The 112,170-nt window shown below is 63.7% G+C and carries 111 protein-coding genes and 2 tRNA genes (1 of these 113 only partly in view); 44 read left to right on the top strand and 69 right to left on the bottom strand.

What is annotated here, in order from left to right:
• From NKJ18_RS24330 to NKJ18_RS24315, 4 genes are all read right to left on the bottom strand, one after another.
• On the bottom strand, nt 1–319 hold the 5' portion of the coding sequence (locus tag NKJ18_RS24330; RefSeq protein ID WP_196813869.1) for an ABC transporter permease. The gene continues 395 nt to the left of window position 1, outside the view; the window shows 319 of its 714 coding nt (coding positions 1–319); the start codon lies at nt 317–319; its stop codon lies beyond the left edge, outside the window.
• A 161-nt stretch (nt 320–480) separates the two neighbouring features.
• Nucleotides 481–1,281 carry a transporter substrate-binding domain-containing protein gene (locus NKJ18_RS24325; RefSeq protein ID WP_023671323.1) on the bottom strand — a complete coding sequence of 267 codons (801 nt, stop codon included), beginning with the start codon at nt 1,279–1,281 and terminating at the stop codon, nt 481–483.
• Nucleotides 1,282–1,335: 54 nt separating this feature from the next.
• Entirely contained in the window at nt 1,336–2,151 is an 816-nt protein-coding gene (locus NKJ18_RS24320; protein ID WP_023671322.1) for an ABC transporter ATP-binding protein, read from the bottom strand.
• 144 nt (nt 2,152–2,295) lie between these two features.
• Nucleotides 2,296–2,451, bottom strand: coding sequence for a hypothetical protein (locus NKJ18_RS24315; protein ID WP_196815015.1), 156 nt, complete (start codon nt 2,449–2,451; stop codon nt 2,296–2,298).
• Here NKJ18_RS24315 and NKJ18_RS24310 point away from each other — a divergent pair.
• The 4 genes from NKJ18_RS24310 (at nt 2,378) to NKJ18_RS24295 (ending at nt 6,360) form a co-directional block, all read left to right on the top strand.
• Nucleotides 2,378–3,250, top strand: coding sequence for a dimethylarginine dimethylaminohydrolase family protein (locus tag NKJ18_RS24310; protein ID WP_023732643.1), 873 nt, complete (start codon nt 2,378–2,380; stop codon nt 3,248–3,250). The genes NKJ18_RS24315 and NKJ18_RS24310 overlap by 74 nt on opposite strands.
• Entirely contained in the window at nt 3,220–3,888 is a 669-nt protein-coding gene (locus tag NKJ18_RS24305) for a TetR family transcriptional regulator C-terminal domain-containing protein (RefSeq protein ID WP_023725953.1), read from the top strand. The genes NKJ18_RS24310 and NKJ18_RS24305 overlap by 31 nt, the downstream gene beginning before the upstream one ends.
• Complete coding sequence (locus tag NKJ18_RS24300; RefSeq protein ID WP_023695923.1) at nt 3,885–5,465, top strand: 5-guanidino-2-oxopentanoate decarboxylase; 1,581 nt, start codon at nt 3,885–3,887, stop codon at nt 5,463–5,465. The genes NKJ18_RS24305 and NKJ18_RS24300 overlap by 4 nt, the downstream gene beginning before the upstream one ends.
• Before the next feature lie 187 nt (nt 5,466–5,652).
• Entirely contained in the window at nt 5,653–6,360 is a 708-nt protein-coding gene (locus NKJ18_RS24295) for an SDR family NAD(P)-dependent oxidoreductase (RefSeq protein ID WP_023739672.1), read from the top strand.
• A 137-nt stretch (nt 6,361–6,497) separates the two neighbouring features.
• Here NKJ18_RS24295 and NKJ18_RS24290 read toward each other — a convergent pair whose 3' ends face one another.
• The 5 genes from NKJ18_RS24290 to aroA all read right to left on the bottom strand — a co-directional run bounded on the left by NKJ18_RS24290 (nt 6,498) and on the right by aroA (nt 12,061).
• Nucleotides 6,498–7,319, bottom strand: coding sequence for an MOSC domain-containing protein (locus tag NKJ18_RS24290; protein ID WP_023746537.1), 822 nt, complete (start codon nt 7,317–7,319; stop codon nt 6,498–6,500).
• 247 nt (nt 7,320–7,566) lie between these two features.
• Nucleotides 7,567–9,264 (bottom strand): 30S ribosomal protein S1, encoded by a 1,698-nt coding sequence (gene rpsA / locus NKJ18_RS24285; protein ID WP_023703671.1) that lies wholly within the window; start codon nt 9,262–9,264, stop codon nt 7,567–7,569.
• A gap of 204 nt (nt 9,265–9,468) precedes the next feature.
• Nucleotides 9,469–10,113, bottom strand: coding sequence for a (d)CMP kinase (gene cmk, locus NKJ18_RS24280; RefSeq protein WP_352760019.1), 645 nt, complete (start codon nt 10,111–10,113; stop codon nt 9,469–9,471).
• A gap of 26 nt (nt 10,114–10,139) precedes the next feature.
• A complete protein-coding gene (locus tag NKJ18_RS24275; protein ID WP_352760016.1) occupies nt 10,140–10,643 on the bottom strand; it encodes a hypothetical protein in 504 nt (167 codons plus the stop codon).
• Between the two features lie 59 nt (nt 10,644–10,702).
• On the bottom strand, nt 10,703–12,061 hold the full coding sequence (aroA, locus tag NKJ18_RS24270; RefSeq protein ID WP_023725957.1) for a 3-phosphoshikimate 1-carboxyvinyltransferase: 1,359 nt from the start codon (nt 12,059–12,061) through the stop codon (nt 10,703–10,705).
• A 206-nt stretch (nt 12,062–12,267) separates the two neighbouring features.
• Between aroA and NKJ18_RS24265 the strand changes: the two genes are divergently transcribed.
• The 3 genes from NKJ18_RS24265 to NKJ18_RS24255 all read left to right on the top strand — a co-directional run bounded on the left by NKJ18_RS24265 (nt 12,268) and on the right by NKJ18_RS24255 (nt 13,401).
• Nucleotides 12,268–12,660: a TIGR02300 family protein gene (locus tag NKJ18_RS24265; protein ID WP_023683538.1), complete on the top strand. Its 393-nt coding sequence runs from the start codon at nt 12,268–12,270 to the stop codon at nt 12,658–12,660.
• A gap of 173 nt (nt 12,661–12,833) precedes the next feature.
• Nucleotides 12,834–12,909, top strand: a tRNA-Ala gene (locus NKJ18_RS24260).
• 102 nt (nt 12,910–13,011) lie between these two features.
• Nucleotides 13,012–13,401 (top strand): hypothetical protein, encoded by a 390-nt coding sequence (locus tag NKJ18_RS24255; RefSeq protein WP_023829347.1) that lies wholly within the window; start codon nt 13,012–13,014, stop codon nt 13,399–13,401.
• 48 nt (nt 13,402–13,449) lie between these two features.
• Here the strand turns inward: NKJ18_RS24255 and NKJ18_RS24250 are convergent, their stop codons facing one another.
• From NKJ18_RS24250 to msuE, 5 genes are read right to left on the bottom strand one after another with little or no spacing between them, the layout of a single operon-like run.
• Nucleotides 13,450–14,214: an ABC transporter ATP-binding protein gene (locus NKJ18_RS24250; protein ID WP_023671311.1), complete on the bottom strand. Its 765-nt coding sequence runs from the start codon at nt 14,212–14,214 to the stop codon at nt 13,450–13,452.
• 24 nt (nt 14,215–14,238) lie between these two features.
• Nucleotides 14,239–15,237, bottom strand: a complete 999-nt coding sequence (locus NKJ18_RS24245; RefSeq protein WP_023671310.1) for an ABC transporter substrate-binding protein — start codon at nt 15,235–15,237, stop codon at nt 14,239–14,241.
• Nucleotides 15,238–15,277: 40 nt separating this feature from the next.
• Nucleotides 15,278–16,126, bottom strand: a complete 849-nt coding sequence (locus NKJ18_RS24240) for an ABC transporter permease (RefSeq protein WP_023683543.1) — start codon at nt 16,124–16,126, stop codon at nt 15,278–15,280.
• Between the two features lie 24 nt (nt 16,127–16,150).
• Nucleotides 16,151–17,527, bottom strand: coding sequence for an LLM class flavin-dependent oxidoreductase (locus NKJ18_RS24235; protein WP_352760012.1), 1,377 nt, complete (start codon nt 17,525–17,527; stop codon nt 16,151–16,153).
• Between the two features lie 55 nt (nt 17,528–17,582).
• Complete coding sequence (gene msuE, locus NKJ18_RS24230; RefSeq protein WP_023689213.1) at nt 17,583–18,140, bottom strand: FMN reductase; 558 nt, start codon at nt 18,138–18,140, stop codon at nt 17,583–17,585.
• A 340-nt stretch (nt 18,141–18,480) separates the two neighbouring features.
• Between msuE and NKJ18_RS24225 the strand changes: the two genes are divergently transcribed.
• Nucleotides 18,481–19,500, top strand: coding sequence for an LLM class flavin-dependent oxidoreductase (locus NKJ18_RS24225; protein WP_023806229.1), 1,020 nt, complete (start codon nt 18,481–18,483; stop codon nt 19,498–19,500).
• Nucleotides 19,501–19,581: 81 nt separating this feature from the next.
• Here NKJ18_RS24225 and NKJ18_RS24220 read toward each other — a convergent pair whose 3' ends face one another.
• From NKJ18_RS24220 to NKJ18_RS24200, 5 genes are all read right to left on the bottom strand, one after another.
• Nucleotides 19,582–20,427 (bottom strand): fumarylacetoacetate hydrolase family protein, encoded by an 846-nt coding sequence (locus NKJ18_RS24220; protein WP_023693126.1) that lies wholly within the window; start codon nt 20,425–20,427, stop codon nt 19,582–19,584.
• 146 nt (nt 20,428–20,573) lie between these two features.
• Complete coding sequence (locus NKJ18_RS24215; protein ID WP_352760008.1) at nt 20,574–21,305, bottom strand: SDR family oxidoreductase; 732 nt, start codon at nt 21,303–21,305, stop codon at nt 20,574–20,576.
• Between the two features lie 292 nt (nt 21,306–21,597).
• Nucleotides 21,598–23,970 carry an aldehyde dehydrogenase family protein gene (locus NKJ18_RS24210; RefSeq protein ID WP_352760005.1) on the bottom strand — a complete coding sequence of 791 codons (2,373 nt, stop codon included), beginning with the start codon at nt 23,968–23,970 and terminating at the stop codon, nt 21,598–21,600.
• 219 nt (nt 23,971–24,189) lie between these two features.
• Complete coding sequence (gene deoC / locus NKJ18_RS24205; RefSeq protein WP_352760003.1) at nt 24,190–25,239, bottom strand: deoxyribose-phosphate aldolase; 1,050 nt, start codon at nt 25,237–25,239, stop codon at nt 24,190–24,192.
• 206 nt (nt 25,240–25,445) lie between these two features.
• Complete coding sequence (locus NKJ18_RS24200; RefSeq protein ID WP_352671004.1) at nt 25,446–26,273, bottom strand: ferredoxin--NADP reductase; 828 nt, start codon at nt 26,271–26,273, stop codon at nt 25,446–25,448.
• A gap of 221 nt (nt 26,274–26,494) precedes the next feature.
• On the opposite strand from NKJ18_RS24200, the gene NKJ18_RS24195 reads away from it, so the two are divergent.
• Nucleotides 26,495–28,579: a hydantoinase/oxoprolinase family protein gene (locus tag NKJ18_RS24195; protein ID WP_352760000.1), complete on the top strand. Its 2,085-nt coding sequence runs from the start codon at nt 26,495–26,497 to the stop codon at nt 28,577–28,579.
• A gap of 1 nt (nt 28,580) precedes the next feature.
• On the top strand, nt 28,581–30,263 hold the full coding sequence (locus NKJ18_RS24190) for a hydantoinase B/oxoprolinase family protein (RefSeq protein WP_352759998.1): 1,683 nt from the start codon (nt 28,581–28,583) through the stop codon (nt 30,261–30,263).
• 22 nt (nt 30,264–30,285) lie between these two features.
• On the opposite strand, the gene NKJ18_RS24185 is transcribed toward NKJ18_RS24190, so the two are convergent.
• Entirely contained in the window at nt 30,286–31,176 is an 891-nt protein-coding gene (locus NKJ18_RS24185) for an SGNH/GDSL hydrolase family protein (RefSeq protein ID WP_352759995.1), read from the bottom strand.
• Between the two features lie 254 nt (nt 31,177–31,430).
• Here NKJ18_RS24185 and NKJ18_RS24180 point away from each other — a divergent pair, with 254 nt between their 5' ends.
• Complete coding sequence (locus NKJ18_RS24180; RefSeq protein WP_023752482.1) at nt 31,431–32,201, top strand: ABC transporter substrate-binding protein; 771 nt, start codon at nt 31,431–31,433, stop codon at nt 32,199–32,201.
• Nucleotides 32,202–32,271: 70 nt separating this feature from the next.
• Entirely contained in the window at nt 32,272–33,387 is a 1,116-nt protein-coding gene (locus tag NKJ18_RS24175; RefSeq protein WP_352759992.1) for an aminomethyl transferase family protein, read from the top strand.
• 1 nt (nt 33,388) lies between these two features.
• On the opposite strand, the gene NKJ18_RS24170 is transcribed toward NKJ18_RS24175, so the two are convergent.
• Genes NKJ18_RS24170 through NKJ18_RS24145 form a run of 6 tightly spaced genes read right to left on the bottom strand, consistent with a single transcriptional unit; the run spans nt 33,389 to nt 40,684 of the window.
• Entirely contained in the window at nt 33,389–33,850 is a 462-nt protein-coding gene (locus tag NKJ18_RS24170) for a MarR family winged helix-turn-helix transcriptional regulator (RefSeq protein WP_023671294.1), read from the bottom strand.
• The gene (locus NKJ18_RS24165) at nt 33,847–34,431 is read right to left on the bottom strand and encodes an amino acid synthesis family protein (protein WP_286440592.1); all 585 of its coding nucleotides are present in this window, start codon (nt 34,429–34,431) and stop codon (nt 33,847–33,849) included. The genes NKJ18_RS24170 and NKJ18_RS24165 overlap by 4 nt, the downstream gene beginning before the upstream one ends.
• Nucleotides 34,424–35,308, bottom strand: coding sequence for a UPF0280 family protein (locus tag NKJ18_RS24160; protein WP_352759989.1), 885 nt, complete (start codon nt 35,306–35,308; stop codon nt 34,424–34,426). Before NKJ18_RS24160 ends, NKJ18_RS24165 begins: the two co-directional genes overlap by 8 nt.
• Complete coding sequence (locus NKJ18_RS24155) at nt 35,308–36,849, bottom strand: 6-hydroxynicotinate reductase (RefSeq protein ID WP_352759987.1); 1,542 nt, start codon at nt 36,847–36,849, stop codon at nt 35,308–35,310. Before NKJ18_RS24155 ends, NKJ18_RS24160 begins: the two co-directional genes overlap by 1 nt.
• On the bottom strand, nt 36,846–39,809 hold the full coding sequence (locus tag NKJ18_RS24150) for a molybdopterin-dependent oxidoreductase (RefSeq protein ID WP_352839348.1): 2,964 nt from the start codon (nt 39,807–39,809) through the stop codon (nt 36,846–36,848). The genes NKJ18_RS24155 and NKJ18_RS24150 overlap by 4 nt, the downstream gene beginning before the upstream one ends.
• An 11-nt stretch (nt 39,810–39,820) precedes the next feature.
• Nucleotides 39,821–40,684 (bottom strand): FAD binding domain-containing protein, encoded by an 864-nt coding sequence (locus NKJ18_RS24145; protein WP_023745842.1) that lies wholly within the window; start codon nt 40,682–40,684, stop codon nt 39,821–39,823.
• 282 nt (nt 40,685–40,966) lie between these two features.
• On the opposite strand from NKJ18_RS24145, the gene pncA reads away from it, so the two are divergent.
• On the top strand, nt 40,967–41,581 hold the full coding sequence (pncA, locus tag NKJ18_RS24140; RefSeq protein WP_023683560.1) for a bifunctional nicotinamidase/pyrazinamidase: 615 nt from the start codon (nt 40,967–40,969) through the stop codon (nt 41,579–41,581).
• A gap of 85 nt (nt 41,582–41,666) precedes the next feature.
• Complete coding sequence (locus NKJ18_RS24135) at nt 41,667–43,034, top strand: sodium:proton antiporter (protein WP_050587082.1); 1,368 nt, start codon at nt 41,667–41,669, stop codon at nt 43,032–43,034.
• 125 nt (nt 43,035–43,159) lie between these two features.
• Here the strand turns inward: NKJ18_RS24135 and NKJ18_RS24130 are convergent, their stop codons facing one another.
• The 8 genes from NKJ18_RS24130 to gcvA form a co-directional block, all read right to left on the bottom strand.
• Nucleotides 43,160–43,927 carry an ABC transporter ATP-binding protein gene (locus tag NKJ18_RS24130; protein WP_352652460.1) on the bottom strand — a complete coding sequence of 256 codons (768 nt, stop codon included), beginning with the start codon at nt 43,925–43,927 and terminating at the stop codon, nt 43,160–43,162.
• The gene (locus tag NKJ18_RS24125) at nt 43,924–44,649 is read right to left on the bottom strand and encodes an ABC transporter ATP-binding protein (protein WP_352759983.1); all 726 of its coding nucleotides are present in this window, start codon (nt 44,647–44,649) and stop codon (nt 43,924–43,926) included. Before NKJ18_RS24125 ends, NKJ18_RS24130 begins: the two co-directional genes overlap by 4 nt.
• Nucleotides 44,646–45,608: a branched-chain amino acid ABC transporter permease gene (locus NKJ18_RS24120; protein WP_352759980.1), complete on the bottom strand. Its 963-nt coding sequence runs from the start codon at nt 45,606–45,608 to the stop codon at nt 44,646–44,648. Before NKJ18_RS24120 ends, NKJ18_RS24125 begins: the two co-directional genes overlap by 4 nt.
• Nucleotides 45,605–46,486, bottom strand: coding sequence for a branched-chain amino acid ABC transporter permease (locus tag NKJ18_RS24115; RefSeq protein WP_352759977.1), 882 nt, complete (start codon nt 46,484–46,486; stop codon nt 45,605–45,607). The genes NKJ18_RS24120 and NKJ18_RS24115 overlap by 4 nt, the downstream gene beginning before the upstream one ends.
• Before the next feature lie 158 nt (nt 46,487–46,644).
• Entirely contained in the window at nt 46,645–47,949 is a 1,305-nt protein-coding gene (locus NKJ18_RS24110; protein WP_352759975.1) for an ABC transporter substrate-binding protein, read from the bottom strand.
• Between the two features lie 152 nt (nt 47,950–48,101).
• Nucleotides 48,102–49,544, bottom strand: a complete 1,443-nt coding sequence (locus NKJ18_RS24105; protein ID WP_352759972.1) for a hypothetical protein — start codon at nt 49,542–49,544, stop codon at nt 48,102–48,104.
• A gap of 191 nt (nt 49,545–49,735) precedes the next feature.
• Nucleotides 49,736–51,040 carry a nicotinate phosphoribosyltransferase gene (pncB, locus tag NKJ18_RS24100; RefSeq protein ID WP_023683568.1) on the bottom strand — a complete coding sequence of 435 codons (1,305 nt, stop codon included), beginning with the start codon at nt 51,038–51,040 and terminating at the stop codon, nt 49,736–49,738.
• 169 nt (nt 51,041–51,209) lie between these two features.
• Nucleotides 51,210–52,178 (bottom strand): transcriptional regulator GcvA, encoded by a 969-nt coding sequence (gene gcvA, locus NKJ18_RS24095; RefSeq protein ID WP_352759970.1) that lies wholly within the window; start codon nt 52,176–52,178, stop codon nt 51,210–51,212.
• Nucleotides 52,179–52,390: 212 nt separating this feature from the next.
• Here gcvA and speB point away from each other — a divergent pair, with 212 nt between their 5' ends.
• The 8 genes from speB to NKJ18_RS24055 all read left to right on the top strand — a co-directional run bounded on the left by speB (nt 52,391) and on the right by NKJ18_RS24055 (nt 59,560).
• Nucleotides 52,391–53,452, top strand: coding sequence for an agmatinase (gene speB, locus NKJ18_RS24090; protein ID WP_023700439.1), 1,062 nt, complete (start codon nt 52,391–52,393; stop codon nt 53,450–53,452).
• Between the two features lie 83 nt (nt 53,453–53,535).
• Nucleotides 53,536–54,330, top strand: a complete 795-nt coding sequence (locus tag NKJ18_RS24085; RefSeq protein WP_352759967.1) for a transporter substrate-binding domain-containing protein — start codon at nt 53,536–53,538, stop codon at nt 54,328–54,330.
• A 6-nt stretch (nt 54,331–54,336) separates the two neighbouring features.
• Nucleotides 54,337–54,993, top strand: coding sequence for an amino acid ABC transporter permease (locus NKJ18_RS24080; RefSeq protein WP_352759965.1), 657 nt, complete (start codon nt 54,337–54,339; stop codon nt 54,991–54,993).
• Nucleotides 54,990–55,637, top strand: coding sequence for an amino acid ABC transporter permease (locus tag NKJ18_RS24075; RefSeq protein WP_352759962.1), 648 nt, complete (start codon nt 54,990–54,992; stop codon nt 55,635–55,637). Before NKJ18_RS24080 ends, NKJ18_RS24075 begins: the two co-directional genes overlap by 4 nt.
• Before the next feature lie 68 nt (nt 55,638–55,705).
• Entirely contained in the window at nt 55,706–56,794 is a 1,089-nt protein-coding gene (locus NKJ18_RS24070; RefSeq protein WP_502906176.1) for an ABC transporter substrate-binding protein, read from the top strand.
• A gap of 77 nt (nt 56,795–56,871) precedes the next feature.
• Nucleotides 56,872–57,909, top strand: a complete 1,038-nt coding sequence (locus NKJ18_RS24065) for an ABC transporter ATP-binding protein (protein WP_023671274.1) — start codon at nt 56,872–56,874, stop codon at nt 57,907–57,909.
• Nucleotides 57,906–58,760 carry an ABC transporter permease gene (locus NKJ18_RS24060; protein WP_023711357.1) on the top strand — a complete coding sequence of 285 codons (855 nt, stop codon included), beginning with the start codon at nt 57,906–57,908 and terminating at the stop codon, nt 58,758–58,760. The genes NKJ18_RS24065 and NKJ18_RS24060 overlap by 4 nt, the downstream gene beginning before the upstream one ends.
• On the top strand, nt 58,757–59,560 hold the full coding sequence (locus NKJ18_RS24055) for an ABC transporter permease (protein WP_023671272.1): 804 nt from the start codon (nt 58,757–58,759) through the stop codon (nt 59,558–59,560). The genes NKJ18_RS24060 and NKJ18_RS24055 overlap by 4 nt, the downstream gene beginning before the upstream one ends.
• 183 nt (nt 59,561–59,743) lie before the next feature.
• Here the strand turns inward: NKJ18_RS24055 and NKJ18_RS24050 are convergent, their stop codons facing one another.
• Nucleotides 59,744–60,742 carry a LacI family DNA-binding transcriptional regulator gene (locus tag NKJ18_RS24050; protein ID WP_023739701.1) on the bottom strand — a complete coding sequence of 333 codons (999 nt, stop codon included), beginning with the start codon at nt 60,740–60,742 and terminating at the stop codon, nt 59,744–59,746.
• 216 nt (nt 60,743–60,958) lie between these two features.
• On the opposite strand from NKJ18_RS24050, the gene NKJ18_RS24045 reads away from it, so the two are divergent.
• The 5 genes from NKJ18_RS24045 to NKJ18_RS24025 are packed head-to-tail and all read left to right on the top strand — an operon-like array spanning nt 60,959 to nt 65,646.
• The gene (locus NKJ18_RS24045) at nt 60,959–61,978 is read left to right on the top strand and encodes an ABC transporter substrate-binding protein (RefSeq protein WP_352544578.1); all 1,020 of its coding nucleotides are present in this window, start codon (nt 60,959–60,961) and stop codon (nt 61,976–61,978) included.
• Nucleotides 61,979–62,005: 27 nt separating this feature from the next.
• Nucleotides 62,006–63,043 carry an ABC transporter ATP-binding protein gene (locus tag NKJ18_RS24040; RefSeq protein WP_023700444.1) on the top strand — a complete coding sequence of 346 codons (1,038 nt, stop codon included), beginning with the start codon at nt 62,006–62,008 and terminating at the stop codon, nt 63,041–63,043.
• A complete protein-coding gene (locus tag NKJ18_RS24035) occupies nt 63,040–63,927 on the top strand; it encodes an ABC transporter permease (protein WP_023703702.1) in 888 nt (295 codons plus the stop codon). The genes NKJ18_RS24040 and NKJ18_RS24035 overlap by 4 nt, the downstream gene beginning before the upstream one ends.
• Complete coding sequence (locus NKJ18_RS24030) at nt 63,920–64,711, top strand: ABC transporter permease (RefSeq protein ID WP_023703703.1); 792 nt, start codon at nt 63,920–63,922, stop codon at nt 64,709–64,711. The genes NKJ18_RS24035 and NKJ18_RS24030 overlap by 8 nt, the downstream gene beginning before the upstream one ends.
• Before the next feature lie 14 nt (nt 64,712–64,725).
• Entirely contained in the window at nt 64,726–65,646 is a 921-nt protein-coding gene (locus NKJ18_RS24025) for a phosphorylase family protein (RefSeq protein ID WP_352463626.1), read from the top strand.
• Between the two features lie 174 nt (nt 65,647–65,820).
• Here NKJ18_RS24025 and NKJ18_RS24020 read toward each other — a convergent pair whose 3' ends face one another.
• The 6 genes from NKJ18_RS24020 to NKJ18_RS23995 all read right to left on the bottom strand — a co-directional run bounded on the left by NKJ18_RS24020 (nt 65,821) and on the right by NKJ18_RS23995 (nt 72,219).
• Entirely contained in the window at nt 65,821–67,224 is a 1,404-nt protein-coding gene (locus NKJ18_RS24020) for an MATE family efflux transporter (RefSeq protein ID WP_352759959.1), read from the bottom strand.
• A gap of 187 nt (nt 67,225–67,411) precedes the next feature.
• Nucleotides 67,412–68,173 carry an SDR family NAD(P)-dependent oxidoreductase gene (locus tag NKJ18_RS24015; protein WP_352759956.1) on the bottom strand — a complete coding sequence of 254 codons (762 nt, stop codon included), beginning with the start codon at nt 68,171–68,173 and terminating at the stop codon, nt 67,412–67,414.
• Nucleotides 68,174–68,201: 28 nt separating this feature from the next.
• A complete protein-coding gene (locus NKJ18_RS24010) occupies nt 68,202–69,014 on the bottom strand; it encodes an ABC transporter permease (RefSeq protein WP_023695887.1) in 813 nt (270 codons plus the stop codon).
• Nucleotides 69,014–69,877 carry an ABC transporter permease gene (locus NKJ18_RS24005; protein ID WP_023695886.1) on the bottom strand — a complete coding sequence of 288 codons (864 nt, stop codon included), beginning with the start codon at nt 69,875–69,877 and terminating at the stop codon, nt 69,014–69,016. The genes NKJ18_RS24010 and NKJ18_RS24005 overlap by 1 nt, the downstream gene beginning before the upstream one ends.
• Nucleotides 69,878–69,938: 61 nt before the next feature.
• Nucleotides 69,939–71,102 carry an ABC transporter substrate-binding protein gene (locus tag NKJ18_RS24000; RefSeq protein ID WP_352759954.1) on the bottom strand — a complete coding sequence of 388 codons (1,164 nt, stop codon included), beginning with the start codon at nt 71,100–71,102 and terminating at the stop codon, nt 69,939–69,941.
• Nucleotides 71,083–72,219, bottom strand: coding sequence for an ABC transporter ATP-binding protein (locus NKJ18_RS23995; RefSeq protein WP_352759951.1), 1,137 nt, complete (start codon nt 72,217–72,219; stop codon nt 71,083–71,085). The genes NKJ18_RS24000 and NKJ18_RS23995 overlap by 20 nt, the downstream gene beginning before the upstream one ends.
• 113 nt (nt 72,220–72,332) lie before the next feature.
• Here NKJ18_RS23995 and NKJ18_RS23990 point away from each other — a divergent pair, with 113 nt between their 5' ends.
• The 7 genes from NKJ18_RS23990 to NKJ18_RS23960 all read left to right on the top strand — a co-directional run bounded on the left by NKJ18_RS23990 (nt 72,333) and on the right by NKJ18_RS23960 (nt 79,604).
• The gene (locus NKJ18_RS23990) at nt 72,333–73,142 is read left to right on the top strand and encodes a helix-turn-helix transcriptional regulator (RefSeq protein WP_023725984.1); all 810 of its coding nucleotides are present in this window, start codon (nt 72,333–72,335) and stop codon (nt 73,140–73,142) included.
• 94 nt (nt 73,143–73,236) lie between these two features.
• Nucleotides 73,237–74,154, top strand: coding sequence for an AraC family transcriptional regulator (locus tag NKJ18_RS23985; protein WP_023671262.1), 918 nt, complete (start codon nt 73,237–73,239; stop codon nt 74,152–74,154).
• 229 nt (nt 74,155–74,383) lie between these two features.
• Nucleotides 74,384–75,655 carry an ABC transporter substrate-binding protein gene (locus NKJ18_RS23980; protein ID WP_023693095.1) on the top strand — a complete coding sequence of 424 codons (1,272 nt, stop codon included), beginning with the start codon at nt 74,384–74,386 and terminating at the stop codon, nt 75,653–75,655.
• A 99-nt stretch (nt 75,656–75,754) separates the two neighbouring features.
• On the top strand, nt 75,755–76,621 hold the full coding sequence (locus tag NKJ18_RS23975) for a carbohydrate ABC transporter permease (RefSeq protein ID WP_023826631.1): 867 nt from the start codon (nt 75,755–75,757) through the stop codon (nt 76,619–76,621).
• An 11-nt stretch (nt 76,622–76,632) separates the two neighbouring features.
• Complete coding sequence (locus NKJ18_RS23970; protein ID WP_023671259.1) at nt 76,633–77,445, top strand: carbohydrate ABC transporter permease; 813 nt, start codon at nt 76,633–76,635, stop codon at nt 77,443–77,445.
• 15 nt (nt 77,446–77,460) lie between these two features.
• Entirely contained in the window at nt 77,461–78,507 is a 1,047-nt protein-coding gene (locus tag NKJ18_RS23965) for an NAD(P)-dependent alcohol dehydrogenase (RefSeq protein WP_023700456.1), read from the top strand.
• 2 nt (nt 78,508–78,509) lie between these two features.
• Nucleotides 78,510–79,604 (top strand): ABC transporter ATP-binding protein, encoded by a 1,095-nt coding sequence (locus NKJ18_RS23960; RefSeq protein ID WP_352759949.1) that lies wholly within the window; start codon nt 78,510–78,512, stop codon nt 79,602–79,604.
• 54 nt (nt 79,605–79,658) lie between these two features.
• Here the strand turns inward: NKJ18_RS23960 and NKJ18_RS23955 are convergent, their stop codons facing one another.
• The 10 genes from NKJ18_RS23955 to NKJ18_RS23910 form a co-directional block, all read right to left on the bottom strand.
• Entirely contained in the window at nt 79,659–81,245 is a 1,587-nt protein-coding gene (locus NKJ18_RS23955) for an FGGY-family carbohydrate kinase (RefSeq protein ID WP_023750399.1), read from the bottom strand.
• A 134-nt stretch (nt 81,246–81,379) separates the two neighbouring features.
• On the bottom strand, nt 81,380–82,039 hold the full coding sequence (locus NKJ18_RS23950) for an HAD family hydrolase (protein WP_023683588.1): 660 nt from the start codon (nt 82,037–82,039) through the stop codon (nt 81,380–81,382).
• A gap of 11 nt (nt 82,040–82,050) precedes the next feature.
• Nucleotides 82,051–83,529: a mannitol dehydrogenase family protein gene (locus NKJ18_RS23945; RefSeq protein ID WP_352543903.1), complete on the bottom strand. Its 1,479-nt coding sequence runs from the start codon at nt 83,527–83,529 to the stop codon at nt 82,051–82,053.
• Nucleotides 83,530–83,575: 46 nt separating this feature from the next.
• On the bottom strand, nt 83,576–84,346 hold the full coding sequence (locus NKJ18_RS23940; RefSeq protein WP_352519361.1) for an L-iditol 2-dehydrogenase: 771 nt from the start codon (nt 84,344–84,346) through the stop codon (nt 83,576–83,578).
• Complete coding sequence (locus NKJ18_RS23935; protein WP_023689168.1) at nt 84,343–85,347, bottom strand: ABC transporter ATP-binding protein; 1,005 nt, start codon at nt 85,345–85,347, stop codon at nt 84,343–84,345. Before NKJ18_RS23935 ends, NKJ18_RS23940 begins: the two co-directional genes overlap by 4 nt.
• A gap of 50 nt (nt 85,348–85,397) precedes the next feature.
• Nucleotides 85,398–86,222 (bottom strand): carbohydrate ABC transporter permease, encoded by an 825-nt coding sequence (locus tag NKJ18_RS23930; protein ID WP_023671250.1) that lies wholly within the window; start codon nt 86,220–86,222, stop codon nt 85,398–85,400.
• Nucleotides 86,223–86,233: 11 nt separating this feature from the next.
• Nucleotides 86,234–87,106, bottom strand: coding sequence for a carbohydrate ABC transporter permease (locus NKJ18_RS23925; protein ID WP_023711367.1), 873 nt, complete (start codon nt 87,104–87,106; stop codon nt 86,234–86,236).
• Nucleotides 87,107–87,228: 122 nt separating this feature from the next.
• Complete coding sequence (locus NKJ18_RS23920; RefSeq protein WP_352759945.1) at nt 87,229–88,539, bottom strand: ABC transporter substrate-binding protein; 1,311 nt, start codon at nt 88,537–88,539, stop codon at nt 87,229–87,231.
• Between the two features lie 242 nt (nt 88,540–88,781).
• The gene (locus NKJ18_RS23915) at nt 88,782–89,063 is read right to left on the bottom strand and encodes a hypothetical protein (protein ID WP_023683593.1); all 282 of its coding nucleotides are present in this window, start codon (nt 89,061–89,063) and stop codon (nt 88,782–88,784) included.
• Between the two features lie 173 nt (nt 89,064–89,236).
• A complete protein-coding gene (locus NKJ18_RS23910; RefSeq protein ID WP_023671245.1) occupies nt 89,237–90,145 on the bottom strand; it encodes a LysR substrate-binding domain-containing protein in 909 nt (302 codons plus the stop codon).
• A 110-nt stretch (nt 90,146–90,255) separates the two neighbouring features.
• Between NKJ18_RS23910 and NKJ18_RS23905 the strand changes: the two genes are divergently transcribed.
• Complete coding sequence (locus NKJ18_RS23905) at nt 90,256–90,441, top strand: hypothetical protein (RefSeq protein ID WP_023746512.1); 186 nt, start codon at nt 90,256–90,258, stop codon at nt 90,439–90,441.
• 35 nt (nt 90,442–90,476) lie between these two features.
• Here the strand turns inward: NKJ18_RS23905 and NKJ18_RS23900 are convergent, their stop codons facing one another.
• Nucleotides 90,477–91,436, bottom strand: a complete 960-nt coding sequence (locus tag NKJ18_RS23900) for a sugar-binding transcriptional regulator (protein ID WP_023671243.1) — start codon at nt 91,434–91,436, stop codon at nt 90,477–90,479.
• 219 nt (nt 91,437–91,655) lie between these two features.
• Here NKJ18_RS23900 and NKJ18_RS23895 point away from each other — a divergent pair, with 219 nt between their 5' ends.
• Complete coding sequence (locus NKJ18_RS23895) at nt 91,656–92,288, top strand: HAD family hydrolase (RefSeq protein ID WP_023671242.1); 633 nt, start codon at nt 91,656–91,658, stop codon at nt 92,286–92,288.
• Nucleotides 92,289–92,369: 81 nt separating this feature from the next.
• Here NKJ18_RS23895 and NKJ18_RS23890 read toward each other — a convergent pair whose 3' ends face one another.
• From NKJ18_RS23890 to ureC, 8 genes are all read right to left on the bottom strand, one after another.
• Complete coding sequence (locus tag NKJ18_RS23890; protein WP_023683596.1) at nt 92,370–93,137, bottom strand: class II aldolase and adducin N-terminal domain-containing protein; 768 nt, start codon at nt 93,135–93,137, stop codon at nt 92,370–92,372.
• Between the two features lie 126 nt (nt 93,138–93,263).
• Nucleotides 93,264–93,896 carry an urease accessory protein UreG gene (gene ureG, locus NKJ18_RS23885; RefSeq protein ID WP_023671240.1) on the bottom strand — a complete coding sequence of 211 codons (633 nt, stop codon included), beginning with the start codon at nt 93,894–93,896 and terminating at the stop codon, nt 93,264–93,266.
• Nucleotides 93,897–93,909: 13 nt separating this feature from the next.
• On the bottom strand, nt 93,910–94,350 hold the full coding sequence (locus NKJ18_RS23880; RefSeq protein WP_023683597.1) for a DUF3995 domain-containing protein: 441 nt from the start codon (nt 94,348–94,350) through the stop codon (nt 93,910–93,912).
• A complete protein-coding gene (locus NKJ18_RS23875; RefSeq protein ID WP_352760029.1) occupies nt 94,347–95,018 on the bottom strand; it encodes an urease accessory protein UreF in 672 nt (223 codons plus the stop codon). Before NKJ18_RS23875 ends, NKJ18_RS23880 begins: the two co-directional genes overlap by 4 nt.
• The gene (ureE, locus tag NKJ18_RS23870) at nt 95,011–95,613 is read right to left on the bottom strand and encodes an urease accessory protein UreE (RefSeq protein ID WP_023683599.1); all 603 of its coding nucleotides are present in this window, start codon (nt 95,611–95,613) and stop codon (nt 95,011–95,013) included. The genes NKJ18_RS23875 and ureE overlap by 8 nt, the downstream gene beginning before the upstream one ends.
• Complete coding sequence (locus NKJ18_RS23865; protein ID WP_023683600.1) at nt 95,610–96,215, bottom strand: glutathione S-transferase family protein; 606 nt, start codon at nt 96,213–96,215, stop codon at nt 95,610–95,612. The genes ureE and NKJ18_RS23865 overlap by 4 nt, the downstream gene beginning before the upstream one ends.
• 42 nt (nt 96,216–96,257) lie before the next feature.
• On the bottom strand, nt 96,258–96,851 hold the full coding sequence (locus NKJ18_RS23860; protein WP_023683601.1) for a hypothetical protein: 594 nt from the start codon (nt 96,849–96,851) through the stop codon (nt 96,258–96,260).
• Nucleotides 96,852–96,942: 91 nt separating this feature from the next.
• Entirely contained in the window at nt 96,943–98,655 is a 1,713-nt protein-coding gene (gene ureC, locus NKJ18_RS23855; RefSeq protein ID WP_502906175.1) for an urease subunit alpha, read from the bottom strand.
• 180 nt (nt 98,656–98,835) lie between these two features.
• Here ureC and NKJ18_RS23850 point away from each other — a divergent pair, with 180 nt between their 5' ends.
• Nucleotides 98,836–99,198 (top strand): hypothetical protein, encoded by a 363-nt coding sequence (locus NKJ18_RS23850; RefSeq protein ID WP_023671233.1) that lies wholly within the window; start codon nt 98,836–98,838, stop codon nt 99,196–99,198.
• Nucleotides 99,199–99,321: 123 nt separating this feature from the next.
• Entirely contained in the window at nt 99,322–99,819 is a 498-nt protein-coding gene (locus tag NKJ18_RS23845; protein ID WP_352759942.1) for a hypothetical protein, read from the top strand.
• Nucleotides 99,820–99,845: 26 nt separating this feature from the next.
• Here the strand turns inward: NKJ18_RS23845 and NKJ18_RS23840 are convergent, their stop codons facing one another.
• From NKJ18_RS23840 to NKJ18_RS23820, 5 genes are read right to left on the bottom strand one after another with little or no spacing between them, the layout of a single operon-like run.
• The gene (locus NKJ18_RS23840; RefSeq protein WP_023671231.1) at nt 99,846–100,151 is read right to left on the bottom strand and encodes an urease subunit beta; all 306 of its coding nucleotides are present in this window, start codon (nt 100,149–100,151) and stop codon (nt 99,846–99,848) included.
• Nucleotides 100,152–100,159: 8 nt separating this feature from the next.
• Entirely contained in the window at nt 100,160–100,753 is a 594-nt protein-coding gene (locus NKJ18_RS23835) for a HupE/UreJ family protein (RefSeq protein ID WP_352759940.1), read from the bottom strand.
• A gap of 29 nt (nt 100,754–100,782) precedes the next feature.
• Nucleotides 100,783–101,037, bottom strand: coding sequence for a DUF1272 domain-containing protein (locus NKJ18_RS23830; RefSeq protein ID WP_023671229.1), 255 nt, complete (start codon nt 101,035–101,037; stop codon nt 100,783–100,785).
• A gap of 11 nt (nt 101,038–101,048) precedes the next feature.
• Entirely contained in the window at nt 101,049–101,351 is a 303-nt protein-coding gene (locus tag NKJ18_RS23825) for an urease subunit gamma (RefSeq protein WP_023671228.1), read from the bottom strand.
• A gap of 30 nt (nt 101,352–101,381) precedes the next feature.
• On the bottom strand, nt 101,382–102,203 hold the full coding sequence (locus NKJ18_RS23820) for an urease accessory protein UreD (RefSeq protein WP_084568503.1): 822 nt from the start codon (nt 102,201–102,203) through the stop codon (nt 101,382–101,384).
• A gap of 235 nt (nt 102,204–102,438) precedes the next feature.
• On the opposite strand from NKJ18_RS23820, the gene NKJ18_RS23815 reads away from it, so the two are divergent.
• The 3 genes from NKJ18_RS23815 to NKJ18_RS23805 all read left to right on the top strand — a co-directional run bounded on the left by NKJ18_RS23815 (nt 102,439) and on the right by NKJ18_RS23805 (nt 104,765).
• Complete coding sequence (locus NKJ18_RS23815) at nt 102,439–102,693, top strand: acyl carrier protein (RefSeq protein WP_023671226.1); 255 nt, start codon at nt 102,439–102,441, stop codon at nt 102,691–102,693.
• A 5-nt stretch (nt 102,694–102,698) separates the two neighbouring features.
• Nucleotides 102,699–103,907, top strand: a complete 1,209-nt coding sequence (locus tag NKJ18_RS23810) for a beta-ketoacyl-[acyl-carrier-protein] synthase family protein (protein WP_023683604.1) — start codon at nt 102,699–102,701, stop codon at nt 103,905–103,907.
• A 153-nt stretch (nt 103,908–104,060) separates the two neighbouring features.
• Nucleotides 104,061–104,765, top strand: coding sequence for a glutathione S-transferase family protein (locus NKJ18_RS23805; protein ID WP_352759937.1), 705 nt, complete (start codon nt 104,061–104,063; stop codon nt 104,763–104,765).
• 25 nt (nt 104,766–104,790) lie between these two features.
• Here the strand turns inward: NKJ18_RS23805 and NKJ18_RS23800 are convergent, their stop codons facing one another.
• From NKJ18_RS23800 to NKJ18_RS23785, 4 genes are all read right to left on the bottom strand, one after another.
• On the bottom strand, nt 104,791–105,162 hold the full coding sequence (locus tag NKJ18_RS23800; protein ID WP_352759935.1) for a hypothetical protein: 372 nt from the start codon (nt 105,160–105,162) through the stop codon (nt 104,791–104,793).
• 85 nt (nt 105,163–105,247) lie between these two features.
• On the bottom strand, nt 105,248–105,868 hold the full coding sequence (locus NKJ18_RS23795; RefSeq protein ID WP_023671222.1) for a nucleoside triphosphate hydrolase: 621 nt from the start codon (nt 105,866–105,868) through the stop codon (nt 105,248–105,250).
• A 269-nt stretch (nt 105,869–106,137) separates the two neighbouring features.
• Nucleotides 106,138–107,229: a hypothetical protein gene (locus NKJ18_RS23790; RefSeq protein ID WP_352759933.1), complete on the bottom strand. Its 1,092-nt coding sequence runs from the start codon at nt 107,227–107,229 to the stop codon at nt 106,138–106,140.
• 236 nt (nt 107,230–107,465) lie between these two features.
• Complete coding sequence (locus tag NKJ18_RS23785; protein ID WP_023714517.1) at nt 107,466–109,277, bottom strand: methyl-accepting chemotaxis protein; 1,812 nt, start codon at nt 109,275–109,277, stop codon at nt 107,466–107,468.
• 249 nt (nt 109,278–109,526) lie between these two features.
• Between NKJ18_RS23785 and NKJ18_RS23780 the strand changes: the two genes are divergently transcribed.
• From NKJ18_RS23780 to NKJ18_RS23770, 3 genes are all read left to right on the top strand, one after another.
• Nucleotides 109,527–110,495 carry a D-alanyl-D-alanine carboxypeptidase family protein gene (locus NKJ18_RS23780; protein ID WP_352759931.1) on the top strand — a complete coding sequence of 323 codons (969 nt, stop codon included), beginning with the start codon at nt 109,527–109,529 and terminating at the stop codon, nt 110,493–110,495.
• A 428-nt stretch (nt 110,496–110,923) separates the two neighbouring features.
• Nucleotides 110,924–111,826 carry a DUF1003 domain-containing protein gene (locus NKJ18_RS23775; protein ID WP_352759928.1) on the top strand — a complete coding sequence of 301 codons (903 nt, stop codon included), beginning with the start codon at nt 110,924–110,926 and terminating at the stop codon, nt 111,824–111,826.
• Nucleotides 111,827–111,988: 162 nt separating this feature from the next.
• Nucleotides 111,989–112,065: transfer RNA gene (locus tag NKJ18_RS23770), tRNA-Arg, on the top strand.
• Nucleotides 112,066–112,170 lie beyond the last annotated feature (105 nt).

The following is a 112,170-nucleotide window of genomic DNA, read 5'->3' as shown; positions in this document are numbered from 1 at the left end:
GCACGGCGATGCCCGCGGCAAGGCCGCTGATGTCGACGCGCTGGTAGCCCATAGCGGTCAGCGCCTGGTTGATCAGGTCTGTTCCGGCATAATAGAGCAGCAGGATCAGCACCAGTTCGGGCACGGCGCGCACGATGGTGGTGTAAACCGCCAGCAGGTCGCGCACGACAGGACCGCCATAGAGCTTGCCAAAGGCGCCACCGGTGCCGATCAGAAGACCGAGGACCGTGGCGCCGAGCGCGATCTCGATCGAATGGAGCAGCCCAAGCAACAGCGTGCCGCCCCAGCCCGGCGGATTGGGCGAGAGAAGTTCTATGATGCCGGCCGCCGAGGCCGAAAGAAGTGCGTCGATCAGCGTCGCCCCCGGATTGCTGGGTCCAACCACCGCCGTCGGCAGCGCCGGCGGCAAGCATGTCTGGGAAAGGTCGGGCAGGAGGGGCATGGCGTTGGCGCCATGCCCCTCAGCTCATGCGAGGATCGTCAGTTCGACTGCGCGCCGCCACCACCGTAAATGTCGAAATCGAAGTATTTCTTCGATATCTCGTCATATTTGCCGTTCGAGCGGATCGCCTTGATGCCGGCGTTGATCTTGGCCTTAAGGTCGGTGTCTTCCTTGCGCACGCCGGCGCCCACGCCCGGTCCGAGCACTTCATCGTCCGGAGCCACCATGCCCTTCAGATCGCAGCAGGCCTTGCCCTGGTCCGACTTCAGGAATGCGTCGAGCGCGATCGAATCCGCCTGGACGGCGTCGAGGCGGCCTGCGGCCAGATCGTTGTTGGCTTCGTCCTGCGTCTGGTATTCCTTGATCTCGGCGGCCGTGGGGCCGAAATGCTTCTTGGCATAGGCCGAATGGGTGGTCGACACCTGCACCCCGAGCACTTTGCCCTTGAGATCGTCCGGCGTGGCGCCGAATTTCTGGTCCTTCGGCCCGATGATGGCGGTCGGCGTGTTGTAGTACTTATCCGAGAAGTCGATGGTCTTCTCGCGTTCGGCGGTGATCGACATCGAACTGGCGATGACGTCGATCTTCTTGGTCGTCAGCGCCGGGATGATGCCGTCCCAGGCGACAGGCGTGATGACGCAGTCGAGCTTCTCCTCGGCGCAGACGGCGTCGATGAACTCGATTTCCCAGCCAACCCATTTGCCGGAAGCGTCCGGCGAGGTGAAGGGCGGATAGGGCTCGGCGGCGACACCGATCTTGACCGGATCGGCCTTGGCCACGCCCATGGCGGCAACGCCGAGCAGCAGCGCTGCGGCGAATGTTTTCAGAACAGTCTTCATGTCACGACTCCCAGTTTGTTGTTGGTTCCCGGTTTTCTTCCGTCCCGGCTTGTCCTAGCCGATGTTGCGGATGAACTGCTTCAGCCTTTCGGATTTCGGTGCGCCGAATATCTGCTCCGGCGGCCCCTCTTCCTCGACCAGCCCGTTGCAGAGGTAGACGACATGGGTCGCGACCTCGCGGGCGAATTTCATTTCATGCGTGACCAGCACCATGGTGCGGCCCTCGCGCGCCAGGTCGCCGATCACCTTCAGCACCTCGCCGACCAGCTCCGGGTCGAGCGCCGAGGTCGGCTCGTCGAACAGCATGACGCGCGGGTTGATGGCCAGGGCGCGGGCGATCGCCGCGCGCTGCTGCTGGCCGCCCGAGAGATAGGCCGGATAGACGTCGCGCTTTTCGGCCAGGCCGACGCGCGCCAAAAGCTTTTCGGCTTCCCTGATCGCCACGTCGCGCCTGACGCCCAGAACATGCACCGGAACCTCGATGACGTTCTCGATCAGCGTCATGTGGCTCCACAGGTTGAAGTTCTGGAACACCATGCCGAGCTTGGCGCGGATGCGTTCGATCTGCCGGCGGTCGGCGGGCACGGTGTGGCCGTGGCTGTCGGCCTTGAGTTTGATCTCCTCGCCATTGACGCGGATGATGCCGCTGGTCGGGTTTTCCAGGCAGTTGATGCAGCGCAGCAGCGTCGACTTGCCGGAACCCGAGCCGCCGATAATGGCGATCACCTCGCCGTCGCGCGCCGACAGCGAAACGCCTTTCAGCACATGCAGATGGCCGAATTTCTTGTGCAGGTTCTCGACATGGATGGCTTCGGCGGCGCCGTCCTGCGCCTTGCCGGATTGGACTGCGGCGGTTCCCGCCGCGCTCACCGGGGAACCTCTGCCACAGGGTCCACGGCAGATCGTCGAACGTCTATCCGGCTAATCAACATACGCTGTAATGCCCACTCCAGACTTCAGCATGGACCCAACAGCGCGAGCCCGTCAATCCCGCTCATTACGGCACTTGCGGCCTTATTGTGCAAGTGTATAAATAGCCTCCGATGAAAATTTTTCCATTTTTTTCACCTTGAACACGGCATTGAAAAGGGCACTGATGAGCGCTTTCGGATCACAATCCATGGCGGCGCCGTTGCGGCGCGTGCTGATGCGGTCGGCGGCCAATGCCATGCGCGGTGCCGACCGGGCTACCTGGCACTATGGCCCGGGTTTCGACCCGGCGAAAGCGGCGGCGCAGCACGCGGCTCTCGCTGAGCTGGTGACGGCGTCCGGCGCCGAAATCGAATGGATCGATGACAAGGCCGACGGGCTGTCGGATTCCGTATTCACCCACGACCCGTCGCTGATGACCGACCGCGGCGCGCTGATCCTGTCCATGGGCAAGCCATTGCGCGCCCGGGAGCCATCACTGCATGAGGAAACCTACACACGCCTGGGTATTCCCATCCTCGGCCGCGTCCAGGCTCCCGGCCAGGTCGAAGGCGGCGATTGCGTATGGCTGGATGCCAGCACGCTGGTGATCGGGCGCGGGGTGCGCTCCAACCAGGAAGGCATACAGCAGGTTTCCAACCTGCTGACGCCGCTCGGCATTTCCGTCTACGGCTTCGATCTGCCGCTGTGGCAGGGCGAGGAGGCGTGCCTGCATCTGATGTCGGTGATCAGCCCGCTGGCCGACGACCTGGCCCTGGTCTATTCACCGCTTTTGCCGGCGCCGTTCTATCAGTTGCTGAAGGCGCGCGGCATCCGGCTGGTGGAAGGCGACGCCGAAGAGTTTGCCGCGTCCAACGGCCTCAGCCTGAACGTGCTGCCGACCAGCCCGCACAAGGTCATTGCCGTCGCCGGCTTTCCCAAGACCAGGGCCGCGATGGAAGCCGCCGGCTGCACGGTTCAAATCTTCGAGGCGGATGCCCTCTGCATCGCCTGCGAAGGTGGGCCGACATGCCTGACGCGGCCCATCCTGCGGCAATGAATGAGCGCCGCAAGTTCCGCCGCGAGGGCGAGGAGCGGCGGCGGCAGGATTTGATCGACGCGACCCTGGACAGCGTGGCCGAACATGGGCTGGAGGGCGCCAGCCTGCGCACCATCGCACTGCGCGCCGGCGTCACCGCGGGGCTGATCCGGCACTATTTCCCCGGCAAGGAAGACTTGCTGCAGGAAGCGTACGCGGCGCTGATGGGCCGTATGACCGAGCAGGCGAAGGCAGCATTGCTCATGGAAGACGCCGCGCCGCGCCAGCGCCTTGCGGCCTTCGTTACCGCCAACCTCAACGCCCCGATCATCGATGCACGCGTGTTTTCGCTGTGGGCAACCTTCATCGGCCGCGCCGGCGCGGATCCGAGCCTGGCTCGCGCCCACCGCGAAGGCTATCTTGGCTTTCGCAACGAGGTGGAAGCAGTCGTTGCCGAAGTGCTCGGCGCCGAGCAGCGCAGGCCAAACGCAAATGAGCTGCGCCGCCATGCCATTGCCATCAACGCGATCATCGACGGGCTCTGGATCGAAGGCTGTCTGGCCGCAGAGATGTTCTCGCCTGGCGAATTGGCGGCGATCGGCGTCAAAGCCATAGAGGCCGAGCTCGGCCTCGCGCCGCAAAAGGGAGAGAAGCCATGACCACCATCGGCGAAGCGCTGATCACGCTGCTCGAAGCGCATGGCGTCGACACCGTTTTCGGCATTCCTGGCGTCCACACTGTCGAGCTTTACCGCGGGCTGGCGCGTTCAAAGATACGCCATGTCACGCCGCGTCACGAACAGGGCGCCGGCTTCATGGCCGACGGCTATGCCCGTGCCAGCGGCCGGCCGGGCGTTGCCTTTGTCATCACCGGACCGGGGCTGACCAACACCATCACCGCAATGGGCCAGGCGCGCGCCGATTCGGTGCCGATGCTGGTGATTTCGGGCGTCAACGCGATGCCGACGCTGGGAAAGGGGCTGGGCTTCCTGCACGAACTGCCGGACCAGCGCGGCATGATGGAGAAGGTGGCGCTGTTTTCGCAGCGTGTCACCGAGGCCAGCGAATTGCCTGGCGCTTTGGCGCGGGCCTTCGCGCTGTTTTCGTCGTCGCGGCCGGGCCCCGTCCATATCGAGATCCCGACCGACGTCATGGTCAAACCGGCCGACGGCATCGCTGCTTCGCTCACCAATGCAGCGCCGCGGGCGCCGGATGGCGCGGCCATTGCCGAGGCAGCCAGGCTGATCGCAGCCGCGCGCCGGCCGCTGATCCTTGCCGGTGGCGGCGCCAAGCGCGCCGAACAGCCATTGCAGCTTTTGGCCGAGCGGCTCGGCGCGCCTGTCGCCCAGACCGCCAATGCGCGCGGTCTGCTGCATGCACATCCGCTTTGCGTGCCGGCCAGCCCCAGCCTGAAGGCGGTGCGTGCGCTGATGGCAGACGCCGATCTGGTCATCGCCGCCGGCACCGAATTCGGCCCGACCGACTATGACGGTTACAGCGATGGCGGCTTCGTGCTGCCCGCCAATCTGATCCGCATCGATATCGGCGCCGACCAGCTCGCCCGCCGCCCGGTGAGCGTCGGCATCCAGGCCGATTGCGCGGAGGCGCTTGGCGCACTGCTTGGCGCGCTCCACCCTGATCATGCCGCGGCGAAGGACGGCGAGAGCCGCGCAGCCGCGTCGAGAAAGGCGGCCTTTGCCGAGCTCAGCCCGGCCTATGCCGCGCAGGTGCGTGCGGTGGAAACCATTCGCGACGCGCTGCCGGGCGCCATCATCGTCGGCGATTCCACCCAGCCGATCTACGCCGCCAACCTTTACTACGACCATGACCGGCCAGGCGGCTGGTTCAATGCCGCCACCGGTTTCGGCGCGCTCGGCTACGGACCACCGGCGGCGATCGGCGCAGCCCTTGCCATGCCCGGCGTGCCGGTGGTCTGCCTCACCGGCGACGGCGGCTTCCAGTTCACCTTGCCGGAGCTGGGCGCGGCGCTCGATGCACCCGCACCGGTCATCTTCGTCGTCTGGAACAACAGAGGCTATCGCGAGATCGAAACGTCGATGCTCGATGTCGGCGTCGAGCCGGTCGGCGTGTCGCCGGCGCCGCCGGATTTCTGCAAGCTGGCCGAGGCCTACGGCATATCAGCCGAACGGCTTGCCGGTACTGCCGGTCTCGCCGATGCGCTCAAACGCGCACGCGCAACGGGCATGCCTCACGTCGTCGAAATCACCATCGACTGACGCTTGACCGCGCGCTTTACGTCAATGCGCGGGTCAGAAGGGGGCGGTCGGCGACTTCGAGCGATGCAAAGACGCAACAACTGCCATGTCGAGATGTCGGTTGAGTGATCGTGCAAAAGGCGCGACGCTCTGCGTCGGCGCGGCACGACAAGCGACATAATCATAAGAAACGACAGGAGCGTCCAGGATGACGGAAACAGTTCAGGGCAAGCATATCGTGGTGACCGGTGGCACCGGGGCGCTGGGTGCCGCGGTCGTCGGCAAATTGCTGGCGGACGGCGCGATCTGCCATGTGCCCAATGCCCACGCGTCGGCCCCCACGCATTTCCCCTTCGCGGCCCATGATCGCGTCCGGCTGGCGCATAATGTCGATCTCGCCGATCCTGCCAAGGTCGATGCCTTCTATGACAGCGTTCCCGAATTGTGGGCCTCCATCCATCTGGCCGGCGGCTTTGCCATGGCCCCCGTCGAGAAAATCGAATCCGCATCCTTTGCCGAAATGATGGACACCAACGCCCGCACCGCCTTTCTGTGCTGCCGCGCGGCGGTGCGCTCCATGCTTGGCTCGGCCACTGCAGGCCGCATCGTCAATGTCACGGCGCGTGCTGGGCTCGACCCGCGCCGAGGCGCCGGCATGGTCGCCTATACCGCCAGCAAAGCGGCGGTGGCGGCGATGACCGTGGCGATGGCGGAAGAGCTGAAGCACAAAGGCATACTGGTCAACGCGGTGGCGCCCTCGACGCTCGATACGCCAGCCAACCGCGCCGACATGCCGGACGCCGATTTCGGCAGATGGGTCAGCCTCGAAGCCGCCGCCGAGGCAATCGCCTATCTGGCATCACCGGCCAATCTGGCAATGAGCGGAACGCTGGCGCCGCTCTACGGCCGCGCCTGAAGTTCCGCCGCGCAGAGCGGCTCATTTGGTTTGGCTTCCGATGGCGGCCTTTGCCGACCTCGCCTGATCTACAGCGGAGGTTGGCCATTCAATCATGGCGACCCGCCGACGCCTCCACGGCATTAGAAGGGCTGCGACTACGTCAGGTTCGAGACCCCCGCTTCCACGACCTCGACTGCGTCGCCGATGGCGATCGTGCCGGCGTTGTTGGGAATGGCATTCTGGCCGAAGATGATGCCGCCCTTGGCGGAGCGGTGGAGTTTGCCAAGCGTCTGCAACGGCTCGCGCGGGTCCGGCTGCTCGCCGCTCAACGGATCTCGGGTGGTGATGACGCAGCGCGAGCAGGGCTTTGCGATGCGCAACTCGACAGCGCCGATGCGGATCGTCTTCCAGCTGTCTTCGAGCCATGCGCCGTCTGCGTCGACGACGATGTTTGGCCGGAACCGCGCCATCTCGATGCGCCTGCCAAGATGGCTGTTCAGATGGTTCAGCGAGCCCGTCGTGGCGATCAGCAGCGGAAAACCGTCGGCAAAGCCGACGTAATCGCCAGGCTGGCCGAATTCCGCATCGACCGGCCGGTTTCGCGGATCGTCGAAATAGACGAGATCGACGGGCCGGCCAAGAATAGCCGAGAGATAGGCGCCGGCGGCCGGATCGCCCGGCCGCGCGGCAACCATATCCTTCCAGATCTTGACTTGCCGGAGCGCGGTGCCGGGAGCCGGTGCCTCGACGAAGTGCGAGCCATGCCTGTCATGTTTCAACAGGATGCCCGTTCCGCGATGCTCGACGTCGATCGTCGTCATATCAGGTATCTGGCGAATGGTGAGGAACTGCCCATCCTTGTCGATCACCATCCAACGGCGGTCGCCTTCCATGCCCATTGTCTCGATGTCGGCGCTCGGCACGGCATGGCCGCGCAGGCTCTTGACCGGATAGCGATAGAGTTCGACGACCTTCATCGCGCATGCTTCCCTGTTGCCCGAAGGGCCGGACTTCCGTGTTTACGTCTGCAACGACAGCCGAGCCTACAGCCGCGCATGCGGAATTGAAGGGTTCCGCCGTCTTTGTCTTGTGCCAACCGCGTCGCCGAGCATGAAAAAACCCGCGAGCCTTGCGGCCCGCGGGTCTTCTTGTTCAAGCCGCGCGTGAGGCGCAGCCGAGGTTTACGCTTGCGCGAAGCGACTTACGCGCTGCGCGCGAAGCGGCTTAGCTGCCCTGCTTCTTCAGCGCGGCGCCAAGGATGTCGCCCAGCGAAGCGCCGGAGTCGGTCGAGCCGTACTGTGCGACGGCTTCCTTCTCTTCGGCGATTTCCAGCGCCTTGATCGAGACCTGCAGCTTGCGGGTCTTCTTGTCGAAGGCGATGACGCGGGCGTCCAGCTTCTGGCCGACCGAGAAGCGCTCGGGGCGCTGCTCGTCACGGTCACGGCTGAGGTCGTTGCGCTTGATGAAGGTCTCGATGCCGCTGTCGACCAGCCGCACTTCCAGACCGCCATCCTTGATGCCGGTGACTTCGCAGGTGACGACAGCGTTCTTGCGCAGTTCGCCTGAAGTCGCGGCTTCGCCGACCGTATCCTTGGCCAGCTGCTTGATGCCGAGCGAGATGCGCTCCTTGTCGATGTCGACGTCGAGCACCTGCGCCTTGACCATGTCGCCGCGATTGTACTCTTCGATGACCTGCTCGCCCGGACGGGTCCAGTCGAGGTCGGAAAGGTGCACCATGCCGTCCACGTCGCCTTCGAGGCCGATGAACAGGCCGAACTCGGTCTTGTTCTTGACCTCGCCCTCGACCTGGCTGCCGACCGGATGGCTCGCGGCAAAAGCCTGCCACGGGTTTTCCAGCGTCTGCTTGAGGCCGAGCGAGATGCGGCGCTTGGCCGGATCGACCTCGAGCACGACAACGTCGACTTCCTGTGTCGTCGACAGGATCTTGCCGGGGTGCACGTTCTTCTTGGTCCACGACATTTCCGAAACGTGGATGAGGCCTTCGATGCCCGGCTCCAGCTCGACGAACGCGCCGTAGTCGGTGATGTTGGTGACGGTACCCTTGATCTTCTTGCCGATCGGGAACTTGGTGCCGATCTCGGACCACGGATCGCTCTCGAGCTGCTTCATGCCGAGCGAGATGCGGTGGGTTTCCTGGTTGATGCGGATGATCTGCACCTTGACCGTCTGACCGATGTTGAGGATCTCGGTCGGGTGGTTGACGCGGCGCCATGCCATGTCGGTGACATGCAGCAGGCCATCGATGCCGCCGAGGTCGACGAACGCACCGTAATCGGTGATGTTCTTGACGACGCCTTCGACAACCTGGCCTTCTTCGAGGTTCTGCACGATTTCCGAACGCTGTTCGGCGCGGCTTTCCTCGAGCACGGTGCGGCGCGACACCACGATGTTGCCGCGGCGGCGATCCATCTTGAGGATCTCGAAGGGCTGCGGGTTGTGCATCAGCGGAGAGACATCGCGGATCGGGCGGATATCGACCTGGCTGCGCGGCAGGAAGGCCACGGCGCCGTCGAGGTCGACGGTGAAGCCGCCCTTGACCTGGTTGAAGATGACGCCTTCGACGCGCTCACCCTTGGTGAACTTCTCTTCGAGCTTGACCCAGCTCTCTTCGCGGCGGGCCTTGTCGCGCGACAGGACGGCTTCGCCCAGCGCGTTTTCGATGCGCTCGACCATGACCTCGACCGTGTCGCCGACCTTGAGCGTCGAGTCCTTGCCCTTGACGCCGAATTCCTTCAGCGGCACGCGGCCTTCGACCTTGAGGCCGACATCGATGATGGCCATGTCTTTTTCGATCGCCAGGATCGTGCCCTTGACGACCTGACCTTCGCCGGAGTGGCCGGCGGTAAATGATTCTTCGAGCAGGCTCGCGAAATCGTCGCGAGTGGGATTTGCAGCTGACATATTTTCTCCTGGAGTGCCCCGCATCTCTTGCGGGACGGGCGCCGTGGGTTAGCGTTGCGTTGGCCTGCCGGCGTTCCGGGCTACAAAAGCCCTGGGCCGCCTAAGCGGCAATTCCGGCGCATGAAGAATGCTGGCAGGCTGGTTCGTGCCCGATATGGGTATTTTCTTCGCTTCCGGCAATCGGTGGAGCGGGAAAACCCTGGATCAGGCTTTGTCTCTCTTGGCCAGGGCGTCGTCGATGATCGCTTTGGCCGCTAGAAACGCGGCCTCTATAGCCATTTCGGAGGTATCAAGCAAGTGCGCGTCCGCCGCCGGCTTCAGCGGCGAGTCGGCGCGGCCCATGTCGCGCTCGTCGCGGCGCACAATATCGGCAAGGATTTCGGCGAAATCGGCGGTGCCGCCGATGCTCTCGATCTCGGCCAGCCGGCGCTGCGCCCGCACTTCGGCGCTCGCCGTCACATAGAGCTTTATGTCGGCGTCAGGGCACACGACCGTGCCGATGTCGCGCCCGTCGAGCACCGCGCCTGGCGGTGTCCTGGCGAAATCGCGCTGCTTTTCGACCAGGATGCGCCGGACGGTAGGGTAAATCGCGACCTTCGAGGCCGCCTCGCCAACCGCATGCGCCGACAGCACCGCCCGGTCGAGCTGTGCCAGGTCGACCTGGCGCGCGGCGGTTTCGGCCGCCGAGACATTGTCGAGCGGCAGCGCATACTGAAGCAGCGCATAGGCAACGGCGCGGTAAGTGAGGCCGGTGTCGAGCAGGTTGAGGCGGTAGTGGTCGGCGAGCCGCCGGGCCAGCGTGCCCTTGCCGGCGCCGGCCGGGCCGTCGATGGCGATGGTGAACGGCAATTCGCGACCTCGAAGATTTGCTGCTATCAGGATCGAAACTGGAAACCCGCATCTTTCAGCTTCAGAGCTTCATTTCCAGCGTAAAAACCACTGTGCAGATGATTTAGATTTTTCCGCACCAGGCGTAGCAGCGCGTCGCCAATCTTGATGAATGCCGCATGCTTCTCTATCAACTGCCCAAGATCGTCGAAGTCGCGCGCTTGGAAATAAAATCGGCCCTGAAAAATTGAACTGCCTTCGGTCCGGGATGGGTTGTACTGTATCACAGATGAGCGGCTGAGATCGGGATCATACGTATCGTTGTATGGATTGTGCTTCCAAACAATTTCCTCCCTCAGTGCCTTGGGAACGAGATGAAAGCCCTCGACCTTACGGCCCGGGTGCACTCGTTCAAATTTTTCTTTCAGCGAGGGTGCGGGGGTCTTCGACTGGCTGTTGATCACCGCGAATACCCCCTTTGAAAGCACGATGGACTGAAGCTCAGTTTGATCTTTGTCTGATAACCAGAAATTGACCTGCCTGCCCATCATTGCCGCGATTCCGACATTGCACTCTCAAGCACGAATACTGCACATTGAGACAGGGAAAATCACCCAATCTCCGCGCCCAGCCCCGTCATCAGCCCCATGAACTCCGGGAAGCTCGTCGCGATCATTGCGGCGTCGTCGATGGTTACCGGCTTTTCCGTTGCCAGCCCCATCACCAGGAAGCTCATGGCGATACGATGGTCGAGATGCGTCTGCACCGTCGTGTCCTGGCCATTGGGATGGCCGCCCAGCCCCTTGCCGCCGGGCTTTCCGCGCACCGCGAGCGAAGCTTCGCCTTCGGTGCAGTCGACGCCGTTGAGCTTCAGCCCATTGGCAACCGCTGCCAGTCGGTCGGATTCCTTCACCCGCAGCTCTTCCAGCCCCTGCATCAACGTCTCGCCCTCGGCGAAGCTCGCGGCAACAGCCAGCACCGGGTATTCGTCGATCATAGACGGCGCCCGCTCGGGCGGCACGGTGACGCCCTTGAGCTCGGAGTAGCGCACGCGCAGATCGGCAACATCCTCGCCGCCGGCATTGCGCGGGTTCAAGATGTCGATCTGGCCGCCCATTTCCTGCAACGTTAGAAGCAGGCCGGTGCGGGTGGGGTTCATCAGCACGTTCTCGATGACGATGTCCGAACCCGGCACGATCAGTGCCGCGACCAGCGGGAAGCCGGCCGAGGAGGGGTCGCCGGGCACGGCGATGGTCTGCCCCGTCAATTTGCCCTGGCCCTCGATGAAGATGTGGCGCACGCCGCGCTCGTCGGTCTCGACCGAGAGATTGGCGCCAAATCCCCTAAGCATCTTTTCGGTATGATCGCGCGTCATCACCGGTTCGATCACGGTGGTGATGCCGGGCGTGCTGAGGCCTGCCAGCAGCACGGCCGACTTCACCTGCGCCGAGGCCATCGGCACGCGGTAGGTAATGGGTGCGGCGTGTTTCGGCCCATGCAGCGTGATCGGCATGCGGTCGCCCGGCGTCGCCTTCAGCACCTGCACGCCCATCTGGCGCAAGGGTTCGAGCACGCGGCCCATCGGCCGTCCCGACAGCGATGCGTCGCCGATGAAGGTCGTTTCCATGTCGTAAGTGCCGACGAGGCCCATTGTGAGGCGGGAGCCGGTACCGGCATTGCCGAAATCGAGCGGGCCTTCCGGCTGCAGCAGCGCGCCATTGCCGGTGCCGCGGATCACCCACTCGGCGCCGCGCTTCTCGATATGCGCGCCCATCGCCTTCATGGCGGCCGCCGTGCGCATCACATCCTCGCCTTCGAGCAGGCCGGTGACGCGGGTTTCGCCGGAGGCAAGGCCGCCGAACATCATGGAACGGTGCGAAATCGACTTGTCGCCCGGCACGCGAGCGGTGCCGGAAAGGGCGGATGATTTGCGGGCGGTGGCCGGCTTGGCAGCGGCGGCGTGAGACATGGAATTTCCCTGGACGGAATGCCGGCGCACCGGCGCTTTTCATTTGTTGCGGCGGTCTCGTATCACGGCGGGCACGAATGGTCATCCCCATGGTCGTCGCTTGGCGCGAGGCCTTTCAGTGCTTGGTTTTGTGACGCCGGCTTTTCGCTTTGACAGCGCGGTAAACTGTGGTTAAGGGGACCACTCTTTTACTGACGAGGCTTGACGTGGCAAAAAACGAACTTGGCACAAAGCGTGTCGACCCTGAAACGGGCCGAAAATTCTACGACCTGAACAAGGACCCTATCGTCTCGCCCTATACGGGCAAGACGTATCCGCGTTCCTATTTCGAGGACGGCAAGATCGCCGCCCTCGAAGAGGAAGAGGAAGTGGCCGAGAAGGAAGTGGACGCCGAGGAAGAAGAAGGCGTTGAAGTCGTCTCGCTTGAAGAGGCCGACGAAGACGTCAAGGCCGGCGACGAGCTTCCCGACCTGGGCGACGACGAGGACGATGTCGATCTAGGCGACGATGAGGACGATACTTTCCTTGCCGACGAAGAGGAAGAAGACGACGACGTCGCCGACATGATCGGCGTCGGCGACGACGACGACGAAGTCTAGGAACGCTTCGAACGCATGCATTTAGCGGCGTTCACGGGCTATGATGAAAAAGCGGGCCTCGAAGGCTTGATCTTCAGGGAAGGCGGGGTTAGAAGCCGCCTGCACTAAACGGCGCGGTCCTGAAACCCGCGCCGGACCTCTCGCCGGCAACGGCGACGGCTGACTGCCGGAGTGGGGCCATAGCTCAGTTGGGAGAGCGCTTGAATGGCATTCAAGAGGTCGTCGGTTCGATCCCGATTGGCTCCACCAAACAGTCTCTTTCCGACGCTCGGTTTCGCGGCATTCATGCTTGTCGCCTGCCAGTCGGCGCCTGAACCATCATCGCCGCCGCCAGCGCCCGCACCTCAGCCCATGGACCCTGCCGCGATCTCTGCTCCTGATGGTGCGGCGGTCCTCGATCCATCCGTGCGGGTTATGCCGCCCGGCGAAGGCGTCCCGGCCAAATATGTCGCGTTTTCCGGCATATGGGGCGGACAGCTGGACGGGATGTATGACGGCAAGCTCGCCGTGCTGACGATTACGCGCGGCGGCAATGTCACCGCCACCTATGCCTGGGGCGATGTCGCCGACAACAAACCGGGCGTGGCCGACGGCGAAGGCAAGATTTTCGGCAACACGTTGAAACTGCGGCGCCTTCCCAATGGCGCGGACGTCAGCGCGGTCATTCAGGCGGACGGAACGCTGGCCGTCACCTATGGGCTTGCCGACCGAACCTATACGGGCACGTTCACCAAGCAATAATCGCGAGAGCTAATCTTCCGGGGGAGCCACGGCTGGCCCCTTCCCCGATCAGTGCAGGCCGAATTCGCGCAGCAGTTCTTCGCGATAGCGCACGAAGCGGCTCTCGCTGCGCTCGCGCGGGCGTGGCAGGTCGATGTCGATCAACCGCGCCGCGCCGCCTTTCTCCTTGGGCAGGATCAGCACCCGGTCAGCCAGATAGATCGCCTCCTCCAGATCGTGGGTGACCATCACCATGGTGACGTTCTCCTCGCTCCAGATGCGCGCCAGTTCCTCCTGCATGCCGATCTTGGTCATGGCGTCCAGGGCCCCCAGCGGCTCGTCGAGCAGGAGGATCTCGGGCTGCACGGTGAGCGCCCGGGCGATGCCGACGCGCTGCGCCATGCCGCCGGAAAGCTGGCTCGGAAAAGCATCGGCGAATTCGGCAAGGCCGACCAGGGCGACGTAGAAGCGGGCGCGTTCCTCGGCCTGCCTCTTGGGAACACCGCGCACTTCGAGGCCGAACGCGACATTGCCGAGCACGCTCAGCCACGGCAGCAGCCGCGGTTCCTGGAAGATCACGGCACGCTCGGCGCCGACGCCATGCACCGGCTGGCCGTCGATCGCGACACCGCCGCTGTCGGCCGCCTCCAGCCCGGCCAGAATACGCAGCAGCGTGGTCTTGCCGGAGCCGCTGGCGCCGACGATGACCAGGCATTCCCCCGAACGAATGTCGAGGTTGAGCGTCCGCAGCACGGCAAGCTGGCGCCCGCCGAGGCTGAAGGATTTGGACAGGTCGCGGATCGAGACCTCTCCGCCACGGTTGGAACCGGCCATCTTGTCTCTCAGCTATTTCAAAGCTCAGTTGATCTTGGTTTCGCCGGGCCGGTACAGGATGTCGGCGGCTTTCAGCTTGCCCTTGGCCAGACGGCCGTCTCGCTCCAGCACGGCGACCCAGAAGTCGATGTCGCGATCGGTCGCCTGCGCACCTTCGCGCAGACCAAAGCCGGTCCAGTAGCGGGCGAGATCGCCGTTTTCGCCGCGCTTGTCGAGGATAGTGGCCAGCACCTTGCGGGCTTCGTCCGGGTTCTGGCGCGACCAGTCCGAGGCGCGCGCCGACTGTTCGACGAAGTTGCGCGCCGCATCCGGGTTGGCGGCAATGAAGTCGCGCCTGAGTACGACGAAGCCGCCGGCGAGTTCGCCGAGCACCTGGGTGTCGTCGAACACGCCGCGCACGCCGCCGTTGGCGACCAGCGCGCCGGCAAAGGTCGCCTGCCAGTAGCCGAGGCCGGCAATGTCGACCTGGCGCGAGCGCAGCGTCTGCTCAAGCTGCGGGCCGGGCACGACAATGAGGTTGGCGGCGGTCGGCGGCAGGCCGACGCTGTGCAGGGCCTCACGCACCGTATAGTCGAGATGAGCGCCGAGCGTGTTGACCGAGATGGTCTTGCCGGCAATGTCGGCGATCGATTTGATCGGGCTGTCTTCCAGCACGTAGAAGACGCTCTTCACATCCTTGTTGATGCCGTTGCTCGGATACGCCGCGACGAAGTCGTTGCCGCCGGAGATCGAGTTGATCACCGCTGCGGTGGCGGCCGAGCCGATGTCGACGCTGCCGGAAGACAGCGCAAACAGCGATTCCGGTCCACCCGAGGAATAGCCGACATTCTCCAGCTCGACGCCGAGCCCTTTGAAGTAGCCGAGCTCGTCGGCCAGCTCGTGCGGGGAGATGCTGCCACGGCTGGCGAGGTAGCGGAACTTGACGGCTGCGGCTTGCGCAAAGGCCAGGCGCGGCAGGCCGGCGGCGATGAGGCCGGCGGCAAGCGGCGCGCCGGCAAGCAGCGAACGGCGGGTGATTTTCATGATCGGGTCCTTGTGAGGTAAACGGTGAGGGGCGGACTGCTCAGTTGACAGGATTGCTCCAGCGACAGAGCCGCCGCTGCAGGGTGACCAACGCCTGGTTGGCGATCAGGCCAAGCCCGGCGAGGATGACGATTGCCGCAAACATCAGCGGGATCTGGAAATTGTACTGCGCGTTCATCACCTGGAAGCCGATGCCCTTGTTGGCACCGATCATCTCGGACGCGATCAGCAGCAGCAGCGCCGTGGTGGCGCTCAGCCGCAAGCCGACGAAGATCGACGGCACGGCGCCCGGCAGTACGACGCGGCGAAACACGGTGAGCCGGCTCGCACCATAGACGCGCGCCATTTCAAGCAGCTTGGGATCGACTTCCTTGACGCCGCTGGTGGTATTGAGCAGCAGCGGAAACAGCGTCGCCCAGAAGATGACGAAGATCTTCGAGGTCTCGCCAAGTCCCAAGAGCAGGATGAACACCGGGTAGAGCGCCAGTGCAGAGGTCTGCCGGAACACCTGCAGGATCGGATCGAGCGCGGTTTCGACCGGGCGCACCTGGCCCATGAACAGGCCGAGCGGAATGGCGACGGCCACGGCTGCGGCAAAGGCGATGCCGGCGCGCTGCAGGCTGATGGCGATGTCGCCGAGCAGGCTGCCGCCGGCAAGCCCCTTCCAGAGCGCTTCGACGATCATGTCGATCGGCGGCAGCACCGCCGCGTTGACCCATCCGACGCTGCTCGCCACCTGCCAGAGCGCCAGGAAGCCGGCAAGCACGCCGTAGCGCTTCAGGAAGCGAACAGCAGCCCGGCCGCCGAGGCGCAGAAAGTCGGTGCCGAGCCCGGTTTCGCCACCACTGCGGCGAACCGTGATTTGCCGATCGATGTGCTGCAACGTCATTGCTTCACCCCTTCGATGCCAAGGTCATTCGGCGGCAAGGACGGTCGAGCGGGCGACGGTCCATGGATTTTCCGGGCGCCTGAGACCGAGATTCTCGCGCAGCGTGCGGCCTTCGTAAGCCGTGCGGAACAGGCCGCGCCGCTGCAGCTCGGGAATGACCAGGTCGACGAAATCGTCGAGCGCGCCGGGCAGCCAGGGCGGCAGGATGTTGAAGCCGTCGGCCGCCTCGCTGGTGAACCATTCCTCCAGCTGATCGCCGACCTGCGTGACGCTGCCGACGATGGTGTAGTGGCCGCGCGCCGTCGCTACCCATTGGTAAAGCTGGCGGATGCTGAAATTGTGCTCGTCGGCAATCTGCCGGATCAGCGCCTGGCGGCTTTTCATGCCTTCGGTTTCCTTGCTCGGCGGCAACGGGCCGTCGAGCGGATAGCCCCTGATGTCGAGCGTCTGGCCGGCCAGCCCGTTGAGCAGGGCGACACCGTCCTCGGGCAGGATAAGGTCGTTAAGCTGTTGGTATTTGGCACGGGCCTCGTCCTCGGTGCGGCCGACGAAGGGCGCGACGCCCGGCATGATCAGCACCTGGTCGGGATCGCGGCCGACTTCAGCCACGCGCGCCTTGATGTCGCGGTAGAATTCCTGCGCCGTCTCGAGCTTCTGATGGGCCGTGAAGATGACCTCGGCCGAGTGCGCGGCAAGCCCACGGCCGTCTTCCGACTGCCCCGCTTGTACGACAACCGGATGTCCTTGCACCGGGCGCGGCACGTTGAGCGGACCCTTGACGCTGAAATGCTCGCCCTTGTGGTCGATGTCGTGCAATCTGTCCTTGTCGTAGAAACGGCCCGACTGCTTGTCGCGGATGAAGGCGTCATCCCCCCAGCTGTCCCACAGCGCCTTGACCGTCTCGACATGCTCATGCGCCCTGGCATAGCGCTCGGCATGGCTGGGCTGGACGTCGCGGTTGAAATTGCGTGCCGTTTCGTCGCCGGCCGAGGTCACCACGTTCCAGCCGGCGCGGCCGTTCGACAACAGGTCGAGCGAAGCGAATTTGCGCGCCAGCGTGTAAGGCTCCTCATAAGTGGTGGACGCCGTTGCGATGAAGCCGAGATGCGTCGTCAGCGGCGCCAGCGCCGCAAACAGCGTCACCGGCTCGAAGCCGGCGATCTTGGCGTTGCCGCCCTCGCGGGCGCCGTGGCCGACGGTCAGGTTGTCGGCCAGGAAATAGGCGTCGAACAGGCCGCGCTCGGCGGTCAGCGCCAGCTTCTTGTGGAACTCGAAATTGGTGGCGCCGTCGGCCGGCGCATCGGGATGACGCCAGGCGGCGATATGCTGCCCGCCGCCGGGCAGGAAAGCGCCGAGCTTGATCTGCCGCGGCCTGCTATCGGACTTGCTGGCTCGAGTCATTGCAGGCGTCCTTCTGGTCTATGCGGGATGGAATATTGCGTCGCGGATCGTGGTTTCAGGCGGCAAGGACGACGCTGTAGGGCACGCCCGCCACCCGGCATGCCTCGGCGACCGCCTGCCGGGCTCGCGCCTTGACTGTCTCGGACACCAGCACGCCATCGGCAAAGTCCTTGTCCGAGGCGTAGATCGCGGTCGGCAGGGTCTGCGCCTCGAAGAAGCCGAACAACGGCCGCAACTGATGTTCGACGACAAGCGAATGACGCTCGCCGCCGCCTGTTGCCGCCAGGATGATCGGCTTGCCGCGCAGCGACGACGGGTCGAGCAGGTCGAAGAAGTGCTTGAACAGCCCGGTGTAGCTGCCCTTGAAGGTCGGGGAGCCGACCACCAGCACGTCGGCGCCGAGCAGCTGCTCGATAATACCGCGCGCCGCCGGATCGAGATCGCCAAGCTGTCTTGCAGGCGCAAAGGACGGGCCGAGATCCTCGATGTCGAAAACGCTCAAAGCCGAGCCGGCCCGGCTCGCCACCTCACCGGCGATGTGGCTGACGAATGCCTTCGTCTTGGACGGACGGGTCAGGTTGCCGGACAACCCCACCACCAGCTTTTTTGACATCCGAGGCTCCTTCTCGCAAACGCACTATCCGGATTAAGCCTACCGATTTTGTAGAATTAAATGAGCGAGAAGATTTCAAAACCGGGCTCTGAAGCGAATGGAGTTTGCGGTACATCGCCTTTGGTTGGTTCATTTGGCCCCAAAAGCGCCGCGGCAGATGCTGACGCGGTCGCGCAAGGCATCGCCGGGGACCATGGCCTTGGTCCTTTGCGCACCGATGGGTATCGTCGCGATACCGTCAAGGGCCGGCGGCATTGACACTGCGTTGTGTGAGTGTCGATTGAACCCAATCGCGTGGGCGACGAAGTAGGCAACTGCAATCAAAGAACAGGATACGCGCATGAAGAAGATCGGCTTTCTTTCCTTCGGCCATTGGTCGCCCTCGTTGCAATCGCAGACGCGCTCGGCGTCCGACGCGCTGCTGCAGTCGATCGACCTGGCCGTCGCCGCCGAGGAGCTGGGCGCGGACGGCGCCTATTTCCGCGTCCATCATTTTGCCCGCCAGCTCGCTTCGCCGTTTCCGCTTCTGGCCGCGGTCGGCGCCCGCACCAGCCGCATCGAGATCGGCACCGCCGTCATCGACATGCGCTATGAGAATCCGCTGTATATGGCCGAGGATGCGGGTGCTGCCGACCTGATCGCCGGTGGCCGGCTGCAGCTTGGCATCAGCCGCGGTTCGCCGGAGCAGGTGATCGACGGCTGGCGCTACTTCGGCTACGTGCCGCAGGACGGCAAAAGCGATGCCGACATGGCGCGCAACCATGCCGAGGTGTTTCTGGACGTGCTGCGCGGCGAAGGTTTCGCGCAACCCAATCCGCGGCCGATGTTCCCCAATCCTCCGGGAATGCTGCGGCTCGAGCCGTTCTCGGCCGGCCTGCGCGACCGGATCTGGTGGGGCGCCGCTACCAACGCCACCGCCGAATGGGCGGGCAAGCTCGGCATGAACCTGCAAAGTTCGACGCTGAAGTTCGATGAGGGCGGCCAGCCGCTCCACATCCAGCAGGCCGAACAGATCCGCGCTTATCGTGCGGCGTGGAAGGAAGCCGGCCATACACGCGAGCCGCGCGTGTCGGTCAGCCGCAGCATCTTTGCGCTGGTGAACGACCGCGACCGCGCTTATTTCGGCGGCGGCAGCAGCGAAGATCATTTCGGCTATATCGAGCCTGAGAAGCTTGCCGTCTTCGGCCGCTCCTATGCCGCCGAGCCCGATGTGCTGGTCAAGCAGCTGAAAGAGGATGAAGCGATCGCCGAGGCCGACACGCTGCTTCTGACCGTCCCCAACCAGCTCGGCGTCGAGTACAACGCCCACGTCATCGAGGCGATCCTGAAGCACGTCGCGCCAGCTCTCGGCTGGCGCTGACAAGAGGCGCCAGCCGCCGGGCAAACAAAGAGATAGACCGTTTCGCCGGCAAACGGTGAAACGCTCTAAGGGAAGAGGCGGCTAGGCATCCGCCTTGAAGGTCTGCTTCTGCTGGCCGAGCCCCTCGATGCCCAGTTCCACCACATCGCCAGCCTTCAAGAACACCGGCGGCTTCATGCCCAGCCCAACGCCGGGTGGCGTGCCGGTGGAGATGATGTCGCCGGGGTGGAGCGACATGAACTGGCTGAGATAGGAAACGAGATAGGCGACGCCGTAGACCATGGTCCTGGTCGAGCCGTTCTGCATCGTCTTGCCGTTGACCGTCAGCCACATTTTGAGGTTCTGCGGATCGGCAACCTCGTCCTTGGTGACAAGCCACGGCCCGGTCGGACCAAACGTGTCGCAGCTCTTGCCCTTGGTCCACTGGCCCTGGCGCTCGGCCTGGAAGGCGCGCTCGGACACGTCATGGGCAACGGCATAGCCGGCGACATAATCCAGCGCATCGGCCTCGCTGACATATTTGGCTTTTCTGCCGATGACCACGGCGAGTTCAACCTCCCAGTCGGTCTTTTCCGAGCCGCGCGGGATCAGCACATCATCGTCGGGGCCGACAATGGCCGAGCTCGCCTTCATGAAGATGATCGGCTCCGGCGGCACGGTGGCGCCGGTTTCGGCGGCATGGTCGGAATAATTCAGGCCGATGCAGATGAACTTGCCCGTGCCGGCGACGCAGGCGCCGAGGCGCGGCTTGCCGGAAACCGCCGGCAGCGAGTTCGGATCGAGCTTCGACAATGTCTCGAGCGACGCCGGATCGAGCGCCTTGCCAGCAATGTCGGTGACATGACCCGAAAGATCGCGGATCGTTCCATCCGCATCGAGCAGGCCGGGGCGTTCGCTCCCTATCTCGCCATAGCGCAGCAGTTTCATCTTGCTCTCCAAATTGCGGCCCAAGGCCGTTTTCAAAACTCGCTCCGCCAAGCGATGACTGGGCGGACTCTGGCTATCGGACCCGACCTGGGGCAAGCCGGACTTTAGAACTGTTCGAGCCTGGACCTGCGGATCGAGGCTATTGCTCAGATCGACCAGCCGCCGTCGATATTATAGGCCTGGCCTGAGGTGTACGTGGCGCCGGCGAGGTAGACCGCAAGGTCGGCGATTTCCTCGGGGGTGCCGAGACGGCCCATCGGCTGGCGGGCGATGAAGGCCGCCCGGGCGGCGTCATAGTCGCCCTGCGCATGCATGCGGTCCTGCAGCGACGGGCTCTCGACGGTGCCGGGGCAGATGGCGTTGCAGCGAATGCCCTTGGCGACATAGTCGGCCGCGACCGCCTTGGTCAGGCCGATCACGGCCGCCTTGGTGACGCCGTAGGCGAAACGGTTGGGCACACCCTTGCCGGCGCCGGCGACGGACGACATGTTGATGATCGAGCCGTCGCCGCGCTCCAGCATGCCGGGCAGCACGGCCCGAATGGTGCGGATCATGGCGCGGACATTGAGATTGAAGGCGAAGTCGAGATCGGCATCCTTCATCTCGAGGATCGAGCCGGAATGAACGAAGCCGGCGCAGTTGAACAGCACGTCGACGCGGCCGATTTCGGCGAAGCCCGACGTGACGGCATCATCGTTGAGGACGTCGAGCCTGCGGGTCTTGATGCCGGAGGTCTTGGCGAGTTCGGCCAGCAGCGCCTCGTTGATGTCGGTGGCGTGCACGACGGCACCTGCCTTGGCGAAGGCCAGAGCGCTCGCTCTGCCGATGCCTTGCGCCGCCGCCGTGACGACAACGACCTTGCCTGCCAGATCCGCCATGCGTTTCTCCTCGCCCTCTTTGGCCACTTCCCGGCCCGATTTAATGCCGGCTGACCAGGGCGTCCTGTGCCAGACAGGCGCGACTATGCGGCCTGCACAATCCATCAGTCCAAAATAACAAATGTTTTTTCTGGTTAAAGAACACACGTCCGGGCGTCAAGCCCGAACGCGATCACCTTCGCGACGGCTGATGTAATGCACATCGCTTGCTCTGATGCAACAACATGTATGACAACCGGGCAACGAGTCGCGCTGCCATGGTTCACTCAAGCACAGCGCGCTTCAGGCGGCATTAGTCGCCGTATGGCACCCAGACGTTCTTCACTTCGACGGCGCGGCGCAGCATGGCATCGCCGGCGGCCTCGTCGGACGTCCAGTCGAGGCTGCGGCCGTTGCCGGTCCAGACGCGCTTGAGATTGCCGACGGAATCGGCCTCCGCCTTGGAGCAAGTGTCGGCATCGGCAAACAGCCAGAGCCCGTCGACATCGTCATGCTTGGCCAGCACGCCGGCAAGCTCCGCCGTGCGGCCGGTGACGATGTTGATGGCGCCTGCCGGAACGTCGGAATATTCGATCACCTGGTAGAGATCGGTGGCAAGCAGCGGGTATTTTTCCGACGGCACGGCCACCACCGTGTTGCCCATGGCAAGCGCAGGTGCGATCAGGGAGATCAAGCCGAGCAGCGGCGCGCTGTCCGGGGCGACGATGCCGACGACGCCGACCGGCTCGTGCAAAGCGAGCGTGACGGCGCGGGCCGGTGGCTGATGCACCCTGCCCTCATACTTGTCGGCAAGGCCGGCATAGAGGAACAGGCGCTCGATCGATTGTTCCACTTCCTCCCGCGCGGCCTTGGCGTTGGCGCCGGTCAGTTCGGTCAAGCGTGCGGTAAATTCGCCGGTGCGGCCGGACAGATTTTCGGCGAGGTAGTAGAGCACCTGGGAACGATTGTAGGCGGTAGCCTCCGGCCACGCCTTGCAGGCGCGGGCGGCGGCAACGGCGTCGCGGATGTCCTTGCGGCTGCCGAGACCGACTTCGCCGGCGAGCTTGCCCTTGGCAGTGGCTATCGCCAGCGAATAATTGCCGTCGGGCCGCACCTGCTTGCCGCCGATGAACAGTTTTGCCGTGCGGTCGATGGCGCCGCCATCCGATTGCTCGACGGGCTGCGCCGAAGAGGTCGCCGGCTTGATCACGGGACCAAGCGGCAGTTTTGCCGAGAGATATTCGAACATGCCCTCGCGCCCGCCCTCGCGGCCAAAGCCGCTTTCGCGATAGCCGCCGAAGCCGCAGGCGGCGTCGAACATGTTGGTGCCGTTGACCCAGACGACGCCGGCCTTCAATTGCGGCGCGACATGCAGCGCGAGATTGATGTTTTCGCTCCACACCGAGGCGGCCAGCCCATAGCGCGTGTTGTTGGCAAGCTCGATCGCTTCCTCGGTGTTGCGGAAGGTCATGGTGGCCAGAACCGGACCGAACACCTCTTCCTGCGCCAATATATTTGCCGGCGAAACACCGGTGGCGAGCGTCGGCAGGTGGTAGTAGCCGGAAGACGGCAGCACCGCGTCGGGCTGCCAGCAGACGGCGCCCTGTCTGGCGCCTTCGGCGACCAGACCCTTGACGCGGTCCAGTTGCGTCAAGTCGACCAGCGGTCCGATATCGGTGTTCTTGTCGAGCGGGCTGCCGACGCGAAGCCGGCTCATCCTGACCTTGACCTTTGCGATCAACGCGTCGGCAATGCCTTCCTGCACCAGAAGCCGCGAGCCTGCGCAGCAGACCTGGCCCTGGTTGAACCAGATGCCGTCGACCAGTCCTTCGACGGCGCTGTCGAGATCGGCGTCCTCGAAGACGATGAAGGCCGATTTGCCGCCAAGCTCCAATGACAGCTTCTTGCCCGATCCAGCCGTGGCTTTCCTGATGATCTTGCCGACCTCCGAAGAGCCAGTGAAGGCGATCTTCTGGATGCCGGGATGGTTGACGATGGCGACGCCCGCTTCCGGCCCGCCCTGGACGATGTTGACGACGCCCTTGGGCACGCCGGCACGCTCGCAGATCTCGGCAAACAGGATGGCGGTGAGCGGCGTGAACTCGGCCGGCTTCAGCACCACCGTGCAGCCGGCGGCGAGCGCCGGCGCAATCTTCCAGGCCAGCATCAGCAGCGGGAAATTCCATGGGATGATCTGGCCGACGACGCCGACACCCTTGTGGCCTGGGAAATCCTTGTCCAGCGCCTGTGCCCAGCCGGCATGATGGATGAAATGGCGGATGGCCAGCGGCACGTCGATGTCGCGGCTTTCGCGGATCGGCTTGCCGTTGTCGATTGACTCAAGCACTGCGAACAGGCGCTGATGACGCTGCATCGCGCGGCCAATGGCGTAAAGCACTTTTGCGCGCTGGTAGCCCGAGGATGCCGACCATTTCGGTAAGGCCCTGGTGGCTGCGGCGACGGCTGCGTCGATATCGGCGGCGCCGGCATCGGAGATCTTGGCCAGCAGCTTGCCGGATGAGGGTTCGCTGGTCTCGAAGGTCTTGCCGCCGCCTGCTGCCTTCCAGCCGCCGTCGATGAACAGCGCCTTGCCGAAATCGCGTCCGGCAAGCCAGGCATCGGCCTCGGTGCGGGCTTCCGGCGCCGGGCCGTATTCCATGGCGTGATAGCGTTCGAGAATGTTCATGACGCGCTCCAGATAATCGTCTTGGCAGGCGCTCTGTGGCGCCCCCCTCTGTCCTGCCGGACATCTCCCCCACAAGGAGGGAGATTAGCCTTCGCGCCTGTCGGCTCTGAAACGTCGACAATTGGCGAAATCGCCGACGTTAGCCAAACTCCCCCCAAGTGGGGGAGATGTCCGGCAGGACAGAGGGAGGCGCGAAGGAACTCGACGTTCAAGGCCGCCTCACGCCATCGCATGGCGGTGGTTGGCCGAATAATGCCCGGTCAGATGATGCTCGAGCTGGCGCTCGATATCGGTCAGCAGGCTCGAGGCGCCGAAGCGGAACAGGTCTGGCTCCAGCCATGGCCGGCCGAGCTCCTCCTTCATCAGCACCAGCCAGTCGAGCGAAGCCTTGGCTGTAGAGATGCCGCCGGCCGGCTTGAAGCCGATGAGAAAGCCGGTCTCCTCGAAATAGGCTCGGATGGCGCGCACCATGGCGAGGCCGACGGGCAGCGTGGCGTTGACGCTTTCCTTGCCGGTCGAGGTCTTGATGAAATCGGCGCCCGCCATCATCGCCACCATCGAGGCCAGCATGACATTTCGCAGCGTGGCGAGGTCGCCGGTGCCGAGGATAACCTTGAGATGCGCATCACCGCAGGCTTCGCGCATCGAGACGATCTCGTTGTAGAGCTCCTGCCATTTGGCGCCGAAGACCAAGCCGCGCGGGATGACGACATCGATCTCGTCGGCGCCGTCGCGCACCGAAGCCTCGATCTCCTGCAGGCGGGTCGACAGCGGCGCAAGGCCGTGCGGGAAAGCGGTGGAGACGGCGGCGACATGGATGCCGGTGCCGCGCACGGCATCAACAGCCGTCGCGACGAAGGGATGATAGACGCAGACCGCCGCCGGCCGGATTTTTTCGCCCTCGATGCCAAGCCCCTCGACGATGTCGCGACGGAACGGGTTGATCGCCTTGGCGCATAGGCGGCGCACCCGCTCTTCGGTGTCGTTGGAATTCAGAGTCGTCAAATCCATGCAGGAGACCGCGCGCAGCAGCCAGGCGGCCTGGCTGTCAGCCTTGATCGAGCGCCGCTTTGTGAGGCTGGCGACCCTGCGTTCCAGCGCCGAGCGGTTGACCGAGCGCACCGATTCCATGAAGCCGAGATCGAGCCGCATGCCGGTGTTGCGGGCAATACCGTGGCTTTGCGGCACGGGCGTGTTGGCGGCCGCACGTGCCGGCAGCGGCGTGACCTTGGACGCGCCGAGATCGGCTTCGCGGATAGTGCTGCTCATCTCCTGCCCTTTCGCTCGACGATTTTACGTCGTGGTGCGTGTCGTTGCTCCCGGACTTGGGCGACACACACCGAAGATAGCCCGTGAATCGATGCTTCACGAGTCCTTCAAGGGCTCATAACGGAAAAAGGCGGCAAAAGCAGCTGAATTTTGACCACATGGTCAAAACGTCAATTCAAGACGTGGCGCCGAGGCGCCGGCTGATGTCAGCCGACGAAAGCGCGCTCGACGACGAAGGTCGAGGGATGGCTGAGCGAGCCCTCATGGAAGCCGAGGCTTTCGGCCATTTCCTTGACGTCCTTCAGCATATGCATCGAGCCGCAGATCATGATGCGGTCCGTCTCCGGATTGAGCTTCTCGATGCCGAGGTCGGCGTAGAACTTGCCCGAGCCGATCAGCGCCGTGATGCGGCCCATGCGCGCCGATTCTTCGCGGGTCGTCGAATTGTAGAGGGTGACGCGGCCGCCGGTCAGTTCGCCGATCAGGGGATCGTTCTCGAGCGCGGCCACCAGTTCCTGGCCATAGGTCAGTTCGGCATTGTCGCGGCAGGTGTGGGTCAGGATGACCTGATCGAATTTTTCGTAGGTATCGGGGTCGCGCAGAAGGCTGGCGAAGGGCGCAATGCCGGTGCCGGTCGAGATCATGAACAGGCGCTTTGCCGGGGTCAGCGCGTCGACAACCAGCGTGCCGGTCGACTTCTGGCGCATGATGACGGTGTCGCCGACCTGGATCTTCTGCAGTTCGGAGGTCAGCGGACCATCCGGCACCTTGATCGAGAAGAATTCCAGTTCCTCGTCCCAGGCCGGGCTGGCGACCGAATAGGCGCGGTACACCGGCTTTTCGGCATTGGGCAGACCGATCATGACGAACTCGCCGGAGCGGAAGCGCAACGACTGCGGGCGGGTGATGCGGAACGAGAACAGGCGGTCGGTGTAATGCTTCACCGACACGACGGTTTCGGCATAGACATTGGCCGGAATCGGGAACTGCAGCGGACGGGCGTCGGCGGTGTTGAGTGCGGATGTGGTGTTCATCAATCCAACTCTGTCTTGCCCAACTCACTACGCGGGCGCCAAACCGTTTCCTGCGCGCCCAGACCATTCAGGTCCCGGCGAGCCGTTCACACACTCCAAAGCAGTGAGCTCTTGTGTCCCAAATTTATTAGTATACAAACGATATTTGTGTCAAGATACCACGCTAAAACAGCTTTCCAAACTGCGGCATATTCGTAGTTCCGCCATTTCGGATTTCGACAATGAAAGAGAATTTTTCGGTGCAACAACCGGATTCCCTGGGTCACGTCGTTGCCGGCATCGATGTTGGCGGAACCTTCACCGACCTCATTTTGATCGACGGAAATGACGGCGGAAAGGTGCATATCGCCAAGACGCCGACGACGGTCGACAATCAGGCGTTCGGCGTGGTTTCAGCGCTCGGCGCCACCGGCTTTGCCATAGACGGCATCGACCTCATCGTGCATGGCACGACCACCACCACCAATGCGGTTCTGGAACGCCGGCTGGCGAAAACCGGCATGATCACCACGCGCGGTTTTCGCGACGTGATCGAGTTGGGACGGCGCACACGGCCGCAGCCCTATGGCATGACCGGCACCTTCGTTCCGATCATCCCGCGCGATCTCCGGCTCGAAGTCTCGGAGCGCGTCGAAGCATCCGGCGCGGTGCGCACCCCGCTCGATGAGACCGAGATGCGCGACGCCGTGAAGACGCTGATCGTGGCCGGCTGCGAGTCCCTGGTCATCCATTTCCTGCATTCCTACGCCAACCCTTCGCATGAGCGGCGCGCGGCCGAAATCGCCGCCGAGCTTTGGCCGAACGGCTACATCACGACTGGCCATGCGCTGCTGTCGGAAGCCCGCGAATTCGAGCGCGGCGTGACCGCCGCGGTCAACGCCTCGGTGCAGCCGATCCTCGAGCGCTATGTCGAGCGGCTGCGCAAGGAATTGGCCGCCAAAGGTTACGCCCGCGACTTCCTGATCATGAACGGCAATGGCGGCATGATCTCGGCCCGTTTCGTCACCAGAGAATCGGCCAAGACCGTGATGTCCGGACCAGCCTCGGGTGTCATCGCCGCCGCCTATACGGGCAAGCGCGCCGGCTTTGAAAACCTCGTCACCTACGACATGGGCGGCACCTCGACCGATGTGGCGCTGATCCGCAATGCGGAGCCCGCCGTCTCGAACGAGATCGAGATCGAATATGCGATGCCGATCCACGTGCCGATGGTGGCGGTGCATACGGTCGGTGCCGGCGGCGGCTCCATCGCCCGGGTCGATGCGGCCGGGCTGATCCAGATCGGCCCGGAAAGTGCCGGCGCCAATCCCGGCCCGATCTGCTACGGTCGTGGTGGAGCCGAGCCGACCATCACCGACGCCAATCTGGTGCTGGGCCGGCTGGCGCCGAAGAAGCTGCTGGCGGTCGAAAATCCGGTCACCGTCGAGCGGGTCACCGGGATCTTCGAAGACAGAATAGGCAAGGCCGCCGGCCTCTCCGGCGTCGAAGCGGCGGGCGCGGTGCTGCGCCTCGGCAACATGAAGATGGCCGGCGCCATCCGCATGGTCTCGGTGTCGCGCGGCCATGATCCGCGCGATTTCGCGCTGTTCGCCTTCGGTGGCGCCGGGCCGCTGCATGCCTCCGCCCTGGCGCGCGAACTCGGCCTGCCCCGTGTGCTGGTGCCGGCGCGTCCGGGCATCACCAATGCGCTCGGCTGCGTCGTGGCCGATCTGCGTCACGACTTCGTCAACACGATCAACCAGCCGGTCGCCGTGCTCGATGAAGCCAGGCTTCGCGAGGTGCTGGAACGTCACCGCGGGGAAGGCGAGGAACTGATCGGCAAGGAAGCGGTGAAGCCGGAAACGATCCGCGTTACGCACTCTGCCGACATGCAGTTTGTCGGCCAGACCCACATCATCAACGTGCCGTTGCCGTCTTCATCGGTGACAAGGCAGGAGTTGCAGGCGCTGTTCGAAAAAGCCTATTTTGCCCGCTTCAAGGTCGAGTTGCCGGAGATCCGCGCCAATCTGGTCAACCTCAACACGTCGGTGACGGGCGTGCGGCCGGCAATCGACCTGTCACGGCTGATCGACCCGGCCGGACGTACAAAGACGCTAGACGAGGCGCTGCGCGAAACAAGGCCTGTCTGGTACGCAGGACGCTGGCACCATACGCCGATATACGCACGCGAAAAGCTGCCGCCCGATGCCGTCATCGAAGGGCCGGCGATCCTCGAACAGATGGACGCCACCACCGTGCTCGAACCCGGCGACCGCGCAAGATCGGACGCCGACGGCAACATCATCATCGACATCGGCGAGGCCTGAGATGCAAAAGCTCGACGCCATAACGCTTTCGGTCCTGCAGGCTGCCCTCCAGCAGGTCTGCGACGAGATGGATCTCACTTTCTCCCGCGCGGCCTTCTCGCCGGTCATCGCCGAGGCCAATGATCGGTCCGACGGCATCTATTCCGCCGTCGACGGCTCGCTGATCGCGCAAGGCAGCCAGGGCCTGCCGGTGTTCGTCGGCGTCATGCAGTATTCGACCAAAACGGTGATCGAGATGATCGCCGACGGCCGTTGCCTGGCGCCTGAGCCCGGCGACATCTACATCGTCAACGATCCCTATCTCGGCGGCACGCATCTGATGGATGTGCGCTTTGCCATGCCGGTCTATCGCGACGGCAAGATATTTTGCTGGCTATCGAACACCGGCCACTGGCCCGATATCGGTGGCTCGGTGCCGGGTGGCTTCTCCGCTTCCGCCACAGCCGTCGAACAGGAGGGCCTGCGGCTGCCGCCGGTCAAGCTGTTCAAGAAGGGCGTGCTCGACACGGAAATCTACGCCATCATCTGCTCCAACATCCGCGTTGCCGACCAGCGCATCGGCGATATCCGGGCGCAGGCTGCCGCATTGCTGATCGGGCAGGACAGGCTCAACGGAATCCTGGATCGTTACGGTGACGAAACTGTCGTCGAGGCGATCGCCGAACTGCGCCGCCGCGCCGCCGAGCAGATGCGCGCCAACATCTCCGCCATTCCCGACGGCACCTACAGCTCGAAGGCCTTTGTCGACTCGGACGGCGTGGTCAACGAGCCGCTGACCATCGCGCTCGCCGTCGAGAAAAAGGGCGACACGCTGACTTTTGATTTCACAGGTTCCTCAAAACCCTGCGCCGGGCCGATGAACAGCGTGCTGGCGACGACCTTGTCGTCGGTCTATCTCGCCATGCGCCATATTTTTCCGGATGTGCCTATCAGCGCCGGCGCTTTCGAGCCGCTGATCGTCAAGCGGCCGGAAGGTACCTTCCTCGACGCCAAATATCCCCGCCCGGTTTCCGGCTGCGCGGCTGAGGTGTCGCAGCGCATCGCCGAGGCGGTGTTCGCGGCAATGGTGCAGGCGCTGCCGGAGAAGGTGACGGCCGCACCCGCCGGCTCCAGCGGCAATTTCGCGCTTGGCGGCAACGATCCGACGCGCGGCCGCGACTATGTGATGTATCAGATCTCCGGCGGCGGCTATGGCGGCAATTCAGGCCATGACGGGCTGACCAATGGCTGCTCGACCATCGGCATTTCGAAATCGCCGCCGGTCGAGATCATGGAGCAGGCCTTTCCTGTGCTCTACCGCCACTACGCATTGCGCGAAGGCTCGGGCGGCGCCGGCAAGCAGCGCGGCGGCTTTGGTTTGGCCTATGAGGTAGAGATCCTGCGCGGCGAAGCCCGTGCGTCCTTCGTCATGGATCATGGCCGTTTCGGCCCGCAAGGTGCGCTCGGCGGCAAGGACGGCGCGGTGAACACGGTGACCGTGTTCCGCGGCGGCGAGGAACATGTGCCGCCGCACCTCTCCAAGGAACAGGACATCGCGCTCAAGGCCGGCGACCGCGTGCGCGTCGGCACGCCGGGCGGTGGCGGCTATGGCGATCCGCGTCAGCGCGACCCGAAACTGGTCGCCGAAGACATCAGGCTTGGTTACTACACCGATGAACAAGCCAAAGAGCTGTTCGGAACCTGACAGCCGACAGGCCCGAGCCGCGTCAGGTCTGCAGCTTGGCCTTCAGCGCATCGGCGAATTTTTGCGCGATCTTCTTGAAGCCGGCGGGATCGGGATGCAGTTCGTTGGCCCAGTCGGCCACCTTCAACGTTCCCTGCGTGTCGACCAGATGGAAATTGTTGTTGGGATCGTCGGCCAGGCGCTTCACCACATCGCGGAACGCCGCCAGCGCGTCGTGAACGATGACCGTGCCCTTGGCGACCGTCCAGTTGCAGAAATCGAGCGACGGTTTCAGCCACGGGCCGACACAGGACGGATGCGCTCCGTTCGGGATCGGGAAATCATAGCAATGGCCAAAGATCGGCACGCCTGGCGCGACGCGGTCGCGCAGCGCGAACAAATCGAGATAGCAGGCCTCGACCATGCCGAGCGCCTTGGTGAAGCGGTTCTTGTTCAGCCCGGGGGCGTGGCCGTCATTGAAGTCGAGGAAGATGCAGAACTGGTCGCCGGCAATGTCGTTGCCACCGGCAGAGAACAGGATGGCATCGGGCTTGCCGTCCAGCCAGTTTGCCTTGTTGCGCAAGGCTGAAATCATCCGTTGCTGCTTGGGCAGCGACATCTCGTCGGTCGCCGCATCGCCATGATGGGCAAGGTTGAGGATGGTCGGCGGCATCGAGCCGATGCGTCGCAGCTGCGCGATCACGTCGGTGTCGACGAACGGAAAGCCGTTACCGGTGAGCGGATAGTCGAACCAGGAATCGCCCTGCGCCAGCATCACCAGCGGCCGGTTGGCGACGGCCGCCTCGAGATTGCCGGCGCTTTCCCTTGCGGTTTCGAGCCGCTCGATGTTGGCTTGGTGAACCCTGATGCGCTTGGCGATGTCGTCGTCGATGCGCCGTTGCGCGGCTTCCTGCACGAATTCCTGCTGGTCCATCCCCAGGTCCCTCCCATGACCGCCTATGTCCGGCTGAGCATGCGCCGATGTCCATGATCGGTCTGTAATTTAGATCACAGTAAGATTCCTGGGGAAGGACGGCTTGCCGCGCCGTGATCGCCGCAGAGCATGTCGTTTCCGTCTCCGTGGAGTCTGCAAAAGACCATAGACTTCTATCCTTGTTTTCGCGCAATTCCGGACGGGAAACCGCCAACACCTTCCCTGGAATTGCTTAGTCAACGGAGATCAGGAACATGCGTCTTTTCGGTCGTTTCGTGCTTGCCGCTTCCGCCGCCCTGCTGCTTGGGACCGGTGCTGCCTCCGCCGAGAAACTCAGGATCGGGACCGAGGGCGCCTATCCGCCCTTCAACTATGCCAATTCGGACGGCACGCTGGGCGGCTTCGACATCGACCTCGGCAAGGCGCTGTGTGCCGAGATGAAGGCCGAGTGCGAATTCTCCGTACAGGATTTCGATGGTTCCATTCCGGCGCTGCAGGCCGGCAAGTTCGACGCCATCATCAACATCACCATCACGCCGGAACGGGCCGAGAAGGTCGAGTTCACCCACAAATATTACCAGACGCCGCCGGCCATCGCCGTGCCGAAGGATTCGACCATCGTCGGCACATCGCCGGACGATCTGAAGGGCAAGGTGCTGGGCGTGCAGAGCGCAACCATCCACCAGAATTTCGCCGAGCAGAAATACTCCGGCTCGACCGTGAAAGCGTATCCGACCGGCGACGACGCCCGCACCGACATGGCCAATGGCCGGCTCGACGCGATGATGGATGGCTCGATCATCCTGACCGAATGGCTGAAGAAGCCCGATGGCGCCTGCTGCAAATTGCTCGGCACGCTGACCGCCGATCCGGCCATTCATGGACCCGGCGTCGGCATCGCCCTGCAAAAGGGCAACAAGGAACTGGCCGACAAGTTCAATGCCGCCATCGACGCCCTGCGTGCCAGCGGCAAGTACAAGGAAATCAACGACAAATACTTCTCGTTCGACGTATACGGAAGTTAACCCCTTCACCGCTCCTACCTCGGCAGCGCCATCAGGCGCTGCCGTTTTCATGAGATGACGGAGAAGTTTCTTGGTTGAGCGGCGCTCCCCTTTCTACACCAGCATCGTTGGCCTCGGCGCCACGATGGGCCGGGTCGGCGGCGACTTCGTCTCGGCCAAAACTTATTCCGGCATCGCCGACGAGCATCTGAACACGCGCAAGAAAGTCGGCGTGCAGGATCTCAGCACCATGGGCAAGATGGACATCAAGGGGCCGGAAGCGGAGGCGCTGGTCAACCACGTTATCGTCAACGATGCGGCCGCGATGAGCCCCGGCCAGGTGCGCTATTCCACCGTCTGCCGCGACGATGGCGGCATCATGGACGACCTCACCGTGTTCCGGCTGGGATCGGAGCATTTCATGCTGGTGACCGGTTCGGTCAACCGGCTGAAGATGCTGCCCTGGCTGCAGCATCATGCTGAAGCGCGAAAGGCCTATGTCACCGACATCACCGCGGCCGTCGCCTTCCCGACCATACAGGGGCCGCGCTCACGCGAGCTGCTGAAAGCACTGGTTTCGGATGCCGATCTCGATGAGTTGAAACGCTGGGCGTTCACTTCAGGGCGCGTCGGCGAGACCAAAGTCCTGATCTCACGCACCGGGGTGACCGGCGAGCTCGGCTTCGAACTGTTCGTGCCGGCGGACGAGGCGACTTCCGTCTGGGACGCGCTGATGCGGACCGGCGGCGATTTCGGCTTGAAGCCATACGGCGTGCTGGCCATGTTCACGCTCGGGCTGGAAAAGGCCTATCCGGCGCATGGCATCGACATGGACGAGAGCCGTACGCCCTTCCATGTCGGGCTCGATCGCTGGATCAAGTTCGACAAGGGCGAGTTCATCGGCCGCGAGGCATTGCTCAAAATTCGCGGTAAGGGGCTCGACGAACGCTGGACCGGGCTGATTCTCGACGGTGACAAGCCGGCCGCGACGGATGCCAGGGTTTTCGCCGACGGCGAGGATGCCGGCGTCGTCACCTACAGCGATCACGGCTATTCCTTAGGCAAAGTTCTGGCGACGGCGCATTTGCGGCTGCCGTTCACCGCCATCGGGACCGAACTCAGCATCGACATTGACGGCAAGCCGACCCGCGCGGTGGTGGCGCCGATGCCATTCTTCGATCCTGAAGGCGCTCGGCTGCGGGCCTAAATCAGGCTAACTTCGCTAGCAGCCGCATAAACGTGGCCGCTTCCTTGGCCGTCAGCGGCGCCAGTGTCTCCTGGGTGATGGCGCGGGCCAACGGGATCAGCCGTTCGATCGCCTCGCGTCCCTCTGGCGTGAGGTTGACCAGCAGCCGCCTCTTGTCGACCTCGTGCTTGGTCAGGTCTACCAGGCCTCGCGCCTTCAGCCGGTCGATGACGCCCTTGACCGTCGCCGCATCCATGGCGATCAGCGTGCCCAACTGGTTCTGCGAGGTCTCGCCGACATCGTGCAGCTTGGCAAGTGCAGCGAATTGCGGCGGCGTCAGGTCGCTGATCTGGGCGGCAAAGATCGAGACATGGCGCTGATGCGCCTTGCGCAGGATGAAGCCGACCTGCTCCTGCAGGCGGTAGTCATGTTCGTCGGGCTCTTCGGCCTCGACCAGTTTCAGCAAATTGTCCCCGCCGCTCATCGCAAGCCATCCCAGACCTTGATGTCGCCTGCAGCCAGGCCGCCCATGCGGTCATGCACGCGCGGGCCGCAGCTCATGGCGAGGCAAAACAGGATTTCGTCGGCACGCGGCCCGTCGCTGAGGCCGACCTCCATGGCGTCGAAATGGCTGCGGACATAGGCGGCGTTGGTGTGGCCGAGCGGCACGTCAAGCCGCGAGCCGAAGGCGCCGACCTTGGTTGCCGACGGCACGATCGCCTTGGCGTCGCCCAGCCGCTCGCGCATGGCGTAGCCGCCAGGAACGTGCCACAGCGCGCCGTGCTCCAGCTCCCCCGACGAGCCGACAATGGTGCCCTTGCCGTAGGCGTCGATCTGCTTGATGTCGCCGCCCAATGCGGCAATGAGCTTGTCGGTGAGCAGCAGGCCGAGCGGCTTCAGATCGTCCATGGCGCTCTGCAGTTCTTCGACGTAGCGGCCGGCGAACGGGTTCTTCACCAGCGCCACGGCCGCAGCGCGGCGGCGCGGCACAGCTGCGGCCGGCCCGCCATCGTGAAAGATCTCTTCGGTCAGAACCGCGATCTTGCGGATCGGAAACTCAGGCATGGGCAACTTCCTTCCCTGGATTTTTGTTGGGCGCGGCAAGCGCCATGGAACCACTGATGCGCGCTTCCCCACCTAGAAACAGCGCCGATGCGGCAATCAGGCCGCGCCGGCGAAAATCTTCGGCGACGGCAAGGCCATTGTCCAGCGCCCGCTCCACATCGCCACGCGCGAGCATGCCGACGGCTTGTGTCACCAGCCGTGCACCGAGATCGCTGTCGGGCGCCAAGTCCTGCGCGGGAATGCGCTTGATGGCGGGATTGCCGGGCAGGTCGACGGCGTTGGCAATGAGTGTCGCGGCCGCATCGGCCTCGGCGCCGGTGTGCGCCAGCACGGTGACGGCGTCGGCAATGCCAAGCGAGAACGAACGGCCGCGCCAGCCGCTGGTGGCGACGCCGCGCACGCCGTCCGCCGAGCGAATGGTGAGGCGGTCGGCCATGCCGTTGCCGGTGCCGGCGATCGCCAGGTTCATCGACTGGCCCTTGCCGATATGGAGGGCGCTGTCGCCGCCATTGTTGACATAGGCCCGGTCGAGCTTGCGACCGGCAAGCAATGCCGAGAGCATTTCGTCGGTTACCGATCCGGCGACGGCGGCCATCGGCGTGATGAAGCATTCCGCCAACGGCATGACGGCTGCTTCCATGCGCCGCGCGGTCGGGCCGGCGAAGGTGCGCGGCGCCAGGAAAAATGCCGGCAGCCGCAATTCGGGAAGCTCCTCGACCAACTCGATCAGGATCGTCTGGAAGCGCTCGATCGCCTGATCGTAGGCGGCACGACACTCAGCCGCCTCACCAAAGGCCTCGACGATCAGGTCGATCGGCCCGTGGTTGAGGTGCAGCCGCTTGCCGTCCTGCAGCCAGTGGACTTGCGGGCCTTGCATCACGCGGCCCCGTTCGAGCCGGCGCGGCGCAACTGCGCCAGCGGCGGCCATGGATTTTGACAGGCAGCCCCGGAGCCGCGACGCGGATTGAGGTATTCGCCGCCCTTGGCAACAATATCCTCGACGCTGCGTATCTCGGCCTCGTAGCCGCCCAGCCTGACATAGTCGTCGCGGCGCAGCGTGAACTCGATCGGCGCCACCAGGGCCGGGGTCGGCACATAGCCGAACGCGCCTTCCGGCACGCGCGTGACGTCGACCATCAGCGTGATGCCGCCGCCCGGCCAGACATAGACCGGCGCGCCGCCGACGGTGACATAGGTCTTCAAGCCCTGCACCGAGCGGGTGAGATTGACCGGGTTTTCGGTGACCCCGGCGCGCAGCGACCCGCCGGCGCCGCCGATGAACAGCACGGTGCAGAGCGCCGGTTCGCAATTGTCCTCGATCAGGCCGACCGATTTTTGCAACCGGTCCGGGAACGGTTTTTCCACAGGCTTCAACTCGTCGTCGAGCTCGTAATAGGCGAACTGCTCGCCAGTGGTCGACACCATCAACAGCGACAGGCCAGGACGCGCGCCCTTCTTGGAATTCCATTCGCCGAGGATCGACAGCGGGTCGGAAATGCTTGTGCCGCCCCAGCCGAGGCCGGGCTCGGAGACCTTGAAGTAGCGGCCCGGCGTCGAACGGCGGCCGATGATTTTTATCCCCGTATCCTGCCAGCCCAGCACCTTGCCGGCTTGATGCTCCGAGACGACGCCGGTGATGTGGTCGTCGACCACCACCACTTCGTCGACCAGGCCGCGCCATTGCGTGGCGAACATGCCGATGGTGGCGGAGCCGCAACCGACGCGCATGCGATGTTCCTGCTTGCCGTCGATGACAGGTGGTTTGCCGGCTTCGACGATGATGGTGGCGCCACCGTCGATGGTCAGTTCGACAGGCTTGCGGTTGCACAGATTGAGCATCGCGTCGCAGGTTGCCCGGCCTTCGGCCTTGGAGCCGCCGGTCAGATGATGCACGCCGCCCAGCGACAGCATCTGCGAGCCATATTCGCCTGTCGTGACGTGGCCGATCGGCTCGCCTTGCGCGCGCACGATTGCCGTTTCGGGGCCGAGATGACGGTCCGTGTCGATCTTCACCTTGACGCCGCAGTACGAAAAAATGCCTTCGGTGACCACGGTCACCAGATCGACCCCCTCGACCTCCTGGCTGACGATGAAGGGAGCCGGCTTGTAGTCGGGATAGGTGGTGCCGGCGCCGATCGCAGTGACGAAGCGGCGGCCGTTGTTGACCAGTTCGCCGTCCCATTGCTCGCCCTCGGCGGTGAAGGGCACGACCGCGGCGCCACTCTCTGCCGCATGATCGAGGATGGTCAGCGGGTCCATACGCACGATGCGGCCACCGACATTGCCGTAGCGGTCGCAGGCGCCGGTGCGGCCATCGGCGATGTAGCACATCACCGGACAGGCATCGCAGCGGATCTTTTCCGCCACCAGCTTTTCGCCCGGATCGTGGGTTTCGAAGCGTTCGGCAAGCTCGCTCATCGGCGTGCCTCCTTGTCGCGGATGCCATCTTTTTCGCGGATGGCGGCGCGGATGCGCGCCGGCGTCGCCGGAACCTTGGTGATGAGAACGCCGGTGGCGTGGCGTATGGCGTTGAGGATGGCGGGTGCGGTCGGGATCAGCACATGCTCGCCCAGGCCCTTGGCGCCGAACGGTCCCTCCGGATCGGGAACCTCGATCAATATGTGCTCGATCTCAGGCACATCGCCGATGGTCGGGATGAGATAGTCGTGCAAATTCTCGGTGCGACCGGGGATGTATTCCTCCATCAGCGCCATGCCGATGCCTTGCGCGATGCCGCCTTCGATCTGGCCTTCGACCAGCAGCGGGTTGATCGCCTTGCCGACATCGTGCGCGGCGGTGATTTTCAAGAGCTTCACCGTGCCGAGCTTGAGATCGACTTCGAGTTCGGCGATCTGCGCGCCATAGCCATAGACGGCGTAAGGCTTGCCCTGGCCCTTGGCATCGAGCGGCAGCGTCGGCGGATCGTAGGTCTCCTCGGCGCGGAAGACGAAACCGCCCGCATCGACATCGAGGGCGGGGACATCGATGCGCCGAGTGGCTTCGCCCTCGCGAATGACGATCACCGGACCGTCCAATTGCAGGGCAGCTTTCTCCGAGACATTGGCAAAACGCAGGATCTTTTCGCGCAAGGCGCGGCCGGCTTTTTCGGCCGCCTTGCCGGTGACAAAAGTCTGGCGCGAGGCCGATGTTTTGCCGGCGTCCGGGCTGATCGCGGTGTCGGCGCTTCTCAGCTTGAATTTTTCCAGCGGCAGGCCGAGTGCGTCGGCGCAGATCTGGGCGATGACGGTGTTGGAGCCCTGGCCGATATCGACGGCGCCCTGGTGCAGGATGACGTCGCCGTCTGGCGAGATACCGACCCTTATGGTCGACGGATTGGGCAGCGAGGTGTTGCCGCAGCCATACCAGCAGGACGCGATGCCGACGCCGCGCTTTTTGCTCGTATTGGCATTGTTGAATGTATCTGCGTCGACCTTCGCGCGAGCCCAATGCGGCCGCAAGGAGTCGAGGCACTCGAAAATACCGACTCCCGACTCCAGTCGCTGTCCGGTAACCGTTTCGGATCCGTTCCGAAGGCAGTTTCTCAGGCGAAAATCGAGCCGGTCCATGCCGAGCTTGCCGGCAAGCTCATCATAGAGCGTCTCCTGCATGATCGTCGCCTGCGGCACGCCGAAGCCACGGAAGGCGCCGGAAATCGGCCCGTAGGTGTGGATGGCGCGGCCTTCGGCGCGGTAATTCGGCGTCGCATAGGGACCGGAGGCATGCACCGGCACGCGGTTGGCGACAGTCGGCCCCCAACTGGCATAGGCGCCGGTGTTGAAATCGCCGGAAAAGATCATGCCGGTGACATGGCCTTCGGCGTCAGTGCCGATGGTCGCCTTCATCTCGGCGGGGTGGCGCTTGGTGGTCGACATCATCGATTCGGTGCGGGTGTAGGCAAGCGCCGCCGGCCGGCCGGTTTTCAGTGCCACAAGGCCGATGAGCGGCTGCAGCGACACGTCGAGCTTCGAGCCGAAGCCGCCGCCGGTCGCGGTCGGCACGATGCGCACCTTGTCGACGGCAAGACCGAGCACCTTTGCCGTTTCGTCACGGTCCATATAGGGGGCCTGGGTGCAGGCGACGACGACCAGCGTGTCGCCGTCCATGTAGGCATGGCCGGCTTCCGGCTCGATATAGGCGTGCTCGACATAGGAGGTGTCGATGGCACCGGACACCGTGTAAGCAGCCTCGCCAAGCGCCGCCTCGGGGTCGCCGCGCTCGACAAAGCCCTTGGTCAACAAATTGGCCGGGCGGTTCGCGTGGATGAGCGCAGCCCCTTCTGCCTGCGCGTCGCCGGGCTGCAGAAAATGCGGCAGCTCGGTCCAGCGGACCGGGAAATCCTGGAGGTCGAGATCGAGCATGGCCTCGCGCTCGCCGGCGACCAGCGCCACTGCCTCGCCGCGCAGCCGCGCAAAGCCTTCGGCCAGCGCCGGCTGGTCGGCAAACGGACCGATGACGCCGAAACAGTTTTTTCCCGGGATGTCGGCGGCGGTGAAGACGCCGGCGATGCCGGGATGCGACTTCACCCAGCCCTCCAGGTCGCCGAAGGCGAAGCCGGCATGATAATGCGGCGAGCGGACCACCAGCACAGCCAGCGCATCGGCGGGAAAGGAATCGCCGCCGAATTTTTCAGCGCCGGTGACTTTTGGCACGCCGTCGAGCCGGACCGGGGAGGCGCCTACAGCATTCCCTGTGGTTGGCATTCTACGTTCAAAGTTGAATTCCAACGAATGACGTTGGCGCTGCCCCTCACCCTTACCCTCTCCCCGTGAAGAACGGGGAGCGGGGAGCGTCGGCGCTGGAGCACTTCCCTTCTCCCCGTCACTATACGGGGTGAGGGTGCCGGCAGGCGGATGAGGGGCAGCGCCGTCGGTCGACGTCTCGAACCGTCCCGCATCCATCACTGCCGCAATGATCTTTCTGTACCCGGTGCAACGGCACAGGATGCCACCCAGCGCATCCTGCACCTCGGTCTCGGTCGGATTCGGCGTGCCATCCAGCAGCGCCGTTGCCGCGACCAGCAGCGCCGGCGTGCAGATGCCGCATTGCGCGGCGCCATGCGCCAGGAAGGACGCCTGCAGAGCCGAGAGCCGGCCATCGGCGAGGCCTTCGACGGTCGTTACGGACGTCCCGGCTGCGGAGGCCGCCGGCATCAGGCAGGCGCAGACGGCGTCGCCGTCGACCAGCACCGTGCAGGCGCCGCAATCGCCGGCATCGCAGCCAACCTTGGTGCCGGTCAGCTGCAATTCGTCGCGCAAAACCTGCGACAGCCGGCGCAGCGGCGGCACATTGACCGAGACGGCGGCGCCATTGACGGCGAAGGCGATCTCGGCGCGCTCGATGCCGAGGCCCGGCACGAGGTCGGGCAGGGCTTCAATCATCTCAGAGTGGCTCATGCCGCCACCATGCTGTTGTCGTTCGTCAGCCCGCAGGCCCCCAGCACGGCGCGAGCGACAAGCTCGCGCGCTGCGTCGAGCCGGTATTCGGCGCTGCCGCGCACGTCGGCAATCGGCGAGAGCTCGGCCATCGGCGCGGACAGGAGAGCATCGGCGAGTGCCGGGCCGACAGGCTTGCCCACCAGCACGGCTTCGACAGCGGCGAGCCGCCTGGCGACGGCCGAGCAGGACCCGACCGCGACAGCGGCTTCCATGACTATGCCACTCTCGGCAACGAGGCGCGCCGCCACCATGGCGATGGAGATGACGAGGTAGCGCCGCGCACCGAGCTTGACGAAGGCCGACGTGCCGGCAGAGGCCCGCTTCGTGATGCGGATGGCGGTGACCAGTTCGCCCGGCAGCAAAGCGGTGCGGCGGTTGCCGAGAATGAACTCCTGCAGCGGCAGATGACGCGTCGCGGCTGCAGAGCGCAGCTCGACCTCGGCGTCCAGCACCAGCAGTCCCGGAACGCCATCGGCGGCAGGCGAAGCATTGCAGAGATTGCCGGCGATCGAGGCGACATTCTGGATCTGCAGGGAGCCCACTTCGCGCGCGGCCTGCTTCAGCGCATCGAAAGCCGCCGGCAATGGATGGCGGACAAGGTCGGTCCAGGTGGTGCGGGCGCCCAAAACCCAATGGGTTTCGGTCTCGGCAATGCCGCGCAGCGAGACCAGGCCGTTAATATCGAGAACATTGTCGCGGAACGGTTTGGCGCCCTGCGCCGGATAGAAATCGGTGCCGCCGGCAAGCACGCGCCAGGCGCCCTCGCCCAGCAGAGCGAGCGCCTCGTCGAGCGTGGCGGGTTTCGCGTAACGGATCACGCTTTGCCTTCCAAAAAAATAGGCCTTCCCATTGGGACCTTCAAAAGGTGGGGTCTTCCCGAACCCCGCCAATGTCTGATCAGGCCAAATTCATTCGTATGCAAATGATATCAAGCTGGCGGAAATTGTCAAAGCCGGAGTTTAAGGGAACCCGGCCGCCAAGCATTTCTTACGCTTGCAGAGGTTGACGCAGGCGGCCATCCGGTCAAGTTTCAGCATCCGGTCGCATCAGCGGCGTATTTCACTCGATCCCCCGTTCGAGACTAGAAGAGGAGAGGCGCCATGGCCGACGAAGCGCTTGTTGTCATCGACCTGCAAAACGACTTCTGCCCCGGCGGCGCACTGGCGGTTGCCGGCGGCGACGAAATCGTGCCGCTGGTCAACGATCTGATTCGGCATGCCGAGCATGTCGTGCTGACGCAGGACTGGCACCCGGCCGGACATTCGAGCTTTGCCTCCAGCCATCCGGGGGCGCAGCCCTTTAGCGCGATCGAGATGCCCTATGGGCCGCAGACGCTGTGGCCGGACCATTGCATCCAGGGCAGCCTCGGCTCGGATTTTCACTCGGGGCTCGCCTGGACCAAGGCCGAGCTGGTAATCCGCAAGGGATTTCGCCCTGATATCGACAGCTACTCCGCCTTCTTCGAGAACGACCACAAGACGCCGACGGGGCTCGCCGGCTACCTCAAGGAGCGCAGCATCGACAGTGTGACCCTGGTTGGCCTGGCGACCGACTTCTGCGTTGCCTTTTCGGCCCTCGACGCGGTCAAGCAAGGCTTCAAGACGACGGTGCGGCTCGACGCGTGCCGCGGCATCGATCTAAACGGTTCGGTCGAGGCGATGCTGAAGAGGATGCGCGATGCCGGGGTGAAGCTCGAAGACCCGATCTCGGAGTGACTGGATCGTGACGCATCGAGGGGGCTGCACACAGTTGGGGAAGGCTTTCGCGGCAGGTGTACTCGCTTCCGCTGTGTCTCCGCAAATGGCCTTCGCGGCCGAGACCCGCGGCCTGCCCGATGCTGCCATGTCGCTGTGGTGGGCGCTGCCTTTCGCCGGCCTGCTGCTCTCGATCGCCACCGGACCGCTGCTGTTCCACCATGTCTGGGAGCATCATTACGGCAAGATCGCCGCCGGCTGGGGAGCGCTGGCGGTCATCCCGCTGATGGTTGCATTCGGCGTTCCGGTAGCCGGTGAAGCCGTGCTGCACACGCTGCTCACCGAATACATGTCCTTCATTATCCTGCTGTTCGCGCTCTACACCATTTCGGGCGGCATCCTTGTCGCCGGCAACATCCATGGCACGCCGCTGGTCAATGCCGGGCTGCTGCTCGTCGGGGCGATGCTGGCCTCGGTGATCGGCACCACCGGCGCCTCGATGATCCTGATCCGGCCGATGCTGCGCGCCAACGACAACCGGCAGTTCAACGCCCATGTCGTCATCTTCTTCATCTTCCTGGTGTCTAACATCGGCGGCTCGTTGACGCCCTTGGGCGACCCGCCATTGTTCGTCGGCTTCCTGCGCGGCGTCGACTTCTTCTGGACGTCGGCGAACCTCTGGCTCGAGACGCTGTTTACCGGCGGCCTGGTGCTGCTTGTCTTCCTGGCCATCGACATCATGCTGCATCGCCGTGAAGGCGGCGCGCCGAAGATCAAGGATCCGACTCCGGATACGAAGGTGCGCCTTCGCGGCCTGGCCAATCTGCCGTTGCTGGCCGGCGTCATTGCCGCGATCCTGCTTTCAGCTGCCTGGAAGCCGGGCGTGACTTTCTCCATCCTCGGCGTCGGCCTCGAACTGCAGAACCTGGTGCGCGATGCCATCATCCTGGCGCTCGCCGGGCTGTCGCTTGTCGTTTCCCTCAAGAGCCATCGCGAGGCCAACGGCTTCACCTGGGGCCCGATCGCGGAGGTGGCAAAACTGTTTGCCGGCATCTTCATCTGCATCGTGCCGGTCATTGCCATCCTTCGCGCCGGCCATGACGGCGCGCTGGCGCCGCTGGTGGCGCTGGTGACGTCACCCACCGGCCAGCCCAATGATCTCGCCTATTTCTGGCTGACCGGCGGGCTGTCGTCCTTCCTCGACAATGCGCCGACCTATCTAGTGTTTTTCGAACTCGCAGGCGGCGACGCGCGGCACCTGATGACGGAGGCGGCCTCGACGCTGGCCGCGATCTCGGCCGGCGCGGTGTTCATGGGCGCCAACACCTATATCGGCAATGCACCCAACTTCATGGTCTACGCCATTGCCCGACACCGCGGTGTGAAGATGCCGGGCTTCTTCGGCTACATGGCGTGGTCGGGCCTGGTGCTGATCCCGGTTTTCCTGATTGCGGGTTTTTTGTTCTTTGCGTGATGCGAAGGGCGCTGGGCCCTTACCTACCCCTTGTGGGGAGGTCGGACCGAAGGTCCGGGTGGGGGTCGGTGCCGCCCCCACCCGGCTGCTTCGCAGCCACCCTCCCCACAAGGGGGAGGGTAATCTTAGCCGACGCCTACATATCGGCGCACCGCCGACGGATCGGCGCGAAGCTGTTCGACATCCACCGTCTCGCGGTTACGGCCGTTTTCGATGAAGCAGACGCGGTCGGCGACGGACAGCACGGCGTCGACGCGCTGTTCGACCAGAATGGTGGAGACACCTAGCTCACGCAGCTTCACCACCGTCTCGCGGATCTTGGCGATCATCGACGGCATCAGCCCCTCCGTCGGCTCGTCTAGCAACAGCACCTGCGGCTCAAGGCAAAGCGCACGGGCCATGGCCAGCATCTGCTGCTCGCCGCCGGACAAAGTGCCGGAGCGCTGGCGCAGCCGCTGGCGCAGCAGCGGGAAGAGATCGAGCACGCTCTCGCGCGTCGCTCTGCCCTTGCCGCGCGCCATCAGACCGATCTCGATGTTTTCCGCCACCGTCATCTCGGCGAACAGCCGCCTGCCTTGCGGTACATAGGCGACGCCGGCCTTGGGCACCTCATGCGCCGGCAGGCCTGTCAATTCCTTGCCGGCGAGCCGGATCGAGCCGGCGCTCGACGGAACCAGCCCCATGATTGCTTTCAGCGCCGTCGTCTTGCCGGCGCCGTTGCGACCGAACAGGCACAGCACCTCGCCCTTGTTGAGCACGAGATCAAGCTCGTAGAGCACCTGAACCTCGCCATAGAAGCAATCGAGCCTGGAGATGGTCAGCGCTTCAGTCTTGTGGGCTTCAGTCTTGGGGGCCTCAGTCTTGGGGGCCTCAGTCTTGGGGGCTTCGCTCATGGCGCCGTCCCCAGATAGGCTTCCTGCACCTGTGTGTTGGCGCGAACCTGTTCGGGCGAGCCTTCGGCCAGGATCCTGCCGGCGTTGAAGACCGTGATGCGGTCGGCCAGCTGCATGACGACCGGCATGTTGTGCTCGATCAGGAGCACGGTGGCGCTCTTGGCAATCTCGCGCACCAGTCCGATGAAATTGTCGATCTCGCTGTCGGCCAGCCCCTGCGTCGGCTCGTCGAGGATCAAAAGCCGCGGCTTAAGCGCCAGGCCCATCGCGACTTCCAGCAGGCGCTGGTGGCCGTAGGAAAGCTGGCCGGCCGGCATATGGGCGCGGCCGGCAAGTCCGGTGCGTTCCAGCGCGGCCATGACGCCGGTGCGCACCGCACCTTTCGAGCGGCCATCGGTCAGCGTGCGCTGCACCGGCAACGCGACATTATCGTAGGCAGAGAGGTTGGCGAAGACGCTGGTGATCTGGAAGGTGTAGGCGATGCCCCGGCGCACCCTGAGATAGGCCGGCTGGCTGGTGATGTCGGCGCCGTCGAAGACGATCATGCCGGACGATGGCTGAATGCGGCCGCTGACCAGGCTGACGAAGGTGGTTTTGCCGGCGCCATTGGGGCCGATGACGGCGCGGATCTCGCCCGGCATCAGCTGAAAATCGACACCGTCGACGGCGCGCAGGCCGCCGAAACTGCGCGCCAGGCCTTTGGTGGTCAGCAACGGCATCATGGGAGCCACCCGAGCCAGCGCTGGCGGATGGTGCCCAGAATGCCTTTGGGGAAAAACAGCACCAGCAGGATGAGCGCAATACCGACGATCAGGAGATAGGCGGAGGTGTAGCCGCTGGCGGTGTCGATGACATAGTACATGAACACCGTGCCGAGCAGCGCGCCCAGCGTCGTGGCGGCGCCGCCGAGCAGCACCCAGAGCAGCGGCAGGATGGAATACTGCACCGAGGCAAAGCTCGAGCCGACATAGCCGAACAGCAGCGCATAGGCCGCACCCGAGGCGGCGCAGATGGTGCCGGAGACGACGACGGCGATCAGCTTGTTGGAGAAGGTGTCGTAGCCCAGCATTTTCGTGCGCTCCTCGTTCTCGCGCACCGCGACCAGCACGCGGCCATAGCGGGAGCGGACGATGGCGAGGGTGATCAGCAGCACGACCGAGAACAGCGCCAGCGCGCTCATGTAGCGCACGGTCGGGTTGGTTAGGTCGAGCGATGTCGCGCCGAAGGCCAGAACCCGCGCCGGCTGCGGCACGACCAGACCCTGGTCGCCGCCGGTCCAGGCGGCGAAATAGAGGATGACGAGGTAAAACACCTGCGCGAACATCATGGTAACGATCATGAAGGCGACGCCGGTGGTGCGCAGCGCCAGCAGGCCGATCACCAGTGCCAGCAGCGCGCCGCAGGCGATGCCGGCGAGGAAAGCCAAAGGCACGTTCCAGCCGAGATGGATGACGGCGAGACCAGCGCCATAGAGCCCGGCGGCGAAGAACATGGCGTGGCCGAGGCTGAGCAGGCCGACATAGCCGAACAGCATGTTGTAGCCCATGGCGAACACCGCCAGCACCATGATGCGGGCGACGAGGCCGTGATGATAATCCGGCAGGACGAAGCTCAGGGCGAACAGCAGCGCGATGGCGCCGATGTGCAGAGCATAGGCTTTTGCCGGCGAAGCTTCGCTCATCGCGGCGCCTGCCCGAACAGGCCTTGCGGCCTGAACACCAGCACCATGGCCACCAGCAGCGTGGCGATGATCTTGGCCAAAGTCGGCGAGAAGAACACCGAGATGATGCCGTCGGACAGCCCGATCAGCACGGCGGCGACGACCGTGCCGCGCAGCGAGCCGAGGCCGCCGATGATGACGACGATGAAGGACAACAGCAGCGGGTCCTGCCCCATCAGGTAGTGCGCCTGACTGATCGGCACGATCAGCACGGCGGCGATGGCCGCCAGCATGGCGCCGAGCGCGAAGACGCCGGCATAGACGCGGGCGACCGGAATGCCGAAGGCCTGCGCCGTCTCGCTGTCATATTGGGTGGCGCGCATGATGAGGCCGATCTTGGTGCGCGTCAGCAACAGCCAGGTGGCGATGAGCAGAAGGGCCGAAGCGGCAATGATCGACAGCTTGTAGCCGGAATAGCCGAACCAGGGCAAAAGGATGCGGTAGCTGAAGGGCGGCTCCACCGGGCGCGCTTCCGGGCCATAGAAGCTCAACGCCAGCTGCTGGATGATGTAGAGCATGCCGATCGTGGCGACGATGGTGGCTTCCGGATTGTAATTGACCCGGCGCAGCACAAGCCGCTCGGCTACCAGCGCAATGGCGCCGACAATCAGCGGCGCAATCACCAGCGCCGCCAGGAAGCCGAGCGTGGGATGGCCGGGTATCGCCGTCGAGATCGCCCAGGCCAGCACCGCGCCCAGCATGAAGAACTCGCCATGGGCGACGTTGACGACGCGCATGACGCCGAACACCAGCGACAGCCCAAGCGCCGTCAGCGCCAGCACGGCGGAGGTGACAAGGCCTTCGAGGGCGGCGAGGAGGAGGTGGGGTCCGAAATGCATTCAGGGCGCCCTTACCCTCCCCTTGTGGGAGGGTGACCGCGCAGCGGTCGGGTGGGGGTTGGGCACGGGCCGTCGCGACCCCCACCCCGTCTCGCAAGCTTCGCAAAAGTGCGATGCTTGCGTGCCGACCCTCCCCACAAGGGGGAGGGTAAGGCGCCTCACAGCGCCTGCGTCGTATAATCCCCTTCGGCCTCGTAAAGCCCGTCCTCGATCTTGGTCTTGTGGACGACATTCAGCTTGCCACCTTCGACCTTGGAGATGTTCTGGATGCCAAAACACTGGTGGATCTTGCCTTTGAAGGTCTTCGGCCCCTGCGGATGCTCCGGCCCTTCGGCGAATTCGGTCAGCGCCTCGGTCGCCTCGACCAGCTTGGCGCGGTCTTCCGGGCCTTTGTAGCCGGCGTCTTCCATCGCCTTCTTGACGACATAGAGCGTCTCCCAGCAGCCGAACATGTGGGCGGCGGTGGAGACGTCCTTGGGGTCGCCGACGGCAGCGCCATTGTCGTCGATGCCGACGGCGGCGCGGTAGGCTTTCTGCGCGGCCGAGTCATTGGCCTGCGCATAGCGCGGCGAACCTTCCCAGAAATGGCTGCCGTCCAAAAATTCGAGGCCGGGGCTATTTATGTCGGTGGCTTCGAGCGAATCGATAAAGCCGAACAGTTGCGGCCGGTTGGAGCCGTAGAACTCGCCGAGTTCCTTGACGAAGGTGAGCACGGCCGGGCCGACCATCACGTGGTAGATGACTTCGGTCTCGGCGGGTATCTGCGGGAAGTATTTCGTGAAAGACGACTCTGTCGGCGGGATGGCGATCTGGGCGATGACCTCGGCGCCTTGTGCCTTCAGCGCCGGCGGCAGGTAGTCGCGATGGTCGTAGCCGAAGGCGAAATCGGGGAAGATCTGCGTCACCTTCTTGCCGGCATTGGCCGCGATCCATGGCGCCATCGACTGGATCTGGCTCTTCACATCGGTGATGCCGGGCTGGAAGACGTAGCGGTTGAGCTTGGTCGAAGCGACGTGGTGGCCTTCGCTGACGACGAAATAAGGGATCTTGTTTTCGCCGGCGGCCGGCGCCGAGCCGATCACCACATGCGAGAACAGCGTGCCGAAGACGATGTCGGTCTTGTGCTGGGTGGCGAACTTGCCGACCACCTCGGCGCCACGGCCGGGATCGGTGCCGTCATCCTCGATCACCAGTTCGACCGGCCGGCCGTTGATGCCGCCGGCATCGTTGATCGCCTTGACCGCGGCGGCACTGGTCTTTTCATACCAGCGGCCATAGGCGGCGCCGATGCCGGTGCGGTGCGACTGGAAGCCGATCTTGATTGGCGCTGAACTCTGCGCCTGGCTGTAGCGGACGAAGCCGGGCGCGAGCGTCAGCCCGGCGCCGGCGGCGAGACCTTTCAGCGCGGTGCGGCGGCTAAGGGTGGATTTGGAGAGATCGAAAAACCCATTCTTGTCAGTCACGGCAGTTCCCCTGTTTTTGAGTTTTGACTGTCTGTAACGAGGCAAGGCCACTCCCTTGCAGGAGGGGCAGAAATTGCATGTGTACAAACTAAATCACCAAAGCACAGAGCTTGCAAGCGGGCTTTCCGCAAAGGCATGTTGATCAGCTTGTCTCATCCGGCCGTCGGCGTGGCAAGCAACCACAGGCCGAAGATCGTGTAGGCAATCATCAGCATGGTGAGCGGCAACTGGCTGAGGGCGGCGCGCGATGGCATCTGGTGCAGTCGCCAGGCCAGTCCATGGGCAACGAGCACCGCCAGCATGTGCCCGGCGATGATGATGCCGGCCTGCAGGTTCCACAGCCACCAGGCGGAGTGGGCCCCGGCGACGATGCCGGCCTCGATCTGCATGTCGGCGGCGCCGAACAGGTTCCATCCCAGCGCGAACGGGTCGGACAAAGCGGCAATCGCATACTGGCCGTCGACCAGCAGCGCCGTCAGATAGTGCGCGACATGATAGGCGAGCGCGATCGGTACGATCGACCACACCAGCAGCCCGGCGGCCTCGCGGAGGGAATGTCGGCTGCCGGCGAGGCGCTGGCCGAGTATGACGGCCAGCAGGAATGCCGCCGCCAGCAGGACGAAGGTCAGCACGAGGCCGAAGCTGCTAATGCCGATGAGCGCGGTGCGGCCGGGATATTCCAGCGGGTTGATGCCGGACAGGCCGAGCCAGAAGAAGGTTTTCGACAGGCCGTCGAAGGACACCGATGACAGGCTGAGCAGTAGGAAAACGACGCCGCTTGCCGGCAGGGATGCCGCGCCGAGCAGTTTTGAGCCCGGCCAGCAGAGAGCGAGCCGCCCGTGTTCATCGCGCTCGACGATGGCGAAGCGCGCCACCATGGCGAAGAACACCGTCAGGAATTCGCCGCGCCGGCTCCAATTGCGGTAGCCGAAGGCGAGCATGGCGATGAAGGTAAGCAACCAGTAGAGGCCGGCGGCATAGGCCAGCCGCGCCGGATCGTCGGGCGCCGGGTCGATCAGCTCGAACCAGGCGAAGGCGAAGAACAGGATAACGGCCGGCCAGCGGCCGAGCCATGAAGGCAAACGCGATTTCTGTCCCTCACCGCCACGAAGCTTGAACAGGCGGCTTACGATCCGCCACGGGCCATACCATGGATTCAGCCACGACCAGAGATCGCCGAACAGGCCTTGGGCGATGGCAAGGCCGACCCAGAGCAGCGTCCAGATGATCAGGGGCAGCGGATTGGAGAGCGGGTCGCGGCTGCCGAACAGGCCGGCGGCGATGAGGGTTGCGAAGCCGGCAAAGGAGATGAGGCTGATGATTGTGCGGGCGGTGTCGGCGAATGGGAAGAGCGGCAGGCGGCGGCGCCAGAAGCGGTCGAGGGTTGCGGGTGGCAGCAGGGCGAGGACGAGGAAGCTTACCGCGACGGCAAGCGCGCCGCCGGCGATGTAGTAGCCGGTCGGGAGGAGGAGGACGTGGCCGCGGTCGGAGGCGTGCGCGAAGGCAGGGGTGGGGAGGAGTGTGAGGGTGGTGGTGATAAGGGTTGGCCGGTGACAGCCGCGCTCTACGACGCCCCCCTCTGTCCTGCCGGACATCTCCCCCTCAAGGGGGGAGATTGGCAGTTGCCCTGCCGGCGCTTCCTTTGCAACGTCGGAGATTAGCGAAGGCGGAGATGACGGGGTAATCTCCCCCCTTGCGGGGGAGATGTCCGGCAGGACAGAGGGGGGTGGGCGGGAACTCACGCTATCGCGATTTCCATTTCGTCCAGCAAGGCACCCGCCGACCCTCAAACCTTGACCAGCTGCTCCACGCGGTCCTTCGCCCCAAAAATCCGGAGATAGCGCTCGATCTCCTTCTTGTCGCCCGTCGCTTTCGCCGGATTGTCCGACAGCTTCACCGCCGGCCTGCCATTGGCCTCCGTCACCTTGCAGACAAGCGATATCGCATCGAGGCTGTTGGTTTCGGTCGGCGCGCAGCCTTCGAAATCGTTGGTGAGGTTGGTGCCCCAGCCGAAGGACATGCGCACCTTGCCCTTGAAGTGCCTGTAGGTCTCCTCGATGGTTTCGACCTCGAGACCGTCGGAGAAGATCAGCAGCTTCTGCCTGGGGTCCTTGCCCTTCTCGCGCCACCAGTCGATGATTTTTTCGCCGCCTTCGATCGGCGGCGCGCTGTCGGGGCGGAAGCCGGTCCAGTCGGCGACCCAGTCCGGCGCGTCGCGCAGGAAGGATGCGGTGCCGAAAGCGTCGGGCAGCACGATCAGCAGGTTGCCGCCGTAATAGCGCTGCCAGTCCTGCAGCACCTTGTAGGGCGATTCCTTCAATTCCTTTTCCGACTTGGCAAGGGCGGCAAAAACCATCGGCAGCTCATGCGCATTGGTGCCGAGCGCTTCGAGGTCGTTGTCCATGGCCAGCAGCACGTTGGAGGTGCCGGTGAAGGCTTCGCCAATGCCTTCCTTGAGCGCCTCGACGCACCAGCGCTGCCACAGGAAGGAATGGCGGCGGCGGGTGCCGAAATCGGAGATGCGGATGCCAGGCAGCGCCTTCAAGCGTTCGGTCTTGGCCCACATCTTCCCCTTGGCGCGTGCATAGAGCACGTCAAGCGCGAAGGGACCGAAGGCGCGCATGGCGGCGCGGGAACGAAGCTCATTGATGATCGCCAGCGCCGGGATTTCCCACAGGGTGGTGTACATCCAGGGACCGCTGAAGGAGAGCTCGTACTGACCGTCGCGCTTGGAGAGCTCGTAGTCGGGCAGCCGAAAACCTTCCAGCCAGGCGAGGAATTCCGGCTCGAAGATCTGTTTGCGGCCATAGAAATTGTTACCGCCGAGCCAGATCATCTCCTTCTTGGAGAAGCGCAGCGTGCGGGCATGGTCGAGCTGGTCGCGCAATTCGCCTTCGTCGATATCGTCGGCCAGGCGCACCGAGGTGGTGCGGTTGATCAGCGAAAAGGTGGCGTCGACCTTGGGGTACATGCCCCAGATCATCTGCAGCATCAGAAGCTTGTAGAAATCGGTGTCGAGCAGGCTGCGGACGATCGGGTCCAGCTTCCAGGTGTGGTTGTAGACGCGCCGCGCTATATCGGTTCTTGCCATGTCCTGCCGTCGCCTTCGCTGCTCACGTCTTTCTTACGCAATTCCGGACGGGAAACCGCCGCACAGTTTTCCTGGAATTGCCGGGCAAGAGCTTATTAGCATTGAATTTTTGAAAGCGCCTCCCGCTTTCCGGGCTGGCCCGACAAAAAGCAGCCGCTCCGGTCCAGCCTCAACTCTTGGCGCCCACCACCCGCAGCGCCGGACGCTTCCGGCGGCTGCCGATGCGGCCGGCCACCGGCGCGTCGGCCCGGCTGTCGGCCTGTTCCTTTTCGGCAAACAGCCAGTCGACGAACAATTGCACGATAGGCGCCGAACGCATCTCGTTGCGGCAGACGACGTAGAAATCATCGACCGCCGGCACCGACAGGCTGAACGGCGCCACCAGCAGGCCCCTGGCGAGCAGCATGCTGGCGGTGACGGAATCGCCGAGCGCCACGCCATGTCCGTGCACCGCGGCTTCGATCGCGGTGCGGGCGTCGCCGAGATGGTGGCGGCAGCCACGTTCGAGGTCGAGCCCATCGGCGGCGGCCAGCCAGGTGTGCCATTCGCGGCCATCATCGCCATGCAGGATGACATGGCCAGCAAGATCCCGGCAGATGCGGAGCGGCCGGTTGTTGATCAGCGTCGGACTGACCACCGGGAACAGTTCGAGGCCCGACCATTTGCGCATCCAGCAATCGGTCCAGCTGCCGTCGCCATAGAGCACGCAGACATCGACCTGTGGGGCGCGGATGTCCTTGGGGTCGTTGGACGGGATCAGCGTCAACCTGATATCAGGATATTGCGCCATGAAGCTGCCGAGCCGCGGCGTCATCCACAGAAGCAGCAGCGCCGGCACGCAGGACACCGACAGTGTACCGGCGCTGGCTGGCCTGGTCATGCGCTGGGTGGCGGCGGCGATGCCGTCGAAGGCGGTCGAGACCGCCGGCAGCAATTCGGCGCCGTGCGGGGTGAGCTTTACCCGCTGTCCGGTGCGTTCGAACAGTTTTACGCCGAGTGATTGCTCGAGCGCCTTGATCTGGTGGCTGATTGCGCCGTGGGTGACGTTGAGCTCACTCGCCGCCTTGGTCAGCGAGGCATGCCGCGCCGTCGCCTCGAAGGCGCGCAAGGGATTCAAGGGGGGCAGACGCTTGGCCATGAGCAACCGGATACTCTGTGAGATTTTCTCACAATCAGCACCGTAACAATATCAATTGATTTTTCAATGCGGCTGCCGGACACTTTGGCAGGTCAACAGCATCAATGACGTGAAATCTACAGGCAGCCAGCGGGACAGCGACCCGGCCGGATGATGGTCAGTTCGCAGATGTCGCCACGGCCGCATGCATCAGCCCGCAGGAGGAGACCGACATGGGTTATGACAGAGGCAAGCTGGAAGCCTTGCGCCGCAAGTATGGCGAGAGCCATGGCGGCGAGATGTTCGACCCGAAGTTCCGCAAGGTCGCCGACAAGATCTTCTCCAAGAGCGGCACCCGACTCGCGCCCTATGCCGGCATCCCGACCTTCCTCGCCGCGCCCTATCGCGAAATCGCAGCCGACAATCCCGATTTCGGCGATTTGCAGGTGGCGATCATCGGCGTGCCGATGGATCTCGGCGTCACCAACCGGCCCGGCTCGCGCTTTGGACCCAGGGCGCTGCGCGCCATCGAGCGCATAGGCCCCTACAATCATGTGCTGGAATGCGCGCCGACGCATGAGCTTCGCGTCGCCGACATCGGCGATACGCCGTTCCGCAGCCGTTACCGGCTGGAGATCAGCCACGAGGATATCGAGCGCCGCACCAACCAGATCGTCGATGCCGGCGTGCTGCCGCTCTCGGTCGGAGGCGACCACTCGATCAGCCATCCGATCCTGAAGGCGGTCGGCAAAAAGGCGCCGGTCGGCATGATCCACATCGACGCTCATTGCGACACAAGCGGGCTGTTCGACATGACCAAGTTCCATCATGGCGGACCGTTCCGCAACGCGGTGCTGGACGGCGTGCTCGACCCCACCCGCACCATCCAGATCGGCATCCGCGGCTCGGCGGAGTATCTGTGGGAGTTCACCTATGAATCCGGCATGACGGTCGTGCATGCCGAAGAGGTGACGGGTCTCGGCATTCCGGCCATCATCGAGAAGGCGCGCAGAATAGTCGGCGACGGCCCGACCTACATTTCCTTCGACGTCGACAGTGTCGATCCGGCCTTCGCGCCGGGTACCGGCACGCCGGAAATAGGCGGCCTGACGACGCGCGAGGTGCTCGAACTGCTGCGCGGCTTGAAAGGCCTCAACATTGTCGGCGGCGATGTCGTCGAGGTGGCGCCGCAATATGACGCGACCACCAACACCGCCCATGTCGGCGCCCAGGTTCTGTTCGAGATCCTGAGCCTGATGGTGTTCAGCCCGGCGATCACCGGCAAGGGGGCCTGACGGATTTCACATGCAAAGGCGGCCGCCGCGCTGGAGCCGGCGGCCGTTTCCAAAACAAACAAGCTTCCAGAAGGGGAATACCAATGACAATCCATATGAAATCAACTATCGCCGCTGCGCTGATGCTCGCCGGCCTCGGCTTCGCCTCCCAGGCCAATGCCGACGCCGTCGACGACATCACCAAGGCCGGCGCCATCAATGTCGGCATCTTCTCCGACTTTCCGCCCTTCTCCTCGGCCAGCGCCGATATGAGCATCAAGGGTTACGACGTCGACGTCGCGCAGGCGATCGCCGATTCACTTAAGGTGAAGCTCAATCTGGTCAGCGTCACCGGCCAGAACCGCATCCCGTATCTCACCGACAAGCGCGTCGATATCCTGATGAGCGTCGGCTATTCCAAGGAGCGCGAGGAGGTCATCGATTTCGCCGCCGCCTACGCGCCCTACTACATCGCCGTCATCGGTCCGGCAGCGCTTTCGGTCAAAGGCAAGGAAGACCTCGCCGACAAGTCGATCGCCGTCAATCGCGGCACGCTGGAGGATACGTCGCTGACCGAAGCGGCGCCGTCATCGGCCGACATCAAGCGCTTCGACAACTACAACTCCGTCATCCAGGCCTTCATCTCCGGCCAGACCCAGCTGATGGTGGTCGGCAATGATGTCGGCGCGCAGGTGCTGGCCAAGCAGGACGCGCTGAAGCCGGAGCAGAAGTTCCAGCTTTTGACCTCGCCTTCGCATATCGGCCTCAACAAAAAAGAGGACCGGCTGAAGACGGCGGTCAATGATGCGGTTGCCAAGATGCTGGCCGACGGCAAGCTCGATGAGAGCTCGAAGGCCTGGCTGAAGACGCCGCTCAATCCCGACAACCTCAAGGATTGAGTTCTCGTGGCCTTTGCCTGGCTCCCAGGTGCTGTGGGCGACATCGCGCGCGGCGCGGCCACGACGATTCTGTTGATCGTCGTGACCACGCTCGTGGGCACGCTGCTCAGCATCCTGGGCGCTGCCGGCCGGCGCAACGGCCCGGTATTCGTGAAGCGCGCCATCGCGGTCTATGTCGAGGTGATGCGCAACACGCCGTTCCTGGTGCAGCTGTTCTTCATCTTCTTCGGCCTGCCCAGCCTCGGCATAAGGCTCGACCCGATCCTGGCCGCCATGCTGGCAATGACGCTCAACATGGCGGCCTACACCATTGAAATCGTCGGCGCCGGTCTCGATGCCGTGCCCGGCGGACAGACGGAAGCAGCGCTTGCACTGGGCTTGAGACCGCGCCAGGTCTTCATCAAGATCGTGCTGCCGCAGGCGCTCAAGGTGATCTATCCGGCGCTGACCAGCCAGATCGTCATCATGATGCTGGAATCGGCCGTGGTGTCGCAGATCGCCGTGCGCGAGCTGACCTATGAGGCCGACATGCTGCAAGCCCGCACCTTCCGGTCCTTCGAAACCTATTTCGTCGTGACCGTGGTCTACCTCGTCCTGTCCATGGCCTTGCGCCGGCTGCTGGTCACAGGCGGGCGCCGCGTATTGGGGGCAGGTGTCACATGATCGAATTCACCCTCTGGGACATCGTTCGCAATCTGCTGCTCGCCGCCCGCTGGACGGTGCTGTTGTCGCTGGCCGCCTTTGTCGGCGGGGCGCTGGTCGGGCTGATCGTGCTGTTCTTCAGGATCGCAGAGAATAAATGGAGCCAGCGGGTCGCTTCCGGCTACATCGCCCTGTTCCAGGGAACGCCGCTGTTGATGCAGCTGTTCCTGATGTTCTTCGGCCTGCCGATGCTCGGCCTGCGCATCGAGCCATGGACGGCAGCGGTGCTCGGCCTGACCTTCTTCGCCAGCGCCTATCTGGCCGAGATCTGGCGCAGCGGCGTCGATGCGCTGCCGCGCGGGCAGTGGGACGCTGGCGCCAGCCTTGGGCTGCACCGTCTGCAGGAGCTCAGGCTGATCATCCTGCCGCAGGCGTTCTCGATCACAAGGGCGCCGATCGTCGGCTTCCTGGTGCAGTTGATCAAATCGACGGCGCTGACCTCGATCATCGGCTTCGAGGAGCTGGTCAGAACCTCCAACGCCATCAACAACGCCACCTTCGAACCGTTCAAGGTCTACGGGCTGGTGGCGCTGATCTTCTTCGTCATGTGCTTTCCACTGACGCAATACGCCCGTACGCTCGAACAACGAGCGGCGGCCCACTGACGCCAGGCGGCGACAGTGCGTGAAGGGAACCTGCCGGAATAGAACGGCATCAACTGAGGAGAAACCAGATGAACAGACTGATTGGAAAATCCCTGACACGGCGCGGCGTGCTTGGTGCGGGCCTCGCTACAGCCGGCGTGCTCGCCATGCCGTCGATCCTGCGCGCGCAGGACAAGTCGCTGAAGGTCGGCGTCTATGGCGGCTATTTCAAGAAATCCTTCGACGAGCACGTCTTCCCAGATTTCACCAAGGCCACCGGCATTGCAGTGGAATCGGTCGCCGAGCCGACCGGCGAAGCCTGGCTGGTGCAGCTCGAACAGGCGTCCAAGGCCGGCCAGGCGCCGGCCGACCTTTCGATGATGTCGCAGACCTCGACGCTGAAGGGCCAGTCGACCGAATTGTGGACGCCGCTCGATACGTCGAAGTTCAAGCACTACAACGACCTCTTGCCGCGCTTCGTCAACAAATATCCGGATGGCCGGGTCGCCGGCATCGGCGCCGTCGCCTGGTGGATCACGCTGGTCTCCAACACCGACGTCTACAAGGATGCGCCGACCTCATGGGAGACTCTGTGGGACAAGGCCAATGAGGACAAGCTTGGCCTTCTGGCACTTGCCTCGAACTCGTTCCTGCTCGAAGTGACAGCCAAGACCTTCCTGGGCGGCACCAATGCGCTCGACACCGAGGACGGACTGAACAAGGCGTTCGAAAAGCTCGCCGAGCTCAAGCCGAATGTCCGGCTGTGGTATCGCGACGAGGCGCAGTTCGAGCAGGCGCTGAAGTCGGGCGAGATCCCGATGGGCCAGTATTATCACGACGTCACCGGCCTCGCGGTCGCCGACGGCTTCCATGTCCGCTCGACCTTCCCGAAGGAAGGCGGCATCCAGGATTCCGGCAATTGGGTGCTGTCGCGCGCCTCGACCAAGGTCGACGAGGCGCATGCCTTCATCGACTATATGAGCCAGCCGTCGATGCAGGGCCTGATGTCGCGCAAGGTCGGAACCACGCCGACGCTGAAGAAAGAGGTGCTCGACCTCAAGCCGGAAGAGTTCGCAGCCGTGTCGTCGGATATCGATCCGATCATCCCGCGCTACGACCTCTATACGTCGAAGGCCGACTGGATCAACCAGAAGTGGACCGAGCTGATCGTCGGCTGAGCCGTTCGATCCGTCTGAACCACAGCGGCCGCCGGCATAGTCCGGCGGCCCCTTAGCAAACCCTCCAAGGGATGAGCATGTCCGGACTAGACATCAACGCCGTCACCAAAAAATTCGGCAACTTCGCCGCCGTCGACAATGTCCAGCTCAACGTGCCGCATGGCACGTTCGTGTGTCTGCTCGGCCCGTCGGGCTGCGGCAAGACCACGCTGCTGCGCATGATTGCCGGACTGGAGGAGCCGACCAGCGGCGCCATCGTGCTCGACGGCGAGGACATCACGCCTTTGCCGACGCACAAGCGCAATCTCGGCATGGTGTTCCAGTCGCTGGCGCTGTTTCCGCATCTCTCCGTCGGCGACAACATCGCCTATGCGCTGCGCATTCGCGGCGCCTCGAAGGAGGAGCAGAAGAAACGCGTCGACGAGTTGCTGGGCCTCATCCATCTGACCGGCTTTGCCGACCGTCCGGTGGCCAAACTATCGGGCGGTCAGCGCCAGCGCGTGGCAATTGCGCGGGCCTTGGCGCTGTCGCCGAAACTGTTCCTGCTCGACGAGCCGCTGTCGGCGCTCGACGCCAAACTGCGCGAGGCCATGCAGGTAGAACTGCGCCAGTTGCAGCAGCGGTTGGGCATCACCACCATCGTCGTCACCCACGACCAGCGCGAAGCCATGACCATGGCCGACCTGGTCGTCGTCATGGGCCACGGCAGGATCCTGCAGGCGGCGCCGCCAATCGAGATCTACCGCAAGCCGGCCGACGCCTTCGTCGCGGACTTCATCGGCATCACCAATCTGCTGCCGGCCGAGATCGACAGCACCGGGCGCACCACCATTCTGGGCACAGCCATTCCAGGTCTTGCCATGCCGGCGGGTCAGACCAAAGCTTCTGTATCGGTCCGCCCCGAGGATGTGCATCTCGGCAGCCCCGGCGGCTCGGCCATCACCGGCGAGGTGAGTTTCGTGCGCGATCTCGGCGGCACCATCGAGACCTTCGTCGACGTCGGCGGCACCAGCATCATTGCGGTGACGACGCCGCGCGAGCGGCATGACGTGCCGGTCGGCGCCAAGGTCGGCGTAACATTGCCGCCGGCAAGCTGCGTGGTGCTCGGCGCATGAGACGCGAAGCCCCGAAGTCGATAGCCGACTACACGCCGCTGTTCTTTCCGGCGCTGATGCTGGTCGTCTTCTTCGTCGTGCCGTTCTCGACGATGATCGCGGTCAGCTTCTTCAAACGCAACCCGTCCGGTTTCTACACGCCGGATTTCGTGTTCGACAATTACGCCCGCTTCCTGTCGGTGTTCTTCGGCGGCGTGCTCGGCTTTTCGCTGATGCTGGCGGTGCTGGTCGCCGTCTGCTGCGTCGCCATCGCCTTCCCCTTCACCTACCTTTTGACCCGTCGGCCGCGCCGCGTGCAGACGCTGTGGCTGGTCGGCCTCCTGTCGGTGCTGTCGCTGTCGGAAGTCATTATCGGCTTTGCCTGGTCGACGCTGTTTTCGCGCACCGCCGGCATCACCAATTTGTTCGTGGCGATCGGGCTGATGGACAAGCCGGTGGCGCTGCTGCCGACCTTTGGCGCGGTGCTGACCGGCATGGTCTACCAGGCGCTGCCCTATACGATCCTGGTGCTGTACCCCGCCCTCGTGCGCCTCGACCCGACATTGCTCGAGGCAGCGCGCACGCTCGGCGCCTCGCCGATCCGCGCCTTCTTCAACGTCGTCGCGCCGGCGCTCAGAAACACCATCGTGGCGACGCTGATCATGGTCTTCGTGTTCGCCCTCGGCTCCTACCTGCTGCCGCAGATTCTGGGACGGCCGCAGCACTGGACGCTGTCGGTGCTGATCACCGACCAGGCGATCTACCAGTCCAACATGCCGTTCGCAGCCGCAATGGCGGTGTTCCTGGTGCTGATCTCGCTGGCGCTGGTCGGATTGACACTGCTCGTCGGACGAAGGGAGAACGCCCTATGACCGCGACCTTGCTGCGCCGTGTCTATTTCACCATCGTCGCGCTGTTCCTGGCGGCGCCGCTGATCGTCGTCGCCGGCGTGTCGGTCAATTCGCGCCAGGAGCTCTCCTTCCCGCCGGTCGGTTTCTCGCTCGCCTGGTACGCCCAGATCTTCACCGATCCGGAATGGCGGCTGGCGCTGATCCATTCGGTGACGCTGGCCGTCTGCTCGGCGGCGATTGCCGTGGCGGTCGCGCTGCCGCTGGCTTGGTTCCTGTGGCGGCGCATAGCGCCATGGGCGAACATCTTCCAGGTGCTGGGGCTTGCCCCCTTCATCCTGCCGCCGGTCATCACCGCGCTCGGCTTCCTCTCCTTCTGGGCGACGGTCGGGCTGTTCGGCCAGTTCTTCACCGCCATAATCAGCCACGCCATCTTCTTCGTGACGCTTCCGCTGGTGACGCTGTCGCTGGGCTTTGCCTCGATCGACCGCTCGCTGGTAGAGGCCGCCGCCACCATGGGCGCCGACGACCGCACGGTGCTGAAGACCGTGGTGCTGCCGCTGATCCTGCCCTACCTCGTCTCGGGCTACGCCTTCGCCTTCGTCTTGTCGCTCAACGAATACATCGTCGCCTACATGACGATCGGCTTCACCACCGAGACGCTGCCCATCAAGATCTTCAACGCGCTGCGCTACGGCTACACACCGACCATGGCTTCGGTGTCGGTGTTCTTCGTCGCGGTGGCGGCACTGGTGTTCGGCTCGATCGCCAGGTTCGGCGATATACGCAGACTGCTCGGCGCGATGTCGTCCGACGGGAGCTGAGCGCAATCATTCTAAGTAACAGCACCAGTACAGCACCCCTCGATCGCTGCTCAGACCACCAATGCCATGAAGGTGCTGAGTGCACCCTATGCACTCGCGCAGGCGGCAGCTTCGCGCCTCATCTCGGACTCAGGGGTGAACCTAAGTGCTCCTCGAAAGCGGACAACTGACTTCTTCGCCCGACTATTCGCCAGGGTCGAACTCACCTTTGAACAAGACCGTCTCCACCGGCCCGAGGGGATTGACGATCCGGCTCTCCAGGACTTCGACAAGTTTGCGTCCGACACCCGCTATGTCCACGAAATGAACGCCGATCTTCGCAGGCAAGAAACGTGACAGCCGCGTGCTGTCCCGAGTGACAATGTGGATGTCACTCCCTGGCGCGAGACCTCTTCTGCCAAGAGCGTGTAGTGCCCCCAAAAGGCCCAGTTCGTTGGCGCAAGCCAAGCCCGTCGGCGGATCTGACCAGGCCAGCATGCGATCGAACCAGGCTGCGCTCGATTCCATGGTGAACATTCCATGACCGATCAGCGACTGGTCGATCGGAATACCAGCCTCGGCCATTGCCCTTCCATACCCGGAAAGACGCATGGCACTCGCCTGGTCGCCCGGAACGAGAAGTTGCAGCGCAATGCGTCGGCAGCCCTTGTCCACGAGCCGCCGGGTCGCCTCGTAGGCAATCTGTTCATTGTCGATGTCGACATAAGGATATGCTGTATCCAGGTCAGTTCTTCCAAACGCGACGAATGGCATGCCTCTATCCAGCAATAGCTTAACGCGTGGATCACCCGAGACCATGCGCGTGATAATCAGTCCGTCTGTGCTGCCCGCCTGAAGCTGTCGCTGCACACTCTCGATGGGGTCATCATCGGGCGTGGTGGAGTAGATGGATAGACTATAACCCGCTTGCCGCGCCGCCAGCGTCATGCCCTCGATTAACGGAAGCTTCAACAGATCGGACAGATGATCTTGTGTTTCCATCGGGTAGATTGCTGTCATCGTCAGCGTGCGGCCAGTTTTGAGCGCGAAGCCATGATGATTTGGCACATAGCCGACCCGCTGCGCCACTTCCTTGACGCGAGCGATGGTGGCGGGATGAACCTCCGGCCCATCCTTCAGCGCGCGGGATACCGTGGTCACCGAAAGGGAAAGTTCCGCCGCGATCTGTTTCAGGTTGGTCATGTCGCCCGACCTCATTTGCGAAAGCGCCGGCTGATTTGCTGACTTCCACTACGTGACCGAATTCCACCTCACGGTCAATCCAAGCTCTCGCTAAAGCAGCTTGACTCTCCTGCAATTGGATGCAATCGTAACGTTACGATTGGCAAGAATTGGCCATTTTTAGCGCGTCTCAACAAATTCTAGGGAGGAGAACCTATGTCTTGGTTACGCATTTCCTTGACGGCATTCGCATTCTCGGCCGCCGTGCCGGTCTATGCCCAATCAGTCACCATCACGACCGCGGGCGGCGATTATGGCAACGCCATGAAGGAAGCCATGTGGGGCCCCGCTGCAAAAGAGCTTGGCTATGATGTCGGCGAGGAGACCCTCAGCGACGGCTTGGCCGCCCTGAAGATGCAGGTTACCTCGGGCGCGGTCACAACCGACGTCATTCACCTGGGCTCACCGGAGGGCGCGCAGGCCGCCGCACAGTCGCTGCTGGAGCCGCTCGACTACACGATCATCGACCCAAAGGCCGTGCCGGACGGCGCAAAGTCCGACTACTGCTATCCATTCGACTCCTATGGCACCGTCTTGTCGTGGAACACCAAGACCTATGGCGAAAACCCGCCGAAGACATGGGCGGAGTTCTGGGACGTTGCCAAATTCCCCGGCCGTCGTGCGCTGCGTGCCAATGCCCAGGACTCGATCGAGATCGCGCTGCTCTCCGATGGCGTAGCACCGGCGGACGTCTATCCCGTTCTCAGCACGCCAGAGGGTCTGGATCGCGCTATCAAGCGGCTCGAAGCACTCAAGCCGAATGTCGCCGTTTGGTGGACCTCGGGAGCGCAGTCGGCGCAGTTGCTGAAAGATGGTGAGGCGGATTTGGTCGTTACCTGGAACGGGCGGGCCCAAACCGTAAAAGCAGATGGCGGCGCGGCCGACTACACGTTCAAGGGTTCCGTCATTGGCACCGACTGTCTTGCGGTGCCGAAAGGGGCGCCGAACAAGGAAGCAGCTATGAAGCTCATCGCAGCGATGACACAGCCCGCGCGCGTGGCGAAGCTGACCGACTTCATAGCCTATGGCCCGGTCAATCCTGCTGGCTATGAGGGTGGCCTTATCCCCGAGGACCGTCTCAAGACGCTGGCGACCGCGCCTGAAAATGCCGGCACTTCGGTGTTTTCGAATTCAGAATGGTGGGTCAGGAATGGCGAGGCTGCCCAAAAAGCCTTCGATGAGATGATGGCCCGCTGAGTCTCAGCTCTAAGGCTTGAGCACATGATGAAGTCGCTCCCGATCACCATCGACAGCGTGCGCAAGACCTATGGATCTTACGTCGCGCTGGACGATGTCTCGCTCGACATTCGGGCTGGCGAATTCCTCACGCTGCTGGGGCCATCGGGATCGGGCAAGACCACGCTGCTCATGGCTCTGGCCGGCTTTGTCCGGCCGGATTCCGGTAGACTTCTGTTGGGCGATCGCGACATTACCCGCCTGGCCCCGAACAGGCGCAACATCGGCATAGTCTTCCAGAACTACGCCCTGTTTCCCCACATGAACGTTCTGGCAAATGTTGAGTATCCGCTGGTGCTGCGCAAGGTACCGAAAGCCGACGCCCGCCAGCGGGCGCTCGACACTTTGGACCGCGTGAAGCTCGAAGGTTTGGCGGAGCGCAACATTGCCGCATTGTCCGGCGGCCAGCGCCAGCGGGTTGCGTTAGCGCGGGCGATCGTCTTCGAGCCGCGCGTGATGCTGATGGACGAGCCGTTGTCGGCGCTCGACAAGAATTTGCGCGAAACCATGCAGTACGAGATCCGGCGTCTGCACGATGATCTGGGGATCACCACGATTTATGTGACGCATGACCAGCGCGAAGCACTGATCATGTCAGACCGGGTCGCGGTGATGAATTCCGGCCGTATTCAGCAGATCGACACGCCACAGCGGATTTATGATCGTCCATCGACCCGCTTTGTCGCTGAGTTCATGGGTGAGGCCAACATTGTGGCCCCGGGCGCGGTGCGCAGAATAGACGGCGCCGATGCATCAAGCGAAGCTCTGATGATCCGCGCCGAAAGTTTCCATCTTGATGCGAAGCTCGTCGGGCGAGACGGGGTGGCGCTCGAGGGAACGCTGCGCGCCAAGGCGTTTCGCGGCGAGAACTGGCTTTTGACGCTGGCGCTTGACGGCGGGCAAGAGATTCTTGTCTGCGTTCCGGCGGCGATGGCCAGCGGCTGCGGCGAGCTTGCGACCGGTCAGCGAGTGACCGCATATGCACCGGCAGCGAAAGTTCACGCGATACCGGGAGCAGGAGCGTGACCGTCATCGCCGATCCTGCGCTGGCGGCAGACGCACGACGCGAGCGGCGGTTCTTCCTGTCGCTTTCAGTGCCCGCGCTTTTGATCGTTGGGCTGGCGGCGATCCTGCCCATCGTCTGGATTATCCGGCAATCCTTCCTCACCACAGCGGGTGAATACACCGTCGGCAACTACGAGAAAGTGCTTTCGAGCGGACTGACATGGTCGGCACTCGTCACCACCCTTGAGCTGTCCGTGGGCACGCTGGCGATCTGCATTCTACTCGGTACCCCCTTGGCACTCGCCCTGGCCAGCACCAGACCAAGGGTGGCGAATTTGCTGATGGCCTTCGTCATGCTGCCGTTGTGGACCTCCATTCTGGTGCGCACCTATGGCTGGCTCGTTCTGTTGCGACGCGATGGCCTGATCAACGCGGCTTTGACCGGTTCAGGCCTGACAGCTGAGCCCTTGCCGCTGGTCTACAACTTAACGGGAACGCTCATCGGCATGGTTCACTACATGCTGCCGCTCTTCCTGCTGCCCGTTTATGCGGCGATGCGCGATATCGATGCAAACCTCGTTCGCGCGTCGGCGAGCATGGGCGCCACGCTCGGACAAACGATCCGCACGGTCATTCTGCCGCTTTCGGCCGGCGGCATCTTCTCGGGTTCGATCATCGTCTTCATTTACACCATAGGGTTCTTCATCACGCCCGCGGTGCTTGGCGGCGGCAAGGTAAACCCTCTTTCCACCCGGATCGAGCGCACGCTATCGACCTTCCAGGATTGGGGCTCGGCGAGCGTCCTGGGCATCCTGCTCCTCGTACTAATGGCGTTGGTGGGGGTGATGTTCCTGGCTGCGCGGCGGCTGATTGCCGGACGCAGCATCGGCACAGCCCATGCTTGAAGCCTATCCAGATAGCAGGCTGGCCCGCATCCTCCTGTGGAGCTTTTGCGCGCTCGTTATGGCGTTCCTGATGCTGCCGACGCTCGTCGTCGTGCCGCTCTCTTTTTCGGCGTCCAATCTTTTGGAGTTCCCGCCGCGCGCATACTCGTTGCGCTGGTACGAGGCTTTCTTCGGTTCGGCGGCATGGATGGCCGCACTCAGGACGAGCCTGATCCTTGGCACATTGACGGCGATGATCGCAGTGCCCCTGGGGCTGCTGGCCTGCATTTCGATAAATCGGCTCGGCGGAAAGGCCGCCATTGCCATTCAGGGTATTCTGCTAACCCCTTCTATCGTGCCGGGAATCCTGCTCGCGATTGGTCTCTTCTTTGTTCTGGCGGCCCAACGTCTGGTCGGAACGCTGTTCGGTGTCCTGGTCGGACATGTGGTGCTGGCCATTCCGGTCGCCTGCATTGTGTTGGTGCCCGCCTTGGCCCGCTTTGACTGGAACCAGGTTCAGGCGGCGCGCAGCCTGGGCGCAAACTGGGCAAGAGCCATTGGCGGAATAATTGTCCCCCAACTTCGGATAAGTCTGTTGTCGGCGACGCTGATGGCCTTCCTGACCTCGCTCGATGAATCCGTCATTTCGATCTTCGTCGCGAGTGGTCAAAACAGCACGCTGCCGAAGCTCATGTTCCTGTCGCTGCGCGATCAGATCGACCCGACCATTGCGGCGATTTCGACCTTGTGGACCGTCATCGTCGTGGTCGTTGTCCTCGTCGTGACCCTTCGCCAAAAATCCTGACCGAGATTGGAAACATGCCCAACAATCATCATGCAGCCGACGATCTGGCGGATCATTCAACGGACATACCCCAGGTGGGGTTGGCGATCATCACCGGCTCGGCGAATTGGGGTCTCGCCTTTCCGGAAGATGTCGAAGTCGATGGCGTCCGCACCTTGCAACGAGACATGAGTTTCGAAACCCCTTTCGGTCCCAGCGACAATTGGAAACTGCTCGAATTCGATGCATCTATTACCGTCGAGGGCAAAACGAAACGTGCCCTGTGCATGTATTCGCACGGCAATCCCCGAGACCATATCGACCATTCCTGTCATCGCCGCGCGTTCTGGGTCTTGATGAAAGCGGGTGTAAGGCAAGTGCTGGCCTGCTCGACCGTTGGCGCCGTCAACAAGGCGATCCAGCCCGGCGACATAGTCGTAAACGCCGATATCATCGAACTGTCGCAGACCCCGTTTTCACTTCTGCCTGGCCGCCAGAGCTTCGACTGCTCGGGCAAGCAGATCGTATGTCCAAGATGTGCGGCATTGTTGGCCGAGACCGCCCGGCGCCATTGGCCAGCCGGATGCCGCGTCCATGGCATCGAGCAGCAGCTGGTGGCTGCCCACTGCTACGGGCCGCGACTGACAACTCCCGCCGAAGCTCTGGCGTATCGAAACATGGGAGCGGACGTGCTCAACCACTCGATCGCCCCTGAGGCCACCTTATCGCGCGAGATCGGCGCCTGTTTCGTGCCCCTGGCGTTCGTCACGGCCGGCTTCAACGACTATATGGACCGCGAGCGCCAGAAATTGCTGCAGGAGCACGTGCTGCCGAGCCTCTCTATGACAGCCTCGCGGGTTGCGCTGGAGACCGCGGCGCGACTTCCGGCCAATCCGGAATGCTCTTGCCACGGCTTGAAGTCGCCCCAACCGGCAGAGCGTTCTACCCGGTTCTGAAAAGCAGCGAGAGTCTGGGATCGTTCACTCGCAACGATGCTCGCGTCGAACTGAGAGTCCGCTTTTGAAGATCCCACGCCCGAAGCGTTCGGCCGCTTCCGGTCCAAAAGGCGACGCCAGACATCTGCTCTGCAGTGACTGCTTCGGGCAACTGGCGGACCGCCTGGTGCGTCTTCAATGGCTGAAGACGAGCGGCGGCGCGATCCTATCCCGCCGCAGCCAGCGCGCGAGCAGCAGCACCGCCACCACGGCCAGACCTGACGCCAGGCCGATCCAGATGCCGACGCCGTGCAGGCCGAAATGGAAGGCGAGCAGGACGCCGAGCGGCAGGCCGATGCCCCAATAGCCGATCGCCGCGTAAATCATCGGCACCTTGGTGTCGTGCAGGCCGCGCAGCATGCCGGCGGCAACGGCCTGCGCGCCGTCAAAGATCTGGAACAGCGCGGCAAAGGCCAGGAACGACACGGCCAGCGCGATCACCCTGGCATTGGCCGGATCGGTCATGTCGATGAAGGCGCTGATCAACAGATGCGGCCACAGCACCATCACCAGCGCCATCAGCGCCATGGACGAGACGCCGATGACGAAGGCGGTCCAGCCGGCGCGCGAAACGCCGGCCGGATTGCCGGCGCCATGGGCCAGGCCGACGCGCACCGTCACAGCCTGGTTGAGGCCGAGCGGCACCATGAAGGAGATCGAGGCGATCTGGATGGCGATGGCGTGCGCGGCCAGCGAATCCGCATCGATCAGGCCCATCAGCAGGGCTGCGGCGTTGAAGATCGTCACCTCGAAGGCGAGGATGCCGGCGATCGGCATGCCGAGCCGCAGCAGACCCTTGAAGCGCGGCCAGTCGGAGCGCCAGAAGCGGCCGAACAGGCGGTAGCGGCGGAACTTCTTCTCCAGCATCACCACGGCTGCCAGGCCGCAGAACATCAGCGTGCTCGACAGGGTGGTCGCCAGCCCCGAACCGGCAATGCCCATTGAGGTGACGCCGAGATTGCCAAACATGAACACCCAGTTGAAGAAGGCGTTGCAGGCGACGGCGACGAAGACGATGATCAGCGCCCAGCCCGGCCGCTCCAGCGCCGAGATGAAGGAACGCAGCACGATATAGCCGTAGAAGGGCAGCACCGCCCATTCCAGCCAGCGCAGATAGATGCCGGCCTGATGTGCCAATGCCGGCTCCTGGCCCATGGCCAGCAGAATGGCCTCGCCATGCCACAGCACGATCCAGATCGGGATCGAGATCAGGATCGCCAGCCACAGGCCCTGGCGCACGGTACGGCGCAAATCGCGCACCGAATAGCGCCGGCGGCCAAGCTCGGTGGCGATCATCGGCGAGGTCGCCAGCATCAGGCCGAGGCCGAAGATCAGCGGCATGAAATAGAGGTTGGCGCCGAGCGCGCCGCTGGCCAGCGTGTCCGCGCCCAGACGCCCCATCATCATGACGTCGGTGGCGGTCATCGCGGTCTGGCCGAGATTGGTCAGCACCATCGGCCAGGCCAGCGCCAGCGTCGCCCTGATTTCCTGACGCCAAAGATTTTCCGGCGCACGAGCGCCGGCTTCGATCGCAGACATTGTCCTGCTCTTTCCGGTTGCGGCGCGTCGGCAACGAGGCCGGAAGCCGCACTTCCAAACGGCAAAACCTTCGGTTTCGCAGCGTTTGCGTCGTTCTATTGGACGAAATGCGGCATGAAGGCAAGGGAGGACGGGCAGCCGGCGATTGAGCCAGAGGCGGGAACCATTCCTACCGACGGCCCTTGGATCAGCCGATGCTTTCGCCGCCGTCGATCACCAGCGCCTGGCCGGTCATGAAGGATGAGCGGTCGGAGACGAGGAACAGGATCGCTTCGGCGATCTCTTCGGCGCTCGCCCAGCGCCCCATCGGGATCTTGGTGCGGACATAGGCCTCGATCGCTCCGCGCCCGCCCATCTGGGCGATGAACGGCTCGTTGAAGGGCGTGTCGACCCAGCCGGGACAGAGCGCGTTGACGCGCACATTGTGCCGGGCATAATCGAGCGACATCTGCCTGGTCATCGCCACAACCGCATGTTTGGAGGTGGCATAGGCGATCATCTCGCGGTCGTAGAACACGCCGGAATTCGAGGCCGTGTTGAGGATGACGCCGCCGCCTTGTGCGACCATCGCCGGCATGGCCAGCCGCGCGGCCAGGAACTGCGCCCGTACATTGATGCGCCAGGACGCATCCATGCCATCGACCTCGACCTCGGTCAGCGTGCCGCCGACCTGGATCCCGGCATGGTTGTGCAGGATGTCGATGCGGCCATATTTGCCGAGCGTGCCCGTGATGAGCTGTCCGACCGCCGCGTCGTCAGAGACGTCGGTGACAATCGCCTCGGCGCGCCCACCCGTCGCGCGGATGTCGGAAGCCGTCGCCTCGCCGCTGGCCAGATCCCGGTCGGCGATAACCACGAGCGCGCCTTCCCTGGCCATGATCATGGCGCCGGCGCGGCCGATGCCGGAACCGGCGCCCGTTACCACGGCGATGCGGTCTCTAAGGATCATGAATTTGTCTTTCAGCTGGATGGCTTGTTCAGTTTGACGGCTGGCGCTGGCGCAGCTGCCATTGGGCAAGCACCACCAGAAGAACCGAGGCGACGAGCACGATGGTGGCGATGGCGTTGATTTCCGGCGTCACGCCGCGCCGGATCGAGGCGAAGACATAGATCGGCAGCGTCGTCTGCGCGCCGGCGACGAAGAAGGCGACGATGAAATCGTCGAAAGAGAAGGTGAAGGCGAGCAGGAAACCGGCGACCACAGCCGGCATGATCTGCGGCAGCACGATCGAGCGGAACGTCGTCAGCGGCGTGGCGTAGAGATCGCTCGAGGCCTCAACCAGGTTGCGGTCGAGGCTGGCGAGACGCGTGCCGACGATTATCGTCACCAACGCCATCGAAAACAGGCCGTGGGCGGCGATGATCGATCCATAGCCGAGCGACAGGCGCGGCGGCTGGTCGTTTGGCCAGATCGAGGCGAGGAACGGGTTGAGCACGCCAAACAGCTGGACCAGCGCGACAAGCGTCGAGATGCCGATGACGACGCCGGGAACGACGATCGCGGCACCCATCAGCGCGTCGAAGACGGCGCGGGTTCTGAGCCCCACCCGCGTCAGGCCGAGTGCCGCCGCCGTGCCGCACACCGCCGCCAGAAGGGCGCTGGTGGTAGCGATGAACAGGCTGTTCTTCAACGCCTCGACCAGGAACGGGTTCGACAGCGCCGTGCCGTACCACTGCACCGAAAAGCCGGTGAACTCGCTGGCATGGCGGCCGGCGTTGAAGGAGAACAGCACGACCAACGCAATCGGCAGATAGAGGAAGGCGAAGACGGCGGTGACGAAGGCGCGCATCAGATCAGATCCACCCTGCGGGCGCCCGACACCCGTGTCGAAACGCGGTTTGCCGCGATCAGAACCACCACCGAAACCGCCACCAGCGTGATGGCGATGGCCGATCCGAACGGCCAGTTGCGCGACTGCAGGAACAGGTCGACCAGCGCATTGCCGATGAAGAACACCTTGCCGCCGCCAAGCAGCGTCGGGATCAGGTATTCTCCGAGCAGCAGGATCATGACCAGCGAGAAGCCGGTCATCACGCCCGGCAGCGACAGCTTCAGCGTCACCCCCAGAAAGGTTGAGAGCGGGGTCGCGCCGAGATCGGCGGAGGCTTCCAGCAGCCTTCGGTCGAGCCGCTCGAGACTGACATAGATCGGCAGGATCATGAGGGGCAAATAGCCGTAGACGATACCGAGCAGCACGGCGCCCGGCGTGTTGATCAGCCTGACATCCTCGATGCCGACAAAGGCCAGCAGTGCGGGAATGCCGCGTCCGCCCAGAATGTACATCCAGGCATAGGTGCGCATCAAAAGGCTGGTCCAGAACGGAATGACGACGAGCGCAAGCAGGATCAGCCGCCAGCGCTCCGGCGCCTTCAGGGCAAGGTAGTAGGCGACCGGGTAGGCGACGAGCAGACAGGCAAGCGCGCCCACCGGCGCCAGCATCATCGTGTTCCAAAAGGCAGTCGCCCGCGCCGGGAGGTTGGCGTATTGAGCCAGCGTGAAGGCGGCCTGGTAGCCACCCTCCGGCGCCCGCTCGCCGACGCTGAACACGGCAATGGCGATGAACGGCAGCACCAGGAATACCACCAGCCACACTGTGGCCGGAGCGAGCAGCAGCGCTGTCAGGAGATTGTGACGAAGTTTGTTGCCGTGCATTGAACCGCCCCGAGGCCGGCGGGCATATGCCCGCCGGTTTTCCGTTTGCTTCAGGCCAGCCTCAGGCCGACTTGAAGCGCGCCATCAGCTCGGCGCGGCCTGGGTCAGTCAGCGTTGCCGCCGCGCCGAACTCAAGCGGCGTCAACAGGTCGGCCGCAGGATAGAGGATAGGATTGTCGAGCACTTCCTTGGGCAGCAGCTTGTTGACCCGCGCATCGGTCGAGGGCGCGCCATTGGCCAGATGCTCCTTCACCGCAACCTCAGGGGTCATCAGATAGTTGAGCAAGGCATAGCCTGCCGGCTTGTTCGGCGCGTCCTTCGGGATGGCGTAGAAGTCGGTCCAGATCTCGCCACCCTCCTTGCCCAGCACATAGGCGATCTCTGGGATATCGCGATGCAGCTGCGCGCCGTCATTCGTCCAGCACATGGTCATCCAGGCGTCGCCCGCCCGCATACCCGGCTGGTAGTCGGACGAGACCGCAAACAGATGCGGCTTGACCTTGAGCAGCAGTTCCTCGGCCTTGGCGAGTTCGTCCTGCTTCAGCGAGTTGAAGGAATAGCCGTAATATTTCAGCGCGTTGCCGATGGTGGTCAGCTGGTAGTCGTGCACCATGGTGCGGCCATCGCCCTCAGCCATGGCGACGTCCCAGAACTCCTTCCAGCTCGTCATCGGCTTGGTCAGCTTCTTGGTGTTGACGGCAAAACCGGTCGTGCCCCAGTTCTTCGGCACGGCGTAGGTTGTGCCGTCGATCGTGCCTTCCGAGGTGAAGCGTGGGTCTTCCTGGGACCCGTCGAAATTCGGCAGCTTCGCCATGTCGAGCGGATCGATGATGCCAAGCTTCTTGTAGGTCGAGATCGTGTAGTTGGTCGGCACGAACAGGCTCCAGCCCGAGGCGCCGGCCTGCAGCTTGGCCAGCATTTCCTCATTGGAGCCGAAGACATTGACCTCGACGGCGACGCCGGTGTCCTTCTTGAAGTTTTCGAAGGTCTGCGGGTCGTGATAATTCGGCCAGGTGGCGATCGACATGCGGTCGCCGAGGTTTTCGGCGGCAAAGGCCGGCGTCGGCATGATGCCGATCTCGCGCGCCATCACCGCGGTCGCGATGCCAAGCCCGGTGAGGCCGAGGAAGTCGCGGCGGCCGATCGAGCCGCGCTTCAAACGCATCAGTTGGTCGACGAAGTTCTCAGGGCTTATCGGCAGTCCGTCACGATATGATTTCGACATTTTTTGCTACCCTCTGGTTGGTCCCGTTGTTCTTGGTCTCCGGAAACGCCAGCGGCGTCCCGGAGGCAAAGCCGATGGCGACGGGTTCACCCGGCTTGAAGAGATTGCCGTGGCCGATCACATGGTCGGCCTTGGCCAGCAGCGTTCCGATGCCCTGGACCTCGATGGCGTATTCCGCGGTCGAGCCCAGAAATATCCGGTTGCGGACGATGCCCTTGAACAGGCTGCCTTCCGTGGCGCCGAGGCTTAGCGATTCAGGGCGCAGGCTGACGGAAACGGGCTCGCCCTGCTGCAAGGCAGTTCGTTTGCGCGCCGCAATGACGGTGCCGTCGGCGAGCGCCACATTCACCAGATCGCCGGTATGCCCGGCGACCTTGCCGCTCAACAGATTGGTCTTGCCGACGAAATCGGCGACGAACAGGTCGGCCGGCTCGTCATAGATTTCACTTGGCTGGCCGAGCTGGACGATGCGGCCGCCGTTCATGACGCAGACGAAGTCGCTCATCGACAGCGCTTCCTCCTGGTCGTGGGTGACCAGCACGAAGGTGATGCCGATTTCACGCTGCAGGTTCTGCAACTCGATCTGCATGTCGGTGCGCAGCTTCTTGTCGAGCGCCGCCAACGGCTCATCGAGCAAAAGCACCGCCGGCTTGTTCACCAGCGCGCGCGCCAGTGCGACGCGCTGCTGCTGGCCGCCGGAGAGTTCGTGGATCTTGCGGCTGCCATAGCCGGCAAGCCGCACCATTTCGAGCGCCTCGCCAGCGCGTCGGCCGATTTCCTGCGACGACAGGCGCGGCCTCGCCTGGCGTAGCCCGTAGGACACATTGGCTTCCACATCGAGATGCGGAAACAGCGCGTATTGCTGGAACACCATGTTGACCGGGCGGCGATAGGGCGGCGTGCCGGCCATGTCCTGGCCGCGGATGAACACCTGGCCTTCGCTCGGCTGTTCGAAGCCGCCGATCATGCGCAGGCATGTCGTCTTGCCGCAGCCGGACGGTCCGAGAAGGGCGACAAAGGCGGAGGGCGGCACAGCCAGATCGATGCCGCTGACAGCGGTCACGGCGCCATAGCGCTTGGTGACGCCGCGAAACTCGATGTCGGGCACTGCGGTCAAAGTGCTGGCTCCAGCAACAGGGCTATTTCAGGACGCTACCAGAGCCGATGGCGGCTAGTATATACCTCGCAGGTGGTATATCTGATCTATTTTCTCGTTTGAGGGGGTATAGGTTGAGTGCGTCCCGCAGCGACGAATACAGCCGGCTCGCAGCCCTTGTCGCGGCAACGCGAGAGACCAGCGGCGAAATGTTCGGCCAGGCAATGGTCGATTGGCTGAGCCAGCATGTCAGCTTCGACCACTGCGTTATCTTCGGCTATCGCGGCGCATCGCGACCGCCGCTGCTGTTCGAAACCTTCTCGCCGGCCGAGAGCCATGTCTTCGTCACGCTCTATCAGGAAGGACCTTATCTGCTCGACCCATTTCATCACGCGGCGGTGGAGCGCAAGGAGGGGTTCTGGCGCATGCGCGAGCTGGCGCCCGACCGCTTCTATGCCAGCGAGTATTTTCGCACCTACTATAGCCAGACAAGGCTGGCCGAGGAGGTCGGCTTCTTCGTGCCGCTGCCCGGCAAGGATGCGCTGGTGCTGTCGCTGATGCGATTGCACGCCTCGGGTCCCTTCGGCACCGCCGATGCCAGGCTGCTGCGCGACATGGCGCCGGCGGTCATCAACTTCGCCCGGTTGCGCTGGCCCGCACTTTCGGCCGAGGAGCAGGACGAAGCGGAGCAGGGCGAGACGATCGCCGCCGTCAACGAGTTCGACCGCGCCCACATTTGGGAAAGCCTGTCGCTGACCCCGCGCGAAAAGCATGTCGTCGATCTGGTGCTGCAGGGGCATTCCACCGAGTCGATCGCGAGAGCCATGCGCATCGTACCGGGAACGGTGAAGGTTCACCGCCGCAACATCCATCGCAAACTCGGCGTCAAATCCCAGGCCGGGCTGTTCGCCCGCTTCATTGAGATCATCGAGAGCCGGCGTTGAAATCGCTGAGGCAGACATCGTTCACTTGCGGGCGACAGACTGCTACGGATTACCCGAAACCAGTCGCTTCCTCATACGCCCCGGAGAGCAGACGATGGCATTCAGGCGCAGAAAGAACACGGCCGCGATCCCTCGCACGGTGCCGGCTTTCGAGCACATCGTCACCGAGGCGAGCGACAGTTTCCTGTGGCGGCTCGACGACTATCCCTGGGAGCGCAATGTCTGGAATTTTCATCCGGAATACGAGATCCATCTCCTGCGGAAGTCTTCCGGGGTCGCGCTGGTCGGCGATCACATCGGCGAATTCGGGCCGGGCTACCTGAGCATCGTCGGCGGCGGGCTGCCGCATGACTGGGTGACATCGGTGCAACCCGGCGAGCTGATCGAAGGACGCGACATCGTGCTGCAATTCGATCCGCAGCGGCTGCGCGGCTCGGCGGGACTGCTGCCGGAGCTGCGCGAACTGGAACCGTTCCTGGAGCGATCGCTGCGCGGCATCGTCTTCCATGGCCGCGCCGCGCTCGACGGCGCTGCGCTGATGGAACGGATGGGCACCGTGCACGGGCTCGCCCGGTTTTGCCTCTTCCTCGAACTGGTCGATCTGCTGGCCAGGACAGACGAATACGAGCTTTTGTCCTCGCCGGATTTCTCACCCGCGCTCGACGCAACCTCGCTGGACATCATCCAGCGCACGCTGACCTATCTCTTCCAGCATTTCGCCGAGGATCTGAAGCTGCCGGAGGCGGCGGAGCTGGCCGGGATGAGCGAAAGCACGTTTTCGCGCTTCTTCCAGAAGAACACCGGCAACAGTTTCAGCGACCACATCGCCAAGCTCCGGCTCTGGCAAGCCTGCAAGCTGCTGGCGGACACCGATATTCCGATCACCGACATCTGCTTCCAGGTCGGCTACATGAACATCTCCAACTTCAACCGCGCCTTCCTGCGCAAGCACCGGATGACGCCGTCATCCTACCGCAAGCTGTCGAAGCAGCGGATGACGATGCGCGCCTGAAAACCGGCCTTCCTCACTCCATCGGTACTCATGTGACAGAGGCCGTGCAGGCGGGCCGGATTTTGCAGCGCACAATGCATAAAAGTACAGGTCTGCTGCAACGAGGCTTCTAGCGCGGCCTTTAGCAACTCCTCATTTTGGCGATGGGTGGCTTGTCGCTCGGGCGATGGCGAGGATCGCGCAACCGAAGACTTCCGCTTCCTGCGACTGTTCCTGGAGGAGAAAATCAATGAAACCAATTCGGCTCGCTGCGAGCATAAGCGCAGCTTTCATGCTTACCACGACCCTCTCGACCATGGCGCTGGCGGCGCCGGTCTGCTCGGCGCCGGTCAAGGTGCTGGCGCAACCGCGTGACGGGCTGACGCTGCTGGAGGCGTCCAAGGACGAGTTCCAGAAACTGGCCGGCGCCAGCTTCCAGATCGACTATCTCAACGAGAACGACCGCCGGGCGAAATCGCGCGCCGATGCGTCCACGGTGGGCAACTACAACGTCTACTATGTCGACGAAGCCAATGTCGCGCTGTTCGCCTCGTCGAAATGGATCGTGCCGCTCACCGACTATTACCCGGCTGACTACGACTACGCCGATTTCGACCCGGGCCGGCAGAAGGTCGCCACCTATGACGGCAAGGTGTGGTTCGCGCCGCTGACCGGCGGCGGCGACCTGATGGTCTACCGCAAGGACATTCTGGAAGCCGCCGGCATCCAGCCGCCGAAGACGCTGGACGAGTTGATCGCCGACGTGCCGAAGCTGACTGATCCCGACAAGGGCATGTACGGCATCGCGCTGCGCGGCGCGCGTGGCTCGGGCGCCAATGTCTGGCGCTGGATGCCGTTCTTCAAGGCCTATGGCGGAAAATGGTTCGACGGTGACAAGCCGGCTTTCAACTCCGAGGCCGCGGTCAAAGCGACCGAGACCTATCTTAAACTGTTCAAGGATTCAGCGCCCGGCACGCAGACCGGCAGCTGGGATGAATCGACCGGCGCCTTCCTGTCGGGCCAGGTTGCCATCTTGGTCGAATCGACGCCACTGTCGGGCATGGCGGTCGACCCGAAGACCTCGCAAGTGGTCGGCAAGATCGGCTTCCTGCCGCCGCCCTCGCCACTGACCGGCGGCGGCTACGGCCACGGCCTCGCCATCGCCGCCAAGGCCAATGCCGATGACGCCGCGAAGCAATGCGCCGGCCTGTTCATCGCCTGGGCGACGTCGAAGGAGAACGAGAAGCGCCGGCTCGACGCGCACCAATTCGGCGAGCTCAACCGCACCAGCGTGCTGTCCAGCAAGGAGTTCGCCGACATCTATGGCGCCGATCTCGGCCAGGCGCTTGCCGATACCGGCAAGGTGACGGCGGTGAACTTCTGGCAGGATCCGCGCTGGCCGGATCTCGGCGACCGCTGGGGCATCATCCTGGAAGAGCTGGTCACCGGCACGCGCACCGACGTCAAGGGCGGCCTCGACGAACTCGAGGCCTACGCCAACGAGCTGGTGAAGAAGAAGTAATCCTCCCGGCCGCGGCGCGCGGTCCACGGCATTCGACCGGATGCCGGGTCCTGTGCGCCGCGGGTTCTCCCCAAAAAAGGCACAGCCCGAGGATAGGCCATGCGCCGACGCTCTTCCCTGCCCGTGACGTTTCTGGTTCCGACGCTCACCATTCTTCTGGTGCTGTCGATGGTGCCGACGCTCTACGCCATCGTCATCGCCCTGCAGAACCGCGAGCTGAGCTCCTCGGACTATTCCTGGGTCTGGTTGTCGAACTTCATCGACCTGTTCGCCGACCGGCGTTTCCTCAACGCGGTCTGGGTTTCGGTGAAGTGGGAAATCGTCACCGTCGTGGCAACGATGATGGTGGCCATCGGGCTCGGCGTGCTGATGTTCGAAGTGGCGTCGCCGCGGCTGCGCAACATCTACTGCCTGCTGTTCATCATCCCGGTGCTGTTGCCGCGCGTGTCGGCGGCTTTCGTGTGGAAGTTCGCCTATCATCCGCTCTACGGCATCGCCACCTATCCCTACAGGCTGATCACCGGCGGGCTGATCTTCGACCCGCTGTCGAAGCCGTCGACGGCCCTGTTTGCCGTCGCCTCGGTCGATGTCTGGCAGTGGGGACTGTTCTTCGCGGTCATCGTGCTGAAGCTTCTGGAGACCTTGCCGCCGCAGCCGATCGAAGCGGCGCGGCTCGACCACGCCAAACGCTGGCAGATCCATGCCTATGTGACCTTGCCTATGCTGAAGGCGCCGCTGATCAGCCTGATGTTCGTCAAGATGATCGAATCGCTGCGCTCCTTCGACCTGATTTATGTGATGACGCGCGGCGGGCCGGGCGTGGCGACCGAGACGCTCGATATGTACGCCTTCTCGCAAGGCTTCATCGAATCCGGCAAGGTGTCCTATGCCTCGGCCATGGCGGTGCTGATGATGATCGCGACTGTCATCACCTTCACCATGCTGTGGAAGCGGGTGCAGGCATGAGGCCGTATCGCATGAGACCGGGCCGCCTTATCGGCAAGATCATCCTGGCCTTCGCCGGCTTCATGGCGGTGTTTCCGCTCGCCTGGACGGCGGTCAATTCGCTGAAGAACAATGTCGACATCATCACCCGCGTGCCGCGCCTGGTGTTTACCCCGACCTTCGACAATATCAGCTACATCATCGGCCGCGACAGCGTCATGACTGGTCTCTATAACTCGGTCATTTCCTGCGGCGTCGCCGTGCTGATCGGCGTCATGCTCGGCCTTCCGGCAGCCTATGCGGTGGCGCGCTATCCCAATCGCTTCGCTGGCGACATCCAGTTCTTCGTGTTGTCGCTGCGCTTCCTGCCCCCGGTGGCAGTCGCCATTCCGCTGATGGTGATCTGGCTGCAGATCGGGCTCTACGACACCTTGCCGGCGCTGATCGTCACCTATTCGCTGCTCACCATCTCGGTGATCATGTGGCTCGCCATTCCCGCCTTCCAGGCCGTGCCGAAGGAAATCGAGGAAGCCGCTTTCGTCGACGGCTACGGCGCTTACTCGGTGTTCTGGCGCATTGCGCTGCCGGTAGCGGCGCGCTCGCTGATCGGCGCCGTCGCCTTCAGCTTCGTGCTGGTGTGGAACGAATTCCTGATCGCGCTGATGCTGTCCAGTTCCAACGCCAAGACATTGCCGATCGTCGCTTCCGAACTTTCACAGCAAGGCATGAACGTGCCGTGGGGAATCCTCAACGCCTCGGTCGTGCTGTTGTCGCTACCGCCGCTGCTGTTCCTCGGCGTGCTCAGCGGCTTCCTGAATTCCGTTTTCCGGCAAAAAAAGACTTGATGCGAGGACTTACCTATGCGGGCACTGGTGCTTGAGAAAAAAGGCGAACTGTCGCTGCGCGAGATCGCGCTGCCGCTCGACGTCGGACCGGGCGATGTCAAGATCGCCATCCACACGGTCGGCGTCTGCGGCAGCGACGTGCACTATTACACCCATGGCGCCATCGGCAGCTATGTCGTGCGGGCCCCGATGGTGCTCGGCCACGAAGCCGCGGGAACGATCGTCGAGATCGGCGCCAATGTCGGCACGCTGAAGGTCGGCGACCGCGTCTGCATGGAGCCGGGCGTGCCGAACCTGTCGTCGCGCGCGACCAGGCTCGGCATCTACAATGTCGACCCTGACGTCTCCTTCTGGGCGACGCCGCCTGTGCATGGCGTGCTGGCGCCCTATGCCGTGCACCCGGCCGCCTTCACCTACAGACTGCCGGACAATGTCACCTTCGCCGAAGGCGCGATGGTCGAACCCTTTGCCATCGGCATGCAGGCGGCGCGCCGCGCCCGCATCGTGCCTGGCGACGTCGCCGTCGTCGTCGGCTGCGGCCCGATCGGCATCATGATCGCGCTGGCGGCGCTGGCCGGCGGCTGCTCGAAGGTGCTGATCTCCGATTTTTCCGCACCCAAGCTCAAGATTGCCGCGCAATATCCCGGCATCGTGCCGGTCAATATAGGTGAGCAATCGCTGGTCGACGCAGTCTCCGCCGCGACCGACAATTGGGGCGCGGATATCGTGTTCGAGGCGAGCGGCAGCCCGAAGGCATTCTCCGACCTGTTCGATGTCGTGCGGCCGGGCGGCGCGGTGGTGCTGGTCGGACTGCCGGTCGAACCGGTCAGCCTCAACGTTCCGGCGGCGATCTCCAAGGAAGTGCGCATCGAGACGGTGTTCCGTTACGCCAACATCTTCGACCGCGCGCTGCAGCTGATCGCCTCGGGGAAGGTCGACCTCAAGCCGCTGATCACCGGCACTTATGATTTCTCGGACAGCATCGAGGCCTTCGAGCGGGCGGCGCAAGGCAAGCCGCAAGACGTCAAGCTGCAAATCCTTCTTACCGGCGAGAAGGGCTGACCATGTCCGCGATCGTTTGCTCCCATGTCGACAAGGCTTACGGCGCCACTACCGTCATCCGAGACCTCAATCTCTCGATCGAGGAGCACGAATTCGTCGTATTCCTCGGCCCGTCCGGCTGCGGCAAGTCGACCTTGCTCAGGATGCTGGCCGGACTGGAGGATATCAGCGGCGGGGAAGTGTCGATCGGCGGCAAAGTGGTCAACGATCTCGAGCCCGGCGAGCGCGGCATTGCCATGGTTTTCCAGAACTATGCGCTCTACCCGCATATGACGATCTTCGACAACATCGCCTTTGGGCTCAAGCGACAGAAAGTGCCCCCGGCCGAGATCCGGAAGCGGGTCGAGGCGGTGGCAACGACGCTCGGCCTCGAACCTTACCTCGCCCGCAAGCCGACCGAACTTTCCGGCGGCCAGCAGCAGCGCGTGGCGATTGCGCGCGCCATGATCAAGACGCCGAAAGTGTTCCTGTTCGACGAGCCGCTGTCCAATCTAGATGCCAAGCTGCGCAACCACATGCGGGTCGAGATCGCCCGGCTGCATCAGTCGCTGAAGACCACCACCGTCTATGTCACCCACGATCAGTTGGAAGCGATGACGCTGGCCGACCGGATCGTGCTGCTCAGGGATGGCGTTATCGAACAGATCGGCTCGCCTGCGGAGATCTATCGCCAGCCGGGCAATCTGTTCGTCGCCGGCTTCATCGGTACGCCGAACATGAATTTCATCGACGTGGCCGTCGGGCGGAAGGACGAACGCTGGACGCTGACAGGCGGCGGCTCGAGCTTCTCCATAGAAGGCTCGGGCTTCGATCTACGCGGCGTCCAGCGCGCCGTGCTTGGAATCCGACCGCCGGACCTGAAGACCGCCGGCGCTCAGAGCATCAATCTTCTGCAAGGCACCGCCGACCTCATCGAGTTCCATGGCAATGACGCGCTGGTGACGTTCGCCTGCGGCGGCAAGGAGGTCGGCGCATTGGTATCGGCCCGCGAATGCCCGGCGTTGCGCGCGCCTGTGCGCTACACATTCGAGGAGGAGAGCGTGCATCTGTTCGACGCGGCGACCGGCGCATCCTTGAGCCGGCGAGAGGAGGCCTAGATTTGGTACGCAATTCCGGACGGAAAACCGTTTCACACTTTTCCTGGAATTGCTCTAGCTGATGGCGTCGAGCTCCTGCCGCTGGCGGTGCATTTCGAGGAAAATCCTGTAGTCGCGGTCGAAGCGGCCTGACGCGGCCGGGTTCGAGGTGCGCGCCCTGCCGCCTTGCTGCATGGCGACGCAAGCGGCATTCAGGTCCGGGAACAGACCGGCCGCGGTGGCGGCGACCATGCCGGTGCCGAGCAGAACGGCTTCGTCGGCCAGCGGCTCGATCACCGCGCAGCCGGTGGCGTCGGCATAAAGCTCCATCAGCAACGGGTTCTTGGTGTGGCCGCCGGTGACATGCAGCGTGTCGATGAGATAGCCGTTCTCGTTCAGCGCCTCCAGCACATGGCGCACGCCGAGCGCGATGCCGACGGCGGTGCGCCAATACAGCTTGCACAGACTGTCGAAGGAGGAATCCAGCGTCAGCCCGCTGACCACGCCGACGGCATGCGGGTCGGCAAGCGGCGAGCGGTTGCCGTGGAAATCCGGCAGCACATGCAACCTCGCCGCCAGCTTGTCGCCTTCGGTGCTGCGCAGTTCGGCGACGCGCCTGGCGATCTTGGCATGCATGGCCGCATCCGGCTCGCCGCCGGCGCCATGCCAGCGGATGATGTGGTCGAGCAAAGCCCCGGTAGCCGACTGGCCGCCTTCCGACAGCCAGAGCTTTGGCAGTGCGGCGCCATAGTATGGACCCCAGACGCCGGCGAAAGGCTGCGGATCGGGCGACATCGCCATGACGCAGGACGAGGTGCCGGCGATCAATGCCAGATGGCGGCCGATATTCTGCTCGTCGCCAGCAAAGCCGCCGAGCACGCCAAGCGCGCCGGCATAGGCATCGATGACGCCGGCGCCGACCCGACAGTTTTCGCTCAAGCCCAACTCCGCCGCCGCTTCAGGGGTGAGCGTGCCGATGTCTGCGCCGACAGCACTTGCCTTCTCCGGCAGGCTGCCGTGTTCGAACAGATCGCCAAGCCCGACCCTGTCGAAGAAGTCACGGCGCCAGCCGGTTTCCTCATGCGCCAGATAGGTCCATTTGGCGGTCAGCGTGCATTGCGAGCGCGCCAGCGACCCGGTCGCCTTCCAGGTCAGGAAATCGGTGAGGTCGAATAGGTAGCCGGCTTCATGCCAAGTTCCCGGCAGATTGCGCTTTAGCCACATCAGCTTCGGCGTCGCCATTTCCGGCGACATGACGCCACCGATATAGTCGAGTACGGCGTGGCCGCTATCGGTGCATTCATCTGCCTCGGCGATGGCGCGATGGTCGAGCCAGACGATGGTGTCCCAGCGCCGTTCGCCCGTCACCGAGACGCTGAGCTGGCCGGCATTCCTGTCCAGCACCACCAGCGAGCAGGTGGCGTCGAACGACATGCCGACAATATCGTCGGCTGACACACCGGCCTTTTCGCGCGCGGCACGCACCGCGATGCAGACCGCCGACCAGATATCCTGCGAATTGTGCTCGGCGTGATCGGCCTTCGGCTGGTTCATGACGATCGGATGCTCGGCGCGGCCGAGCAAGGTGCCTGACGTATCGAGAATGCCCGCGCGGGCGCTCCCGGTGCCGACATCGACCGCGCAAACGAAGCTCTTCGTCAAGATGCTTTTACTCTCGCTCCCTAGAGCCGTATGATTTCAGGTCTGTTCGACCTGAAATCTGAATCCGTCTCTAAATCAAAGAAGTAGAGCATGATGTCGTCCGAAAACCGCTTCACACTTTTCGGCATCATGCTCTAGCCTGCAATCAGATCGGGCAATTGCAGCATGTCCGCGAATATAAAGTCCGGTTCACTCGACGCAAGCCGCGCTTTCAAGGCCGGGTTGCCGGCGTGCGAACCGCCGGTGAAAGCAAAGACGCGCATACCGGCCGCACGCGCCGCCGCGATGCCGGCAGGGCTGTCCTCGATTACGATGCAATTACCGGGATGCGCGCGCATAGCAGCGGCGGCATGGAGAAAAAGATCCGGCGCCGGCTTGCCGCGCGCGACCATGGCAGCGCTGAACAGATGGGGCTCGAGCAGGCCGAGCAGGCCGGTAACGTCGAGCGCATAGCGAATGCGGTCGAGCGTGCCGGAGGAAGCGACGCAGCAGGGCACGCCCAGCCTCGGCAGGATGTCGCTGATGCCGGGAATCGGCTTCAGCTCCTCGCGGAATTTGCGCATCAGCTCGACGCGCATATCGGTCAGATGCACGTCGGTGATGTCGATGGTGAAATCGCGAAGAAGTATCTCGCGCACGCTCTTCATGCTCTTGCCGAGGAAATGCTCGTAGGCCGCATCCTCGCTGACCGAGCCCCCGGCGGCAGAGATCATGCCGAGCAGAGCCGAAACCGACAGCGCCTCGCTGTCGACCAGCACGCCGTCACAGTCGAAGATGACCAGTTCGGGCGTCATTGCGGCTGGCGTCAGAGCTTGCCGGAGATGTAGCGCGTCAGCGTCGCGCGCGTGCCATTCGCCCACAAGACGTTGAGCGCATGGGCAAAGACCTCGGCGAACGGCGCCGAGCGGCCGACACCGCCATAGATATCCTCCATCGCAAGCCAGGCACCGGGCTTATCCTTCGCCGCCTTCGCGCTTGCCTGCAGCCGGTCCCAGCTGGGATCGTTGGCTTCGATGTCGGCGCCGCTGTCGGTGGTGCCGAAACAGTAGCGGCACCACAGCGCGGACTCGAGCGCCAGACCCGCGACGCCTTTGCCGGCCTTCAGCCGGTCGGCAATGGTCGGGATGATGAATTTCGGCTGCCGGTTGGAACCGTCGAGGCAGAGCCGGCGGATGGTGTCGCCGATCTTGGGGTTGGAAAAGCGCTGCTCGATGAGCTGATAATAATCCTCCAGCACGGTGTCCGGCACCGGTGGCACGGTCGGGATGATCTCGTCATGCTCGAGCTTGGCGAGGAAGCCGCGCACCAGCGGCTCCTGCATCGCCTCATGGACGAAATGGATGTCCATCAACCCTGCGGGATAAGCGATCGTGGCATGACCGCCATTGAGGATGCGGATCTTCATCAGCTCATAGGGCGCGACATCCCTCACGAATTGCACACCGACCTTTTCCAGCGGTGGGCGGCCGTCGGTGAAACGGTCTTCCAGCACCCATTGCTTGAACGGCTCGCAGAACACCGGCCAGTTGTCCTCAAGGCCGAACTCCGAGGCGAGAATACCGCGCTCGCGGTCGGAGGTGGCGGGCGTGATGCGGTCGACCATGCCGTTGGGAAAGGCGACATTGTCGCTGACCCAGTTCGCCAGATCCTCGTCGATCAGCCGGGCCAGCCCAATGACGCCATCCGAGGTGACATGGCCATTATGAGGGATGTTGTCGCAGGACATGACGGTGAACGGCACGATGCCGTCGGCCCGGCGGCGCATCAGGCCCGCAAGGATGAGGCCGAACACCGTCTTCGGCGTCGTGCCTGCCTGTGCGTCGGCGACGATGTCGGGGTGGGTCGGGTTGAACTTGCCGGAGGCCGGATCGATGAAATAACCGCCTTCCGTGATGGTCAGCGAGACGATCTTGATCGCCGGATCGGCGAGCTGGTCGATGATCGCATCCGCATCGCCGGGCGTCAGGAAGTCGATCATGACGCCGGTGACGCGGGCGCTCATATGATCGGAATCCTGCTCGACCACGGTGGTCAGCCAGTCCTGCTCCTGCAGCTTGGAACGGCCGATTTTTTCGCCCTCGAAGACCCCGGCGCCGACCAGCGCCCAGTCATGGCCGATGCCTGCATTGAAGAGATCGTCGAGATAGACCGCCTGATGCGAGCGATGGAAATTGCCGACGCCGAAATGCACGATACCGGGTTTGAGCGCAGCGCGGTCGTATTTCGGACCGGCGACCTTGGCGGGGAGTTCCGAGAGGATCGAGGAGGAGAGTTTCACGGTCATTTTTCTACCCTTTTGGCCGGGCTGCGGCCTGCGTGATCCCGGCCCATCAACTCATCCATTGGCCGCCATCGACATTGTAGGTCTGGGCGACAATGTATTCGGCGTCGTCGCTGGCCAGGAACACCGCCATGCCGGTCAGGTCCTCCGGCTTGCCCATGCGGCCATAGGGCACGCCCTCGCCGACCAGCCGCTTCTTCTCGCCCTTCGCCCGGTTCTCATATTTGGCGAACAGCGCATCGACCTCATCCCACATATCGCTGTCGACGACGCCGGGCGCGATGCCATTGACGTTGATGCGGTGCTTGATCAGGTCGAGCCCGGCGGACTGGGTCAGCGAAATCACCGCGGCCTTGGTGGCGCAATAGACGGCGACCAGCGGCTCGCCGCGCCGTCCTGCCTGGCTGGCGATGTTGATGATCTTGCCGCCCTTGCCCCTTGCGATCATCGAACGCGCCGCTGCCTGCAGCATGAACAAAGTGCCGGCGACGTTGACGGAGAACAATTTGTCATAGCTCGCTTCGGTGATCTCGACGATCGGCGCCAAGTCGAACAAGGCAGCATTGTTAATCAGTATGTCGAGGCCGCCGGTCTTTGTTTCGACCGCCTTGACCGCCGCCTGGATCGAAGCAAGGTCGCTGACGTCGAGCCTGACCGGATAGGCGTTGGCGCCAATCTCGGCGGCCGTCTTTTCGGCAGCCGCCAGATTGATGTCGGCAATGGCCACCGTGGCACCCTCGCGCGTATAGGCTTCGGCAAAAGCCCTGCCGATGCCGCGCGCGGATCCGGTGATCAGCGCCGATTTGCCTTTCAGTCTCACTGCGTCAGCGCCTTTCCGTCGGGGCCGAAGCGATGCATGCGGACCTTGTCCGGCGTCAAATAGATGGTGTCGCCGTGGCGTACGGCCAGTTCGCCATCGGCGCGTACCGTCAGCGGACCGACGCCGTCGGCCTGGACATGCAGGAAGGTGTCGGAGCCCAGATGCTCGGCGACGCCGACAAGGGCTTTCCAGTCGCCCGCCGTGGTCGATATCCCCATATGCTCAGGACGAATGCCGATGGTCTTGGCGTTGTATTTGGCCGCCGGCGCACCTTCGATCAGGTTCATTTTCGGCGAACCGATGAAGCCCGCCACGAACAGGTTCTTCGGCGACTTGTAGAGTTCCATCGGCGAGCCGACCTGTTCGATGTTGCCGGCGTTGAGCACGACGATCTTGTCGGCCATGGTCATGGCTTCGATCTGGTCGTGGGTGACGTAGACCATCGTCGTCTTGAGCTGATGGTGCAGCTCGCTGATTTCGAGCCGCATGGTGCCGCGCAGTGCGGCGTCGAGATTGGACAGCGGCTCGTCGAACAGGAATGCCGAGGGCTGGCGCACGATGGCGCGGCCGATGGCGACGCGTTGCCGCTGGCCGCCAGAGAGCTGGCCGGGCCGGCGTTCGAGATAGTTGGTGAGGTTGAGGACCCGGGCTGCGTCCTTCACCTTCTTGTCGATCGTCGCCACATCCTCGCCCGCCATCTTCAGCGGGAAGCCGATGTTCTTGGCCACCGTCATATGCGGATAGAGCGCATAGGACTGGAATACCATGGCCAGCTTGCGCTTGGCCGGCGCCTCGCCGGTGACGTCACGGCCATCGATGTTGATGGTGCCCCCGCTGGTGTCCTCGAGCCCGGCGATGAGGCGCAGCAACGTGGACTTGCCGCAACCCGACGGCCCGACGAAGACGACGAACTCGCCATTCTCGATGACCAGGTCGAGGCCTGGAATGATGACCGTCGATCCGAAATGCTTGGAGACGTTCTTGAGCGTGATGTTTCCCATGGTTTCCTCCCCGAGGGGTTATTTGGCCGGATTGCTTCAGGCAACGTCCGTTATTTTACCGCACCGAAGGTCAGCCCGCGCACCAGCTGCTTCTGGCTGAACCAGCCCATGATCAGGATGGGCGCGATGGCCAGCGTCGATGCCGCCGAAAGCTTGGCCCAGAACAGGCCTTGCGGGCTTGAGAACGAACTGATGAAGGCCGTCAGCGGCGCCGCCTCGGTGGTGGTCAGGCGGATGGTCCAGAACGCTTCGTTCCACGCCAGGATGATGTTGAGCAGCATGGTCGAGGCGATGCCCGGCACGGCCATGGGGGTCAGCACATAGACGATCTCGCCCCACAGGGTGGCGCCGTCCATGCGTGCCGCTTCCAGGATCTCGCCGGGGATTTCGCGGAAGTAGGTGTAGAGCATCCAGATCACGATCGGCAGGTTGATCAGCATCAGCATGATCATCAGGCCGATGCGGCTGTCGAGCAGTCCGGCATCGCGGAAGATGAGGTAGATCGGGAACAGCACGGCAACGGCCGGCATCATCTTGGTCGAGAGCATCCACATCAGGATGTCCTTGGTCCACTTGCCCGGCGAGAAGGCCATCGACCAGGCGGCCGGAACCGCGACGATCAGGGCCAGGATGGTCGAGCCGACCGAGAGCAGCACCGAGTTGAAGAAGAACTTGAAGTAGCCGCTCTGCGCCTGGACCTCGGTATAGCTCTCGAACGTCCCCGACGGGATCAGCGCGAAGCCCTGGATGGCCTCCTGCTCCGACTTGAACGAGGTGATGATCGTGTAGAGGATCGGGAAGAAGATCAGCAGCGCGACGATCCAGGCGGCGCCTGTCGCAATGACCTTGTGTTGGGTGGTGACTGCACGTGCCATCGTATCCTCCCTTACTTGTCCAGGTTCTTGCCGACCGCGCGCATGGCGAAGAAGGCGACGATGTTGGCGAGAATGACGGCGATGACACCGCCGGCCGATGCCTGGCCGATTTTGAACTCCAGCAATGCCTTCTGGTAGACGAGGAAGGGCAGGTTGGTGGAGGCATAGCCGGGTCCGCCATTGGTGGTGACCAGGATTTCGGCATAGACCGACAGCAGGAAGATGGTCTGGATCAGGATGACAACGGTGATGGCGCGCGACATGTGCGGCAGCGTCAGATAGATGAAGCGGCTGACGAAGCCGGCGCCGTCCATCTCGGCGGCTTCCTTCTGCTCGCCGTCGAGCGACTGCAGGGCGGTCAAAAGGATCAGCGTTGCGAAGGGCAGCCATTGCCAGGCGACGATGATGATGATGGCCAGCATCGGATGCTGCCCGAACCAGTCGATTGGCTGGGCGCCGAAGAAGCGCGCAATGTCGGCAAAGACGCCGTATTGCGGGTGCATGATCATGTTCTTCCAGACAAGTGCAGCCACCGGCGGCATGACGAAGAACGGAGAGATGACGAGGATGCGCACGATCCCCTGTCCCCACATCGGCTGATCGATCAACAGCGCCAGCATGATGCCGCCGATCACGGTGATCAGCAGCACGCTGCCGACCAGGACGAGCGTGTTCAGGATCGATTGCAGGAATGCCGGGTTGGAATAGAACAGCGAGTAGTTCGAGAACCAGACGAAGCCGTCGCGGATCGGGTTCAGCGGATTGTATTGCTGGAAGGAGAACCAGAAGGTGATGACCAGCGGCACGATCATCCAGACGAACAGCAACACGACGGACGGCGCCATCATGAAGCGGGCAAGCGAACGGGTCTGCTGAGTAGCCATGACGGTCACCCTTCACTAGTCGGACTGAATTTTCACAGCGGGGAAAAAGCGGCCGCCCGAACTGGGACTCGGGCGGCCATCGCCGGTCAGGAGGCGACCGGCGTTCGGCACCGGGAGGAGCCTTACTTGATATAACCGCCTTCGGTCATGGTCGCCGTGGCGGCGTCCTGCGCCTGCTTGAGCGCGTCGTCTACGCTGGTCTGGCCGGCGAGCGCCGCCGAGAACAGCTGGCCAACGGTTGTGCCGAGGCCCTGGAACTCAGGAATGGCGACGAACTGCACACCGACATAGGGCACCGGCTTGACCGTCGGATGCGCCGGATCGGCGGCATTGATCGAGTCCAGCGTCATCTTGGCGAACGGGGCCGCCTTCTGGTACTCGGGATTGGCGTAGAGCGAGGAACGCGTTCCCGGAGGAACGTTGGCCCAGCCTTCCTTGGAAGCGACCAGTTCCGCATAGTGCTTGCTGGTCGCCCATGAGACGAACTTCTGGGCGGATTCCGCCTTCTGCGTGCCTGCGGGGATCGCCAGCGACCATGCCCAGAGCCAGTTGGCGCGCTTGCCGAGGCCATTGTCCGGCGCCAAAGCATAACCGACCTTGTCGGCCGCCTTCGAGGCCTTCGGATCCGAGACGAAGGACGCCGCCACGGTGGCGTCGATCCACATGCCGCACTTGCCTTGCTGGAACAGAGCCAGATTCTCGTTGAAGCCGTTGGACGAAGCGCCTTCCGGACCGTCGGCCTTCATCAGGTCGACATAGAACTGCAGTGTGTTCTTCCATTCCGGTTGGTCGAACTGCGGCTTCCAGTTCTCGTCGAACCAGCGGGCGCCAAACGAGTTGGACATGGCCGTCAGGAACGCCGTGTTCTCGCCCCAGCCGGCCTTGCCGCGCAGGCATACGCCGTTCACGCCATTGGCGCGGTCGGTCATCTTGTCGGCCGCCTGCTTGATGAAGTCCCACGTCGGGGCATCGGGCATGGTCAGCCCGGCCTTCTCGATCAGGTCCTTGCGGTACATGACGAAGGAGCTTTCGCCGTAGAAGGGCGCGGCATAGAGCTTGCCGTCGACCGAGAGGCCGCCGGCGATGGCCGGGATGATGTCCTTGGCGTCATAGTCGTCGCCGAGCTTGTCGAGCGGCAACAGCCAGCTCTGCTTGGCCCAGATCGGAACCTCGTAGGTGCCGATCGTCATCACGTCATACTGGCCGCCCTTGGTTGCGATGTCGGTGGTGACGCGCTCGCGCAGCACGTTCTCTTCGAGCGTGACCCAGTTCAGCTGGATGTCGGGGTTCGCCTTGGTGAAGTCGTCCGTCAGCTTTTGCATGCGGACCATGTCGCCATTGTTGACCGTGGCGATGGTGATGGATTCGGCGTGTGCGGCAAAAGCGAAAGCGCTGGCCGACAACAAGCCCAGGGTGAGCGTGCGCAGTTTCATCAAATTCCTCCCATGAACCAAGATGAGCATTTGCCTTGGTAATGGGCAATTACTCACTTGGCATAAATTATGTCAAGCCAGATTCGATGCTGCAGCGCAGCACGCAAGGCGGAGCGCGGCGTTGCGCGCGTAGAGGATATTGAACGGATTTGGGAAGCTGTTTGCAGGGGATGTGAGAGCGCGTTGATGCCGACCCATCGCAACCCAATCGTCGCGCCAGGGGAGCGATAGGGCCGAGTCCATCAGCCGTGGGACGGGTAGCTTCCGACGGAATATTCGAAAACCCTGCCGTCGCGTGTTTGCTTGGCTCTGGTCAGCACTTCCGTCACCTGGATCCAGCTGGGCTCGTCCTTGCGCAGCCTAACTTCCCGGCCGATTGCCTTCACGGCAGCTTGAAACGGCGTAAATGCTTCGATCACCTGCGTCGTGCGCACGGTGTTGTTTTCGATTTCTTCGACGCGATAGACTTTCATCAGCCGGCTGATCGACCCTGTTTCAATCTGCAGACGATTGATCCTGCTCAATTGGGTTCGTCACAAGCACAAGCCTATGCCGGGCGAGTGATATCGACAGCGTTTTTGTCAAGCTTGGTTAACCGGGTGGCCCGATCGCAGCTGTTTGTCCGCGAAAGCGAGCATTCGTCGCGGATCCATGGCTCGCTTTGCATCTCGGAAATCAATCCGCGAGTCGCTCGCCCTCAGGCGCAGGCGATCTCGGCCAGGATCCAGTCCCGGAAGGCTTTTATCTTCGGCACGTTGCGACGCGCCGTCGGGTAGACCAGCCAATAGGCGTGGCCGTCGTCGCCGACCAGGTCGAAGGGCTGGATCAGGCGGCCGGCGGCGAGCTCGGTCTTGAACAATGCGGTGGTCAGGATCGCCACACCATGGCCGGCGATGGCCGCGTTCGCCTCATAGGCCTGCGCGCCCATGCTGGTGCCGGTGCGCCTGGCAAGTTCGTCCGCCGGAACGCCGGCAAGGGCGAACCATTCCCGCCACCAGATGTCGCCGGGATCGAGAATGGGCAGCTTGAACAGGTCGGCGGGTTCGTGGACGCCACCGATGGTGGCAGCGAGTGCCGGACTCAGCACCGGGGTGAAATCGGCCTTGAACAAAAGATGGGTCTCCACTCCAGGCCACTTGCCGCTGCCGGAGCGGATAGCGATGTCCATGTCCTCGCGGGCAAAATCGATCACCCTGTTCGAGGTATCGACGCGCACCGCCAGCGACGGATGCGCGACCTGGAAGGAGCCGAGATGCTGCGCCAGCCAGTTCGAGGCAAAGGTCAGCAGCGTCGAGACACACAGCACACCATCGGCGCCCCCACGCGCGGCGGAATAGGCGCTTGAGAGCAGGCTGAACGCCTCGCTGACGGCGGGCGCCAGGCGCTGGCCGGGTTCCGTCAGCACAATCTGGCGCGGCTGGCGCAGGAACAGCGGCGAACCGATGCGCTCTTCCAGAAGCTTGATCTGGTAGCTGGCGGCGGCCTGCGTCATGCCGAGTTCCTGCGCGGCCTTGGTGAAGGAGAGATGCCGCGCGACGGCTTCGAACACCCTGATGGCCTGCAGCGGCGGCAACTGGGCGAGCTGTGGTGCCTTGAGATCGGGCATAAGCCCTCCTTATGGGTCGTGATCGACGTTTGATTGGCGGCAAGAGGCAATCAGGCCGATATCTGGTGTCAACGATCAATCAAGTTCAAGCATAGCGGAGGCTGAAGATCATGACCACGGTACAGCAAAAGCTCCATTCGACCCCGGCGCAGAGCTGGTTTTCCCTGCTGGCGCATGAATTTTCCCTGCTTGTGCACCGCCGGCGCGGCTACGTCGACGTCCGGGAGTTGTCGCCGCATCTGCAGCGCGACATGGGTTTTCTCGACGGCAACGACCCGTCCGGGCGCTGCAAATAAACGTGTTGGATTTTATCGATGGGCCGCTTAATCTATCAGGAACCGTCGAGCAAGGCCGTGGCGGTCCGCTCGTCGGTGATGAGGCCATTGACCAGCCGGCGGTTCACAGCGGCCAGGATGCCCGGCAATTTGCGCTCGCCCATGGCGAGCGCAATGACCAGCGACTTTTCGCGTGACGGCAAGGCTGCCGACGATACCCGGTCGTTGGTGATGCCCTCGATCATGCGGCCTTCCCGATCGAACACCCAGCCGACGATCTCGGCGACGCCGCCAGCCTTTTGCAACGCCTTCAGCTCGCTTTCCGAGATAAAACCGTCCTCGTAGAGCGGCGCCTTCGGGCCGAGATCGCCGATGCCGACAAAGGTCACGTCGGCTTCCGCGGCCAGCGCCAGCGTCGGTTGGATCATCGGCTGGGCAAGCAGCATCTCGCGCTCTTCCGGCGACGAGGCGATGACCGGCAGCGGCATCGGGAACGAGCGCGCCTTGACCCGGTCGGCCATGGTGAAGATGACGTTGTAGAAGGCGGCCGAACCGTCGGGCGAGATGTTGCCGGTCAAGGACACAACCTTGTGCTGCGAGCATTCCATCGGCGGCAATTGCTCGATCGCCGCCTTCAGCGTGCGGCCGGTGCCGATGGCCAAGACGATGGGCGTCGGTGACCGCAGCCGCCGCTCGATCTCGGCCGCGGCCGCCTCGGCAATGCCGATCGTGGTCGAGGATGAGGTTGGATCGCTCGGCACCACTTCGACGAGGTCGAGCGCGAAGCGTGACTTCAGTCTAGCTGCGAGATCAAGGCAATTGGCGATCGGGTGATCGACGCGAACCTTGATCAGCCCCTCCGACACCGCCAGCGACACCAGCCGCTGCGCCGTCTGCCGGGAAATGCCGAGCGTGGCGGCGATCTGGTCCTGGGTGTTGCCGGCAACATAATAAAGCCAGCCGGCGCGCGCTGCCTCGTCCAGCCTGCTGCTGCCGCCGTCTTGCCGCGAATTCAAAATGTGCCTCCAGCCCTGCCCCTTTGCCCGCCCTTAGGCGAAGCGTCATAGTCTTGCAGGGAATGTGTCGGCGCGCAATTGTCTATCGGCAGGGCAATTGCTTGCTGCTTCGATCCGGCCGCCGCGCGGCAACCAACCCAGCGAAAATCGCCAGCGGACGGGCTCGGCGGTTTATCTCCTGATACAAACGCTTTAAGGGGATCGGCAAAGGAGCCTCGCATGACGCCGAAAGCGGTTTTCTGGGATATGGACGGCACGCTGGTCGACAGCGAGCCGCTGCATGAGGCGGCCTTGGTGGCGGCGCTGCGCAGCGTCGGTATCACGCCGCCGGCCGACCTGCATGAGCGGGTGCTGGGCGTCGCCGCCGCACCGGTCTACGAGATGCTGCGCAGCGAGTTCGGCCTCGACCTGCCCTTCGACGACTGGATCGTGCGCAAATACGATCACTACATGCCGATGGCCGAGACGCTGAAGCCGCGCCCCGGCGCGATCGAAGTGTTCAACGAATTGCGCGCGCTCGGCGTGCAGCAGGCGGTGGTGTCCAATTCCGACCGGGTGATCGTCGATGCAAATCTGAGCGCCGTCGGCCTGATCTATCCCGGCATGCGCACGATCAGCCGAAACGACGTGCGCGAAGGCAAGCCGCATCCCGAACCGTTCCTGCGCGCCGCATGGCTGGCCGGCGTCGATCCTTCAGACGCGGTGGCTGTCGACGACAGCGTTACCGGCGCCACATCAGGCCTGGCCGCGGGGATGCGGACGATCTTCTGGCCGGAAGCGCCGATGGCAGGACCGAAGGGCGCTGTCGTGATCAACAGTGCGGAAGAGTTGCGGGCTCAGTTGGGACTCTGAGTGAGCCTATGAACGTCGGCGCTGCCCCTCATCCCCCTGGCGGGACCTTCTCCCCGTGAACGGGGAGAAGGGTGAACTCATTCAGCTGCGGTACACCGGCTCTTCGTCGTCGAGGATCGCCTTCAGCTCGGCGAGGTGACGCTCCGCCTGGCCGGGATAGTCGTCCATTTCGCTGGCGGCCTTTTCGGCAATGGCGTCGGACAGCGTGCGCAGCGGACGGCCGGTCCACAGCGCCTTGATGTAGGTCTCGGCGGCGCGTTCGAAATAGAACATGCGGTTGAAGGCGTCGGCGACGGTGTCGCCGATGACCATGACGCCGTGATTGCCCATCACCATCACCTTGACCTTAGGGTCGGTGAGCAGTTGCGAGCAGCGCTCGCCCTCTTCCTCGAAGGCCAGCCCGCCATAATGGGCGTCGACGACGTGGCGGTTGAAGAACATGGCCGAGTTCTGATCGATCGGCGGCAGGGTCGAGTCGGCCAGCGATGCAAGCACGGTGGCATGAATGGAATGCACATGCATGGTGCAGCGCGCATGCGGCACGTTGCGGTGAATGGCGCCGTGCAGGCCCCAGGCGGTAGGGTCAGGGGCGTTGGGACTGGTCAGCGTCTCGGGATCGTTGGCGTCGATCAGCAAAAGGTCGCTCGCCTTGATGCGCGAGAAATGCACCTGGTTGGGGTTCATCAGGAATTTGCTGCCGTCCTCGTTGACCGACAGCGAGAAGTGGTTGGCCACCGCCTCATGCATGTTGAGCCGCGCCGTCCAGCGGAAGGCGGCGGCAAGGTCGACGCGCTCCTCATAATAGGGCAGGTTGGTCAGCGTTTCCTTTTGCAGGCGGGCGATGCTCATCCGAAAACCTCCGTTTTTAAGAGAATGCCGCGCTCGGCCGTGGCCAGCAACCGCAAACTGCTGGGGCAGGCTGTCTTCGCATTGTCCGTTGTCCCAAAACCGCTACGCACTTTTGGGCGACATGCATTACGCCGCCGAGCGGGCCGACTGCAGCCCGCCATGTTCGACGATGAAGTCGATGACTTCCTGCAGGCCCTTGCCGCGCGACAGGTCGGTGAAACCGAACGGGCGCTTGCCGCGCATGCGGGCGGCATCGCTCTCCATGACATCGAGGTTGACGTTCACATAGGGCGCCAGATCGCTCTTGTTGATGACCAGGAAATCGGAACGGGTGATCGCCGGCCCGCCCTTCCTGGGGATTTCCTCGCCCTGGCAGACCGAGATGACATAGAGGGTCAGGTCGGCGAGGTCGGGCGAGAAGGTGGCGGCAAGATTGTCGCCGCCGGATTCGATGAAGACGATGTCGAGGTCGGGGAATTTCCTGTTCAGTCCGGCGATCGCCTGCAAATTGATCGAGGCGTCCTCACGGATGGCGGTGTGCGGGCAGCCGCCGGTCTCCACGCCGACGATGCGGTCCTCAGGCAGCGCCTGCAGGCGGGCCAGCATCATGGCGTCTTCCTTGGTGTAGATGTCGTTGGTGACGACGGCGATGGAGAAATCGTCGCGCAGCGCCTTGCAGAGCTTTTCGGTGAGCGTCGTCTTGCCGGAGCCGACGGGACCGCCGATGCCGATACGCAGGGGACCGTTGGCCTGAGTCATAGCGAAAAATCCGTCATGCCGAAAACTCCGTGATGGCGAGGATGGCGAAGCTGAGCCCGATCAACAGGCAGAGCGGCGAATAGAAGCTGACATCGAGCCGCGCAAAAGGCTGTTCCGGCGCCAGACGGCGCCACCACGGCGTGAAGCCGGCAATGCCGCGGCCGAGGAAGACCAGCCCTATGAGCAGCGCTGTGGCGGCAAGGCCTTCCCTTGGAAAGGGGGTGGCGAAGACCCCGGTCAGCGCCAGCGGCCACAGGGTTGCGAGGCACAGGCACGCGGCAACGGCGAGACAGGCAAACGGCGTCGGCATCTCGTCGACGCCGCGAAAGCCGACGACGGCGTGGGCGCAGGAGACGCCGTCCCTGCCCGGCCAGATGCCGCCAAGGCCCCAATAGACATGCAGCGCGGTGATCAGCAGCAGGACGGCCGAGAGGGCGAAGGCGAGGACGATCATGAGCGGAACAGCCTGGAATACTGCGTCTCGTGCTTCATCGCCATGATGTCGGAGATGAAGGCGCAGCCGCCGAGATCGTCCAATGTCGAGCCGGCGGCGCGCGCGGCCGTCGACAGCGCCAACGGCTCGAAGCCGGCGAGCAAGGCCATAGCGTCCGTCTGGCCGACGATTCCGAGTCGGATCGCCGCCTGGACGAGGTTGGAGAAGAAGGCCTGCAGGAAGGCCGACATCGCGTCCTGAAGCGCGATGCCGTTGCCGCCGGCAACGGCGCCGACGGCGACACAGTAGGCGCATTCGGCCGGCAGGCGGCCCAACGCCGGATTCGCCCAAGCCGCTGCCGCTTTCAGGAAGGCGGCGCCTTGCAGCATGGTTTCGGTGTGACGCTCACGCGAGCCGGCCAGCGCTTCGGCGAGATCGGCAATTTCATGGAGATCGCCGCCGTCGCGGGCGCGGCGCCAGGCTTCCGTGAAGAGCACGGCGTCGTTCCAGCCCGAGCCCATCTCGACCAGCGTCTCCAGCCAGAAGGCGAGGCTGGCGGTATCGGCAACCAGCCCGTCTTGCCCGGCGCGTTCGAGGCCATGGCTGTAGGCAAAGCCGCCGACCGGAAAGGCCGGCGACAGCCACGCCATGAGCCGCAGCAAAGCGATGCCGGATGGCTGGTCAGTCATGATCGTGATGGTGCCCGTCATGGGAATGGCTGTGCGAATGCGACTCGCTGTGTGCGTGGGAACGTCCATCATGGGAATGCGCTTCGGCGTGCGCATGCGCATGGCCATGATCGTGACCATGCGCACCTTGGGCGGAATAGGCGCCGCGCACCGGCTTGAACGGTTCGGAGACTTCGCGGACCGTGGCGCCCAGCCCTTCCAGCATAGCCTTGATGACATGGTCGCGCAGGATCAGGATGCGGCCGGGCTCGATCGCTGCCGCCAGATGGCGGTTGCCGATATGCCAGGCAAGCTCCGTCAGATGCACCGCATCGCGGGCGCGGATATCATAGACCTCTTCGGGTGCCGCGGTGATCTCGACCTGGCCGCCATCCTCCAGCACCAGCCGGTCGCCATCGTTCAAGGTCACGGGCTCGGGCAGATCGACCAGCACCTTGCTGCCGTCGGCAAGCTCAATGGCGCGGCGGCGCAAATGACGCTCGTCATGGGGCAGGACGGCACGGCCGGATGGCGGCGTAGTTCCGGCAGTGCCGGCAGGCACCACCGAGACGGCCCGGGGGAACTTGGTGAAGTCGGTGTTCAGGTTGAGTTTCATCGCATGGCTCCACCGTTAGCCTGGGCTCTCGCACGGGCAGGCCGCGCCAGGACGCGGTCGAAATACGCGTTGACGCGCTCGGATTCGATCGGAAATTTTCCGGCGCGGGCCCAGCCGCCCATGTCGCCCAACAGCACGTCGACGGCGGAAAACCGGTCGCCCAGCGCAAACTCCCGATCCCCCAGCCGGCCGTCGAGCGCCTTGGCCTCCGAGGCGAAATCGTAGGCGGCGGCGGGGCCGACATCGACCCGCACGTCCTTCGGCAACAGGAAGCGGTGGCGCAGCTTGTTCCACAGCGGCGCTTCGAACTCGGACTGGGCAAAATGCATCCAGGAATCCATTTCGGCGCGTCCGGCCACACCTGGATTGGCGCCCATGCCTTTGTCGGCGTGCTTGTCGGCGAGATAGACGCAGATTGCCGCCGAATCAGTCACCGTCAGTTCGCCATCGATCAGGATCGGCACCTTGCCCGACGGGTTGAGCGCATAGGCTTCGGGCGAACGCAATTTGACCTCGACGAATTCATAGGGCTGCCCGAGTTCCTCGAGCATCCACAGAACGCGGCTGACGCGGGATCCACGCGATCCGATGGCCTTGTACATGGTTGAACCCTCTTTCCTGCGACCCTAAACCATAGCCACTGTTCAGACGATGGTGTCGAAGAGCCGCAGGATGAACGATATCTGATAGATCAGCGTGCCGGCGACGAATGCGATGTGGAAGCGGCGGTCACGCACCAGTATGGCGGCGATGCACAACACCACGAAAACCGGCGTTCGGAACAGATATTCATTGCCGTAGCGGGCGAAATGCTCGGGACCCTTCAGCAGCGTGTCGACGACGTCGAGCAGATAGGTCGTCGCCAGCAGGCCGAAGAACCAGCCACGGCGTGAATAGAAGAAATCCTCGTAGCTGGTGTAGTCGAGCATCGAATCCGGAAACAGCAGCGCGCACAGCAGGAACAGCGTGATGGCGTAGAAGATCAGGAACAGGTACTTGCCGAAAGTCCAGACCTCTATGGTGTAGAGGCCGAACTCCCACCACCAGAAATGCACCAGCAGCAACAGCATGGAGGCGACCCAGCCGAGGTGCACGGGATAGAGCCTGTACTGGCCGGGATGCTGGACGATTCGCGCCACCCCCGACAGCAGGCGAGCGACGCCAAGTCCGATCACCATGCCCATGACGATGCGGATATGCGGGAAGATGTCGTGGGCGGAGGCTATTTCGGTGACCATGACCTGCTACGCGGTTCTTTGAGCCGCATATTGCGGTGGGACCGACCGGGTCGCAACGGAATTTGCCGGGTCGATCAAATCGCCCCTCGCCTCAAAACAGGAAATACCGCTGCGCCATCGGTAGCACGCTTGCCGGCTCGCAGGTCAGTAGCTCGCCATCGGCGCGCACCTCGTAAGTCTCCGGGTCGACTTCGACATGCGGCGTAGCGTCGTTGAGCACCATCGAATGCTTGCCGATGCCGCCACGGGTATTTTCGACCGCGACGAACTGCTTGTCGACGCCGAGCCTGCCATGCAGGCCTGAGTCCAGAGCCGCCTTGGAAACGAACGTCACCGACGAGTTGGTCCTGGCCTTGCCATAGGCGCCGAACATCGGGCGGTAGTGCATCGGCTGCGGTGTCGGGATAGAGGCGTTTGGGTCGCCCATCGGGGCTGCGGCTATCATGCCGCCGATCAGCACCATGTCCGGTTTGACGCCGAAGAAGGCTGGGTTCCACAGCACCAGATCGGCGCGCTTGCCGACCGCGATCGACCCGATGTCCCTGGACAGCCCATGCGCGATGGCCGGGTTGATGGTGTATTTGGCGATGTAGCGGCGGACGCGGAAATTGTCGTTGTTGCCGGTCTCCTGCGGCAATGACCCGCGCTGGCGCTTCATCTTGTCGGCGGTCTGCCAGGTGCGGATCGCCACCTCGCCGACACGGCCCATGGCCTGCGAGTCCGACGAGATGATCGAGAAGGCGCCGATATCGTGCAGAATGTCTTCCGCCGCGATGGTCTCCTTGCGGATACGGCTTTCGGCAAAGGCGATGTCTTCAGGGATCGACGGCGACAGATGGTGGCAGACCATCAGCATGTCGAGATGCTCGGCCAGCGTGTTGACGGTGTAGGGCCGCGTCGGGTTGGTCGAAGACGGAATGACGTTGGGCAGGCCGCAGACCTTGATGATATCGGGCGCATGGCCGCCGCCGGCGCCTTCGGTGTGGAAGGCGTGGATGGTGCGGCCCTTGATGGCGGCGACGGTGTTCTCCACAAAGCCGGATTCGTTCAGCGTGTCGGTGTGGATCATCACCTGCACGTCGTAATCGTCGGCAACCGACAGGCAGCAGTCGATGGCCGCCGGCGTCGTCCCCCAATCCTCGTGCAGCTTCAGCGAGCAGGCGCCGCCAAGCACCATTTCCTCGAGCGCTGCCGGCAAGGACGCATTGCCCTTGCCGGACAGGCCGATGTTCATCGGGAAAGCGTCAAAAGACTGGATCATGCGCGCCATGTGCCACGGTCCCGGCGTGCAGGTGGTGGCCAGCGTGCCGTGAGCCGGGCCGGTGCCGCCGCCGAGCATGGTGGTGATGCCCGACATCAGCGCTTCGTCGATCTGTTGCGGGCAGATGAAATGGATATGCGCGTCGAAGCCGCCGGCGGTGAGGATCTTGCCCTCGCCGGCGATGATTTCCGTGCCTGGTCCGATGATGATGGTGACGCCGTCCTGCGTGTCGGGATTGCCGGCCTTGCCGATCGCCGCTATGCGGCCGTCCCTGAGACCGATATCGGCCTTGAAGATGCCGGCTGAGGCATCGACCACCAGCGCATTGGTGATGACGGTGTCGACCGCGCCGCCGGCGCGCGACACCTGGCTCTGGCCCATGCCGTCGCGGATGACCTTGCCGCCGCCGAATTTCACCTCCTCGCCATGGACGGTGAGGTCCTTTTCGATCTCGATAAACAGCTCGGTGTCGGCCAGGCGCACTCTGTCGCCGACCGTCGGGCCATACATCTGCGCGTAGGCGGCGCGGGTAATTCTAGCCATCAGTCAATGCTCCCCAAACGAGAGTCCGGCCGCAGCCGAACTCCACATCGTCGCCATTCAATGGTCATGCAATGACCCGCTCGGCGACACCTTCTGATCCCATTTGGCCGTTGAGGTTGACGTGCCACCCCAAACCGCCCGTTTGCCAAACCCTTGGCCAAATCGATGAAAGGAAAATACATGCGCAAAATCATCGTTCTTGCAGCCGCCGCCACGCTGGCCTCCGCAACCGTAGCCGGCGCCCAGCAACAGCCCACGCCGCAACCGAAGCCGGCGGCGCCCAGCGCTCAGCCGGCGGCGCCGGCAATCCAGAAGGTCAACATCGTCGATATCAGCGAATTGCCCAAGGCCACCCAGACGCAGGTCAATCAGGTGATCGCCCAGCGTGGCGATGCCGGGCTGCAGAAACTGCGCTCTTCGATCGACGCGACGCCGCAGATCAAGTCGGCGCTCGAAGCCAAGGGGCTCACCTCGGCACAGGTGGTCGCCGCCAGCATGACCACCGATGGCGCGCTGACCCTTGTCACCAAGAAGGCAAGCTGAAAGAAGCGCTTGGCGGGCCGGCACCCGGCCCGCCAGCCCACAGGGAACCTTCGCCCGACAGGAGGCGTTTCGTTCCTTTGGCGCCGAACGGCGTTGCACAGAAAAGTCCACCAGGAGCGAGCAATGCCTGTCTTTGCCGACACCAGATGGCTCCAGAGCCTTGCTGCCTGCACATTTCTCGCAGCTTTCGGCCCGCAAGCCGCGCAAGGTCTTGAAAGCGCTGACGCCGTCAACCGGGCCGACACCGTCAACAGGATCGTCGGCTCCGATGTCCGGCAGGAGGAGGCGCGGACGGAACCACAGACCAACAAGATCATCACCGCGATCGAGCGGACGCGTGAGAACATCGGCGCCGTGCGCAAGACGTCCAAGCTCGATACTGTGGATATCGTCTTCCTCACCGACGCGGCGCGCAGCGAAGGCGGCCCGCCGCCGGCGGTCGAGAGCAAGGTCGAACAGCATCAGGACGACATTGCGGAACTGCGCGAGGAGATCGACGCCAACGCCTTGCTGTTCAACGCCATCGATTCGCGGCGCGTGCTTACGGAAGACGTCCTTGCGGTGGAATTCGACGGCTCGGCAAGAATCGTCATCTACGCGGCGGCCAGGCCGTCGAACTGACCTCAGGGCGCTCGACCCCGTCGATCTCACAGCCTGCCCATGATCTTCTGCTGAAAACCGTAGACCTCGCGTTTTCCTCCGAACGGCACCAGCGTGACGTCCCGCTCTTGTCCCGGTTCGAAGCGCATCGCGGTGCCGGCGGCAATGTCCAGACGCATGCCGCGCGCTTTGTCGCGGTCGAATTTCAACCCCTCATTGGTCTCGAAGAAATGGTAGTGGCTGCCGACCTGGATCGGCCGGTCGCCGCTGTTGGCGACCTTCAGCGTCACCGTCGGCAGCCCCTTGTTGAGCTCGATGTCGCCGCTTGCGGTGATGATTTCGCCGGGAATCATCGTTAGCCTCACAAAACGCCGAAGACCAGGCCGCCGCCGACTGCAGCACAAGCGGCGCCAGCGGCGCGGGCAAGCCCGCGAAAGCGCATGCCGAGGCCAAGGCCGGCAGCGATGCCCATGGCATGGAGAAGTGCGGTGGCAACGGCAAAGCCGGCCATATAGTCAAGCCCACCTGCATTTTCCGGCACTTCGGTGCCGTGGGCATGGCCATGGAACAGCGCGAACAGGCCGATGATGGCGACTCCGGCCGAGACCGGCAGATCGACCGCCAACGCCACCAGCAAGCCAAGCGCGACGACGGAGGCAAGGATGCCCGGTTCGACGAAAGGCACCGGCACGTGGAGCATGCCGAGCGCGCCGCCGACCAGCATGACGCCGACAAAGGCCAGCGGCCAGGCCCAGATCGCCTTGCCGCCCTTGAGCGCCGCCCACAGGCCGACGGCGACCATGACGGTCATATGCTCGAGGCCGGACAGCGGATGCGCGAAGCCCGCCGCGAAGGACGAGGTGGTGCCGATGCCGACATGGGCATAGGCGGGCATCGCCGCCGCCAGCAGCAGGATCGCTGCAAGCGTGGTGCGTTTGGTTGAAGCAGAGATCATCGGTCTTCCCTTCGAAGTCACGAAAACAATCACGCAGCCTTGCGCGGGCCGCAGCCCTCGGCCTTGAGCACGCGTTGGGTCGAGGCCGGATATTTCACCAGTTTCTCCACTGGGCGGATCGGGCGTGCGGAAAAATTGCCGCCGCAGTTCGGGCAGACGCCGCCCAGCACATGTTCAGCGCAGTCAGCGCAGAAGGTGCATTCAAAGGTGCAGATCAGCGCGTCCGCCGCTTCCGGCGGCAGGTCCTTGTCGCAGCATTCGCAATTCGGTCGCAGCTCCAGCATCGTTTTTCTCCTCACCTGATCGGTTCGTGAACGGTCACCAACTTGGTGCCGTCGGGAAAGGTCGCCTCGACCTGCACGTCGTGGATCATCTCGGCGATGCCTTCCATCACCTGCGCGCGGGTGATGACATGGGCGCCGGCCTCCATCAGTTCGGCGACCGGGCGGCCGTCGCGGGCGCCCTCGACGACGAAATCGGTGATCAGCGCGATCGCTTCGGGGTGATTGAGCTTGACGCCGCGTTCCAGCCGCTTGCGCGCCACGATCGCCGCCATGGCGATGAGCAGCTTGTCCTTTTCACGCGGCGTCAGGTTCATGCGCTTTCCTGGATTTGGCCTGGATTTGGCTCAGAGTGACCATAATTTGGGCAGACCCGCCCGCCCGTTGAGCAGTTCGACGAGCGGAACCAGCCGCTTGCGCAGCTGGTAGCCGTCCTCGGCAAACAGCCTCGCAAGAAGCTTGCCAGATTTTTTGACGCTCCAGGCGCTGGCATCGCCGTCGGCGCCGATGATGTCGCGGGCCGCATCGAGCAAGCCTTCGGCCTGCGGCGAAACCATCAGCAGCGTCGCAGCGGCAATGGCGCCGCCGGCGACCGCCGGGCGGCCAAGTGCCGCCGCGATAGCCGGCCCGATGCGGGAATCCTCGGCATGAACGAGCGCACCATCCTGGCGGACACGCCAACGGTCGTGGAAATGGCCGTGCGCGGCCTCTTCGCCCATGGCGAGGCGGCCGAATATGGTGGCTTCAAGCAGTAATGCCTCGGCGCCTGCGGCAAGCTCGACCTCGAGCGTGCGGGCAAAGGCCGAGCGGTCGAAGACGATGGTTTCCTGGGGCAGCCAGGCGATACGCCCGCCCGCGCCGACGCTGAGCTTCACCCGAACTTCGGCGCGGTCGCTAGCGGCACGATAGATCTTTTCGCAGGCCTGGGTGGTTATCGAGGCGGAGGCACCTGGCCCGACATCGATTTCCCAGCCGAGCCGATCGCCGCCGGTCAGACCGCCGGCGGTGTTGATGAGCACGGCTTCGAGCGGATCGGCCGCAACGGCCGGCATGCGGATTTTGGCCGAGCCGTCCTGATAGAGGCGCAAAAGCCGGGTGCGTCCATCCCTGACGCCGCACGCAAGCCGGGCCGCCCCGGCCGCGCGCTGGGCCGGAAGAGCTGAGATCAAGACATGCTGCAACGTATCCACGGCGCTAACGTTAAGCACTCCCGGCGCTTTGTCGATATGGTGCTTGTTGATATAGCTTGTTGCTTGACAGCGTTTCCGTTTCTATAGAGGGAGCCTCTTTGGAACGGTCATGCTGCGCCTGGCGGGTTTTTGAAGGCGACGGCGATTTCAGTCCAGGCAACAGGGGCGCCAACCAATCGGCACCGCGACGTTATAAAATTGGGGAAGGAATCGAATGGCTGACGAGCTGGCAACGGAAATCATCGCCAAGATCAGGGCACATGCGGAGCCCGGTGGCGAAGAGATCACCACCAATACGGAATTGACCGCGCTTGGCATCCATTCCCTGGAACTGACCGAGATCATCTTCGATCTCGAGGAGCAGTACGGCATCGAGATCGAGATGAACACGGTCGATGCCTGGAGCAATCTCAAGAATGTCGGCGATATGGTTGAGGCTGTTCGCGCGCTGATTGCGAAAAAAGCCTGAGCTGAATGCAAAAGCGCGTCGTCATTACCGGCATCGGCGGCATATGCGGGCTCGGCGCCAATGCGCCTGCAATCTGGAACGAAATGCGGGCCGGCCGATCGGCCATCGGTCAAATCAGCAATCCCGGTTTGCATGATTTGAAGGTCAAGGTCGGCTGCGAAATCAAGACGCTGCCCGACCATGGCATCAGCCACAAGCAGACCGTGTCGATGGACCGCTTCAGCCTTTTGGCGACGATTGCCGCGCGCGAAGCCATGCAGCATGCCGGCCTGACATCGAATGAAGCAACCACCTACCGGATGGGCGCGGTTGTCGGCGTCGGCGTCTGCGGCTGGGAGGCGATCGAGGAGAACTATCGCGCCATCCTGGTCGACGGCAAGAACCGGGCCGGCATCTTCACCGTGCCGAAAGTGATGCCGAGTGCGGCATCCGGCCATGTCAGCATGAATCTCGGCCTGCGCGGGCCGGTGTTCGGCGTCACTTCGGCCTGCTCCTCGTCCAATCACGCCTTTGCCTCGGCGGTCGACCAGATCCGGCTCGGCCGCGCCGATGTCATGGTCGCCGGCGGCACCGACGCGCCGCTGCTCTGGGGCATCCTGAAAGGCTGGGAAGCCCTGCGGGTGCTGGCGCCCGATACCTGCCGGCCGTTCTCAGCCGATCGCCAGGGCCTGTCGCTCGGCGAAGGTGCTGGAATGGCGGTGCTGGAAACGTATGAACATGCCATGGCGCGCGGCGCTACCATTCTGGCCGAATTTGCCGGCGCCGGCCTTTCCGCCGACGCTTCCGATATCGTCGCGCCGACAGTCGAGGGACCGACGGCGGCGATGCGCGCCTGCCTGGCGGACGCCGGGCTCAATCCCGAGGACGTCGATTATCTCAACGCCCACGGCACCGGCACCAAGGCCAACGACCAGATCGAGACGGCGGCAATCAAGCGCGTCTTCGGCGACCATGCCTACAAGCTGTCGGTGTCGTCGACCAAGTCCATGCATGCCCATTGCCTCGGCGCCTCGGGCGGCCTGGAAATGATCGCCTGCGTGATGGCGATCCGCGAAGGCATCGTGCCGCCGACGGCCAATTTCCGGCAGGCCGACCCCGACTGCGATCTCGACATCACGCCGAATGTGGCGCGCGAGCGCAAGGTGCGCGCGGCGATCAGCAACGGTTTTGCCTTCGGCGGCACCAATGCCGTGGTGGCGTTCAAGGCGGTCTGACGGCAAGCGACTGGCCCTGAGCGACTGGCCCTGAATGACTGCGAAGACGGTGTGTGCACCGTCGGCCGGTTGATCGGCAAAGACGCCGAGGATAATCCTTCGCAACACGCCAGACGGCGCGATGCCGCGCCAAATTCCCGATCGGAGCTTTCGATGACCGACCTGTCCGCCTTTCCGATCACCATGCGCTGGCCGGCCAGCCACCCCGACCGCCTGCAGCTCTATTCCGCGACGACGCCGAATGGCGTGAAAGTCTCGATCGCGCTGGAAGAACTCGGCCTGCCCTACGAGGCGCATCTGGTGGATATCGGCAAGGACCAGAGCTGGACGCCGGAATTCCTGTCGCTGAACCCGAACGGCAAGATACCCGCGATCATCGACCCCGACGGTCCGGGCGGCAAGCCGCTCGGCCTGTTCGAATCCGGCGCCATCCTGTTCTACCTCACCGACAAGACCGGCAAGCTGATCCCGGTCGATCCGGCGCGGCGCTACGAGACCATCCAATGGGTGTTCTTCCAGATGGCGGCGATCGGACCGATCTTCGGACAGGTCGGCTTTTTCAACAAATTCGCCGGGCGCGAGATCGCCGACAAGCGGCCGCTGGATCGCTACCGCAATGAATCGCGGCGGCTGATCGGGGTGCTGGAGACGCGGCTGAAGGGTCGAACCTGGATCATGGACGACGACTATACGATCGCCGACATTTCGATGCTGGGCTGGGTGCGCAATCTGATCGGCTTCTACGAGGCGCGCGAACTCGTCGGCTTCGACGACTTCCCCGCCGTCGCGGCATGGCTGGAGCGCGGGCTGGCGCGGCCCGCGGTGCAGCGCGGCCTGACCATTCCCGCCAGGAATTGACCTCGGCCAGCCGAAGCAGCCGGGTCTATTTCGCCTTGGCCTTGCTTTTCGAGCCGCCCTTGCCGATGACGGACGCAGCGAGCGACGCAGCGCCCCTGGCTGTCGCCGCCACCGCACCAGCGGCGACATTGGCGGTCGCCTTGACGGTGCGCATCGCGCCGCCGGCCACCGAGCCGCTGCTTGCCGGCTTCTTGGGTTTGGCGGTTTTCGCCGTCACCTTTGCCGTCGCCACCGGTTCTACCTTCTTTGGGGCCGCTTTGCCGAAAGCCGGCTTTGCGTCCTTGGACCGCTCGGCGATCGCCGGGCCGGCGCCTGCATTGGCCTGCGTGGCCTTTGCCTGCCTGGCTTTGGGTTGAGCGGTCTTGCTCTTGGCGGGTGTTTTTGCCTTGGTTGCCATCTGACGGTTCCCTCACGGCGGCACGATTGCCGATGAGGGATAACGACCTGAAAGTCTTAAGGTTCCCGTTCCGAAGTCCAGCGAACTATGCGGGATCGCCAACAACCAGGTCGGCGGACCTGCGACGGCCGAGCACGCGATCGATGTTGGGCATGTCGTTGGAAGCGATCCAGGCGCGGGCGTCTTCGTCGGAGCGGCCATGCTCGTGCCAGCGCACCAGAAGGCGGCGCTCGAGTTCGGCACGCGGCACATCGACAAAGATGGTGAAGTCGAACAGCGGCGCCAGCCGCGACCACGGCTCCTCGTCCAGCAGGAGGTAATTGCCTTCGACCAGGATGAACTTGGTCTCGGCGGCAACGATGGAGGCGGCGGCGCGCGACAATTCCATGCTGCGGTCGAACACCGGAATGGCGATGTCTGGCTCGCCCGAACGGATGCGCTTCAACAGCGTCTCGAAGCCGGCGAAGTCGAAAGTCTCCGGCGCGCCCTTTCTTGACCGCAGGCCGCGCTGGTCGAGCACGATGTCATCATAGTGGAAGCCGTCCATCGGCACGACTTCAGCCGCGCCCTCCGGCAACAGATCATGCAGGCCGGCCGAGAGCGTCGACTTGCCGGCGCCGGGCGGGCCGGCAATGGCGACGATGAAGCGTTTCGCCTTGCCGGCGCGCTTGAAGATGGTGGCGGCGAGATGGGCGATTTCGGACATTGGGCGCTTCCAATTATGCTTTGCATCTTGTCGGCAGTTCAAGGAAATTTCAAACCGCGATTTGGGCAATCTCACGACATCCGCCACGTCAGCGCTGCCCCTCGTCGCCCTGCCGGTGTCCAGCCGATAGATGGGTAACACTTCTCCTCCCAATGCGTCCGCCGCAGCGCCAAGCAGATTGGTTGGCGCGGCGGTGCGGCGGACAAGCTCCATGTGCCGTGTGTCGAGATGCCGGCAGGCAGGTGAGGGGCAGGGCCAGCGTTCGAAAATCAGCCGGGCTGGCCGATCCGCAGGAAATCGCTGTCGAACCTGACATCGCGGGTCGAACCATCGGCTCCGGTGAGACGCATGTGACCTGAGGCTGTCCCGATATCGCGCGGCGGCTCGCCGCTCGTGAGCGGCAGCGTGCCGATGACATGGCGGAAGGAGACTTCGCCGCCGAGGGTAAAAGCGGTCGCGACCCCTTCGCGCTTCAGCCAATTGTCGCCGATCGATGCGGCATGGCCGATGGCGGCGCGGCCGTCCTCGATGCCGAGCACGCCGCGATGGCGGCTGCTCCACGGCGCGTAGTCGCGGCCGCCATTGCTGAACCACAGCATGGTGACCGGCAGCTCCGCCGGGTTCTTCAGCACCAGCACCAGATCCTGTTCGGCCCGGCGCGCCAGCGCCGTCCAGCCCGGACCGCCATGATCGGCTTCGACCAGGGTGATGAAATCCTCGCGCTCATCCTCCATGCGGTAGTCGGTGAGATCGAGCGTGCCGCCGCCAGTGGCTGGAAAGCGCGTCAGATCGGTCGAGCGGGCGGGATAGGAAAGCTTGAAGCGACCGCGGGCCGGATCGGGCTCCAGCGGTGCGTCCAGTGTCCCGGCAAAGCGCTTCGGCGAAAAGGCCAGCCGGCCGCCATCGCGCATCGCCGCCATCGGATGGTGGGCGGCGGAGACAGCGCCGGAACCGCCGGAAAAGACATGCTCCTGATAGAGAAAGGGATGACTGTTGCGGAGCGTGAAGATCTTGTCGACCGTCGCGCCCATCACCGTGCGGCGCAACCGGAAGACGGCCCGCCAGCCGTCGGATGTCGCTTCGCTGGCGGTGACATCCCAGGCGCTGTTGGCCGGCCAGCCATGCAGCGGTGCGGCCTCGATGTCGCTGGCCGAAAACGGTGCGCATAGGAAATCGCCCGACAGCCGCACCGTGCCTTGAGGCAGATCCGGCGGCAGCGTCTCGCCGGCATCGATCCAGGGCGCGCGGTGCAGCGGCTTCAGCTGGCGGCCATCGCTGTCGACCGTTATGTCGGCGATATGGCCGACAGTGAGATCGAGCGTGACCGAAATGCCCTTTGCCTTGATCGTGACCGTATCCATCCGCGCACCTGCTGATTCTGATGGCAGCGAACAAACCCGCTCCGCGAGGGATGCGCAAGCACAGCGACCGGCATTTTGCATCAGGGCGATTTTTACCCTCCCCCTTGTGGGGAGGGTCGGCGAGCGATCGGAGCGAAGCGGAGATCGATCGACGGGGTGGGGGTAGCGCCCTACGAGGACCCCCACCCCGATCCGCTACGCGGATCGACCCTCCCCACATGGGGGAGGGTGGGCGCCTACTGCCGCTTATACTCGCGCACCGGCGACTTGGTGCCGTCGGTGTAGGTGACCTGCACCGCCATCGACGTCACGTTGTCGGCGACCTTGAAGTAAGGCTGGTAGTCATAAGGAATGGCGTACGGGTCCTTCTTGTCGCAAGGCGGCAGCTTGATCTCCCTGTCGAGCGCCGTGCCGTTCAGGCTGTAGCGCACCTCCTTGATGCCGCAGCGGAACGACAGCATCTGGGAGAAATAGACCAGGCCATGATTGCCGCTGGCGTCGAAGGCGATCCACGACGTCCAGAACTGGTCGAGGATCTGTTTGTTGCCCTGTTGCAGCGCTGCGTCCGGATCGAAACTTATGTTGAACGGCCCGGTCTCGCGGCCCCTGAGATCGAGATACTTGACCCCGATGGTGGTGGCCGTGGTGCTGTCGGGCAATTCGAAGCTCGGATTGGGCATCGGCTTGCCGGTGCGCTGGTCGTTCATCGCCATCAGCCCGGTGTCGGTGAACGGACCTGACACACCCATGCGCCAGGAAATGCCGGTCGCGGCCTCGGGCAGCGAGATGGAGATCGTCCAGCCGGCATTGGAGCGCATCGGCGTCAGCGTCGGGGCAAAGCGTGCTGGGTCGAGCACGTCGCCAAGCGCCGTCAGGCGGGTACGGCTGCGGTCGAGCCAGTCGGCGAGCTGCGTCTGGTCGACGAAATATTTGAGCAGCCCGCCTTCCTTTTCATAGGAGACGAACCTGGTCAGCGCCTCGGCCTCGCTGCGCTTGTCGGACAGCGACTGGACGCCGAGGCGATCCTCGGAAAACTCCTGCGCGAGCAGGTAATAGGCCGGTGCGAAATCCGGATTGGCGGCGATGAAGGCGTTGAGCTTGTCGAGACGCTGGGCATCGTCGAACTGCAGGATATGGACCAGCTTGATCGACAGCGCCTTGGCCTTGTCGGCCAGGGCGCCGAACACTTCGCGGGCGCCGGCCTTGCCGTCCTGCACGCGCAGCAGGGTGGCGAAGCGTGTGTAGGGATCGACGGCGTCGACGTCGAAACCGGCGAAAGCGAGATAGGAGCGCCGCGCATTCAGCATGTCGCCGGAAAGCTCGTAGACGCGGGCATTGTGATAGAATTCGTCCGGCCGCTTCGGCTCGGCGATCGTCCCGCCCTGCGCGGCCAATGCGGCAAAGCCCTTGGCGATGGTGTCGATCGAGGCGGCGATCTGCTCGGTGGTCGCCTGAAGCTTATCCGCCTGCTCGGCCTGTTTCTGCTGGCCGGCAGCGAGCGTTTCGGTCGTCTGCTTGACCGCCTCTACCGACTTTTGCGTCTGCGCGCCCTGCTCAGCCTGCTGCTGCTGGGTCGACGCAATTTCCTCGGTCTTCTTCGCCACCGCGTCGGTCGATTGCTTGACCTGGTCGACCGCCAGCTTCGTCTCGGTTACCGTTTGCTCGATCCTGGCCACCCTGGCCGAGACGATGCCCATCTGCTGCTGCAACTGGGCGATGGCCGGCACCAGGCCGGCGATCACACCGTTCTGCGAATTGGACTGCTGCTGCAGGCCATAGACGCCGCCGGCGACGGCGGCAGCGCTGGTGGCAAAGATCAGCGCCGGCAGCGCCTTGGCGGCCAGCACCAGCCGCAGAACGATGGCAATGGCGATGACGGCGGCGGCAACCGAAGCGACCAGCGCGATATAGGCGGCGAACGGCGCCAGCGGATTGAGGATGTCGGATGCGGCGCCGCCGATGAAAGCGACGCTGCCGGCCCATTTGCCGGTGCGGCTGAGCGAAGCCCTGATAAGAGATGGCGCAGCCGCGCCGATGTCACCGGTCATTGTCAAATCCCCCAAGCAATTGCCGCCTCTATAGCAGCACCGCGACCCCGCAGGCAAAACAGGACAGGAAGCAGGCGATTTCGGGAGGTTGCCGTTTCAGCGCCGATGGTTGGCGAAGCCGAAGCGACATCTGATCTCCCCCCTTGCGGGGGAGATTGGCAGCGTCATCGGCAGCTCCGCCGTTAACCAAATGGACGAACAAAATGGGTTAGGCTAGGTTCCGGCCCTCTCAGCAACGCCGGACTTGACTTGCCAAATTTCCATTTCCCCTCCCCCGCCCAGAAATTTCTCGCAGCCCTCCTGCTGCTTGTCTTCGCGGCCGGCTGCAGCACCACCGCACCGCCCGACAGCGTGCTGGCGGTGCCGGCGCCGCAGGAGAAATATGCGGCCATCGTCGTCGATGCCGGCAGTGGCAAGACGCTGTTCGAAGTCAGTTCGAGGGCGCAACGCTATCCGGCGTCGCTGACCAAGATGATGACGCTGTACCTGCTGTTCGAGGCGCTGGAGTCCGGCCGCGTCTCGAAGGAAACGCAGATTCCGGTCTCCGACAATGCCGCCCGGCAGCCGCCGACCAAATTGCGCTTCAAGCGCGGCGAGAGCATCGATGTCGATTCGGCGATCCGGGCGATCGTGGTCAAGTCGGCCAATGACGTGGCGGTGGCGGTGGGCGAATATCTCGGCGGCTCGGAGGACCAGTTCGCCGCCATGATGACGTCCAAGGCGCGCCAGATCGGCATGAGCAGCACCGTCTTCCGCAATGCCTCCGGCCTGCCCGACGATGGCCAGCACACATCGGCGCGCGACATGGCGACGCTGGGGATGGCGCTGCGCGCCCGCTTCCCGCAGCAGTTCCACTATTTCTCCGAAAGCGACTTCATGTTCCGCGGCCGGCTGGTGCGCGGCCACAACGACATGCTCGGCCGGGTGCGCGGCGTCGACGGCATCAAGACCGGCTATATCAGGGCATCCGGTTACAATATCGTCACGTCCTACAATGCCGACGGCCGGCATCTGATCGTGGTGGTGATGGGCGCCGACAGCGCTAGGCAGCGCAACGACCATGTCGAAGCGCTGATCCAGCGCAGTCTGTCGCCCGCCATGGCCGATACGAAGACGCGGCTGATGTTTGCGGGAGATCAGCCGGCCGCGTCGCCCGGCCTGCCGCCGCCTGGTTTGCCGGCGCAGGGGTCGCAGTTGCCTGGTTTACCGCCGCAATAGAACCCGTCGTTGGGTGGAGGAACTCTGAAACGTCGGCGGGACAGCACCCCCCTCTGGCCTGCCGGCCATCTCCCCCTCAAGTGGGGAGATTAGCAGCTTCGGCGTCTCGCCTCTTTTTCGTGTTTGGCGAAGCCATGGCGACATCTGATCTCCCCCCTTGAGGGGAGATGTCCGGCAGGACAGAGGGGGGTCGTGAAGGATCGCTGCCTCATCTTAACTCTGCAGCAGGCGCGACCTCCGTCGGCAACAGCACTTCGGCGGTCTGGTTGCCGAGCAGCAGGCGAGCGAGGCCCCTGGGGGCTGCGCTGCCACAGGCAATTGCAGCAGGCATTCATCACAAGCATGCACAAGCCCCCAATCTTCACCGCCACAGTGGCTATGCCGCCTCGCCTTGGCGTATCGTGGGCGCGACAGCAGGAGCCGGCATCATGAGCCCAAAACCATCCGAACAGGCCGACAATGAAAACGACAGCGGCGGCGAGTATTTCGAGGCGCCGCCCGCCCACGACGCCGAACTGGTTGCCGACGAGGCGCTGGAAGCGCCCGATGTGCCGGACTCCGAACCCCATGGCCGCCTGAAGCCGAAGCGAAAACCGTCGGCGATATCAGGTAGAAAGTTTCGCAAGCGTGACCTGGTGCGCATCGACGACCTCAGGCCGAGCCTGGCCGACCGCATCCGCTCCGATCATCCCGACCTGCCGCGCGGCGCCCGCATCAGCCGGGAGGAGCTCGGCCGCTACCGCATGCGCTACATGGAGGAGCTGCTGCAGCAGGAGCATGGCGAATTCTCCGAGCTCGACCGCCAGGTGGTCGAATCGATCGCCAGGCAGGACACGATTTCGGAAAACTCGGAAGAGGAGTTCGAGGAGCACCGCTCGTTCGCCGACCGCGTCTCCGACAACATGGCGGCTTTCGGCGGCAGCTGGTGGTTCCTGATCTCGTTCGGCAGCGTGCTTGCGGTGTGGATCGGCGTCAATTTGATCGCGGGCGTGAGCAGCGCCTTCGACCCCTACCCCTTCATCCTGCTCAACCTGCTGCTCTCCTGTATCGCCGCCATCCAGGCGCCGATCATCATGATGAGCCAGAGACGGACGGAGGCCAAGGACCGCCTGCGCTCGTTCAACGACTACCGGGTGAACCTGAAAGCCGAGCTGGAAGTGCGCCATTTGCACGAAAAGCTCGACTATCTGATCTCGCGCCAATGGACGCGGCTGGCCGAAATGCAGCAGATGCAGCTGGATGCGATGCACGAACTGACCGGCGCGAAGAAGGCGAAGCGGGCGCCGCGCAGGGTGCGCAGGCGGGTGGCGAAGGTGGAGGTGGCGGGGTGAGTCCCGGGCTGAGGCTGCAAGGCGGACGCGAAGTTGCCGAGCCGCGCGACGTGGCTTCGAAAATATCGCCACGCCAATTGCCCGTTGAAGCCCGCGCCGGCTTCCGCTAAGAAGCCGTGGCTGGCCGGCCTATCGGCTGGTTCGTTTTCAGGTTCCCTGAAGGCACCCGTAGCTCAGCTGGATAGAGCGCTGCCCTCCGAAGGCAGAGGTCACAGGTTCGAATCCTGTCGGGTGCGCCAGCTTACCGAGGGTCCATTCCGGACACATAGGTTACGGTTTATATCGGAGACATGGGTAACACTTTTGGCCCGAAGGGGTTTTGGAGTGGTTCGAGCCTGCATGTC

The organism is Mesorhizobium sp. M0217 (assembly GCF_040321955.1).
Taxonomy (GTDB): Bacteria; Pseudomonadota; Alphaproteobacteria; order Rhizobiales; family Rhizobiaceae; genus Mesorhizobium.
The sequence above is the reverse complement of the archived record's forward strand: the minus strand, read 5'-3'. Positions and strand labels throughout refer to the sequence as shown.

Coding starts and splice junctions, on each gene's coding strand:
- NKJ18_RS23790 (WP_352759933.1), bottom strand. CDS start 107,229: ATGGATACGGTCACGATCAAGGCAAAGGGCATTTCGGTCACGCTCGAT.
- NKJ18_RS24060 (WP_023711357.1), top strand. CDS start 57,906: ATGAGACGCGAAGCCCCGAAGTCGATAGCCGACTACACGCCGCTGTTC.
- pncA (WP_023683560.1), top strand. CDS start 40,967: ATGGCCGACGAAGCGCTTGTTGTCATCGACCTGCAAAACGACTTCTGC.
- NKJ18_RS23785 (WP_023714517.1), bottom strand. CDS start 109,277: ATGACCGGTGACATCGGCGCGGCTGCGCCATCTCTTATCAGGGCTTCG.
- aroA (WP_023725957.1), bottom strand. CDS start 12,061: ATGTCTCACGCCGCCGCTGCCAAGCCGGCCACCGCCCGCAAATCATCC.
- NKJ18_RS24030 (WP_023703703.1), top strand. CDS start 63,920: ATGCTTGAAGCCTATCCAGATAGCAGGCTGGCCCGCATCCTCCTGTGG.
- gcvA (WP_352759970.1), bottom strand. CDS start 52,178: ATGGCCAAGCGTCTGCCCCCCTTGAATCCCTTGCGCGCCTTCGAGGCG.
- NKJ18_RS24125 (WP_352759983.1), bottom strand. CDS start 44,649: ATGATGCCGTTGCTGACCACCAAAGGCCTGGCGCGCAGTTTCGGCGGC.
- NKJ18_RS24005 (WP_023695886.1), bottom strand. CDS start 69,877: ATGCACGGCAACAAACTTCGTCACAATCTCCTGACAGCGCTGCTGCTC.
- NKJ18_RS23800 (WP_352759935.1), bottom strand. CDS start 105,162: ATGGCAACCAAGGCAAAAACACCCGCCAAGAGCAAGACCGCTCAACCC.
- NKJ18_RS24075 (WP_352759962.1), top strand. CDS start 54,990: ATGATCGAATTCACCCTCTGGGACATCGTTCGCAATCTGCTGCTCGCC.
- NKJ18_RS23985 (WP_023671262.1), top strand. CDS start 73,237: ATGGCATTCAGGCGCAGAAAGAACACGGCCGCGATCCCTCGCACGGTG.
- NKJ18_RS24235 (WP_352760012.1), bottom strand. CDS start 17,527: ATGACTCGAGCCAGCAAGTCCGATAGCAGGCCGCGGCAGATCAAGCTC.
- NKJ18_RS24290 (WP_023746537.1), bottom strand. CDS start 7,319: ATGAAGGTCGTCGAACTCTATCGCTATCCGGTCAAGAGCCTGCGCGGC.
- pncB (WP_023683568.1), bottom strand. CDS start 51,040: ATGGCAAGAACCGATATAGCGCGGCGCGTCTACAACCACACCTGGAAG.
- NKJ18_RS24160 (WP_352759989.1), bottom strand. CDS start 35,308: ATGCAAGGCCCGCAAGTCCACTGGCTGCAGGACGGCAAGCGGCTGCAC.
- ureE (WP_023683599.1), bottom strand. CDS start 95,613: ATGAAACTCAACCTGAACACCGACTTCACCAAGTTCCCCCGGGCCGTC.
- NKJ18_RS24040 (WP_023700444.1), top strand. CDS start 62,006: ATGAAGTCGCTCCCGATCACCATCGACAGCGTGCGCAAGACCTATGGA.
- NKJ18_RS23815 (WP_023671226.1), top strand. CDS start 102,439: ATGGCTGACGAGCTGGCAACGGAAATCATCGCCAAGATCAGGGCACAT.
- NKJ18_RS23925 (WP_023711367.1), bottom strand. CDS start 87,106: ATGGCTACTCAGCAGACCCGTTCGCTTGCCCGCTTCATGATGGCGCCG.
- NKJ18_RS23980 (WP_023693095.1), top strand. CDS start 74,384: ATGAAACCAATTCGGCTCGCTGCGAGCATAAGCGCAGCTTTCATGCTT.
- ureC (WP_502906175.1), bottom strand. CDS start 98,655: ATGGCTAGAATTACCCGCGCCGCCTACGCGCAGATGTATGGCCCGACG.
- NKJ18_RS23945 (WP_352543903.1), bottom strand. CDS start 83,529: ATGACCGTGAAACTCTCCTCCTCGATCCTCTCGGAACTCCCCGCCAAG.
- NKJ18_RS24215 (WP_352760008.1), bottom strand. CDS start 21,305: ATGGCGGATCTGGCAGGCAAGGTCGTTGTCGTCACGGCGGCGGCGCAA.
- NKJ18_RS24180 (WP_023752482.1), top strand. CDS start 31,431: ATGCGTCTTTTCGGTCGTTTCGTGCTTGCCGCTTCCGCCGCCCTGCTG.
- NKJ18_RS23810 (WP_023683604.1), top strand. CDS start 102,699: ATGCAAAAGCGCGTCGTCATTACCGGCATCGGCGGCATATGCGGGCTC.
- NKJ18_RS24315 (WP_196815015.1), bottom strand. CDS start 2,451: ATGGCATTGGCCGCCGACCGCATCAGCACGCGCCGCAACGGCGCCGCC.
- NKJ18_RS24240 (WP_023683543.1), bottom strand. CDS start 16,126: ATGACGTTGCAGCACATCGATCGGCAAATCACGGTTCGCCGCAGTGGT.
- NKJ18_RS23875 (WP_352760029.1), bottom strand. CDS start 95,018: ATGACTGACCAGCCATCCGGCATCGCTTTGCTGCGGCTCATGGCGTGG.
- NKJ18_RS23860 (WP_023683601.1), bottom strand. CDS start 96,851: ATGGTCACCGAAATAGCCTCCGCCCACGACATCTTCCCGCATATCCGC.
- NKJ18_RS24085 (WP_352759967.1), top strand. CDS start 53,536: ATGACAATCCATATGAAATCAACTATCGCCGCTGCGCTGATGCTCGCC.
- NKJ18_RS23805 (WP_352759937.1), top strand. CDS start 104,061: ATGACCGACCTGTCCGCCTTTCCGATCACCATGCGCTGGCCGGCCAGC.
- NKJ18_RS24115 (WP_352759977.1), bottom strand. CDS start 46,486: ATGCATTTCGGACCCCACCTCCTCCTCGCCGCCCTCGAAGGCCTTGTC.
- NKJ18_RS24305 (WP_023725953.1), top strand. CDS start 3,220: ATGCCTGACGCGGCCCATCCTGCGGCAATGAATGAGCGCCGCAAGTTC.
- NKJ18_RS24170 (WP_023671294.1), bottom strand. CDS start 33,850: ATGAGCGGCGGGGACAATTTGCTGAAACTGGTCGAGGCCGAAGAGCCC.
- NKJ18_RS24310 (WP_023732643.1), top strand. CDS start 2,378: ATGAGCGCTTTCGGATCACAATCCATGGCGGCGCCGTTGCGGCGCGTG.
- rpsA (WP_023703671.1), bottom strand. CDS start 9,264: ATGTCAGCTGCAAATCCCACTCGCGACGATTTCGCGAGCCTGCTCGAA.
- NKJ18_RS23850 (WP_023671233.1), top strand. CDS start 98,836: ATGCGCAAAATCATCGTTCTTGCAGCCGCCGCCACGCTGGCCTCCGCA.
- NKJ18_RS24190 (WP_352759998.1), top strand. CDS start 28,581: ATGCAAAAGCTCGACGCCATAACGCTTTCGGTCCTGCAGGCTGCCCTC.
- NKJ18_RS23960 (WP_352759949.1), top strand. CDS start 78,510: ATGTCCGCGATCGTTTGCTCCCATGTCGACAAGGCTTACGGCGCCACT.
- NKJ18_RS24210 (WP_352760005.1), bottom strand. CDS start 23,970: ATGAACATTCTCGAACGCTATCACGCCATGGAATACGGCCCGGCGCCG.
- NKJ18_RS23845 (WP_352759942.1), top strand. CDS start 99,322: ATGCCTGTCTTTGCCGACACCAGATGGCTCCAGAGCCTTGCTGCCTGC.
- NKJ18_RS23825 (WP_023671228.1), bottom strand. CDS start 101,351: ATGAACCTGACGCCGCGTGAAAAGGACAAGCTGCTCATCGCCATGGCG.
- NKJ18_RS24130 (WP_352652460.1), bottom strand. CDS start 43,927: ATGAGCGAAGCCCCCAAGACTGAGGCCCCCAAGACTGAGGCCCCCAAG.
- NKJ18_RS23905 (WP_023746512.1), top strand. CDS start 90,256: ATGACCACGGTACAGCAAAAGCTCCATTCGACCCCGGCGCAGAGCTGG.
- NKJ18_RS23935 (WP_023689168.1), bottom strand. CDS start 85,347: ATGGGAAACATCACGCTCAAGAACGTCTCCAAGCATTTCGGATCGACG.
- speB (WP_023700439.1), top strand. CDS start 52,391: ATGGGTTATGACAGAGGCAAGCTGGAAGCCTTGCGCCGCAAGTATGGC.
- NKJ18_RS23840 (WP_023671231.1), bottom strand. CDS start 100,151: ATGATTCCCGGCGAAATCATCACCGCAAGCGGCGACATCGAGCTCAAC.
- NKJ18_RS24225 (WP_023806229.1), top strand. CDS start 18,481: ATGAAGAAGATCGGCTTTCTTTCCTTCGGCCATTGGTCGCCCTCGTTG.
- NKJ18_RS24070 (WP_502906176.1), top strand. CDS start 55,706: ATGAACAGACTGATTGGAAAATCCCTGACACGGCGCGGCGTGCTTGGT.
- NKJ18_RS24065 (WP_023671274.1), top strand. CDS start 56,872: ATGTCCGGACTAGACATCAACGCCGTCACCAAAAAATTCGGCAACTTC.
- NKJ18_RS23910 (WP_023671245.1), bottom strand. CDS start 90,145: ATGCCCGATCTCAAGGCACCACAGCTCGCCCAGTTGCCGCCGCTGCAG.
- NKJ18_RS24300 (WP_023695923.1), top strand. CDS start 3,885: ATGACCACCATCGGCGAAGCGCTGATCACGCTGCTCGAAGCGCATGGC.
- NKJ18_RS23950 (WP_023683588.1), bottom strand. CDS start 82,039: ATGACGCCCGAACTGGTCATCTTCGACTGTGACGGCGTGCTGGTCGAC.
- NKJ18_RS24275 (WP_352760016.1), bottom strand. CDS start 10,643: ATGATGGGCAGGCAGGTCAATTTCTGGTTATCAGACAAAGATCAAACT.
- ureG (WP_023671240.1), bottom strand. CDS start 93,896: ATGACTCAGGCCAACGGTCCCCTGCGTATCGGCATCGGCGGTCCCGTC.
- NKJ18_RS24135 (WP_050587082.1), top strand. CDS start 41,667: ATGGCCTTCGCGGCCGAGACCCGCGGCCTGCCCGATGCTGCCATGTCG.
- NKJ18_RS24015 (WP_352759956.1), bottom strand. CDS start 68,173: ATGATCCTTAGAGACCGCATCGCCGTGGTAACGGGCGCCGGTTCCGGC.
- NKJ18_RS24105 (WP_352759972.1), bottom strand. CDS start 49,544: ATGTCCGGCAGGACAGAGGGGGGCGTCGTAGAGCGCGGCTGTCACCGG.
- NKJ18_RS24325 (WP_023671323.1), bottom strand. CDS start 1,281: ATGAAGACTGTTCTGAAAACATTCGCCGCAGCGCTGCTGCTCGGCGTT.
- NKJ18_RS23795 (WP_023671222.1), bottom strand. CDS start 105,868: ATGTCCGAAATCGCCCATCTCGCCGCCACCATCTTCAAGCGCGCCGGC.
- NKJ18_RS24000 (WP_352759954.1), bottom strand. CDS start 71,102: ATGTCGAAATCATATCGTGACGGACTGCCGATAAGCCCTGAGAACTTC.
- NKJ18_RS24050 (WP_023739701.1), bottom strand. CDS start 60,742: ATGACCAACCTGAAACAGATCGCGGCGGAACTTTCCCTTTCGGTGACC.
- NKJ18_RS24185 (WP_352759995.1), bottom strand. CDS start 31,176: ATGGACCAGCAGGAATTCGTGCAGGAAGCCGCGCAACGGCGCATCGAC.
- deoC (WP_352760003.1), bottom strand. CDS start 25,239: ATGAGCAGCACTATCCGCGAAGCCGATCTCGGCGCGTCCAAGGTCACG.
- NKJ18_RS24250 (WP_023671311.1), bottom strand. CDS start 14,214: ATGGCCGGTTCCAACCGTGGCGGAGAGGTCTCGATCCGCGACCTGTCC.
- NKJ18_RS23890 (WP_023683596.1), bottom strand. CDS start 93,137: ATGAGCATCGCCCGCCTGCAAAAGGAAACGCTGACCAACCTGCCCTAT.
- NKJ18_RS23965 (WP_023700456.1), top strand. CDS start 77,461: ATGCGGGCACTGGTGCTTGAGAAAAAAGGCGAACTGTCGCTGCGCGAG.
- NKJ18_RS23835 (WP_352759940.1), bottom strand. CDS start 100,753: ATGATCTCTGCTTCAACCAAACGCACCACGCTTGCAGCGATCCTGCTG.
- NKJ18_RS24055 (WP_023671272.1), top strand. CDS start 58,757: ATGACCGCGACCTTGCTGCGCCGTGTCTATTTCACCATCGTCGCGCTG.
- NKJ18_RS23920 (WP_352759945.1), bottom strand. CDS start 88,539: ATGAAACTGCGCACGCTCACCCTGGGCTTGTTGTCGGCCAGCGCTTTC.
- NKJ18_RS23830 (WP_023671229.1), bottom strand. CDS start 101,037: ATGCTGGAGCTGCGACCGAATTGCGAATGCTGCGACAAGGACCTGCCG.
- NKJ18_RS24245 (WP_023671310.1), bottom strand. CDS start 15,237: ATGAAAATCACCCGCCGTTCGCTGCTTGCCGGCGCGCCGCTTGCCGCC.
- NKJ18_RS24155 (WP_352759987.1), bottom strand. CDS start 36,849: ATGAGCGAGCTTGCCGAACGCTTCGAAACCCACGATCCGGGCGAAAAG.
- NKJ18_RS24010 (WP_023695887.1), bottom strand. CDS start 69,014: ATGCGCGCCTTCGTCACCGCCGTCTTCGCCTTCCTCTATCTGCCGATT.
- NKJ18_RS24220 (WP_023693126.1), bottom strand. CDS start 20,427: ATGAAACTGCTGCGCTATGGCGAGATAGGGAGCGAACGCCCCGGCCTG.
- NKJ18_RS24200 (WP_352671004.1), bottom strand. CDS start 26,273: ATGAACACCACATCCGCACTCAACACCGCCGACGCCCGTCCGCTGCAG.
- NKJ18_RS24120 (WP_352759980.1), bottom strand. CDS start 45,608: ATGAGCGAAGCTTCGCCGGCAAAAGCCTATGCTCTGCACATCGGCGCC.
- NKJ18_RS23930 (WP_023671250.1), bottom strand. CDS start 86,222: ATGGCACGTGCAGTCACCACCCAACACAAGGTCATTGCGACAGGCGCC.
- NKJ18_RS23775 (WP_352759928.1), top strand. CDS start 110,924: ATGAGCCCAAAACCATCCGAACAGGCCGACAATGAAAACGACAGCGGC.
- NKJ18_RS23970 (WP_023671259.1), top strand. CDS start 76,633: ATGAGACCGGGCCGCCTTATCGGCAAGATCATCCTGGCCTTCGCCGGC.
- NKJ18_RS23975 (WP_023826631.1), top strand. CDS start 75,755: ATGCGCCGACGCTCTTCCCTGCCCGTGACGTTTCTGGTTCCGACGCTC.
- NKJ18_RS24255 (WP_023829347.1), top strand. CDS start 13,012: ATGGACCCTGCCGCGATCTCTGCTCCTGATGGTGCGGCGGTCCTCGAT.
- NKJ18_RS23895 (WP_023671242.1), top strand. CDS start 91,656: ATGACGCCGAAAGCGGTTTTCTGGGATATGGACGGCACGCTGGTCGAC.
- NKJ18_RS24020 (WP_352759959.1), bottom strand. CDS start 67,224: ATGTCTGCGATCGAAGCCGGCGCTCGTGCGCCGGAAAATCTTTGGCGT.
- NKJ18_RS24295 (WP_023739672.1), top strand. CDS start 5,653: ATGACGGAAACAGTTCAGGGCAAGCATATCGTGGTGACCGGTGGCACC.
- NKJ18_RS23880 (WP_023683597.1), bottom strand. CDS start 94,350: ATGATCGTCCTCGCCTTCGCCCTCTCGGCCGTCCTGCTGCTGATCACC.
- msuE (WP_023689213.1), bottom strand. CDS start 18,140: ATGTCAAAAAAGCTGGTGGTGGGGTTGTCCGGCAACCTGACCCGTCCG.
- NKJ18_RS23865 (WP_023683600.1), bottom strand. CDS start 96,215: ATGTACAAGGCCATCGGATCGCGTGGATCCCGCGTCAGCCGCGTTCTG.
- NKJ18_RS24195 (WP_352760000.1), top strand. CDS start 26,495: ATGAAAGAGAATTTTTCGGTGCAACAACCGGATTCCCTGGGTCACGTC.
- NKJ18_RS24150 (WP_352839348.1), bottom strand. CDS start 39,809: ATGATTGAAGCCCTGCCCGACCTCGTGCCGGGCCTCGGCATCGAGCGC.
- NKJ18_RS24025 (WP_352463626.1), top strand. CDS start 64,726: ATGCCCAACAATCATCATGCAGCCGACGATCTGGCGGATCATTCAACG.
- NKJ18_RS24165 (WP_286440592.1), bottom strand. CDS start 34,431: ATGCCTGAGTTTCCGATCCGCAAGATCGCGGTTCTGACCGAAGAGATC.